Raw genomic sequence first — 83,523 nt, 5'->3', positions numbered from 1 at the left:
CCATATTTTATTAAAATCACTCAAAAAAAATAATACTTTTACAAAAACAAAAGTTGCACTAGCAATTTGAGACCACCTTGTATCTGCTGCTCTAAAACACATCCACACATGAACTTTTTGTCCCTGTAAATAAACTGGCACTTGAATAGAGACCGTAGTGTCTATTCTTTTTGCCATGTTTTCCATAAAAATGGGCGTAATGGCATTATCCTGAAGGAACAAGACCTGTAGGTCGTCATTCTCTCTACTACTTCCTGCAGGTGCATTGTTATACCACTCTATTTCGAAACTACCCGCTGTAGTAGCGGACAAGTCAGTTGGAAGAGGTTGAAGAAGCGCACCTTTAGCAAAAGCTATTTCGGGATAAGAAGGTGTAATAGTCATATCAGTATAATTGACTTTGAAAGCCAGCAACAGATTATTCATTGCTAAGTTATAGCATGAGCGCAAACCTACTCTATACCCAAAGTGTTTGCAAGCAAATGCTGAATAGCCACCAATAAAGTCCAAACATTTTTTCATTCTTTGCTGAATGAGAGATTGTTTGTCCGATGGTTGATTCGTACGTCTACGAGGACGCATTCTGATCACTTCTGTACCTAAAACATTAGCTACAACTAAACGGCCTGTACGTCCGTTGGACCCTGATAATAGAGAGTCATTCAATTTTCCCATAATAAAAAGATTTAATGGTTATTGTAGTCCCAAAGTTATTTGCGTAGCACTACATCATCAATAAAGCTGCCTAACATTACCATAGTGTGCCAAGTTATGCCAAACTGAGATGATACAGATGAACAGCAGATATTAATACAAGATGCCTGTTCGATGTTTGTTCGTCTTTTCTTCGATGTTTGTTCGACTCTTATTATGGGTAGTTATGACAGATTTTGCTACAGCCGTTTCAATAAAAAAAAACATAAAAAGCTTTTGGAAATACTATAAAAATCACTAGATTTATAAGACTAATAACCAATTCCACATTTCCCATGAAACCTAAACTATCTTTTAGCGAGGGACAATATATGTCTTGGAACCAAATAGCAGAAGACATGATTACGAATTCCCTTAAAAATAATGATTGTATACAAAAGGATATGCTATTATCCGAAATAGAAGTATGTCAAATTTTACAAATCAGCCCTAGGACACTACGTAAATATCGACATGAGCATTTTTTCCGATACATTAAATTACATGGCAGGATTTATTTTTTGAAGGTCATGTTTTATCTTGATCTTTTAAAACTGAATGATGAAAGCTTAAACTACTAAAATTATGTATCATCAACACTGTTGCTTGATATGGCAAAATTCTTAAGCCTCATCAGAAGCGTTTATTTATTAAGAATCATCATGTCATAAACTTTCCGATAGACTGAAGTAGGATAAATGACAACAGCCACATAAAGCATGTCTCATCTCAGAGAGATATGTATAAATTTTTATTGTACTAATTTGTCATGTAAAAGAAATCTGAAAGTAATCATATAAAATATTATCTTAGTTCTTCAAAACAAACAATATGAAAAAACTTATCTTCGCAATATGTGCTGCTCTGCTACTTCAATCTTGTGTGGTTTCAACTGCTGCAAAAGCTGTAAAAGGTGTAGCTAAATTGGGCTATACAACCGTAAAAGGCACAGTAAATGCAGCCAGCTGGTCAGTTAGCAAAGCGGCAGGCAAAATAGACGAGGATCGTGTAGATGGCACCTGGAAGGTTGTTGGCGTGTACAAAGGTTCTTATGAACAGTTTCAGCAAGATCAAAACCGAGAAAGCACTTTCGAAAGCGAATGTGGAGACGCTTACGACCAAATTGTTTTTAAATCTAATAAATCCAAATTCAAACCCGTGCATTGTAGCGGACAAGATGAAGATTGGATAACATATGATTTCGAATTCGGAAAAAACCCTATCACAAAAGAGAAGGAAAACTACATCGAATATAACTCTAACAACTACATTTCGGTGATTGATGTTAACAACAAAACGATGGTGCTAGAAGGTAACTTAATGCCAAAATTATCTTTCTCTGGCGCGCGATTGTATCTTTTGGAGAAGGTGAAATAGTTATTTGATACTTCGGCTTGCCTCAGTGACCACAAGTATGTCATACTAGAGATATTTGAGTCGAGCCGAAGTTCTGTATAGGTTTACAGGAGTCTCTCAATACCAAAATCAATTAATAGACGATCTAAATAGTTTAAAAAAAAATACACCCCTTTTAGATAAAAAATAAGGTCACTTTAAAGCAAATGTTTTATATTATTCTTTACAATTCTATATTTACCGCTTTTTTCAACAGGAATATCTTGCACAATTTGCAAATCAATAGCCATTTGCGACCCTACCCGAGCACGCCAATTTGACATAAACACTTCTTCAACTTTAGGAGTAAAGCTATGATCAACTACTATCAAAATACTTATTGCATTTAGCTCATCTTGAACTGCTTGAAATCTCAATATACCTTTTGTATCTTTAAGCGTGTTAGATACATTGCCGAGGTTAATTTTTCCAGTTTCTGGTGAATAGATATAGTCATCAATACGCCCTAAAATCTGTTTAACCATAGGGTTGTTATTACCGCAACCGCAAATTTTATCTTGATTATCTAGTATGATAGAATCTCCAATATCATAGCGTATCAACGGAGTGCCTTCCGTTGTAAAACTTGTAACAACTAGCTTTCCTTCATTTGATGGTTGGTTATTATCATCCAAAACCTCGAAAACCCCACTTTGTAATTCTAAATGTAAACTTCCTTCTTGACATTCAAAAATGAAAGGTGCGCCTTCTGAAGATGCATATTGGTTGAGCATTTTCGTTTTGAAAAATCCTTCAATATTCAGTCTCATTTCCTCGGTAATGCTTTCGGCAGTAGGGAAAATAGCTTTCACAGTCTTTGCAGGAAAAGTATAACCATGATTAATACCATACTTCGCTATTTCCAAAATACTCGAAGGAAAACCCACCATATATTCAGGTTGATATTTAATGAGATTTTCAACATAATATTTAAGATAATCATCTTTGATATGAAAAGTTGAATAATAACGAACCTTATGGATAAAATCGGTTTTCCAAAAACGTTTCTTATTAATAGCACTAGCTGTCAATAGATCTTTTCCAGAAAACCACGCTGTTTTCTTTCCTAGCTTATAACCAAATCTTCCACGAAAATCATCTAGCATCGCAAAGCGTTCCTGCATATTTTCCTTAGAAAACAAAACTTCCAAAGACTTCCCTGTTGTTCCACCTGTCTTAGAAACAATACCATCACTTTTAGTGATAGTGAATACTTCTTTTATATGTTGTCTTAAATCCTCTTTTTTTAAAATCGGTAATTGTGCAATATTTGCTAAGTCAACCGACGGATAGTCTTTATAATATTCAGATTTAGATATTGCTTGGTGTAAAAACTCAGAGAACCTTTGTTTTTGAATATTCTTCAAAGCTGCCCTAGAAAGTTGACGATTATCTTTTAACCGCTTTAGATAAAACTGATACTTTCCGCCGTAACGTTCTTTATAAGCCAATATATTGAAAAGACTTATCAAAAAATTTTGTAAAAAGTCTGGTAATATTTTATAGATTTTATCTTTCATGTGAACCCAATTCATTTGATAATACATCTATCATAATCTCACGGTGTGCTTCACACCGCATAAGATTTAGAATTAATTTATTATGTTTATTCCGAAGAAGGGAAATAGGAAGGAATCCTTTTATAAATAACATTCGAAAATAAATGTTTTTGATATATAAACTGGATAAATAAAACTTCTCTTGTGATTTTATATAGTTATCCCACTCTTCCATGAAAAGAGTATCATCAGAAATAATTGCATTCAATTTATCTATTTTATTTAAAAACTCCTTTTTATTTTCGTTTTCTAATAAATGCAATGTGGAATCATTTTCTCTTCCTTGAAAATGGGGAATTAACTCAACCGTAAATTCATTATTTACTAAATTTAAAATTACACTCATTCCTTCGGTCCATATTCCTTTTTGATATTTCTTTTTATAATCGAAAATAAAGTTCCCTAAACTGTAAACTATAGGTTTATTATTATAATATTCAAAACCACTAAAACAATGTGTATGATGGGCTACAATTGCATCTACCCCATTTTCAATAAAAAACCGAAACCGTTTTCGTAATTCAGGTGAAGGTAATTGGTAATGTTCCCTTCCTCCGTGATAAATAAGAATAAGCTTATCTACTTTTTGTTTTAGAAGCTTAACTTCTTGGAGATTATCAATTAAGTTGAATGTATAAGCTCCTGCTGATTGATCTGTCGCAGCACAAAATTCATTTTCCGCAACATTGAGGACACCTACTTTTATTCCTTGTATTTCTTTAATAAATGGCTTTTTCGCATTCTTTAAATTGTCCGCTGCTCCTACAGTTTCAAAGCCAAAATCATGCGCATTTTTGAGGGTATCTTTAACACCTTTTGAACCATAATCTTGAATGTGATTATTTGCCAAAGTGAGTAAGTCAAAACCAGCAAATTTTAAAGCAGCTAGGGCCTTCGTGTCCTCAGTTTTTATACAAGGTCCTGTTTTATTTATTCTTTCATTAGAAACCGTAATTGGACATTCTAAATTCACAATGGAATAATCTACTTGCTTTGTAAGATTCTCAAAACCATTAAACAAAGAAACATATTCTTCTTTCTCTATTATTTGGGCGCTTCTACCAATGGGACAATAATCGCCTGCAATTAGAATTTTCATTATATATTAATTTTTTAATGATTCTTGATAATTAGAAATATAAAGATCAATTAATTTCTGAGCATTTGAACTAATATCATAGTTTTTATCTTTAATTATGGTTTTATATAGTTCTCTATGGTCATCTTTATGCAATTCTTTAATTTCATGTATTTTATTAGCCCAATTTTTTGGAGAAGAATTTAAAGATTCTCTATAGGTTAGATCTGTTAAGTCAATTTCTTCAGGCATAGTATCAGACATTAAAATCGGCAAGCCATTGCATTGGGCTTCGATTAAAACAATGCCTAAACCTTCGTTGAAAGAAGTCATAACAAATATATTCATTAAACTTAAATAGTCTTCGGGATTACTAACATTGCCAGTAAATACGATTTTTTCTTGAAGATTTAATTCTTTAATGTATTTATATATTTCTAATTTCAACTCACCATCTCCAACAAGAAGTAGTTTAGAATCTTTATTTAATTTTTGATATTCATTAAAAACATCAATTAAGAATATATGATTTTTAGTAAAACTAAATCGTGCCACTAATCCCATTACAAAGTCTTTACTTTCAATGCCTACTTCATCTTTTAAAGTTTTTATTTTTTCTGAATTTTGGGGGAATTTAAATTTTTCTACATCCACACTATTTTTAAAAACATCAAAATCTTTACCACCATATAGCCATTTTCCTGCATCTTCTGAACATGCAAGATTCAAGGTGGAATTTGAATAAATTCTCGTTTTAATAAATTCTCTTAAAAATTTATAAGGTCCAGCAGTTGCTTTTGCATGTGAATGGGCTATACGTATCGGGATATTTAATCTTTTGGCGACATTTAATACTATGGCGCTATTTTCATTGAGATGAGAATGAATAATTTTATATTCTTTATGGTCTAAGAAAAATGATTTGAGTTCTTTTTGATATTGAAAAAACCGTGCGGGCCGAATAGGATTCAATCTAAAAATCTTACCACCTAAACTTTCAATCTCATCATCAAAAGCCCCTCGTTCTTGTCTGTGGACTAAAAAGTCAAACTGAACTTTAGACCGATCAATATTCCTATAAATGGTCATTAGAAAACTTTCTAATCCGCCTAAATTCATAATAGTAACAACTTGTAGGATTCGAATGGGTTGGGTCATGAACTTTTAATTTTTAATAGAATATAGATATGTAGCAGGATGCCAAAAGGATAAATGAATAAACTTTTTAATGGATTAACGCCTTTAAATGCTAGTGGAATATCTTTTGCAAAAAGAGAAGAAGATATTAAATGAGCATAATTCTTAATTTCGTTTGAGATACCACCAACGTGTTTAATTTGAAGTTTCCTACTATATGCAAATCCTCTTGGTGATTGCTTGTACTGTTTTAAGATGGAATTGGAAGAACCGCCATCCTGATATTCAACAATGCAGTATACATCATTGGTATACAAAAGATTATAATCTTTGCCAATCATTAAATACAATACCCCCAAAGGCACTAATTTTTCACCTTTATATTCAGGGTAAGGTGGATAGCTTCTCACAACATCAGTTCTTAAAACTAATTTTTTGTCACCTTTAACATTATGAAGATGATATAAATCGTGTAAACTACCTTTCTCTAAATGCTCCGGGATTTTCGTTCCGATTATCTTCCCTTCTCTATCAACATCTAACCCAATGATTCCTGCGACATTGGATTTATTATCAAGGGATTCCCAATGCTCTACGATTAGTTCAATAGCATCTTTTGTCATTGCATCATCTGAATCGATACAGACATTGAGTTCGGTTTCTATCAAAGAATATGCTAAATTATGAGCGGTGTGCATACCACCATTCTCTTTGTAATGGTATCGAATTTCAAAATTAGATTCTTTTATCCAATGTTCGACAAGGCTTTTGGTATCATCAACCGAACCATCGTCAATAACCATCCAAACGAAATCTTTTGAAGTTTGGTTTTTCAAACTTTCGTAAAGTCGGGGAAGCAGATGTGCTCTGTTAAAAGATGGTGTAAATACAGTAATCGATTTCATTATAACACGACATTCATAAAATAGGTAAACATAAAATACAAAAATATAATAACTCCAAAAATCTTATACTGATTATCCCAAATCTTATAACGAAACATTGGGTAAGCAATAACGGCGGGCATCAAAAACCAGGATAGATAGGCGAAGCGATTGCTAAAAGCCGCCGTAATCACCAGAATCCAAAAGGCATTTGCTATACAGTATGTCCCAAAAAGATGGATATAAAATTTATCTGTAATTTTCTTTTTAAAAATAAAGTACCAACCCGCAACTACCGCAGAGGCGCTGTATAATAAAAAGTCCCAACGGAATCCTGTCTGAGAAAACTGATTATTATATTCCTCTGAACCTCCAGTTAAATAACCCTGTGTCCTATCTTCTGCAAAACCGAGATTAGCAAAAAAAGTTGACCAAGCGGATCCTCCTGCTAATGATAAAGGAATTGCTAGCAACCAAATTACCAAATACGCTTTCGGGTTTTTATAAAGCCCAGAAACAATGAATGCTGCAATTGGAATAATAAGAGAAGCGTGCATAAAATATCCCAATACTAAGCATAGGTACATCCACAATTTTTTATTGTAAAAGTATAACCCCAACATAAATAATGAAGTTCCTAATCCGTTCCTCACTCCATTTGTTCCAAAAACCCAAAATAAGTACCCACACACAAACATAAAGAATGCATAACACCAATAGCTTCCAAAGTATTTTTTTGAAAATAAGTAATATGGCAAGACATAGATAATAGCACAAATCTGAAAAAAAGCATTGATAGGCATCAATTTACTGCTATATAGCATCATATAATTGAATAGAAAATCCTTTTCAATCTTTATAGTCTCACCGGATAACATCACTTTATAGGCTCTATTATACATTACGGTGTCTCCAAAACGAGAACTAACTTGGCGTTGACCGATATATAATATCATAAATAAAAGAAGAATAGTGCCCAACGCACTAAAAAAAATAATACTATTATGATTATGCATATCATTCTGAAAAGAATGAAATAAAATTATTATGGCAACTACAAGCAAGATATTGTATTGCAGTACAGTATATATTTCAACGGGAATCCAATCAAACATACGGCGACTTTATCATTAATTATCTCTAAAAAAAGGAAATTAATAGTTTTATTTTTAATCTACTAAACTATAAATTTTATTGATTTCTATGGCGTTGCTATAATCTGAGTTTTTACAATTCTCAATTAATCTATTAATTCTATTCTTATTATTTATTAATTTTACGATTCCCATTGCACATTCACTATTACTCATTGGAACTATTACGCCATCAAAATTCATTTTTAATTGACTATTCGATGTTGAAAAATCGGTAATAATTACAGGTTTTGCCAACATTTGAGCTTCCCTTACCGTTACTGCTTTGCCCTCATATCGGGATGGTTGAATATAAAAATCACAAGCCAACATATATGGATATGGATTTTCTTTTTTACCTAAAATTATCACATAATTCTGCATCTCATATTCTTCAATTTTCTTACGAATCACTTCTTCGCCACTTCCATAGCCTATTATAAACCACTTAACTTGGACGCCAGTCTCCAATATACTGCGTGTGATTGCAGGTATATTATCAAAATTTTTCTGGTGGGAAAATCTCCCAACCGATAATAGATTGTATACATCTTTTTCTTTTCTCATCTCGTGGTCTACCGAGAACTCTACAGATGACTTTCTTAAAAAATCTTCATCTAATACATTTTCAATTAATTTAATTTTCGATTCAAGTGAAGGAAATTGTTTGATAAAACCTTGCGTACAATTTTCAGATATTGAAGCAATGGCATCATATTTTGACCACATGGCTACCTCAGACTCTTTATCAAATTCAAAAAAAGAGTAGTCGGTATGTATCCACGCTATTTTTTTTGAAGCGAGTACTTTCTCTGCTACAACATAATGCGGCGTTAAAAAGCTAATAGCCAAATCATATTTTTTATTTGAGGAAATTTTTGGGAGATATTTCAGACTAAATTTTTGTAAATAGTTATCATAAACTAAATTTTGATCTGAAATATTATTTTTTTTAATAAAATGTTTGGCTTTTGTTTTAGCTCGTTGTTTTGCAAACAAAATATTTAGGTTTCCTTTTCTTAAATTTTCTTTGACAGGCAAAATCATACCAGCATATTCTTTTAATTCATCCAGTACATGTACCTCTTTTGGAATCATAGAGAGCATTTCCCCATCATGTAAAAACAAAAATAGGTCAACATCAAAGCGATCATAATCCAATGCATTCAATAATCCTACTAAACTACGCTCAACCCCCCCTATTCTCATGGTATGAGTAGTAATAAATATTTTCTTTTTTTCCATCTACTTAACGAATTTAAATCACTGTACCCCTTTTTTTCAAACTCCCATTAGCAAAACAATATTTATTGATAGCACAATCAACATAATAAATCTTCAAACGGCTGCACAATTCACCTTGTTTTTCCCATTGATAATTATATAATTAACCTTAGTGCACATCACCTTTTCAATGCCTCCATGCAAATGAATTTGGTCTGTATTGAATATGATTTTCATTATTTTAAAAACAAACTTTTAAAAAGATTATCCCACAACATAATGATTTCTGAAGGCATATATTTTTTGACATTCTCTTTTGCCGTCACTCCCATTTTCTTTCTCAATTCTTCATTTCCTATCAATCGAATGATTGCCTTTCCAAATACTTTTTCATTTTGATTTTCCACTAAGATCCCATCAATCCCATCATGGATAATATCCCTAGGTCCCGAAGGACAATCGAAACTGATACAAGGTACTCCACAAGCCATCGCTTCTATTAATACCATACCAAAACCTTCGGATCTGGAAGGCAGAAGCATGATGGAAGATTCTAAATATTCTGCTTGAATATTTTTTGATGCTTGATGAAATTGGACTTTTTTTAAATCTAAAGTTTCAGCCAACTTAATAAAAGTTTGGTCTTTATCTATCTTCCCAAATAGATGAAGCTGCCAATCTGGATATTTTTGTTCGATATTTTTCCAAATGTGGAGCAAGCTATCAAAACCTTTATTGTACGAATGCGAGCCAACTGCAATCATCTTTTTTGACTGCAAATCGCTGGATTCTTTAGGATAAAAACTTAACGGATTAGGAATGACAACCACATTTTTTGCTCTCCATTCCTCACGATTGGCTTTGGTTAAAACGACGAACGAATCAAATTTGGATGCTTGCATTTGCATGAGTCGGCTCGACCATCGCCCCAAAAATCCTTTTTGTCTGTTGAGTTCTTGCGAAGCATGTCGCTCGTAAATCCATTTGGCTTTAGTCGTAATAAGACTTGGAAGAAAAAAACCTTTCAATCCATCATCACAAACCAAAATAATATCTGGTTTTAGTAGAGTGACAGCGTCTTGCACACCTCTTTTATATTTTAAAAAATAAGAAATTGGATTCCCATTTACTGAAATTGAATGACATTTAATGTTTGAACTAAAGTCATAAAAAGGATTTTCGTGAGCATTATTCAACACCAAAATATGAACCTCATAGCCCAATTGCTCGGCAAAGTACGACGCTTTAATAGACAGCACTCTTTCGAGTCCGCCCGATCCATTGATGCCGTTGGTAATGTAGAGGAGTTTTAAACCCACTGATTTATTTTTTGATTAATAAAATTTACAATATAAGAACTTCCCAAGCATAATACAACCAATACCAAATAAATTACAATTGGATACTGGAAACTGTAGATAAATTCGGAAAAGTAAATCATATAAAAAAACATGTGAATCAGCCAGATGTTCGTGGCATGGGGCGTAAAAAAATCCAAAACTTTTAGACCGAGGACAGGTAATTTTAATTGTAAAAAAGTAAAAATAAATGCCAATCCAGTAAAAGGGGCAATGACAAAATTGGGCACGAGCCCATGCAGCACAATTAGTCCTATTATTCCGAGTAATCCCAAGGCATTAGGATATTGGATGCCCTTTAGCTTTTGCGTTATTTTTTCGTGCCAGTGAAACTCTAATGCGAATGCACCTGACATAAACTGAAACAAGGTACAAAAGTATAAAGCCATTTGATTTTGAAAGTAATTGATAAGTGGTATCCCAGAAAGGCCTGGAAGATATACTCGAATATAAAAGGCCATCATATAAATTAGCAATAAGACGCCTATATATAGGAACGGATTGTAACTTGTAAGAAGTCTAAACCAAAAACTACTTGTTAGTACAAAAAGCACATAGGTTGTAAAAAACCACCATGCACCATTATACGAAGGGTCTAGCCCCGATGCATTAAGAATAAATTTCTGAAAACTTCCTGGGTAGCCATCCTTTCCAAGAACCCAACCTAGAATAACGGCAAATAAAATAAGTATAATCCAATAATTGATATATAGTTTTTTTATTCGAAGCTTATTATCTGCATAGTAGTTAGCAGACTTCGTCTTGAATTTGAAATACAATCCATAACCACTGACAAACGCAAAAATAGGTACGCAGGCATCACTAAACAAAGAAATATAATAGGACAAAGGTTTTGCTCCTAAATATATCCAAGGTTGAAACAAAGCATGTTCTTCGCGATTGAATAGATGCAAGCATAGCATCATCAATATAGCAATGGATTTTAAATGATTGGATTGTTGTGGGGTTATTGGAATATGCAAGATGCAAATATTTTATGTTTGAAATTGTAGTATAAGTAAAGTTTTTTAATCCGTCCGCCCGATCCATTGATGCCGTTCGTTATGTAGAGGAGTTTCATAACCTATTATATTTAACAAGAGATTTTAAAAGCATTTTGATATCTTTTGTGTCTTTACTTAATCTAAAAGACTTGTAAAATAATGGGATGGCCTTCAATCTTTCATGGTATAATGGCGCATTATAATAAATCACGGCACGCATGCGATAATCTTTGATCAAATATTGTTTCCACTCTTCCTGAGTAAATACGGCTTTATTTGCAATTATATTTTTTTGTATTATATCTAAGGCCATAATGGATTTTTTACTACTTGTACCTGTGATTCTAAAATCGTTATGCTCATACATAATATGTAAAGGCACATCAATTATCGCAAAAGACAAATCATTTTTAAGGGCTTTCAACATCAAAAACCTATCCTGAAATCGATCTATGATATCAAATCCTCCAATTCTTATCAAAGCATCTTTGCGGATGCACAACATAGGTGTAAAGAAATTACCATGTAAAGCGAAATTTCTAAAATCTCCAACTACAGGAAAATTTGCATCCGCTATAATTTCCTTTTTTTCTGTATCATCTATCCTTTTAAATGCCGCAAGGCAACCATCATATTCTTTATTATTTTTTAAAAATTCAGTTTGAATTTTTACTTTATCAGGTAAAAACTCATCATCATCATCAAGGAAAAATATATAATCGCCAGAAGCTATTTTTACGCCTTCGTTTCTTGCCATGCAAGCACCACCGTTTTTTTCTAATGGAAGATAAGTTATTTTATCTAAAAAAGGCTGTAGAACTATTTGTGTATTTAATTGGTCTTCCGTTCCTAATCCATTATCATCTACAACCACAACTTCAGTCGGAACCGACTGTGCCAAAACACTTTTTACTGCACGCAGTAAAAAATCCGGTCTTTGGTAAGTGGTGATTATTACAGATGAATTCATTAATTGTAATTGTTATAAGAAAATTTTAATGATTCAATATTATGAACAAAAAAATTAAAAACCTTTTTAAAATTCATTTCTTTAAGAGTATTTTTATTGATAATACAACTATACATCGTTTTAATATAAGAATTCCAAAACCCACCTCTAATCTGTTTAAACTGAACCAAATAATTTGAAAGCACTAGATTAGCCAGTCTATTTTCATCTGGCTCTCTGTATTTTCGATCATGGTAAGCAATTGCTTTTGTAACCACACCAATTTTAAAATCATACTTTTTAGCTCTAAAGCATAAGTCAACATCTTCTCCGTAAAAAAAGAAAATTGGATCGAAACCGTTAATTTTTTGAAGGCACTCTTTCGAAATCATCATAAAGGCTCCGTTTATTTCCTGCACATCTAAAACATCAATCTTTTTATTTTGGTAATTTTCCAGCTTGTTAACATCACAAAATCGAATAAAGCCAAAATCGTAGGATTTTCTATCGCCTGCAAAATGTACAGGAGATAATATTCCGTATTCTTTGTAATCGGGATTTTGCATCACTTTTATCATTTCGGCAATGCAACCTTCTGCAAGCCACCCATCATGATTTACGAGAAAAACCCAATCATAATTTTCTTTCGTTGCTATCTCGAACCCTATGTTATTAGCGGCAGCAAAACCCAAATTATCTTCATTTTCTATGAGTCGTACATTAGGAAACTCTTGGCGTATAATGGTGACCGTATTATCTTTGGAACCATTGTCTAACACAAGAATGTCAGCCTCGGAACCAATCGAAGCAAGATTCTTCCTGATCCATTTTTCGGAATTGTATGTAACTAATAATGCAAGAATTTCCATTATTCTATTTCCCTTATTACTGTATTTTTATAAATATCGTCATCAATTTCTGGTGATCCAGAACCTCCTGCCTCATTTACGTATTTCCCTTTTACTGCAGTCTTTTCATTTACACCTTGTAGAAACCAAGAGTATTCTATATCAATATGACCAATATCTAATGCCCAAAGTCCTTCTTTTGCTAGATCATAAGCTAAAACACTAGCGGTAGGACCAAGTGCAATTAAAATAAGTTTATCCTTGCCCAATTCCAATGCAGATTTAAGAATCTGCTCATATTTATCAAATGCATTTTTTGATGGACAAATCAAACGATTGATACTATAAGCATTTGAAAATAAATCATTACCAACCCCAACTCTTGTAAGTGAACCTTCAACAATTAATAGATCTTTCTTATCCCAAATGCTTTTAAGCTGTGCAATTTTCCATTTTATATGATTCGATTCTTTGTTTTTATAAGCTTCATAAAATCTTGTTATACCTGCATTGCCATAAATTTGATTATCGGGTAGAATAGCAATAAACTTTTTGGCATAAAGCATATTAAAACCTAACCAAAAAATTTGAGAATCAATTTTATTTTCAGGCATATGCCTAAAAGTATCGGGAAGACAAATCAATAAATCATCAAAAGGATTTGAAACCACTTCTGTGAGCCTTTCAGAAAGTTCTTCATTTTCATTTTGAAATCCAATTCCACCACTTTTTAACATCATTCTTATTTCGCCATCGCCGTATCTACTTATCGATTTTTTATGCTTCACTATCTCATTAATGGTTTCCTCAAAAGATAAAATCTTTGGTGCTTTTACCAACAATAAAGGCGCATTGCGCAACAGCAGATAATATTTTATAAGGTGTTTTTTCATTAATTTTTCTGCATTAATTTTATTAACCAATTCGTATAATTATCCCATGTATAATCTTCCACTAATTCATGTGATTTTTTACATTTTTGACGATAATAATCTGAAAAAATTATTTCTTCTATTTGTTTCATCAGATTTTCATCAGAAAAATTATCAATATATTCTCCATTTGAAATATTATATCCAAATTCTTTAATAAACTGTTGTATTCTTGGTAAAAGAACAGGCGTATAAAAATACATAGCTTCCACCGTAGAAGAATATGCAGCCCATAATTCTGATGGATTTACTAAAAGTTTAGCATTTTTTAATGATCTGTAATACAATATGTTTTCCTCCTCAACCTCTTTTCTCAAATAACCTAAGAAATCAACTCCTTCAACTTCTTCACCATATTCTTCTTTTGTAAAGCCAATAATATCCAATGTTAAATTAGGATATTTAGTTTTTAGTTTTTTAAATACTCTTATCAGCCTATCAGCACCTTCTCTGTAATATATTTTCCCAATAAACAATAAAGAATTTGATTGTGATTTCTCATTAAGAATTTCTTCTTCTTCAAAAATTTCTAGTGAAAGATTATTAACTACATTTTTCCCATAACATTCAATTTTTCTTCGATGTTCAGTTTCCATTTTGGATGCATAATCTTGAAAAAGTGAAACAACAATGTCCGCATTTCTAATAGCTTCACTATTTTTATTAAAATAATATTTTTCAAAAAAGTAAGGTTGTCGCTTCATCCGTTCCTTAATAAAAATATTGTAACTCCAATCACAAAGTAATAGAGACGGAACATTTGTCCATTTATTATAAAAATCGTAACCTAAAAAAATATTAAAATATGCATCTTTATTTTTATTTACGCTTTTCTTTATCTTTCTGTTGTTTATTAATTGATTTAAAAACGAAACTTCATAATAGCATTGCTGGTCTTTATAAAAAAATGATAAGAATTTACCTATATATTTATTCCAAAATAATTTTATTTTCGGCTCAGATGCCAAATTTACATGAGTAATTTCAAAGCCCTTTTCTTCAAGACTTTTGGTAAGCAAATATGGTACATTAGACCAAGTTGAGGCATTTGTAGCATCACCGTATGTAAAAACTACAATTTTTTCAATGTTCATTTATATTTTTATAATTTTTGAGAATCCCGGTCAAGAATATATTTCCAGAATAATAATCTATGTCTTAAATTACCATGCTTAAATATTATCTTTATTCTATCATAATTTGAATTATTTTCAATATTTTTGATACCATAATAGTATAATAAAGTTCTTGAATACTTTTTCTGTAATTCTTTGGCTTCTTTTAAAAAACCTCTTTCTGCAATTAAATTTGAAATCAGTAATATAGAAGGAGTACTTTTAATGATATATTGAGCGATACCTTTACTGCTATGCACACCTCCTGAATGAATTCTGTACACACCCATATATTCATTTATAAATTTTATTTTTCCGTGGGTAGCATTTATTAAGTGTAAGTTCCAATCGCCAGGATACAATTTTTGTAATATATCAGGAAAATCACCATAATTTCTAAAAACCACAGATGGAGTATGAATAAAATTACCATTTACAAGATCTGATAAATAGGAAATCTCCTTGGTATTGGCATTTAAATCATAATCAGCGTAAGAAATCTCATCTTGTTTCAGATGTTCTACTCGATGAAAACAAATCGCAAACTCCTCATTCTCCTCCAAAAAATCCACCTGCTTCTGCAATTTCAGAGGGTCGGTCCAGTAATCGTCGCCTTCTAATGCAGCAATATATTTACCTGTCAAGTTTTCAAAGAGCGATATATTATTTTTGTTAGCTCCAACATTTTCATTTTGCAAAATAAGTTTTATGCGGTCGGGATACCTATTTTGATAATCTAAAACAATTTTTCGGGTTTTATCTGTAGACATGTCTTCGGCAATCACGATATGGACAGTGAATGAAGTCTTTTGCATAAGCACACTTTCAATCGCTTCAGAAATATAATTTTCATGGTTATAAGTAAGCATCGCCACAGATACCGTTGGTTGTTTATTTCCGGTTTTGTCTATCATTACATAATCAGTCATTCCAATAGTTATTTTTCTTAATTAAGTCTTCATAATCTTCAGCGGTTATTCCAACTATTTTTTTATCCCAATACCGATTTTTTCTGTAGTACCAATTTCGTAAAACGCCTTCATCCTTCCATCCGCATTTTTTTACATAAACACCGTAAGATGGCTCGTTATATTCAATGATTGAGCCGTCGAGACGGTTTAATCCTAACTCTTCAAATGCATATCTCATGATTGTCATGATGGTATCTACTGCATATCCTTTTCCGCGTATATCCTTATCTCCCAATAACATTCCATGAAAAGCATTTTTATCCTTCCAGTTGATATCAACTAAATTTGCAGTGCCAATTAATCCCAAATCCGGCGCTTCAATCGCAAATCTCTGGTGAAACGATTTAACAGATAAAGAGTCAAACCACTTTTGCTGATCGTTAAGATTGGAAGGGAAGTGCCAGCCGCCTATCATTGTGTTAATATAAGGGTCATTGGCCCACTTGTGGAGCAATACCAAATCATTCTGTTCAATTGCTCGCAATAAAATTTTTTTTCCTACTATATTCATTGTAATAATTGTACTATTTTGTTAAGATTTTCAGTTGTATATCTCTGATCAATCGGCAGTGCTATGATCTCGTTCGCTAAATGCCAGGAATTCTGCTGTTCATTACACCACTCCGAGACATTCGGCCAATAGGTGGCACAGAATATTCTATTTTTTACCAAATCACTCTTAATTCTTGCTGCGTCATAACAACGGTAAGGATAAACCATGGGAACAACAGAAATATCCGTATCAATTTGAAGCTTATTTGAAGCTCCCAGATGGTGATGAAAAAATGAAAAGTTTTCCTGACGTATTTTTGTAATCCTTTCGTAATCCAAACCTGCCAGTATTTTCTTAGTTAATGCCGACATTCTTTTTATGGGTTGGTTTTCCAAAGAAGCATCATTAACTTTAAAATCCTCATAACCGGCTTCTGCGCCTAAATCTGCCCGCTTTAAAAGATGCGACATTCTTTCGAAACTTTGATCTGCTACAAGATCTGTATGCAGTTTTGCTGTGGTAGAAACATACCCGCCGTCAGCAACTCCTACGAACTTTCGGGGCGAGTACAGGGAATCAATACCCGGCAAAGGTTGCTCAAATAATGCCTGTGCGTTGTCTACAACCACATTTCGAATCTGCCCGGCAATATTCCTGATAAATTGACCTTTTACACCGAAATAATTTGTTATAAGGAAAGCTTCTTCTTCCTTAATCTCACCATAATCAAAGACAGGTTCCAAGTGATCATCCACATCATAAAAGGAATAACTCAAACCGAGTTTTTCAACAGGTTCCAGCATCACATCGCATGTAAAATACGGGATGTAAACATGCTTAAATTTTCTTGCCGCCAAGATATACTCAAAACTGTTCCTGGCTGTGTTCAAAGCCAACAATCCGGCATGAAGATAGTTTTCCTTCGGCGCAGTTTCAAGCTCAAAATATCCACCTATCGCTTTATTGTTCATCTGCCTGCAGGATTTGGTATTTTTTTAATAAATGATGTACCACTTCAACAGAGTTAAACATCAGCACATCAATAATAGACAACCAGGGCACAAATTCGTTGTCAAACTGTTTGTACGCTATGGGCTCTGACTTAATAAATTTCAGATCGATTCCCTGCGAAGCAAAATATTCCTTTGTATACAATTCCTGTCCACCAATAGCATTGATGTACTTTTCAGCTCCGGTCTGCTTGCAGATGGCAATAAGACGCTCTGCACGCTCCAGGCCTTTGGTATCAGCAAAATCCACTGAAGACCGTTTTAAAACGGTGGTAATTCCCAGATATTCATTAACAGCCTTAATACTTAACATAGTAAGATCAGCGATTGTTGAAACCTCTGTGCTGAAAACGTTTTCTATAATGGGAAAAACGTTCTGGTAAAACGGAGCTTTCTTATAACTTTGCGCAAGAGTTGTTAATATTTTTGAATAAGCAGGCACCTCATTATTTATTTCAACATCTTTAATTAATTTAAATGATGAAGCATCTTTGAGAGGGACAGTAAAAAGCTTGTCACTTCCGCTTATCAGCATTCTGTTCCGGTTGATCCAACCGCCTTTAATAAAATTAACATCGTCGTAAAACACAAATACATCCACTGCATTAATCATCTGAAAATAACCAATATAGGGGAATAAATAGGGTTGCATTACGGCTGCTGTCATGTCAGTTGTTTTGAACTCTTAATATCAATCGACAAATTAAATCTACTTCTTCCAAAGTCAGATCATAATACAACGGCAGACATAAAACCCTTTGGGCGATATCATTTGTTATTGGCAAATCCTGTGGATTCACATAAGGCAAGGATGTCGCCAGCGAAGGATAAAAATACCTTCTGGTAAATATTTCATTCAGCTTTAGGAGCTCTATACATTGCAACATCAACGCTTCCGATTCAAACACCAACGGATAATAGGCGAAGTTGTTTTCCGAAGCGGCATGCCATATTGGTCTCCGTGCTTTCAAGTTCTTTAGTTTTTCATCATATCTTGTCGTCAGTTCTTTTCTTTTCTGATGAATGACCTCCAAATATTTTAAATTTGCCAATCCCATGGCAGCGTGGTATTCGGAATTTTTTCCATTGATGCCCAGGTCGGCAAAACTTTCAGGACCATCAAAACCAAAGTTTCTCATGTACGCCAGCTTCTTGAGCAAAGCTGCATCTTTGGTTACCACCAATCCTCCCTCCACCGAGTGGTAGAGTTTGGTCGCATGCAGACTGCAAGTTGAAATATCACCGTATTCAAAGATTGATTTGCCATTCACCTCAACGCCAAACGCATGTGCCGCATCGTAAATGACTTTAAGCTGATGCTTTTTCGCGATGGCTTCAATTTTCTCCACATCACAGGGATTTCCATACACGTGGGTGGCCAGAATTGCCGACGTGTTTTCCGTAATCGCATCTTCGATCTTGTCGGCATCAATGTTTAAAGAATGTTCATCAATATCCACAAAAACCGGAGTACAGTGTTCCCAAACAATCGCACTGGTCGTAGCCACAAACGAAAACGGTGTGGTGATGATCTCACCTTTCAGGTCTAATCCTTTAATCGCCATTTGCAGCGCCACGGTACCATTGGTCACAAAAAGCAGATGATTCACTTTCAGGGTTTCTTTCAGGCGCAGTTCCAGGTCACTGGCAAGCGGACCCATATTGGTAAGCCACTGCCGCTTCCAGATTCCGTCAAGATAATGCTGATAAACCTGCTGTGGAGGTAAAAAGGGTTTCGTTACTGGGATCATAGGTATTTAATAAAGGGAATAGGAATGGATACTGGAATTTTCTTCTTCAGAAGTTCCGCAATAAATTTTCCACTCTCAAACCGGAGTATGCGGGCAAAGATAAGAAAAAAGATAAGTCCGGTTAAAGCACCTGCCAGGAGGCGCAGTATGTCACGACAACCGGAAAGGACCGCATCCAGAAGAAGGACTGCAATGCCCATGGCCATGGTGAGGACTATAGACGGCAGAATATCGAGCAGCTGTTCCCATGAGGGATATTTTAAAAATTTACCGGAGTAATGGGTATTGATAAAAAAAGCCATCACAGAGAAAATAACCTGCCCCCAAATAAGTCCCATAATTCCAAAAGAAAAAGACCCTGCAAGAACTACAAGAAGCAAGACTTTCTTGATGATTTCAAGCCTTAGAAAAAGGTCACTTCTGCCTTTTACGGAAAGGATATTCAGGTTATAAGCATGCAGCGGATAAAGAATTCCTGCAACACAAAGAATACGAAAATAAGGAACAGCAGGCAACCATTTTTCGGTAAAAAGAAACCTGAATAGCGGCTCCGCCAAAACTGCCATCATTACTAAAACAGGGGCTATGATGAAGATCACCATTTTCATGATCTGTTTGTAAACAGACTTTAAGCGAACATCGTCATTTTTGATTTCGGCAAAAAGCGGATAGGTTACTTTGTTTAAAATCCCTGAAAAGGTACTTACGGGAAGTTGCTTTAAACTGTCGGCGCGATTATAAAAACCCAATTGTGCAGGAGCATAAAACTTACCAATCAGTAGGGTGTATGCATTGCTAAAAAGAATATCCAGGATACCTGAAAACATCATCCGGCTGCCAAAACCAAAATGGTAACGGAATTTTTGCTGATCGAATATAAGAGAAGGTCTCCATCCTGACTGCACCCACAACATCGCTGTATTCACTACTGCTCCGGCAAGTCCCATCCATACTAAACTCATCACTCCAAAGCCGCTGTAAGCCAAACTCACCCCAACAACAGCAGAAACCAGCGTGGAAACAAGAGATGATTTGGTTTCCGTTTTGAAATCAAGATGCTTGTGTAATCTTGTGACCTGCACCGCAGTAAATGCACTGATAATAAAACTTAAAGTATAAAGACGGGTAATTTTGGTAAGTACCGGTTGCTTGAAAAAATCTGCTATATAAGGTGCCGCAATAAACATCACCGCATAAATAATAATACTGCCCACCAAGTTGAAGACAAATACTGTTGAATAATCTCGTTGATCTGCATCCGTAGTCCTGATCAGTGAAGCACCGAGTCCACTCCCAATAAGAGCCCCTCCGATACCCATAAAAATGCCAATCATACCGATAAGCCCAAATTCAGCAGGTAAGAGTAAACGTGCAAGAATGATGGATACTCCAAAATTAATGAACTGGTTCCCAAAAGTCTGAATGGAAGACCACAACATTCCGGAAAGAGCTTGCTTTCTTAATGACATCTACCTATTTACTTTTTAAAAATTTTACGTCCTAAACCTGATTTTTTCGATTCCACATGATAATACCCATAGCCATACTTATTACCATAACGTGAAAACTCGGGTTTTACATTATTAAGAACAAAAGACATATTGTTAACTTTATTCTCCTTCATAAAATTATCAGCAAAAAGTAACATTTCTTTTTCAGTATAGTTGGCTTTTGCAACATAAAGGATGTAATCTGATTGATCAACTAAGTTAAGCGTATCACTCACCAACATCATTGGAGCCGAGTCCATAATAATATAATCATACTTAGTCCGTAGATATGTAATCATATCATCAAACTTATCCATGTCCAATAAATCATTCGGATTAGGTGATTTGGCACCACTAAAGAAAATATCTAAGTTGGCGTTAATTCGAGAATCGATAATGTAAGCCTCTGGCGTTATATCATCAGACACCAAATAATCTGTCAATCCGTTTTTTGATTTATGTACAAAACGCTGTAGTTGAGGGTTTCTAATATCAGCACCTATAATTAACACCTTTGCGTTTCCAGATAAACTCACTGCCAGATTCATAGAAATAGTGGTTTTCCCCTCACCTTTTACTGAAGAAGTTACCAAAATCGTAGCACTTTTTTGATTAGCTCCTTTTACCTTGAGCATGTGCTTAAGATTAGAAGCCAATATTCTAAATGACTCGGCATAAACCGTAAAGTCATCCAGCTTCATCAATTCCTCTTTATCATTATTCTCAGGAATTTCACCAATTAGGCTAGCATTGCTTAACACGCTATCTATATCTTCCTTTGAGTAAATTTTAGTATTAAGCAAAAGCTTAATAAAGATAAACAATAGTGGTATGATAAAACCTAAAGCAATAGCCGAATACAAAATCATTTGCCTTTTTGGCGCTACAATACCGGTTGTGTATGGAGGATTAACTACTTTAGCCTTTGGTAAGGCAACAGCTAGATTAATAGCATTCTCTTCTCGTTTTTGTAATAAGAATAAGTAAAGCGCTTCTTTTAAATTCTGTTGTCTATCAATACTACGGAAAATTTTCTCTTGCGTTGGATAACGATCGATCTTGCTTTTATCATTGTTAATATCACCTTGTAATCTCGATATATTGTCTTGCAAAGTTCTACGAACATCGCCAAGATTACTACGAATAGCATCTTTGAGCCCAGCAATACGTTTGTTCATTTCGATTACTGCAGGGTTGGCATTGGTCGCTTGTTTTAAAACACGATTACGTGTTAACACCAAATCGTTATACTGAGAGATTTGTGTATCGATAGATCCTGCTAAGCCTAGTCCTGTCGGCAACAAATTGACAGAACTGCTATTGGCTAAATTATATACTGAAGTTACCAAATCTAATTGCGTAGCATAGCCTAAGACTTCTTTGGTATTGGCATTAACATTGGTAAGTGCCAATTGCGCTTGTGTTGCTAGATCGGTAATTTGGTATTCACGTTTAACACCTTCTTTTTGATTCTCGATGCCAGCAAGTTCATCAGTAATAATTTGTAAACGCTTATCAATAAAGTCAGCTGTAAATTGTGCCTCCTGATTCTTATCCTTGATCCCCTCGTCATTATACACATCAACTAATTCTTTAAGAATAGCTTCCGATTTACGATAAGAAGCACTCGTCATACTAATATCCATCAAAAGACTTTTATAGATACTAACATTTAAAGCTCCCTCCAGACCAGAAATAACATTTTTAGGGTTCGTAAAAACAACTTTGGTATTTTTCACCTCTATGCTAGGAAATTTTCTCTCAAAAACAACCTTACCAAATCCTAAATCAACCACCTGTCCAAAGTTGTATTTTTTAAGATTCTTACCTTCAACATCTGATAATGTGAAACTGCTTGAATTTTTAGACTCTATAAGATAAGAAACCCCACCAAACTGCTCCGGATTCTTCAGCTCAACAATACGTGCTTTAATAGGGAGCTCGTTATAATACTCAACTTCCTTAATAGTTCCTACCGAATAATACTTAACATCAAGATTGAGATTTTTAACCACTTGTCCAAGGATAGGCTTAGAAACCATTACCACAGTTTCAGCATCAAGCTCTTCATTGGAAACCCCAACCCCAAGATTCTTTAAATCGTTGAGCGCCTGTTGTGCAGCACGAGGCGATGTCTGTTCAAACTTAAGAGTTGTTTTACTAAAATATTGTGGCGGTGTATAGCGTAAATAAATTTTCGCTGCTGTATAGAATAGTAGCGGAAATATCAAAAATAAAGGCCAAAACTTAACGTATTTTTTAAGTTCTTTCTTTAAATTGATCTTATGTTTTTTCGATGCAGTTTGATTATCTAATAACTCCATTAACCTACTTAAATCTTATAATTAACGCGATAGTTGCCATTAACACTCCGAAAAGCTGAAAATACAACGCCTTATTAGGATTGGTATTCGCCGCAATTTGTTTGTTTTTATCTGGCTCTACGTAGACAATATCATTTTGCTGTAGATAATAATATGGCGAATTGACAATATTACTTTCGGACAAATTAAGAGCAACAACCTCATCCTTGGCTTGGGATTCGGAATAACGTATAAGCTTTACATTGGTACGGTCGCCTCCATCCGTCATATCTCCTGCTAAAGCAATAGCTTGAAATATATTAAGGCGTTCAGTCGTACTGGTCTTTTGCCCAGGACTCTTCACCTCCCCAATAACACTAACATTAAAATTGACAAGTTTTACATTAACCAAAGGATCTGTTAGATATTGCTTCAATCGTACTTCTAAATCTTGTTTTAATTGTTGCTTGGTCATCCCTTTACAGTACACCTGCCCTAAAACAGGCATCACAACATAGCCTTCACTGGAAACAACATACTGATTAGGTTTGGAAACAACTCCACTTGATGATGGATCCACACCAGCATTGGTCTGCTCCATCGTGCTTAGGTTAAAAGGCTTAACTGCAATATCATCATAGGCCGAAACCACAATCTCTAAAACATCACCTTCTTGTAACTTCAGTCCATTATAACGTGCTTCAGATACCTCCTGCTCAAAATTATGGTTTTGCATATAAACCATATTTTCTTTGGGCTTACAAGAAACAATTATGAGAAAAAAAAATAGTAGAGAACAGGTTACAACACCTCTCTTGTTATTCATCATCCGTGAAAATTAAATTAATCGAAAGATTTGATGTAATAATTAACACCAAGACCTAATAAACGATTATATGTTGAAGTTTTATTAGCGGCATCATAATCAGGATAAATTTTGCTAAATCCTCTATCGAATCTTACAAAAATCTCCCAATCATCTTGTACTCTTAGTCCTGCACCAACAGACAAGCCGTAACCAAAGCTATTGATTTTATCTTCCTGTCCAGCGTACATTGCATAACCTTCTGGGCCTTTTCGATCATTATAGACTAAAAACTCAAATCTTGGACCAGCCATCAAAAACAAATCGCTTTTCCAACCACTTCTATGAAAGAAGTATTTTACATAAACAGGAACACCTAGATAATAATTTGGAAATTGCTGCTTATCCTTATTACTATAAGGTTGAGCATTCTCTCCTTGCATACTAAATTCTAACTGCGGAACCAGATAAAGCCACGCAGAGTCGAAAATATCATTATCTACGATAGGAATTTCTCCAAAAACGCCAACACCACCTCCCCATGCGGGTTTAGAAACATCATGAACATGTACGATAGAAGATCTATGTATATTTGCTGTAGCTCCTAATTTAAAGCTTTGAGCCGACATAAAACCTATAGTCAAAAGAAAAAGAACAATCGATGCTTTTTTCATAGTTATTATCTTAAAAATATTTGACGAAAGTAAGGATTTTTCATTAATAATTTCAAAATTTTTACTAAATTAATCTAAGTTTCATATACTAGAGTTTTCAAAAGCGTCTAAAATGCAATCATATTCATAACCTTTAGACAGTAAAAACTTGATAATTTTATTTTTCTTCTTAAACAAATTCGATTCGTTATTAGAATCGGATTGCTTTTCTATATATTCTATAATTTGTTTTTGATAGTCGCCATCATCAATCTCATCCCAACAACGACCAATCAGCTTATCATTTATTTGTTTTTGTTTGAGATTAATTTTTATTTTGTTACGTCCCCAGTGTTTAATATAAAATTTTCCACGAATATAACTTCTCACAAAACGTTCTTCATCCAAATATTTTTCTTGAATAAGATACATCAAAATCTCTTCTTTAGCTTCCGGAATTAACAAAAACTCACGCATCTTCTGTTCAACCTCATAATGACAACGATCCTGATAAACACAATAATTGAGCATTTTAAGTTTAATTTCAGTAAAGGTGTAGGATTTTTTTTCCACTAGACAATTAGCTTTTAATAATATTTAATACAAAAGAACCTCAAATTTAAAGCAAAAAAATTCCAAAGCCTTACGACGTTGGAATTTTATTTATTTTAAAAACGAAATTTTAATAATTGAAAAGCGCTTTTCCTTCCATTAGTTGGTTAACTTTCGTTCTAACAGATGCTAAAACTTCTTCGTTTTTGATGTTATCAACCACTTCAGAAATTAGAGAAGCAATAGCTTCCATATCATTTTCTTTAAGACCTCTTGTTGTAATTGCAGCTGTCCCTAATCTAATACCAGATGTTGTGAATGGTGACTTATCATCAAACGGAACCATATTTTTATTACACGTGATATCTGCTTTTACCAAAGCTTTTTCCGTTTCTTTACCGTTAACATTTTTGTTACGAAGATCCACCAACATCAGGTGATTATCAGTTCCGCCACTTACGATATCAAAACCATTTGCAATCATTGCTTTTGCTAAAGCTTGTGCATTGGCTTTCACTTGTTTTGCATAAACCTCAAATTGTGTATCAATCGCTTCTCCAAAAGCTACCGCTTTACCAGCAATAACATGCTCTAGCGGACCACCTTGGATTCCTGGGAAAACAGCACCATCCAAAACTTGGCTCATCATTTTGATATCACCTTTTGGTGTTTTGTGCCCGTAAGTGTTTTCAAAATCTTTACCCATCATAATCATACCACCACGAGGTCCACGCAGTGTCTTGTGCGTTGTTGTTGTCACAACATGACAATGATCGAAAGGATTATTAAGAAGTCCTTTAGCAACAAGTCCAGCAGGATGCGCAATATCAGCCCAAAGTGTTGCACCAATTTCGTCAGCTACTTCACGAAATTTAGCATAATCCAAATCTCTAGAATATGCAGAAAAACCAGCAATCATCATTTTTGGTCTTTCACGAAGCGCTACCTCACGCATTTGATCATAGTCGATAAGTCCTGACTCACGATCTACGCCATAAGAAACAACATCATATTGTATCCCAGAAAAGTTAACCGCAGAACCATGTGTTAGGTGACCTCCCATCGAAAGATCCATTCCCATAATTTTGTCGCCAGGTTTTAACACGGCTAAATAAATTGCTGCATTAGCCTGAGAACCAGAATGTGGCTGTACGTTAACATAGTCTACACCGAAAAGTTGCTTTGCGCGATCGATCGCTAAAGTCTCAACCTCGTCTACCACTTCGCAACCACCATAATATCTTTTACCAGGATAACCTTCTGCATACTTATTAGTAAGCACACTTCCCATCGCTTTCATTACATTATCTGACACGAAGTTTTCTGATGCGATAAGCTCGATGCCGTGTGTTTGTCTTTGTCTTTCTTTCTCGATAAGGTCGAAGATGATATCCTGATTCATTATTAAAGTATTTTAAATTTTATGCTGTACGAAATTAAGCCAATCCTAGTTCAAAAACAAATTATCTTCATAGGATTTGGATGATAAGTTTTAGTTTATCAACACTTATCATTTATTTCATTTTTTTGTATTGAGCAGAACGATATGTATTTTTAGTTCCAAACTATCTTTCCAAATACGCATCGACACAGCAAGAATTTGTAAATCGTCTATCGTATATCAATAACAATTCTCTTAAATTCTTTTTTGTACTTTTAAAATCAGCTTTAGCACTGAAAACCACATCGTATGTTCAAAAAAAAATAAGAAAACATTTTTGATCCAAATATCTGTGCTTGCTATTCTATTATTTTTAGAAAAATGTACGCCTTATAATATTTCAACATCGGATATTTTTAGAAATTCGGAACTTAATAAAGCTCCCAAATTTGGAAATAAAATAAGTTTTAATGACTATACTAATGCTTATACTCGTGGTCGATTTTAGTAATAATTTTTTCCATTTGTTTGATGCACATCGTGTAATTACCGATTATCTGATCCACAGCCGAGAGATAGACTTTGCTTCGATTCTTAATAGGATCAGAAGAAATCATTTTTAAAAAATTACCATCTGGATAGTTTTGAACATGATCAAAAAGGAAATCTGCATATTTTAGCTTCTGAGCTTTGTAGAAATCCGTCGACGTTATTAAAAGCGGGACATCTTCCTCATAAAAGTCTAAAATATCATTCTGAAGTTCTTCATTCTCTATAAAACCTATTTTACCAGAAGATTTAAAACCTTGATAACGCCCTTGATTACCATTAAATCCAGTAAAATTAAATAAGAAATCACGGTTAAGATGAATAGAATCTTTGTCCGCAACTTGACCATTTGGGATTTTTGCAATGTATCCAAAGAATTTTTTCTGGTTTTTATAAGCTTCCAAATCCCCTTGCATTTCTGCAATGTCGCTTCTCAGATCTTTTTTAATCCCAAGCAAAAAATGCTTTACTTCTTTCTGCTCATGTCGCTCTTCGCTCCAATTATGAAAAGCGATAGAAACCGATACTGCAAAGATGATAATGGCGATTTCCATACCAATTTCTTTAAGCTTATGGAGTACATTATGCTCTCTGGATTGTGCAGTGTAGTAGATTTTCTTTGTCGATTTAGCAACTTCTAATTCTGCCATGTTTAATAGTTTTTATTTTTTTTACAAATATCTTTTAAAATTTTAAAACGTCAACTAAACTAGACAAAAAAAAGCAAACCAAAAGGCTTGCTTAGTTATGCTTAATCTGATTCTTTTTTGCTTCCGCTTTCTTTTTCCGTTCGTAGATCACTTCCACGATTTTCCCTCCAATCCAAGAGAACGGGAAAAAGACTAGAAATATCGAAATCTTATAAAACGTGGGATGATAAGGATATATAATAATATCTAGCATTGCGATGAAAAGCATGATAAAACCTATCAAAATAGCATAAGCTACTTTTGCATATTTAACAATGAGAGCCGTTACAACGCCACCAACACTTACACCAAGTCCACCGAAAAATAACAGAGCTGCAAAAAAGCTTTCCTGCTCCTTAACCGCAATTAATTGTTGTTTCCAATGCTCAAATGGCGCCCACTCTTCATAGTTAATCCAGCTTGGGTTAATGCGTATCCCTAGCGAAATAATGAGTCCTGCTACAACAAGCCCACAGATAACACCAAATAAGTTTCTAAAAAAATTCATTAATCAGCGTGTGCAATCATAGAAATTTCTACATCTACATTTTTAGGAAGACAGGACACTTGCACTGTTTCTCTAGCTGGGAAGGCAGCAGCATCTAGGTAAGACGCGTAGATATCATTCATCACAGCAAAGTCGTCCATACTTTTTAAGAAAATTGTTGCTTTAACAACGTGGCTAAATGTCAAACCAGCTTCTGTTAATATCGCTTCTAAGTTTTTCATCACTTGATGCGTACTTTTTTCGATACCTTCAGCCAATTTTCCTGTTTGAGGATCAACTGGGATCTGTCCCGAAATATAGAGTATGCCATTCGCCATATTAGCTTGAGAATAAGGACCAATCGCGCCGGGCGCTTTATCTGTATTGATGATTTTCTTCATAGTTTAATGTTGATTTCGCTTACAAATCTAAGCATTTTTATCAATTTTAGAAGCTACTTCTTGGTTGGGTAAAGCTTCGATCTTTGTATTTAATAGCATCGCTCAAGATATTGGCTTTAATACCGATAAAGAAGTCATAGACTTTGTAAACACCGAAAGGCACCCAGTTGAAGCTAATCGTAAAGCTTCGTTGATCACGAGAAAAACCTAATGACGCTTGTGATATTTCCTTTGATATAAAATCATAAGACGCTCGACCTGTAATGTTCCAAAAGGGTGTTAGCTTGATGTTTCCGTCTAATCCTGCGGTTGCCATTTTGGTTCCGAATAATGACAAGCCTCTTGTATAAGCATAATTTGCATTAATTCGTAAACTCCAAGGTTGTGTAAATCTCGCATAATTATCCTCATCAAAATAATACTCTTCGTTACGGATTTCTCCTTTCTTTTTATAAATTTTGCCTAGTTCCTCTTTCTTTCCAAAAATCTCATCGCTTAATGAATAACCTAACTGCAAATTAAAGCCTTGTAAACTGAAATGTCCAAAATCTTCTGTACGCACGCCGTTGTTACCAGTTGCATCATATAGAATTTTGTACGGTTCTAAGGTTAACATCGTATTAACCGTCAACTTACTATTAAAGAAAGACGACTGCGAACTAACACTAATCACCGACCATTTATTTTTATCTGCTGCAAAGTTGTAGTTACCAGAAATATTTAAGTTTTCAAAAATCTTAAGTTTTTTAACACCAGTTGAGTCTGACTTTGACTTCACTTTCATTTCTAAATTATTGGCGATATTAAAACCAATACTCTGCGTAAGTCCTGCACTCGGCGCACCATAGATACCTCCTTCAAAAATAGAATATTTGGTCATCTCGCCACGAGACCCATAAAACTCCCGATAATAGCCCCAATTTTTAGCAGCAAAATCTGGCGTATAATTGAAACTAACACTTGGTGTCACCATGTGTCGAATCGCCTCTATAGTTGATCCTTTTTTAAAGTTTAAAAACTTATAAAGTACGGTTTGCAAACTCGCCGAAGTATTGAAGGTTGAAAATCCAGCAAACTGATTTTTAGTAATATTATCAACTTTATCTGTCAATACATTGTAACGCTTCTCAATTGTTTTCGTTGTTAAAACATTATCAACATTTGCACTTATAGTAAAAGTCAAATATTTAGCAATACTCGTATTGCTCGACAAGGCAATATTATTACGAAGCCCCGTCTTCATGTCTTTCCACATTTGATCTTTGAACAACTCCTCCTCTTTTGTTTGCACATAATTGGTCATCGACAAACCAGTGTTGACCGTTATATTTTCCAAAAGTCCAGTTCGCATACCAGTTTTTGGCTTAAATAAATAGAACTGACTCATAGCCACCGTTAAATCTGGCAAACGAATATCCGTAACTCCTGTCGCAAAATTCTGTGAATAAGTTGCATTGGCATTAATAGTAATCGGCAAATTCAAAAAACGCTTCTGAATACTAACCCTAGAGGTTTGATTTGTTTTTAGATTTTCGTTATTGTAAATATAATTGTTGTTCAAAAGGTTACTATAGAACTTTTGACTCGTGATATCTACTGCCGCATTAAAAGTAAATAACGGATTGGCTTTATTATCCTGCGTGTGCGTCCAAGCAATTTTATAGGTTGACGATCGCGAATAGTCGTCCAAACCTTTTATCCCTCTAACAATAGTCCCAATCTCCGCATTGAAACGTCCACTGTAACGGTATTTTTTGAGGTAATTCATCTCTGGGCGAAGATTCCAGCTACCTTTTGTATAAAGATCCGATAGAATTTTTAAATCAAAATGTTCTCCAATAGGTTGATAATAGCCGAGACCATTTAAGAAAAAACCAACATCCTGACGCTCTCCAAAACTCGGTATCAAAATACCAGCAGAACGTTTTTCCGAAAATGGCAAAATCGCAAATGGCATTACCAAAGGTGTTGGCACCTGCTCAATGTACATCTGGATTGGTCCTGTGATAACCTGAGAACTTTCTTTACCTTTTACTAATTTAATATTCGGAGCTAGTAAATAATAATCCGCAATCGTATCCTTCTTCTGAATAAAATAAGTATCTGTCGTATATTTTCCGTTTCTCATAAAGAACACAGAGTCGTTATACTTTTTGGTTTTTTGCGCTACAATAACGCCTTCACTCTCTTCTGTTCTGGCATTAAAAGCAACCGCTTGTTTGGTTTTATAATCGTAGATAACCTCGTCGTACTCATACTTTTTACCAGCTTGGGTAGCGATCGCAGGTTTTTTAACCCGACCTTTCTCGTCCAGACCTCCACGCGCATATATTTTACTATTCGACCAATCGATTCGAATATAGTCAGCATCAATCTGCATATCTTGGTAGATGACCTGAGCATTTTTTTCGAGGAAGGTTTGTTTGGTAGAAAAAGAATTGCGTTCTACATCGGCTTTTGTTTTAACAACGCCCTCTAATTGCTCCTTTGCAGGAATCGTATCATTCTTGCGAATCGTATCTTGTTTCGTCCCAATTTCAATAGTTTTAATAGGTTTTTGTTGTGCTAAAAAACTGTTAAAAATTAGGAAAATTAAAAATAGTGGTATATTTTTGAAAATGCTTTTGCCCAAATCAGTACATCTGTAATTCGGGTCAAAATTAATTAATTTTTAAAAATTAATATGTTTACTACAGAATTTTATTCCAAAAAATATATTAGCATACTTCTAGTACTGCTTTCAGTCTTAGGTTTTAGTCAAAAAAAATTCACTGTTGTATTGGATGCAGGACACGGTGGACCGGACATTGGCGCTAACAGAAACTATAGTGACCTCGGTCGAGTGCAAGAAAAAGACATCACCTTGGGCGTTGTTTTAAAACTAGGCAAAATGCTCGAAAAAAACAAAGATTTCAAAGTTATTTATACTAGAAAGATAGACGAATATCCTTCTTTGACTTCTAGAACAGACCTTGCCAACCGAAATAAAGCGGACTTTTTTGTATCCGTACACGTTAACTCTTCGCCAGGAAGCAGCATTACAACCCAAGGTACAGAAACTTTTGTACAAGGACCTAACCAAAACAAAGCGAACCTGGAAGTTGCAAAAGCTGAAAACGAAGTGATATTCTTAGATGAAAATGACAAACAGAATTTCGCCAACTATGATCCACGTTCTCCAGAATCTTTAATTGCATTAAAAATTCAGCAGAGCAAATACTTGGAAGCTAGTCAATGGCTAGGTGGCCTTATCGAAGAAAATTTTGTAAAAGATAACAACCGCTTTTCTCGTGGTGTAAAACAAGCTGATCTACATGTGCTCAGAAAAAATGCGATGCCGTCAGTACTGGTAGAAACTGGATTCGTTAATAATTATGACGACGCCGCTTATCTTACTTCCGAGAAAGGTCAAAAAGAAGTTGCAGAAAGCATTTACAAAGCTTTATTAGATTACAGAAAAGCGATCAATGGAGGATTCGCCGCAGCGAAAGAACCAGAACCAGTAAAACCGGCTGAAATCCCAATGAAAAATGATTTCAGAATCTTGTTGATGAGCACCGCGACACGTTATAACGAAAATGATGCTGCTTTAAAAGGTCTAAATTACATTTTACCAATCAAAGAAAACAACGTTTACAAGTATTATTACGCGGTTACAAATCTTGCATCGGTAAGAGACAACAATCTAAAAACTGCTAAAGATGCAGGTTTCAGAAATGCAATGGCAATCAGTTTCTTACCTAATCAGATGTTAGGATTCGGATATTATACGCTAGAAGTAGCCGTTACTGAGGATAAATTAAAAAGCGATTCTTATCTTCTAAAAACCCTAAAAGATGTAGAAAGAACAAAAGAAAAAGGAATTTTTTACTACACTTATGGTAAATATAAAACTTTGGAGGACGCTGTTGCCGCAAAAAAAGACATTGAAAATAAAGGCATTAAGAATTCTATCATTCAAAAAGTCTTGAAAAACTAAAAAAAGATTTGCAAGGAATAAAAAAAGTATCTACTTTTGCAACCACAAAAAAACGAATGGCCTATTCGTCTAGTGGTAAGGACTCCAGGTTTTCATCCTGGCAACAGGGGTTCGATTCCCCTATAGGCTACGAAAATTTAATTTTGAAAAAAAATCTACAAAAAGATTTTGAAGTTTAAAAAATATTCATATCTTTGCAGTCAATTTTTAGAAAGTTATGGCAAATCATAAATCAGCTCTGAAAAGAATCAGACAGAACGAAAAAAGAAAATTAAGAAACAGATACTATCACAAGACTGCTAGAACAGCTTTGAAAGTATTACGTAATGAAACGGAAAAGTCTGTAGCTACTGAGCAATTACCAAAAGTAATTTCTTTGTTAGACAAGTTGGTGAAGAAAAACATCATCCACAAAAACAAAGCTGCAAACTTAAAAAGCAAATTGACTAAACACGTTAACAAGTTAGCGTAAGACGATAAAATGGCCCGTTCGTCTATCGGTTAGGACCTCAGATTTTCATTCTGGTAAGAGGGGTTCGATTCCCCTACGGGCTACTTAAAACCTTCAGATTTTTCTGAAGGTTTTTTTTGTGCCTTATTTTCAAAATCATATTTTATTTAGGCAAAGACAAAAAATTAAATCTCCCATTTTTTTAACAAAACTAAAAGCATCGCATCTAATAAAAAATTTTGTCAACACTAAGTTGTTAAAACAAGCTAAATTGCGAATGATTAATAAACAAGACTCTCCTAGCCTACTCTTAGCAATTATTATCATAAAAAGAAGAACCAGCATTCGAAAAAGTAATATTTATAAAAACAAAAAGACCTCAGCAATCGCCCAATAATCCTTAGTAAAAATAATTTTCATAAATTTTGAAAAAAGATTTTGAAGTTTAAAAAAAATTCATATCTTTGCACCCAAGTTTTAGGAGTTATGGCAAATCATAAATCTGCTCTGAAAAGAATCAGACAGAACGACAAAAGAAAATTAAGAAACAGATACTATCACAAGACTGCTAGAACAGCTTTGAAAGTATTACGTAATGAAACGGAAAAGTCTGTAGCTACTGAGCAATTACCAAAAGTAATTTCTTTGTTAGACAAGTTGGTGAAGAAAAACATCATCCACAAAAACAAAGCTGCAAACTTAAAAAGCAAATTGACTAAACACGTTAACAAGTTAGCGTAAGACGATAAAATGGCCCGTTCGTCTATCGGTTAGGACCTCAGATTTTCATTCTGGTAAGAGGGGTTCGATTCCCCTACGGGCTACTTAAAACCTTCAGATTTTTCTGAAGGTTTTTTTTGTGTTTATAGTTTATCTTTTTACATCAAAAAATTTTTCGTCATAAGGAAATTTTACAAAAACATTTTTAGTATGTTTAATTCAGTTAAGTTTCTATAAAATCCAGATTGTAAAATCTAAGAATAGAATTTAATAATAAGCTAAAAATGAAATGCTGAAAAACTACCTACTTCTATTATTAGTTGCGCTATACTCGTGTACGACATCTCCCATCCGTACCGCAACAACAAATGATAAAGCCGACTTCGGTATTAGCAATCCCACGAAAGCTCTTTTTTTTGTTCAGAATGAAAACTTAAAAGCAAACGAGCAACAACTAAAAGAACACACCGAATTATCTAACAAAATCTACAACAGCTTTGGTGGCGCAACAGACAAATTGTTCGTGGGAAGAACCAATGCTAAAACTTTTAAATTCTCAAACGGAACAACAACTTGGTATGCGGATGTCAATACATTGAATAGACCAACAGCCATGATCCTTTTTGATGGAGAACATTCTCCGCTAATTGAATACAAAACTTCGAAATATGAGAATTTAATAAATAACAAATTTGGGATCGTTATCAACTTAACCAAAAACAAATTACCTCTCGAAATCCCCATTTAATAGAGAAAAACTTTAGAAGTGACGATTACAAACTAACAACATTTCAGGATTTCAAAGCACACCAAACCTTTGTTGCAATCCCGCCTTTGGATGAATTACTTTTCGAAATAGAATATGTTTATCCCAATGGTACAACGAAAAGTACCAACATCTCCGTTACATATATTTTTCATATTAAACGATATGAAGATGATAACAAAGTAAGTTTTCAAGTTCTGAATTCTAAAACTGGACAAAATCTAGCAAATTCGGATTATGTCATGTATCAAAACATAAACGATTATGAAAACAAATACGACAACAAACGCGAGAACAAGCTTATAAAAACAGGCAGCGGAACAACCGACGCATCGGGCATTTTTTTACTTCCAAAGTCAAAAGACCGCGAATATGACGACAGCATTATCTACGTCCCTGCTTCCAAAAAGCATTTGGTGATCGATCGCGATTACGATGATATTAGAAATAACCGAAACGAAGAACCAGAAAACCAAACCAGAATCCTTAAGAACATTATTATTTTTACGGATCGTGCAATTTATCGTCCTGGACAAAAAGTCTTTTTTAAAGGGATTTTAAAACAAGAATATTACGATCAAACAAAAGTTATTGGTAAGCAAAAAGTAACTGTCATTCTAGCTGATACCAACGGCAAAGAAGTTTCAAAAAAGGAATTGGTCACTAACGATTTTGGTAGCGTTTCAGACGAATTTCTATTACCTGGTGGTGGATTGACTGGCGAATATTCTATCGAAATGCAAGCTAAGTTTGATAATTCTAAAAACAAAAATGACGACGATGACGACAACTATGCAGCTGGTAATCTATACTTTCGTGTTTAAGAATACAAAAGACCAAAATTTCAGGTTAGAATAATTCCTGCTAAAGAAACTTACACGCTCGGCGAAAAGGTGAAAATCTCTGGAACATGCGAAGCTTTTTCTGGCGCAAATATTTCTAAAGCTACTGTAAAATACATTATCAAACGACAAGAAACTGTTATCTGGAGAAGTTACAATGACTATTTTTATCGTCCTTACAGATCGCCTCTAACGGAAATAAAACAAGGCGAAACAACGACCGATGACAACGGGAATTTCACTTTTGATTTTGACGCTTTAGCTGACGAAAAATCACAAAGCAAACCGCGCAGTTATCAATAGTCGGTTTCGGTTTACATGACAGATGTTAATGGTGAGTCGCAAAGCAAAGAGTCAACCATAAATGTTGGTGATTTAAAAGCTAAACTAGAGCTCGACATTCCTGAAAAAAGACTTCAAAGCGAATGGAATCAACTAAAAATTTCGGCTACCAATCTTAATGATCAAAATATTGAAAAGAAAGGAAATCTTAAGGTTACAAAACTATTAACAGAAGATAAAATTCTGCAACCAAAATATATTGCACAAGCACGTTACAATAGATATTACACACCAAAAAATAATGATAAAGAACTCAACTATTCTATTTATTACAAAGAATTGTTTGATGTTTACTTTCCCTGCATCAGTTATTACGGTTTGGAAGTGAATAAACCTATTCAAAAAGTTGAAAATATATTTTCAAAAAACTTTACTACTGGTGACACTGAAGACATCAAACTCAGCAAAAATACACAAGCCGGAAAATATCTTATAGAAGCCGAATCTATCATTGATCGTGATACTATAAAATCATTTAAAATTGTTGACATCCTTGATGATAAAACTTTAAAAAACGGAATCCCTACTTACTTTGCAATGCAAGTTGATAAATCATCGTACAAAGTTGGCGAAAAAGCAACAATTAGTTTTCTAACCGATTTTAAAGAAGGTTTTGTTAATTATCGTTTTATTAAAAACAATATTCCGGAAAACTTCCAACAAATCGCCATCAAAAACGGGAAAACCGACATTAATTATACCTTCACAGATAAGGATATCAAAAAATCCATAGCTATAGAATATGACTTTATCCACGATACAGACTTTGCAAAAGCATTGATTGCCTTTGATGCTAAAGAAAATATCGACCGAGAACTAGAAAGCACCACCGAAGTTTTTCGGAATAAAATCCAACCTGGCGTTCCAGAAAAGTGGATCTTGACAATTAAAGGTAAGGATAAAGACAAAATAAATGCAGAAGTTCTGGCGACAATGCATGACGCTTCATTAGATCAGTTCGAGAAAAATGAATTTCGCTTTACGCTCTACATTCCTCAAAACAATGGACTTTACCGATATTACCGTTATGATCGTTACAATCCTAGCATGGACGATTTTTTTGGTGACCTGCAAAGTCTAAGTAGTGAAAACGAGAATTTTTATAAAACAAAATATAATCTAAAAGAAGGAACATTATATCCGACGCCCAATGCGCCTATTTTTAATTACACGGATATTAGAGACCGTCGAGAGTCTTTATCGCGTCCACTTGCGAGTATGGCGCAAAAGGATGCATCCATTGAAGAAATTGTTGTAACAGGCTATGCAGGAAAAAAATCGGAACCGACTGCAGCAGTCACAATCATTGATGGTAAAATCCTCAACAAAGCAATTTGTGAAGATGAAATCGCTGAGATTAAAAAGTTAATTCCAGAAGAAGCGGTGGCAATTTATGGTCAAGAAGCGGCTGGCGGAGCGACGGTAATCATTACAAAACAAGCTTTACAACAAGAGCTTCTCAACAACGTTAAAGCCAGAACCAACCTTAATGAAACTGCGTTTTTTATGCCAAATCTTTACACAGATTCGGACGAAAATATCAAGTTAGAGTTCACTTCGCAAGAAGCATTAACACAATGGAAACTTTTACTTCTTGCGCACACCAAAGATCTTAAAACAGGCTCTGCAAACTTACTATACACAAACGCAAAAAGAGTTGATGATTACACCGAATTCGCCGCGATTTTTAAGACAAGACGACAAAATACAATTATCAACACAGCTTGATAATCTTTCGGATAAAGACCTTTCGACGGATGTTATGTTACAGTTTTTTGACGCGTCAACCAACGAAGTTTTGGACTCTGCTTTTGTAAATACAAATAATTTAAGAAAGATTAAAATCGGTGCTAAAGCTTCGGCAGAAATCAATTGGGACATGAAAGTTCCGAAAGCTATGGACAATGTTAGCTACCGATTTTTTGCAAAAAGTCAAAATTTTTCGGATGGAGAAGAAAATACAATTCCTATTCTAGCAAACCGAATGTTGGTAAAGGAAACGCTTCCGATTTTCATTAAAGAAGGACAAAACAGAATTTTCACAATGAATTCTTTGTTTAATGACACACCAACTTCGGTCTCTAACTTTAATCTAACGGTTGAGATGACGACCAATCCGCTTTGGTTTGCGGTGATTTCGATTCCGTATCTTAGAACTTATCCGCACGAATTTTCAAAACAGCTTTTCAGTCGACTTTACGGAAATATGTTATCGACTTACATCCTGAATTCGTCACCGAAGATTAAAAAGATCTTTGATGAATTTAATGCTAAAGAAACGCCAACCAATCCACTTGAAGCCAATCAAGAATTGAATATCAGTTAAAAGCGAATAACATTGGCGAATTTTCGGATGGTATTACAACATTTCAAAATATGTATACACCAGCAATGAGCGCACATACAGAAGGAGAACATGTAACGATTGTAAAATAATTTTAGAACTTGGATAAAAACTTTTCTTAAATTTTTGAAATCACTAACTTTGAAATTCAATTTTATAAAACAATGAAAATCCTCATCATCAACGGTCCCAATCTTAATCTTTTGGGCACACGCGAACCCAACATTTATGGTTCCGAAACTATGGAAGCGCGTCTTGATTTATTAAAAAAAGAATTCGCGGATGATGAGATTTTGTTTTATCAATCCAACATCGAAGGCGAAATTATCAACCGCTTACAAGAAGATGATTTTGATGCTTTGGTGATTAATCCAGGAGCCTTTACACATTATTCTTTTGCGATTGCTGATTGTTTAAAAAATATTTCGAAACCGAAAGTAGAAGTGCACATTAGCAATATTTACAAAAGAGAAGAATTCCGAAAAAAGTCGGTAACAGCCGAACAATGCGACGCCGTCCTCAGCGGTTTTGGCATGAAAGGCTATCAACTCGCTATCCAAAGTTTAAAATAAATAAAAAAGAATCTCGATTGAGATTCTTTTTTATTCATATAACTAAGGCTTTATTAAAATTTAATCTTCAACTTTAATAAAAAACTTACCAATTGGATTTCCCGAAGCCATATTGTTTTTAGAAATTACCAACCAATATTCGCCTTTTTGTGGGGTTTTGTAATCAACCGTTTGGCTGAAAGGCCCATCAAAAGTATTATCAGGTTTTCTGATCTGATTGATACGGATGTTCATATCGGCTTGGTCAGGTTTAATAAAAGCTTTCAGTGTTGGTTTATCATAATTCAGAAGTCTTAAAATAATTTGCTGATCTTGCAATTTAACTTCTTCAACTAATTTTATCGGTAATTTGCTCGCATCTACATCGACGATAAATTGGTTAGTTTCCGTTTTCCTGTCTAAGACCATCGAAAGACTATCTATAGGTTTTTCGACTGTTGTCACGGTATCCCGTTGTACATCTTCAGGAGTCTTTTCAGTATCTTTTTTACAAGAAACGAAAGCCAGCAAGACAAAGCTTAGAATTGAAAGATTAAGGTTTTTGCTTAGATAATGTTTCATAATAAATGTTTTTTGAGAGAAAACTTGAGTTGGCGGTTTCCGCAAAATAGTAACTCGTTGTATACTTTTCAAAATTTGGATCGACTTCTTTTAAAATATCATCATTAAAGTTAAGACTTTTCAAATAATCGAAACTTCCCTTATTATTCTCCAAGTTATATCGCGTCGACAAGCTTCCCCAATTGACCACACTACAAGCCAAAACCATTCCATAAAATGCCCAAAGCATCGTATTCACTAAGAAAAGATTGGTTTTTCGTTTATAGATTTTATAAAAAGTAAAAGCCAATCCTAGCAAAGCCATCAACAAAAATCCAAAAACACCAAGTCTTTTGTAAGTCAAACCGAATTCTGTAACATATTCTAAATTTTTAATTAATGCTGAAAATACCAAAAGCATATTGAGCAAAATCCAGATGTACACTAATCGACGTAACCAAACTGCTTGATTATCAAAGTTAAAATTTGATTTAAAGTAAAACATAATCACCAAAACCGCCATAACGATACTTAAGATGACAGCATTAACGCGTTCGTGTGTTGCGCCAGAGAGTTCGGCTGCAGAAGATTCGCCAACATAAAATTGTTCATAATTAAAACTGAACAAAAAGAAAACAAGCATCACGTTTAATAACAATAAAGAAACAACACCACTCAAACGCTCAAGGTTTAAATCTAAAAAATCGAAAGTCGGTTTTTGCGCAATATCTTCGTTTACAAAATCATTTCTAAAATGATGATTCGACGAATAAATAAAACTTGGGATGGTAATATTCCAAACATTAAAAGCGATAAAAAAACCAAGAAAACTTATAGCAAGAACTTCGTAGATATTAAAATTAAAATTGATGTTCCCAAAAAAGATGGCAAAAGTGTCGCTTCCATAAGTGTAAATCGCAAAAAACACCATTAAAAAAGCACTCGGAATAACCACAACTGCCAAAACTTTCTGTACACATATCTCGGTGTTGGTTTTCGGAAGCCATTCTTTAAATGAAAAAAATCGAAACGGAAAACTTAAGCCTTGCCACATTGCGAGCGGAATGGTCAAAATTGGTTTTAGCTCTTTTGACAACGAAAATAATCGAAGTAAAAACACTGATATTACAATCGCAAAAAATGAGATAAAATAACCATAGTAAGCAAATGCACCACAAGAAACCAAACTAAAAATTAGCATGACTTTTAGTCGTTCGAATCTTAAAAATTTTGGTGTTAAAGCATAAATCACAATCGAGTAAACGGCTCCCAACAAAGCTAAATTGATTCCCGCAGATTCGTCGTAGAACAGTAGGAAAAACATAATGCTAAAGCATAAAATTAAATGTATTTTTTTCATTTTTAAATTATTTAAAAGTTAAATAAAATATGATGATGTAAAAGAGAAATACAATTGGAAAATTGCAACAAAGCAAGATTTGTGTTTTAATGAAACCTTCTTTCTTTTCGGGAAAAACAAAGAGCATGACAGCGAAAAATAATAGAAAACAAATCGTCACAATCATATTAATTGGAATTAAAATCACAACGAAAAAAAGCCAGTTCGTCAGGTAAAATATGTTTCAATGCGCAACATAGGACGCCTAGAATCTAACAAATTTTCACCTAAAGAATCATAGATTTATTTATAAAACAAAGTACTTTGTATTTCAAAGTTTTTAGATAAAAAAAATATACTATTTCCCCAGCATCGCTTCCAAAGCATCAATATGCTTCTGGAAAGCTTCTCTCCCAACTTGCGTTACACGATATGATGTGCGCGGACGTTTACCTACAAATTCTTTTTTAATCTCGATGTAAGCACTCTTCTCCAAAGCCGAACTGTGACTCGCTAAATTACCATCGGTGATATTCAGCAATTTTTTCATTTCGTTAAAATCTACCCAGTCATTGACGATCAGCACCGACATGATCCCAAGTCGTACCCTACTTTCAAATTCTTTATTGAGTAAGTTAATATTAAGCATTTTTTAAAATATTAACAATTCTAAACCTATTTCGAATCTTATTTTTTATACATCATTAAACCGTAAACAATATGCAAAACGCCAAAGCCAATTGCCCAAAACAGCAATCCGTAACCTAAAAAGAATAAGGACAACAATCCCAAAACAATTTCGGAAATCCCTAAATATTTAACATCTGTCAAAGTATAACGTTCCGCATTGACCAAAGCCAATCCATAAAATATCAAAGTTGCTGGTGCGATCATCGCAAAATAATGTTGATAAATAAGGCCTAGAGAAAACAGTCCTCCTGTAACCAACGGAATTGCAAAATTAATCAATAAACGTTTTGTCGTGGCATCCCAAATTTTTTGATTCTGTTGTTTAGATTTACGAGCAGTAAAAAAATATCCAAAAAACAAAGCAACCAATAAAATTCCTAAACCTATTAAAAATAGTTTTTTGATAAAGTGGAATTCGTACACGCCTCCAGAATTATCAAAATAAGAAATATCTTTACTTTGAAAAACTTGATGACCAAAAAAAGCACCTACCAAAGCGGTTATTCCAGCGAAAACACCTGACAAACCGCTCAAAGAAATGAATCGAGAACTACGCTCCATCATTTGACGGATGTGTTGCAAATCGTTTTGAATATTATTTGACTCCATATAAAGCACTTTGAAATAGAAAGTTAATAATTAAAATGAAAGTCCAAAATAAATTTTGAACTTCTTATAATTTTAAAACTAATCAACTATAAATCAGCTACTTTATTTCCTATTTTATAAACCGTTCCTCGGAAAGTCGCCATCAACTCTTCATCTTGATTCTTAACAGAAATCTCATAAACGGCAGTTTTTCTAGTTTCGTTTAGCAAAATACTTTCTGCGGAAAGCGTATCACCAAGGCGAACTGCTTTCATAAAGTTGATATAACAGTTAAGCGCCACCGCAGCATCGCCCTTAGTATTTGATGAAAAAGCCAAAGCCGAATCCGCCAACGAAAACGTTACACCACCATGGACGGTTTTAAGACCATTAATCATTTCTGCTTTTATTGACATTTTGATAAGGCAATAATTTTCTTTAACATCAACCAATTCAACACCCATCCATTGCGAAAATGCATCTTGCGAATAAAGTTTTTGCGCTTCTTCAAAATAAGGATTACTCATACTATTTCCCAATGTAATTTGGCTTGCGCTTTTCTAAGAAAGCTGTAATTCCTTCTCTAAAATCGTGCGACTGCGCCGCAGATTGTTGATAAATCGACTCTAGATCCAATTGTTCTTTCAACGTGTTAGATTCTGCTTCGAAGAAAGCTTTCTTTGTTAGACCAATCGCTTTAGTTGCCGCAAAAGAAAGATGTCCAAGGATTTCAAAAGACTTCTCTGCAAATTCTGCATCTGGGAAAACATCAGCAATCATTCCTAATTTTTTGGCTTCCATTGCTGGCACTTTTTTACCAGTAAAAGCTAGATAACTCGCCAATTGATGACCGACAAGTCGTGGCAAATAATAAGTTCCCGCAGTATCAGGAATCAATCCAATATTTGCAAAAGCTAAAGAAAAATAAGCGCTTTCTGTCGCCAAAGTAAAATCTGTAATCAAGGCTAACATCGCTCCAGCGCCAACTGCGGGACCATTAACTAAAGAGATAATTGGTTTTTTAGAATGCGTAATCGCCTCGACCAACGGATTGTAATAATCAATAACGATTCTTTGGATTTCGCGGTCATCATCAACATGATCTTTAAGATCAACGGCATCTTTTAAGTTTTGACCCGCGCAAAAAGCTTTTCCACGCCCAGAAATCGCGATACATCTAACTGTTTCATCTTTTCCGAAAGCTTCAACCGCAGAACGTAATTCTCTTAACATCACTTTATTCAAGCTGTTAAAAACTTCTGGCTGATTAAGAAATATAACTTGTAATCTCCCGTCAAAGTGGGATTCAACTTCAAATTGTGTGTACATACCAACAGGGTTTTCCCAAAGATAAAACTATTTGCAGACTTACAAAACCTGAATAAAGAAATTAAAACGCAAAACATAGTTTAAAACATCATCTTCAAAACCTCGTTACCACATATCAGTGATTTCACAAAATTCCCTCTTGCAATTCATCTCTGAGAAAAATCCCAATTTGCCCATCAGAAAACTCACCTGCAACAAAATTTACAGATTTTTCTTGCGTAGGTATTTCATATTCTTTAAAACGGTATTGATGATGTTTGGTAGGATGCAAAACTTCCACATTACGATCATAGCAATGCCAATAGTGGTTCCAAATATTAAGACCTTGCACTCTAAATTCTTTATCAACTTCGATAAACGAAGCAAATTTCCAATTTTTCATACTACTAATTTTCAGAGTTTAACAATATTCTAATTTACAATTTATCTTTAAAAATAATTTAGCATCAATCTAAATTAGACGTCAAAATTTCACATGATAATATTAAAACGGCATTCGGTCTATTAATGCTGCCTAAATAAATAGTCTGATTTTTAGAAAAGCCCACTAACAAAAGATATTTGAAGTATTGACCGACTGAAAACCTCACAAAAACAATCAATTCGGAAATTTTGTCAAGTTAAACTTAGGTTAAATTTTAATATTTCGGAAATTTTGGCCTAATTTTAGTGAATTTCATAAAAGAACGGTTTTTGCAGATGAAGATTTAGAATTAATGATTGAATTTAGAATTTGAGTTTTAGATGACAATATCAGATTCTGAAAAGATAATTTAAAACTCACATTTTAAGAATAAAAATTGAATACTAATTAAAACACATAACATAATATGAACTTAAATCAATACACAGTAAAATCACAAGAAGCCATCCAAGCTGCACAACAAGTAGCAGTGGAGTTTGGCAACCAACAGATCGAACCGCAACATCTTTTGGAGGGAATCTTCCAAGTGGATGAAAATATATCGCCTTTCCTTTTGAAAAAATCCGAAGCTGACGCCGATTTGATAAGAGTCCGAAACCGCGAAAGCATCGAGAAACTTCCAAAAGTTGAAGGTGGAAACATTTATCTTTCTCAAACTGCAAACAAAGTATTGCTGGACGCACCAAATATTGCGAAGAAAATGGGCGATGAGTTCGTAACCATCGAGCATCTTTGGTTGTCTTTAATTGAAGTAAATTCTCCAGTTTCGCAAATGTTAAAAGACATGGGCGTTACGAAAAGCCTTTTGGAAGGCGGAATTAAAGAACTTCGTAAAGGTTCGAAAGCAACTTCTGCAAGTTCTGAGGAAACTTATCAAAGTTTAAATAAATACGCAAAAAACTTTAACGAACTTGCTGCCGAAGGAAAATTAGACCCCGTTATCGGTCGTGACGAAGAAATCCGTAGAGTTTTGCAAATTCTTTCGAGACGAACCAAAAACAATCCAATCCTTATCGGGGAACCTGGAGTTGGTAAAACGGCGATTGCAGAAGGAATTGCACACAGAATTATTTCGGGTGACGTACCAGAAAACTTGATGGATAAAACCCTTTATTCTTTGGATATGGGAGCTTTGATTGCTGGCGCAAAATACAAAGGAGAATTCGAAGAGCGTTTGAAATCGGTAGTGAATGAAGTAACGAAATCTGATGGACAAATCATCCTTTTCATCGACGAAATCCACACTTTGGTTGGCGCTGGAGGAGGCGAAGGTGCGATGGATGCTGCAAATATTTTGAAACCTGCTTTAGCAAGAGGAGAACTGAGAGCAATTGGTGCTACAACTTTGAATGAATATCAAAAATATTTTGAAAAAGATAAAGCCCTTGAAAGACGTTTCCAAAAGGTTATGGTGGAAGAACCAGATACCGAATCGGCAATTTCCATTCTTCGCGGAATTAAAGATAAATACGAAGCGCATCATAAAGTACGAATAAAAGATGAGGCGATCATTGCGGCTGTAGAAATGTCTCAGCGTTATATTTCTGACCGATTTTTACCCGATAAAGCCATCGACTTGATTGATGAAGCTTCTGCAAAATTGAGAATGGAAATCAATTCAAAACCTGAGGAATTGGACGTTTTGGATAGAAAAATCATGCAAATGGAAATCGAATTGGCGGCTATTTCGAGAGAAGGCAACCAAACGAAAATCGATCATTTAAAGGAAGATTTGGCGAAAATCACAGAACAAAGAAATGATATTAATGCAAAATGGTTAAAAGAAAAACAAAAATCTGAAGATTTAACCAGCATTAAAAAAGAAATAGAAGCGCTAAAATTAGAAGCTGAACGTGCTTCAAGAGCAGGTGATTACGCAAAAGTTGCCGAAATACAATACGGAAAACTTCGCGAAAAAGAAGATCAACTTAAAAAGGTGGAATTGGAAATGCAAAACCATCAAAATGAATTGATTAAAGAAGAAGTAACTTCTGAAAATATCGCGGAAGTGATTGGAAAATGGACTGGAATTCCGGTAACCAAATTAATTCAATCCGAAAGAGAAAAATTATTGCACTTAGAAGACGAATTGCACAAACGTGTGGTTGGTCAAGACGAAGCAATACAAGCCGTTGCAGACGCAATCAGAAGAAACAGAGCTGGCTTAAGCGACGATAAAAAACCAATTGGTTCGTTCTTGTTTTTAGGAACAACAGGTGTCGGTAAAACCGAGTTGGCGAAAGCCTTAGCAGAATTGCTTTTCGATGACGAAAACAACATGACGAGAATTGATATGAGCGAATATCAGGAGCGTCACAGCGTTTCTCGTTTGGTTGGTGCGCCTCCAGGATACGTTGGTTACGATGAAGGCGGACAATTGACGGAAGCTGTAAGAAGAAGACCTTATTCTGTGGTGCTTTTGGACGAAATCGAAAAAGCGCATCCCGATGTTTTCAACACGCTGTTGCAGGTTTTGGACGATGGTCGCTTAACCGATAATAAAGGTCGCGTCGTGAATTTCAAGAATTCGATAATCATTATGACTTCGAATTTAGGTTCGCATTTAATTCAAGAAAACTTTGAGAAATTAGATGACAACAATTTCGATGAAGTTCTTGACAAAACAAGAGAAGAAGTTTTCGACCTTTTAAAACAAAGTTTAAGACCAGAATTCTTGAACAGAATTGATGAAATCGTATTGTTCCAACCTTTAACCAAAAAGAATATCGGAAAAATCGTACAGTATCAATTGCGAGGTTTGAATTCACTTTTGGCTCAACGAAATATTATTTTAACGGCAACTCAAGATGCTTTGGATTATTTGATGAACAAAGGTTACGACCCTGTTTTCGGAGCACGACCTTTGAAAAGAGTAATTCAGCAAGATGTTTTGAACAAATTGTCTAAAGAAATCTTAGCCGGAAACGTGAACGACGGCGATAGAATTACAATGGATTATTTCCCAGAAACTGGTTTGGTTTTCAGACCGACAGAATAAAACAAATGGTTTCTGATCGAAGCCTAAGAATATATTAAACTAGAAAAACCTCAGCTATTTAGCCGAGGTTTTTAATTTTAATATGGTTTGCAATCTATTTTACATTCACTAGTTCTACATCAAAAATAAGAGTAGATCCTCCAGGAATAGCATCACCCATATCTTGATCCCCATAAGCCAAATCCGAAGGAATATAAAATGTGTATTTAGCGCCTTTGCTCATCAACTGAATACCTTCTGTCCAACCTTTAATCACTTGATCCAAGTGTATATCCACTGGTGCTCCTCCATTTTTGTCGGTAGAGTCGAACACAGTTCCATCCAACAATTTACCAGTATATTTTACTAAAACAACGCTGGTTGCCGTCGGTTTTGTTTTACCGTCACCTTCTTGCAAAACTTCATATTGCAAACCAGAAGCAGTAGTTTTTACATTAGCATTGGTTTTATTCTTTGCAAGAAATTCTAGACCTTTATTCTTGTTCTCACCTGCTTTTGCTGATTCTTGAGACATTTTTTTCTCACCTTGCTTCTGCATAAAATTCTGCAAAAAAGTGTTCATATCTTCAGCGGGCAACAATTTTGGCTTTCCATCCATTTCTTCTTTAATAGCTCTAGCTAAAAGATCTGCATCTACTTTAAAACCTTCTTGCTTCATATTTTGAGCAATGCTCAAACCAATATAATAAGATGCTTTTTGATCATCTGTATATTTGTCAGCACCTTGTTTCTCCTTATGCGCACAAGAAATACTGAATACTGCTAAAACAAATAGCGCTATAGCTTGTTTTTTCATTTAAAAATATTTTATTTAAAATTAAGCGTTTGAATAATAGCCGCAAATTTATCATTTAATATAGAAACTCCTCTATTTACACTCAATTTTCTATTATTAAGAATCCCCGCGAAAAAATACATGTTGACTATTTCTATTAAAAATATTTTTTTTTTATAGATAGCAGAAAACATAATTTGAGGTTATGTTTTTTTCAAATCAAATAATCAAAAAGAGTTTTGAAATTTTCAAAGCTATATTTTTATTTTTTTATTAAATTTGGAAAAACTAAAAAAAGCTTTGAAGTTAAATTATTTTTAATAGCATTTAATTTCAAATTACGCAAAAAACTAAAACCTAGAAAACCATGAGAAAAGCAATAAATCTTATTAGCTTTTGTAGTTGCTTGCTGTACAACGCTCAAACTAAAGACAGCATCAGTACACAAAACCAAAAACTTTCTGAATTTAATAATTCTCAAAAAACATTTTTTCAAAATCCTTGGGTAAAACGATCTGTCGCGCCGAGTATTCTATTTGTGGCTTCAGCAGCGACTTGGAACCAACGCGAAAGTATAAGAGAATATCGAAACCGTTATCTTCCCAACTTCAAAGTTCCTTATGATGATTATTTACAATACGCACCAGCAGTAACTGTATATGGACTAAAATTAGCAGGCGTTAAAGGACGGAATAATATTGGCCGCGCAACGCTTTCATACGCTACAAGTTTAGCAATAATGGGCATTCTTGTCAATACCATCAAATACACTGCAAAGGTCGAGCGCCCAGATGCTTCAAAAAACAATTCGTTTCCGTCGGGTCATACCGCCATGGCTTTTACTAATGCAACTTTTTTACATAAAGAATATGGCTTGGTTAATCCTGCTTACAGTATAGCCGGTTATAGCGCAGCAACTTTTACAGGTCTTGGACGTAGTTTTAATAACAGACATTGGTTACCAGATATACTGACTGGCGCAGGCATTGGAATATTATCTACAGAGTTGGGTTATTTTTTCATTAATAAATTTTATAAAAATGATGGTGATAATATTGGAATTTTGAGTTATATACAAGGAAATGAAAACCCTTCTTTTTTAGCATTAAAATCTGGAGCGTCCTTCGCAACAACTAACTTTTTAAAACAATCTGGCCTTAGCCAAAAGAAAACTGTCGGTTTCGAAGGAGGATTAGAAGGTGCTTACTTCTTCAGTACAAGTTGGGGCGTGGGAGGAGAGTTTTCTTTTAACACCTTTCCTGTTCGGTCTGTTAAACTACCGACTGACGATCCCGATTTACAAAATCTAAATATCGCTACAGAGTCAATTGGTTTACTCAATGTTTCTGTTGGACCATACTTCGCTCATGACATTACAAAAGATTTGCAGTTAAGGTTAAAAGCAAATGTTGGTTATTCTAAAGCAGCGACTGGAAAAATATTTGCAGAATTTGATGATATGGATGAAAGCCCAACGCAACAAAAATTACATCTTGCAAGCTACATCCCATCCAATGCTTTGCGCATCGGGACTGGTCTCGATTTAACATATAAATTTTGTGATGAATTAGGAATAACCGCTTACGCAGACTATTATCGTACTTCTTCAAAAATCACATATAAATTTGAAGAGCCTGTACTTGACGAAATAGAAATGGCGCAAGAACTTAATAATGCTTCGGCTCAAGAAAACATTTCTTACCTGAGTTTAGGACTAAAGCTAACGGCTTATTTTTAAAATAAAAAACGCACTTAAAGTTAATAAGTGCGTTTTTTTTTAGATTAAATTTAATTTAGAAACTTATAATGTCTTTTGGTTATCTATTGGTGTGTAGTCCATAAAAAGACCGACATCCAATTCTATAGATTTTACTTTTTTATTGGACGGAATATTTAAAAGCAACTGTTTTTGATTTTTCTCCCAAACCTCAGGCGTGTAGTGTTTTGATTCTGTTGTGTTATCATCAAATTTTAAAAGCACGTCGAACGGAATCGCAAATCCACCAACATTGTCAATCGTTAAAGCAATCGAGTTATTATTTTGAAAAACCGAATTAATTTTTAAATCAATATAGTAATTGCTGTAAAACCAATTGTTCCAAAACCAATTAAGATTCTTGCCAGAACCTGCATTCATCGAGTTAAAATAATCCCACGGAATTGGATGCTTCCCATTCCAATTGTCCATATAATGATGCAATGCTTTCTTAAATAACACATCACCCAAATAATCTTTCAGCGCTAGATAGGACATCGCCGATTTAACATAAGCGTTTGTCCCGTAACCAGAACCTGAAAGTTGTGACGTCAACGAAATTAATGGTTGATCTTGCTCTGTCGAAGGATCGTTAATCCAACGTTTTACACGAAAATTTTTAAAAAACTTTTCAGCTGCTTCTTTTCCAGAATGATCGATCCCGATGAGATATTCTAAAGTCGTTGCCCAACCTTCGTCCATAAATGCATAACGCGTTTCGTTAATTCCCATGTAAAAAGGGAAATAAGTATGCGCAATCTCGTGATCAGCGGTTAGCCTCGCATCTTGAAAATCATCAGGAATACTGGTGTCATTAATCATCATCGGATATTCCATATCAGCGTAACCTTGTATCGCCGTCATTGCATTGTACGGATATTCGACACCTGGCCAGTTTTTGGAAAACCAATCGATGTTGTAGCGCATCCAACCCGTATATTGTTCAAAATCTTTAGCGCCAACTTTATAACCAGCTTGCACACTGACACGTTTTGACTTTAGCTTGACGCTCGATGCATCCCAAACATAATGATTACTCAATGCAAATGTAAAATCTGGAATATGATTGGCTTTGAACTTCCAAACATTCCAATCATTTTGCTTAGTTACCAAACCTGACTTCATCTCAGACTCGTTGGCAACATGGATAATTTTGTCAGATTTAAGAGATTCTTGATAACGTTTTAAAAATGTTTTTTGAAGAACTTCTTCTGGATTTAAAAAATCTCCCGTTGACCAAACAACATAATTTTTAGGGGCAGAGACCTCAAAACTATAATCATTAAAATCATTGTAAAACTCTTGTCTATCCGAGTGCGCCAACATATCCCAACCATTGTAATCATCATACACCGATATTCGCGGATAAGAATAAGCAACATAAAATGTGTTAGGATCGATTTGTCCTTCTCTTCCACTTTCAACAGATAGCGGATATTCCCAGTCGATTTTTATTTCGGATTTAGAATTTGCAGCCAATGCTTTATTTAATTTAACAGAAGTCACTGTTCCAAAATCCGAGCTTAGATCATATTTTTCACCATTTATAATTAATGATTTTATAGTAAGTCCAACGCTTAGATAATCTTTAGAAACGTAACCATCACGTGGCGATTGCGGTTTATGAACATTATTAACAAATCGAATTGCTAAAGTTTTCAGCTCATCTGGACTGTTATTAGAATACGAAATCGTCTCCGAACCCAATACGATTTTAGTATCAGCATTTACTTTTATTTTAATATCATAAACGCCTTTGTTTTGCCAATAGCTCTTCCCAGGCTTTCCAGAAACATCACGAGTTCCTTTTTCGTAAGCTTTCTTAATATTTCTAGGCATGTAAAGCTCTTGCGCCGAAACTTGCCACAGCATAGCAACAACTGCAAAACTGCTGATTAACTTCTTCATAAAATCTATTTATTAAATAACAAAATTAAGATTTTTTATAAGCTTAAAAATCAGAACAAATAATATGGTTTACTAATATAATTTTGCGCTTTTTAAAACCAATTAACATTAAATACTGTTGTAAAAACAGCTGTCAAACAAGTTTATTATTAATTAAATTAATTTTTTAATGAAAATTTATCAAATAAAAAATAGTTTTTCGTGAATTTACAATATATTTAGCGCCGTTAATTTTATTTTGACAAAAGACGATTAAAGCTAATAACATTAACAAACTTTTAAAATAAATCAAGAAAAATAAAAAGGAACCTAACTTAAAAATGAAATATATGACAACAAAATTCTATGCCTTAGCATGTGTATTGGCATTATGAAGTGTCAACGCACAGTGTAAAAGAATCTTCCGCACCAGCAATGCTCCGCAGAAAAGAAGTTTTTCTCAGAATTCTCCCTTTAACTTGGAGGCTAATAAAACTAATGGAACGCAATTGCTCTTAAGTAAAATCTAGATGGTAAATTTGTAGAATCCGAAAAAACCTGGACAAGACTTTCATCATTACAATATTAGAACGATTCTTATGTAATTGATGAAAACAATTTTTTAGGCATGGGATTTAATGACTGGACACCTGTTAACATATTATACGAGATGTTATCTGGTGAACCTCATCCATATGTAGAAAAGACAAATGGTCAAAATATTATCGTCTACGGAGATAATATTATGGAACAACAGAAGTATTTTCGACAGCTAATGTCAATATTTTCCCAAATCCTGCAACCGATCTTATCAACTTCAAAAATGCGGATAAAGTTTCAAGAACAGAAATCTACAATACTGCGGGACAGATTGTAATCTCAACAACAGACAAAGAAATCAATGTAAGAAAACTTGCGAAAGGAACTTACATTGTAAAACAAATCTTAACGGACGGAAGTGCAGCAAGCAGCAAGTTTATTAAGAAATAACAAATAAGAAAGGCTATCAGATTTGATAGCCTTTCTTTTAATATTAAATATCTTTTTCTTCGAGAGATTTTATAAGATTCGATTTCATTTTTGTAAAAGCATAATCTTTAGCTTCTGCAAAGGATAAGCGATATTTTTTATCAAAATCTTGTAACTCGTTCGGAAAGTCCATCAAAAGCTTATCATAAAATTTATCCAAAACCTCATCGGTTGGCATTTTGTACGAAATTTTGATTTGGAATCGTCGTAACAAAGCAATATCAATAATCTCGGGATGATTGGTCGCAGCTATCAAAAGTGCTTTGTCTGGAAAATTATCCACCAACTGTATCATCGCATTCACCAATCGTCGCATTTCCCCAACATCGTGATCGTCGTTGCCGCGAGATTTTCCTAAATGATCGAACTCATCCAAAAATAAAACCGCTTTGTCGCGTTCAGCTTTTTCAAAAACTAGTTTTAGATTTTTTGCCGTTTCACCAATTCTTGCAGACACAAAAGTGCTGAGGTCAAGAATCATCAAAGGCTTGTTAAGTTGCGTTGCAATTGCTTTCGCCGTCATCGTTTTGCCACAACCAGAATGTCCAGACAAGAGCAATTTGTTATTAACAGGAAGATTGTATTTTCGGAGTTCGTCGATGTATTTATATTCTTTTAGAAGTTGAAGAAGTTCGTCTCTATTAGCTTCTTTCAGAACAACATCGTCCAAGGTAACTTGTTCTCGATCAAAAATTACAAGGTCTAAAATATTCATTTACAAAAACAAAAAATATTGCGCATTTATTAAGTTATAAAAATACGTAATTTCAAGGTTTAGAATTCCGAAACTTACAGGTTTAGTTTTAACATTCTTTCGTTTATTGTTATAGAAAATAAAAAAAGACAGCCGAAGCTGCCTTTAAAAAGTGTTTAATTTACTAATTTAATTCTTTGTAAACGTCAATGTGTGGCCAGCTTGCGTTATGTCAAAACTTTTCTTGTCTTTTGCAAATTTGAAACTGATTTCGGCCATTTCAAAAACAAAAACATCGTCGCCATTGTAACTTAACGGAAACGCAGGTTGATCTCCCAATTTTGCCATTAAATTTCCACCGTCAGCTGATAACACAAACTTAACTGGAATTTGTTTACTGCTAAAAGTGCCAGTATAATCGCTAATATTTATTTTTTCGGTAGCTTTTGCAGCATCCATTTTAAAAACATTATTTGACAGATTAACATCTGGAAGATTTCCTTTAGGATCAAGGCTTACCGACGTTATTTCTTTGGTTGTTGGCGCTTTGAAAGTCCATTCTGTATTTCTTCTCCAAACATCAACTGGCAGATTAACTGCTTGAGTCGTTCCGTCTTTATACTTGACTTCCATCGTAACAGGCATCGCCATTTTTTCTAAATTAGAAATCGAAATCATTGCCCCTTGCGCAGCATCGTTATTTACATATTTAACATTGGTAATCGCTTGATCCAACTTCCAATTATTCTGGATCCAGCTTCTCCAGAACCAACCCAAATCTTCACCAGCAACATTCTCCATCGTTCTGTAGAAATCGTCTGGCGCAGGATGTTTAAACGCCCAACGATCAACATATTCTCTAAAAGCTTTATCAAAACGTTCGGCACCCAAAACATTATCACGCAAAACCTTTAACGCTGCACCTGGCTTATAGTAAAGCAATGCCCCAATACTTGCTTCTCGCATATTATCTGGCGCAGTATCAACTGGTTCTAGACGTTCATTAAACAAGAAATTTGTCATATTTCTAATACTCGGGTTTTTGTAATATTCTCCTTTATTAAACGCTTGCGTCGAAAGGTCATTAATAAATGTGTTGAAACCTTCGTCCATCCAACCATGTTTACGCTCGTTAGAACCAACAATCATCGGAAACCAAGTATGACCAAACTCGTGATCGGTCACACCCCAAAGATTACTCCCCTTTGCGGTATATTCACAGAAAACAATCCCTGGATATTCCATACCGTTGGTAATCCCTGCAACGTTAACCGCAGCCGGATAAGGAAACTCAAACCACTGTTTAGAATAATGTTCTATAGAAGCTTTTGTATATTCTGTCGAACGCGACCAAGCATCCTGACCATCACTTTCTACTGGATAAGCCGAAATTGCTAGGGATTTTTTTCCCGATGGCAAGTTGATTCTCGCTGCATCCAAAATAAACGCCGAAGACGCCGCAAATGCAAAATCGCGACTTTGGTTCATTTTGAATTTCCAAGTTTTTGTTCCTGTACTTTTCGTAGCCGTATTTGCTTCCGCCGCCGAACGAATTGTCACCGTCTTTTCGCTATTTGCTGCTTCGTTCCATTTTTTATTTTGTTCGGCAGTGTATACATCTTTTTGATTTAATAATTCACCAGAACCAACAACATAAAGATTATTAGGTGCCGTGATACTAACATCAAAATTTCCGTATTCTAAATAAAATTCAGACGGCCCAAGATATGGTATTGTGTTCCAACCTCTAAGATCATCATACACTGCAACACGCGGATACCACTGCGCAATTGTGAAAATTTTACCGTTTTTAGTTTGTAAAACGCCCATTCTGTCCGCACCATTTTCTGGCGAAATAAAAGAATATTCAATAGTAATTTTAGCGTTACCTCCATTAGCTTTTAATTCTTTTGGGAAATCAACTTGCATTTGCGCATCGTTAATCGTGTATTTAGCGTCCTTCCCGTCCACTTTAACAGATTTAATCGTATAACCTCCATCAAAAGTAGAACTACTAGAACCGTATCTCGAATTAGTTGTCGGAATCATCGAACTTCCACGAGAATCTTTTTTAAATAAATTTTGATCCAATTGAAACCAAATAAATTTCAGAGCATCAGGACTATTGTTGGTATAAGAAACTTCTGCCGAACCAGTAAATTTATTCTGCGTATCATCTAAAGTAATATTCAGATTATAGTTAACCGCTTGTTGCCAATATTTAGGTCCCGGTTGCCCGCTTGCTGAACGGAATTCGGTGCCGTTTGTTGTATAGAAAGGTTCTTTAAAAACATCTTTATAATCGTAATTCCCACTTTGTTGAGCCAAAACATTTGCGCTAAACAGAAATGTCGCCGCGATTGCAATGCTTGATAAAAATTTAATTTTCATTAAAATATTTTAAAATTGGTTGATTAAAACTTATGATTGTTACAAGAACGACCTCTAGCAAAGTTATAAATAAAAAACTTCTCCATTTCTGAAGAAGTTTTTATTTTTATTTTAGAAACCTAAATTATCCGTTCTTTTTAGCTTTGATCATCGCTTCTAGCATATCCCACATTTCTGTTGGGATTTGGTCGAGCATATTAAATTGTCCTGCGCCTTGCAACCACTCGCCGCCGTCGATAGTAATAACTTCGCCATTAACATAAGCCGAAAAATCTGAAACTAGATAAGCAGCTAAATTCGCTAATTCTTGATGATCGCCAACGCGACGCAATGGTACTTTTTTGGTCATATCGAATTTCTCTTGTAAATCTCCCGGAAGCAATCTATCCCAAGCACCTTTGGTCGGGAATGGTCCTGGCGCGATGGCATTACTACGGATTCCGTATTTTGCCCACTCAACTGCCAAACTTCTTGTCATCGCCAAAACTCCTGCTTTTGCAGTAGCTGACGGAACAACATAAGCCGAACCAGTCCACGCATAAGTCGTTACAATATTAAGAACAGTTCCTTTAGTTTTAGAATCGATCCAGTGTTTCCCGATAGAAAGTGTACAGTTTTTGGAACCTTTCAAAACGATGTCGATAATCGTGTCAAATGCATTTGCAGAAAGTCTTTCAGTTGGACTGATAAAGTTACCCGCCGCATTGTTAAGCAAAATATCAATCTTGCCAAATTCTTTTAGCGCTGCTTCTTTCATTGCTTCGACCTCATCGTAATTTCTAACATCGCAAGCAACTGCAAGGACTTTTCCGCCAGTTTCGGCTTCGAGTTCTTTTGCTGTGTTTTGAAGTTTTTCAAGGTTACGAGATGTTATTACAACCTTAGCTCCTAATTGTAGAAAATATTTGGTCATGGCTTTTCCTAAACCACTTCCACCACCTGTAACGATGGCAACTTTATCTTTTAATGCGTCTTCGCGAAGCATTGGTTCTGCATAATTCATAAAATGTATTTATAATTTTGAAGTTTAAAGTTATGAATATTTCTTCGATCTGTGAGGATTTCTATTATTCGACAAATAGTGTTTCGGGGCAGAATCTGCGCCCCGAGCTGAGTGGAGCTCATTTTGTGGAGCGCAGCGGAGCAAAATAGCGGGAACGGAGCGCGGAAAAGGCGCCCAAATAAATTTTGTTTTATACATTTGATTAAAAATATATCCGCAAATTATGAAGCAACGCCTAAATATGCCGACTGTCGCGCCTGCAGCTTACAAAGCAATGATCGCATTGGATGCAACAATGTCAACATTTTTCCTAAACAACACTCAAAAAGAATTGATCAAAATAAGAGCGTCTTAAATTAATGGTTGTGCCTTTTGCATCGATATGCACACAAAAGATGCCTTAAAATGTGGCGAAACACCACAACGAATTTTTCTGTTAAACGCATGGTGGGAAACGACTTTGTAAACCGAAGAGGAAAAAGTGATGCTGAAAATGACAGAGGAAACTTACCAAAACGCAAAAAAATTATTTGATAACAAACAAATTGCAGAGATCATTATGGCAATCAACATCATTAAAGCTTGGAACCGAATTGGTATTAGCAAGCATTTGCAAATTCCAAAGTAATTTTTTTCTTAATTAATACGAAAATCATCTTGATTAAATTCTTGGTGATTTTTTTTATTTTGTTGATTTTAAAAACCCTAAAGCTAAAAACGTTTGCGCCAAAACATAAGTGAACATCACGAGAAAGCCTAATATTTTAGAAGGATTTACAAATAAATTAATGGCCAAAACTGAATCTGAAATCACAAAGAAAACCGCTCCTATAATGAGTAAAATTTGTTTGGTTTTGAGACTGAAATACAACATCCCCGAAATACAAAGTGCATATAAAATAACAGGGATTTTCATATCGCCTAAATGCGGAAACAAGAAAATGAGAAACGTAAAAAGGTAAACTATAATTAAAGGAAGACTCCACAAAGCTTTAGAAATCGACAACTTTTTAAGACAAAAAATGTAGCAAATATGTGCCAATAGAAAACTTCCTAAACCCGCAATAAAACCCCAATCAAAAAGTAAAAACACATCGCCAAACCATGATAAAATAAGGCCTGCGATAAAGAGGTTTTGTTTTGGTTGATTCGACTTCTGACTTGCCAACCAGTAAAAAAATAAAAGCAAAGGCATTAACAAAGTTTTGGAGAACAAGCGCAATGGCTCCTTCTCCAAAACGATGAACAATAAATCACCGATGAATACCAATCCTAAGATCAGCAAAGTGATTCGTGATTTCTTATCTATCAAACTCCAATCTTTCGCCATGTTTTTCTTCTGAGAAAACGCCGTTATCGTATGCCAAATGACCATTGATAAAGGTTTGGATAATTTTAGATTTTAGATTTGTACCTTCTAACGGACTCCAACCACATTTGTACAAAATATTGTCTTTCTCGATTGTCCACGGATTGTCCATGTCTACCAAAACCAAATCCGCTTTGTAACCTTCTTTTACAAAACCTCTTTTATCAACCTCGAACAAAATCGCAGGATTGTGGCACATCTTCTCCACCACTTTTTCTAAAGAGATCTTTCCTTTGTGGTAATTTTCTAACATAATCGGTAAAGAATGCTGCACCAAAGGCGCTCCAGATGGACAACTTGTGTATAGATTTTGTTTTTCTTCCCAAGTATGTGGCGCGTGGTCGGTTGCAATAACGTCGATTCGGTCATCCAAAAGCGCTTCCCAAAGTCCATCTTTGTCAGCCTGAGTTTTCACCGCCGGATTCCATTTGATCAAAGAACCTTTGGTTTCGTAATCGTCATTGGTAAATGTCAAATGATGAACACAAACTTCCGCAGTAATTTTTTTATCCTTTAAAGGAATATCATTTCGGAACAAAGCCGTTTCTTTAGCCGTTGATAAATGGAAAATATGCAATCTTGCACCCGTTTTTTGCGCCAACTCGATTGCTTTTGAAGAAGATTTGTAACAGGCTTCTTCACTTCTTATCAAATGATGAAATTTTACAGGTATATCGTCTCCATATTCGGCTTTATACTTTTCAGTATTCGCTTTTATGGTGTCTTCATCTTCGCAATGAACGCAAATTAACATTTTGGTTGAACTAAAAATTTTCTCCAAAGTCTCGGGATTGTCCACCAACATATTTCCTGTTGAAGACCCCAAAAACAATTTGATTGCCGACACATTTTTTGGATTTGTTTTTAAAACTTCTTCCAAATTATCGTTTGTTCCGCCCATCGAAAACGAATAATTGGCATAAGATTTCTCGGCGCCCAATTTGTATTTTTCTTCCAATAATTCTTGTGTAACCGCGTTCGGTACTGTATTCGGTTGATCAATAAAACTGGTTACACCGCCAGCAATCGCCGATTTGGATTCCGAAGCGATATCGCCTTTATGCGTCAATCCTGGCTCGCGGAAATGCACTTGGTCATCAATGACACCTGGCAAAAGATATTTCCCAGTTGCATCAATCACTTTGTCCGCTTCGGATTCGGGAATATTTTTAGCAATCTTTGAAATTAAATCATTTTCGATTAGCAAATCACTTTCGAAGATTTGACCTTCGTTGACGATTTTAGCATTCTTGATAAGACTTTTCACTTTTATTTATTTAGATATTAAATTTCAGATTATAGACATCAGATAAAAATCTTGGCTCTTGATTCTTAGTTCTGTACTCAACACTACAAATTTAGAATATTTAAAAAGATTTATTTAGCTAAATTGCTTCTTTAAAACTAATTAATGTTAATCAAAAAAATATCCTTAGCACTGGGAATCGCTATTACAGGTTTAACCAACGCTCAAAAAATGGAAAACCTTGTCAAATTTGTCAATCCATTAATTGGCACCGAAAAAATGGGACACACCTATCCTGGCGCAACAACGCCTTTTGGAGCTGTGCAACTAAGTCCTGAAACCGATTCGATTTCTTATGAGCTAAACGGCAAATACAATGGCGAAGTTTACAAATATTGTGCAGGTTATCGCTACGAGGACAAAACGATAACAGGTTTTAGCTCGACGCATTTTAGTGGAACAGGTCATTCGGATTTGGGCGATTTTTTAGTGATGCCAACTGTTGGCAAACTTCAATTAAATCCAGGAACGGCGGACAAACCTGAGTCAGGTTACAGAAGTCGCTTTTTGCACAATACCGAAGTTGCCGAAGCGGGATATTACAAAGTAAAATTGGATGACTATAATATTTTGGCAGAAATGACGGCTACAACGCGTGTTGGCGTGCAGCGTTATACTTTCCCAAAATCGGATCAAGCGCATATCATCTTAGATTTGATGGCTGGAATCTACAATTATGATGGCAAAAATGTTTGGACCTATGTTCGTGTCGAAAACGGAAATACCATCACCGGTTATCTTCAAACCAACGGTTGGCCGCGTACACGAACCGTTTATTTTGTCATGAAATTTTCAAAACCTTTTAAATCTTACGGTCAAAAGAATTTTGACGGAAAACAAGTTTATGGCGTATTTTGGAGAAAATTTGACCCAACTAAAAACTTCCCCGAAATCGCTGGCAAAAATCTGAAAATGTATTTTGATTTTGACACTCAAGAAAATGAAGCTATCGAAGTACAATTGGCAATTTCGCCAGTTAGCCAAGCCAATGCTTCGAACAATTTAAAACAAGAGGTTGGCAATCTTTCCTTTAACCAAATAAAAGAAAAAGCCCAACAAGATTGGAATAAAGAACTTAATCGAATTGTGATAAAATGCTCTGACACTGAGAAAACGAATTTCTTCACGGCGATGTACCACACTTTTATCAATCCAACGACTTATATGGATGTCAATGGCGAGTACAAAGGACTTGAGCAAAACGTTCACAAAGCCGATGGATTCACAAACTATACTACTTTTTCACTTTGGGATACGTACCATGCTTTGCATCCTTATTTCAATATTGTTCAGCCAAAACGAAATAATGATATGGTCAAATCGATGATGGCACATCACGATCAATTTTCGTTAAAAATGTTCCCAATTTGGTCGCACTATGCCAACGAAAACTGGTGTATGAGCGGTTATCACAGCGTTAGCGTTGTTTCGGACGCGATGATCAAAGATAATTATTCAGGTGATGCAAAAGCGGCTTTGTTGGCTTGCGTTGCAACAGCAGACAACCGTGACTAAGAAGGCATTTGCGAGTATATCGACAAAGGTTTTATCTCAACAGAGAAAAATGGAACTTCGGTTTCTAACACTTTGGAATATGCCTATGACGATTGGGCAATTGTGTAATTAGCGAAACATTTGGGCGAAACGGAAATTTATAATCAATTCATCAAACGCTCTGAAAACTGGAGAAATGTTTATGATAAAAGTGCAGGTTTTATGCGTCCAAAATTAGCAAACGGAATTTTTAAAAAAGATTTTGATGCTTTGGAAACACATGGACAAGGCTTTATCGAAGGAAATTCTTGGAACTAGAGTTTCTTCTTTCCGCAAAATCCAAAAGGTTTAATAGAAGCGATGGGTGGCAAAAAGAAATTTGGCGAAAAACTGAATGAACTTTTCAGCATGCATTTGCCCGACAAATTCTTTGCAGATACTGAAGACATCACAAGAGAAGGAATTATCGGCGGTTACGTTCATGGAAACGAACCTGCACATCATGTTGCTTATCTTTACAATTTTGCCGATCAAGCTTGCAAAACACAGCAACAAGTTCGTCATATTTTGGAAATGCAATACAAAGCAACACCTGATGGCTTGGGCGGAAATGATGACACGGCACAAATGAGTGCTTGGTATATTTTGAGCTCGCTTGGTTTTTATCCAGTGGCGCCAGTTTCCGAAGATTATTCGATTGGAAGTCCTGCGGTTGATCATGCGATTTTAAATTTAGAAAATGGAAAATTTTTTGAAATCGAAGCAATTAATCAACGTCCAAAGAATGTTTATCTAGAAAAAGTTTTACTCAACGGAAAAGAAATCAAAGACTTTATTTTAAAACATTCCGAAATTGTAAAAGGCGAAAAATTAATTTTTTACATGTCGTCGAAACCTAAAAAATAAAGTTTCGGAAATTCAATAATAACTTACATTTGCAAAAAATTTTCAGTTTTGTATAAGAAACTTTTAACGCAAACATTAATCTACGGCATCGGCGCTATTGCACCGAGGATTATTTTGTTTATCCTAAATCCGCTTTTGATTTACAAAATTCCGAATGAAGGTTTTGCGATGTTTACGCAGCTTTATGCCATCATTTCTTTCGTAAACATTGTTTTATCTTTTGGATTTGAAACCGCTTATTTTAGATTTTCAGCCGAAGAAGGTCAAGAGAAAAAAACGTTCAATACGTCGTTTTGGTTTTTGTTTGGAACCTCAACTATATTTTTAATTCTGTGTTATATTTTTAATCAACCAATAGCAGATTATTGGGGCTACAGCAATAACCCAGAATACATCCGATGGTTTGCATTAATCGCTTTTTTTGACACACTTTTAGTTATCCCTTTTGCATGGCTTAGGTTTAATAACATGCCGATAAAATACTCGGTGGTTCGTGTAATTCAGTCCGTATTTCAAGCGGTCTTTACAGCGGCACTTTTCTTTTGGATTCCAGAAAGTTTTTCAAAAAATTTGGGACTAAATCACAATGTAGACTTCCCTTTCTTTAGTAATCTAGTTGGAAGTGTTTTAGGTTTCATTCTACTTTTACCTATTATTTTAAAAGTTAGATTCCAATTTGTTGTTCCGATTTTTAGAAGAATGATTAAATATTCTTTCCCATTAATGTTAGCTGGTCTTGCCTTTATGGTCAATGAAAATTTTGACAAAACCATACAACGAAACCACATCTCCGAGGTCGAAGCTGGTGCTTATGGTGGTTGTTATAAATTGGCTGTTTTGATGACACTATTTGTAACAGCTTATCGAATGGGAATCGAACCTTTTTTCTTCAAACAAATGGACAAAGGCGATGCCACCAAAACATACGCAAAAGTTGCGGAATATTTTGCATTCTTTGCATCAATTGTCGCACTCGGAATTATCGCAAATATTTCTTGGTTAAAAATAATGTTTATCCCAAACAAATCTTATTGGATTGCGATTGACATCATTCCGATAATCGTTATTGCTAACCTTTGTTTCGGGATTTACTATAATTTTTCGACTTGGTACAAAGTCACAGACAGAACAGGCGTTGGTACAATTATCTCGTGGCTCGGCGCAGGGATAAACATTGGGTTAAATTATCTAGCGCTAATGTATTATCACAGTATGATTGGATCAGCATGGGCAACTTTTGGAGCATACGTTGTCATGATGATTACATCTTATCTTCTTGGGCAAAAGTATTATCCAATCCCTTACCGAATGAAGAAAATGAGTTTTGTACTATTACTTTTGTGCGTATTCAGCTTTGTTATTGTTAAATATTTGGATTATAATATTTGGCTAAGTAACAGCCTATTCATTGTCTTTTTAGCGATTGTTCTTTATAGCGAAAAAGATATGTTTCTTTCAAAACTTCGTCGTAAGAAAATTTAATTATTCTAAAATACAATGCATTACTAAATATTAAAGCTGTAAACTTGCTTTACAAAACTTATATTTTTACATTTGGCGAATTGTCAAAAACATATAAAAATTACTAACTAAAACAAAACACTCTTTTATAATGAAAATTATTGTTCCAATGGCTGGACGGGGTTCTAGACTTCGTCCACACACATTAACTGTTCCTAAACCTCTTATCCCAATTGCAGGAAAACCAATCGTACAAAGATTAGTTGAAGACATCGCAAAAGTAGCAGGTGAAAAAATTGACGAAATTGCATTTATTATTGGGGATTTTGGGCCAGAAGTTGAAGCTTCTTTGGTTAAAATTGCTGAAAACCTAGGTGCAAAGGGAAGTATCTATACACAAGATGAACCTCTAGGAACTGCTCATGCTATTAAATGTGCCGAAAATTCTATGCAAGGCAATGTTGTCGTAGCTTTTGCAGATACACTTTTCCGTGCAGACTTCCAATTAGACACCAATTCTGACGGTGTTATTTGGGTTAAAAAAGTTGAGGATCCATCAGCTTTTGGCGTTGTAAAATTAGATGAATATGGCTTTATTACCGACTTCGTTGAGAAGCCACAACAATTTGTTTCAGACTTAGCAATTATCGGTATTTATTACTTTAATAGTGCAGAAAAATTAATGTCTGAAATCAACTATATCATGGATAATGGTATTAAAGAAGGTGGCGAATATCAATTAACGACAGCTTTAGAAAACCTTCGTCAAAAAGGCGCTAAGTTCTCTTTAGGAAAAGTTGATGATTGGATGGATTGTGGTAACAAAAATGCAACTGTCGAGACCAATGGCAAGATTCTTCGATACGAGAAAGAGTCGATGGGGCAATTCCCAAGTTCTGCAAAAATCGTAAGTTCTCTAATTATTCCTCCTTGTTTTATTGGTGAAAATGTGGAGATTAGTAATTCCAAAATTGGACCTAATGTTTCTCTAGGAAACGGGACAAAAGTTATCAACTCAAACATTGACAATTCATTAATCCAAGAAAAAACGGTTATCGATCATGGCAACCTTTCTAACTCTATGATTGGCAACTCTGCGCAATATTATGGTGTAGCAAGAGAAATTTCTTTGGGCGATTATTCGGTATTGGATTTCCTTTCGAAAGATTAAAAAAATAATCATATAACTTTTTGAGATCTAGCGTCTAATTATTTTTAGAAGTTAGATCTCAAAATATTTTATAGCCTGTTGGCGTTAATTTTGCAAAGCCTATCTAAAATTTAGAAAATGAAAAATTTAGGAATCATCATATTTTCAGCGATTGCGCTAACCTCTTGTCACACTCAAAAAACTGTTACAGAAAGCAATTCTACACCGATAAGCACTACAGAACCTATCAAATCTAATTCGGCATTTTTTAATAAAGTAACCGAAAAGGCAACTTTTGAACAAGTAAAAATCAATAGCAAAATTAATGTTGAAAACGGAAGTTTTATTCCGACACTTAATGCAACTATTTATATTGAAAATGGTCAAAAAACATGGATGAATTTGACGGCTTTATTTATTAATGTTGCTCGAGGTATTGCGACGCCTGAAGGTGTAAAGGGTTATGAATCCTACAACAAAACTTATATCGATTCAGATTTTTCTTATTTAAATAATCTTTTAAAAGTCAATTTTATTGATTATCAAGCCTTGCAAAATTTAATCTTAGGAAAAACTTTTATTCCAATTAACGAAAAAGATTTTGAATTAACTCAAAACGCTCAAGGTTATACTTTATCGTCTAAAAATAATATTAAAATAAATGTCGACGGTAAGAAAACGGAATACACAGTAAAAAGTGATTATTCTAGTGAATTTAATTTAACAAAAGTTACGCTTAATAATTTAAGCAATCAAGATCAACTTGAAGTTTATTATAACAATTGGGAAAATTTTGAAGGAAATTCGTTCCCAAAAAACGTTAAAATAATTATAAAAGCTAAGAAAACAGACCAAATATTAATCGAAAACACGAAATTTGATTTTTCCAAAATGGCAACGCCATATTCGGTGCCAAATAATTATAAAAAGACCGCGATTAAATGATAAAGAAGATTAGTTTTTTACTAAGCATTTTATTTTTCGGAAGCATTTTCGGCCAAAATACAAAAGAACAGCTACAGAAGCAAAACGCTGAAATTAAGAAGCAAATCGCAAACATTAACGCAGATTTAGCTAAGACTAAAAACGAATCAAAATTGTCGTTAGCATACCTTAATGCTGTTAATCAAAAAATTTCTCTTAGAGAAAAATCTTACAACAACACTCAAAAAGAAAAGCGCTTTATAGAAGATGACATCTATAGATCTCAGCTTGAAATCAACAAAAACAAACGCGAACTCGGAAAATTGCGCGAAGATTACGCTGCAATTTTGGTAAAAGCATACAAAAACAAAGGCGTACAGAATAAAGTAATCTTTATCCTTTCATCAAAAAGCATGGGAGAAGCTTTGCGTCGTATCCAGTATTTAAAACAATATTCGGAATATCAACAACGTAAAGCTGCGGAAATCAACGACAAAGCAAACGAAATTCAAAAAAACATTGCTAAAAAACAAAAAGCTGTTGGTGAAAAGGACAATCTTCTCCTTAACCAAAAGAAAGAACTAGCAACTATCGAAATTGAAAGAGGTCAAAAGGAGGCGCTTCTTGCTGAATTTAAACAAAACGAAACAAAATTAACCGCCGAGTTAAAACAAAAACAAACGCAACAAAAATCTTTAGAAGGTCAAATTCGAGCTATCATTAATGAAGAAATTCGTGTAGCCAAAGCCAAAGCGGAAGCTGAGAAAAAGGCAGAAGAAGAACGTAAACGTCAAGCAATGATTGCTGCGGCTAAAGAAAAAGCCAGAATTGACGCAGAAAATAAAGCTAAAGCCGAAGCTCTAGAGAGAGAACGTAAAGCCCTAGAAGAGGAAACTCGTAAAGCAAGAGAGTTGGCTGTTAAAAAAGCTGCGGATGAGAAAAAACGAGCTGACGAAGCTGCCAAAGCAGAGTCTGACGCCAAAGCGGAAGCTCGAAGAATAATTGCAGAAAAAGAAGCTAACGAAGCAAAAGCTAGAGCCAAAGCGGCGGAAGATCGTCTAGCTGCTGCGAAAGCGGCAGAAGCTGCCCTTGACAAGAAAAAAGACGAGGAAAAACAGGCTGTCGAAACTAAAACAATGAAGGCGTTTGGCGTGGGTAGTGTAACGGCAGGTAGCAATTTTGCGGAGAGTAAGGGAAGAATTGGCTTCCCAGTAGAGAGAGGAAATATTACACATCGTTTTGGACGTCAACAACACCCTGTATTTAAAAATATTTGGGAAGAAAACAATGGTATTAAAATCGCTGTAAGTGCTGGTACAAAAGCACGTTGCGTATTCCCAGGCGTGGTATCAACTGTTATTGTTGACGGTGGAACCAAAACTGTTATGGTAAAACACGGTAATTATTTTACAGTATATTCTAATCTGTCTAACGTGTATGTAAAATCGAACCAAACTGTTTCTGCAGGAACACAAATTGGAGAAATTACAACAAGTCTAGATGGTTCTTACACATTAGATTTCCAAATTTGGAATGGGACAAGTCCTGTCGATCCAATGGGTTGGGTATCATATTAAAAAATAACGTAACTTTGTCAAATCAAAAAACGTAAAAAATGTATCATTCATTAGCCATATTAGCAATTTCTTGGCAACACATCTTAATCGTTGCCTTAGTACTTTTATTATTATTCGGAGGTAAAAAAATCCCTGAATTGATGAAAGGTTTAGGCTCAGGAATTAAAGAATTCAAAGATGCTGTAAAAGAGGAAGACAAAAAGCCTGATAACAATAATTCTGCGACTAACAACTAGCAAATGAATTTTGTAGAAAAGGCTTGGGATATCTTTAATCAGTCGATTAAGGACTATCATCAATTAGACCACGTCGATACTTTAGAAAACAATCCGTTCCAAACTTCAAGCTTGGAACATTTTTTGTATACAAAGAATTGGATTGACACCGTACAATGGCATTTGGAGGATATTATCCGTGATGAGAACATCAATCCGGTTGACGCTCTACAACTAAAACGTCGTATCGATTCCTCTAATCAAAAAAGAACAGATTTAGTAGAAAACATTGATGATTGGTTCCTGGAGAAGTTCAAAAATATCACTCCGAAAAATGATGCAAAAATCAACTCTGAAACGCTAGCTTGGGCGATTGACAGATTATCGATTTTAGCATTAAAAATATACCACATGCATCAAGAAGTTATCCGAGAGGATGCTTCCGCTGAACATGTTGCCAAATGTTCTGCAAAGTTAAATGTACTGCTAGAACAGAAAAAAGACCTCATGACTGCGATAGACCAATTGTTGATTGATATTGAAAACGGTGATGTTAAGATGAAAACGTATAAGCAGATGAAAATGTATAATGACGAATCTCTTAACCCAATCTTATATCAAAAAGCACAAAAAAAATGATTCGCTGGATTGGATTTTTATTAGTCATATTTTCTTTAGGACTTAGTTCTTGCTCGAGTGAGACAGGCTTCTATGCAGAAAATACTTTTTCATCAGATTTACCCTTAGCTACCGAAAGAAATGTCTCTCCGGAAAGGATTACTTATAGTTCCACAATTTCTAACTTAGTATCTACTTTTCCGAAGTTTAAAAATGTTGCGGTTAACAATCAAGTAAGAGAGTTAAAACAAAATTTGATAAATTATCTTTACGCTATCCAAACGTCTAATGATAAAGAAAAGAAGAAATCCTTAAAATCTTTCGAAGACAATTACAAAAGCATCCAAAAACTTAGAAAGCATCTTAAAACTGATGACGACCAAGTCCTTAACCGATATCTAGTTAAAATCAAAACTAATATCAGTCTTTTGGAAGCTGTTGAAAAAAGCGAATCGCAAACTACAGTTAGCTCCAACTAATAAACTTTCTAAAACCCATGCTCAAAATTCAAGCTGAAGCACATATACCGACAGAGTTGGGCAACTTCAGAATCGTAGCTTTTTCTGATCGCGATGACGATTGGATGCCTCATATGGCGATTATTGCTAACAATACAGATTTTTCTAAAGCGGTTAATGTAAGATTCCATTCAGAATGTATCACGGGTGAAGTTTTCCATTCTTTAAAATGTGAGTGTGGACCTCAACTAGATGCCGCACTTTCTTATATAGATAAAAATGGTGGCGTTGTTGTATACCTAAGACAAGAAGGCCGTAATATTGGGATCATTAACAAGCTTAAAGCTTACGCGCTACAAGAAAAAGGCTTTGACACCGTTGAGGCGAACCTAAAATTAGGGCTTCCAGCAGATGGAAGAAAATTTGATGTGGCGATAGAGATTTTAAATATTTTAGGGATTAAGGAAGTCAACTTAATGACCAACAATCCAGAAAAGCTAAAATATGTTGAGGAAAGCAATATCAAACTAAACTCACGCATACCATTGCAGATTGAGGCGAACGAAAACAGCTCTTCTTATCTTAAAACAAAAAAAGAATTCTTCGGTCATCTTCTTAACGACAAAGATTTATAAATAATAAAAAAGCGAGAAAATTATTTCTCGCTTTTTTTCTAAGTGTTACTTTATTTTAAGCCGACTACTTTAGAATCATCAATTTTGTAACGCTGGATAACTTCGTCGTAACTCATTTTTGATAAATCTGCGTTAGCACCTTTACCGAACTCAGCAGGAACAAGCACTACCCTGAATGTCTGATTTTGAGAATACTCCGGCGTTGTACTTAAATCATAAGTCGATTCAACATAGATTGTAAAATCGTTAACGGAATAATCAAAATCGTAATTAACCTCTTGATTATTTGCTAAATAAATAGTTTTTGGTATCGCTCCCCAAATTGGCTTACCGTTATTAAGACTTCCTTCCTTTCTAAAAATAAGTACAAAATCTTGATCCAACATTGGCTTAGTAAAACTTTGTCGATATGAGTTATTTCCGTTTGTGAAATTAATTCCCTTTAAATCATAAACTTGAGGATAATCAACAGGCGTTGGAACTTCTTGGATGACCTCTCTATCTGTTGTACAGCTAACTACTGTCCCAAAAGCAAAAAGAGAAAATGCTGATATAGTCAAATACTTTTTCATAGTTTTAAAATTTATTCGTTAAACAATTGCTCGCAAAATATGTACCACAAATCTTTTTTAATAAAAAATGAAGGTATATCTTTATACTCACTTAATTTTTAGATAAGGAAAAAATGAAAAGGTTAATTCTAGCAGTCACAATTTTTGGTTCAATTTTTAATAAAGCGCAATATGTTCCTAAAAACATTAGCGAAGATGATACAAAAAGGGCTAAAGAATGGGTTGACAAAACCTACAATCAACTTTCTGACGACCAAAAGCTAGGACAACTTTTCATTGTCGCATTATACACTAACAAAGGCATTGATCACATCCAAGAAATTAGAAATTTAGTAACCAAAGAACAAATCGGCGGACTTATCTTAATGCAAGATGATGCTGCGATGGAAATTAATTTGGTTAACGAATTCCAATCAAGGTCAAAAGTACCAATGATGATTGGTATGGATGCCGAATGGGGACTTTTCCAAAGAATTGCGAAAGCTTACAAATTCCCTTGGGCAATAACCTTAGGTGCCATCCAAGACGAAAAGCTAGTCTATGACATGGCTGCAAAAATCGCCGCTGACTGCAAACGAATGGGCATCAATTGGGATTTTGCGCCAGTTGTCGATGTTAATACCAACCCAAGTAACCCGATTATTGGGAATCGCTCTTTTGGTTCGGATGTTAATAATGTAATTAAAAAAGCGAGTTCGTACTCTTATGGTTTACAAGACAATAACATACTTGCCGCGATAAAGCACTTCCCTGGACATGGCGACACAAGTGCAGATTCTCATTACGATTTACCGCTTGTTGATCATAAAATCGATAGACTTGATCAAATAGAATTAGCGCCTTATAAAAACTTAATAAAAGAAGGAATCGGCGGCGTTATGGTAGCGCATCTTTATGTTCCTGCTTTAGAAAAAGAAGCCAATGTTCCTGCCTCTATTTCAAAAAGTATTATCACAGATTTACTTAAAGATAAACTTGGTTACAAAGGTTTGATAATTACAGATGCTCTTAATATGGGCGCTGTCGCCAACCGTTATCAACCTGGACAACTGGATGCTTTAGCCTTTAAAGCGGGCAACGATATTATGCTTTTCTCGCAAGGTGTTAAAGAAGGAAAACGTCTTATTGCTGAAGGACTTTCAAAAGGAGAAATCTCAAAAGATCGTTTGGAAGAAAGTGTTAAAAAAATTCTTTTAACGAAATATTATTTAGGTTTAAATAAATACGAAAATAAAAATCCAGAAAATATTATTGCAGACATCAATAACGCTTCGCACCAACAATTGGTACAAAATCTTTATGAAAATGCTTTAACACTTTTAAAAGACGATAAGCAACTTCTTCCATTGAAATCAAACGATAAAATCTATTATCTACCTTTAGAAGAAGCGCCTTACAACACTTTCGCAAATAGTTTAAAAAATAATCTTAATGTTGAAGTTATCACGACTTCTCAATTAAGCAAACTTCCTAAAAACTCGAAGTTAATCATAGGAATTCATAAGGATAATAGCACAGCTTACAAGCCTTACAAAATTTCCGAAACATCGAAACAAACGATTGTAAAAGCGGCAAAAACCAATCAAGTAATTCTTGGTATTTTTGGGAGTCCGTATGCTTTACGAGATTTGGATACTAAGAATATTTCGACGGTTTTGGTATCTTACGAAAACAACGACGATTCGCAAAAAGCTAGTGTTAATGGTCTAACTGGCAAAACTAAAATTTCTGGTAGACTTCCTGTTTTAGTTAATGACACATGGCAATTTGGTGCAGGAACGACTTTAGAAACTAAATAAATTCAACTTAAAAAACGGAATTTATCAATGAGCGAAATTGTAGAAAACAATAACATCGCTTTAATAATTTTGATAAATTGTCACCACAAAATAATACAATGAAAATAGGAATTTTATGCTACCCAACTTATGGTGGAAGTGGTATCGTCGCAACAGAATTGGGAATGATCCTCGCCAACCAAGGTCACGAAGTACATTTTATAAGTTCGAATTTACCAGCAAGATTGGACATGACGCGCGCCAATATTTTCTTCCATAAAGTACAAGTAGAGAATTATCCTCTTTTCAAATTCCCACCTTATGATATTGCGTTATCATCGACAATCTATCAGGTTGTAAAACTTTATGATTTGGATATTTTGCATGCACATTATGCGATTCCGTTTGCATATTCTGCGTTTTATGCCAAGCAAATGTTGAAGGAAGACAATAAAGATATTCCGTTAATTACGACACTTCACGGGACGGATATTACTTTGGTTGGGCAACACCCAAGTTACAACAAAGCTGTTGAATTTTCAATAAATCAATCAGATGCGATTACATCAGTATCAGAAAGTTTGAAGCAAGATACGCTTAAAAATTTCCATATTAAAAAGGAAATTCAAGTGATTAATAACTTTATTGACAACAAACTTTTTGATGTGGAAAATATTTGTTGTCGTGATCAATTCGCAAATAAAGGTGAAAAGATTTTAATCCATGTTTCTAATTTACGACCAGTAAAGCGAATTCAGGACGTTTTAGAAATATTTAAAAATGTTGAAAAAAGTATAAATTCTAAATTGGTCATTATCGGCGAAGGTCCTGATATGGAAGTCATCAATAACTTTCTAAGTGACAATCCTGAATTGATTACTAAAATTAGACTTCTAGGAAAAGTTGATGATTTACAACGAATTTTGAAATTGGCAGATGTCTTTTTGTTGCCATCAGAACAAGAAAGTTTTGGACTTGCAGCTTTGGAAGCAATGGCGGCTGGCGTACCAGTTATCAGTAGTAACGCAGGTGGAATACCGGAAGTTAACATTAATGGAAAGACTGGCTTCGTAGCAAATATTGGCGACGTTGAGTCTATGACAAAATATGCGATCGAGTTGCTTTCTGATGAAAAACTTTTAGCAGAAATGAAACTTAATGCCAAAGAAAATGCGGAACTATTTGATATCAAAAATATAATTCCGCAGTATATTGCGCTTTATAATAAGCTTCTTAAAAAGTAATTATTTAATCACAAAAGCTGCATATTTATCATCGAATCCAACAATATGCGGCTTTAGATTTTTCTTTACACAATAATCCATAAACGCAGCATTATCCGACACGTCATCACTCATTAGGATACCGCCTTTTCTCAGTTTCTCCCACAGAATAGGATATGCCCACATTCTACCATTATAAGACTTGTCACTGTCATAGTGCATAAAATCAAATTCATTTTGCTCTGCAAAAATCTTTGGAAGTGACTCTTTATCTGCAAAACGGAAAAGTTTCCAATTTGGACGAAGATGATCAGCAACAACGCAACCAACATATTTATCACCATTTTGCGCTAAATAAGGTATATCAGAGCTGTACAATGTGCCATTTCTTTTATGTAATGACAACAACGCAGCTAATGAAGACCAACCATAAGCAACGCCAGTTTCTATTGAATTTTTTGCTGAAGTATATTCGTTTAAATAATAAATTAAATCCAATGCACCAGCACCTCCCATTTTGATCGGACAGCTTTTTTCGGTTTCAGAAGCCTGCTTCATGATTTCAGGATAAAGACTATTAAGCGATTGATAATCTTTAAAATTAAGTACATTTTTAATCGCATCATCTTGACTTATCGCCAAAGAACGGCACCACTCTTCTGCGCTATCTTTGCCTTTGAAAGCCGCTTGTCGCTGAAAAATGTTTTTATAAATTTTTCTGAAAAGCTCTGGATAAAGTTGGGGGCGAATTAAATACGCAAAAAAAGTTTTAAAAATGCTTGCAATTTCTCTCATCTGTTTGTGTTATCGGTTTTTATATGACTGCGAAATTAGCGTAATTTTTTCAATTTTTAAACTTCATATTTAACAATCTATGGAACTTTAGGTATCATTTTACTTTTTTAAAACTTAATTAAAAAGAAATTCATAAAAATAATATGTAACTTTATGAAACACAAAGCTAAAATACCATGATGAACGAACACATTTTGCAATATATTTGGAGCAAAAAGCTGTTTTCAAATTTAGAATTTCGATGTACAAAAGGTTTTCCCATCGAAGTTTTAGATTTTGGAAAATGGAATTATGACCAAGGACCAGATTTTTCTTTGGCGAAGATTAAATATCAAAATACCACTTTTGTAGGCAACATCGAAATTCATATCAAAAGCTCGGATTGGTATCTTCATCAGCATGAAAAGAGCAATCATTATGATTCTTTAATTCTTCATGTCGTCTATTTTGATGATTGCGATATCGAAAGTTTAGAGCAAAAAAATATACCTTGTCTAGAACTGAAAAATTATGTTTCGGAATCGGTTTTAAATAAACTCATTAATCTAAATGACAATCCGTTTGATTTTATCGCTTGTGAAAAACTTATAAAACCAAATGATATTCCTTTATTTTTCGCTGAGCAAAAACTTCTAGAAAAGCTTGAAAGAAAGCGACAATTCTTTTTTGAACGACTAAAAAACACTCAAAACAACAAAGAGCAAGTCTTGTTGGAACAACTAGCTTATGGTTTTGGTTTAAAAGTAAATTCTGAATTGTTTAGCGAAATGATTTCCTATTTAGGTTTTAATATTTTAAACAAAACAAGAGCGAATCAAACAAGTTTGGAAGCTTTGCTTTTAGGAACTTCTGGACTTTTAAATATTACAGAAAACATTGATGAACAAACAAAAATTTGGCAACGAGAATATCATTTTTTGGTTTCAAAATTTAAGTTAAGCGGCTTGAAGTTTAATCCAAAATTTTCAAAAATGCGACCACCCAATTTTCCCACAATTCGTTTGTCGCAATTATCGGTTTTAATACATCAAGAAGCACATATATTTTCGAAAATAATATCCTCGAAAAGTATAGAAGATTTTTATTCAATTTTAGAAAAAGTAAAAAGCTCAGAATATTGGGAAACACATTATCAAATTTCAAAACAAACAAAAGAACATTCGACAGTGCTTTCCAAAGATTTTATAGATTTAATAATCCTCAATGTTTTTTTGCCTATTAAATATTACTTTACCGAAGATGAAGATATTAATGATCAAATTATCGACTTTTATAAAAATCTAAAACACGAAAAAAATCAAATTATCGACCATTGGAAAGACTTGCAAATTCCAATAAATTCGGCTTTGGAATCGCAAGCTTTTCTGCAACACTATCGCGACAACTGCATCGAAAAAAAATGCTTAAATTGCGGTGTCGGATTTAAGATTTTAAAACATGATTGACAATATACGTCACCGCTTTGAGAGAGAATGGTTTGGGGTTTTGACCAGAATGGGAAGCAAATTGGGAATACCCGTTTCTAAGTTGCGTGTGTTCTTCATCTACTCCACTTTTGCAACTGCTGGTATTTTCTTTTTATTCTATTTAGGACTAGCTTTTACACTTTGGATAAAGGATTGTATCGTTGTTAAAAGACCGAATGTATTTGATCTTTAAGATTTAATTTTAAAATAAAAAACGCCTTTCAAAAATTTGAAAGGCGTTTTTGTATATGTAAGAATTGTCTTATCCTTTATCAACAAAAGCAGACATATATTCTCTGTTCATTCTTGCGATGTTTTCTAGAGAAATTCCTTTTGGACATTCTACTTCACAAGCTCCAGTGTTAGAACAGTTTCCGAATCCTTCTTCGTCCATAGCCGTAACCATGTTTAGAACTCTTCTCTTAGCTTCTACTTGACCTTGCGGTAATAAAGCGTATTGAGAAACTTTTGCTCCAACGAAAAGCATTGCAGAACCATTTTTACATGTTGCCACACAAGCTCCACATCCGATACAAGCCGCAGCATCCATTGCTCTGTCTGAATCTTCTTTAGGAACCAAAATATTGTTAGCATCTGTTGTTCTACCAGAAGTGTTAACAGAGATGAAACCTCCTGCTGCCATAACTCTATCGAAAGCACTTCTATCAACAACCAAATCTTTGATTACTGGGAAAGCCGCACTTCTCCAAGGTTCGATAACGATAGTTTCTCCATCTTTGAAGTGACGCATGTGTAACTGACAAGTTGTGATACCTGTGTCTGGACCGTGCGCACGACCGTTAATGTAAAGTGAACACATACCGCAAATCCCTTCGCGACAGTCGTGGTCAAAAGCAATTGGTTCTTTACCTTCGTTAATTAAATTCTCGTTCAGAATGTCTAACATTTCCAAGAAAGAAGAATCTGTAGAAACGTCAGATATTTTGTAGGTCTCAAATTGACCTTTGGATTTATTATTTTTTTGTCTCCAAATTTTCAGCGTAAGATTTAAGCCTTTTTTTGCACTCATAATTTTATATTTATTGGTTGGAGATTATTTGTAACTTCTTGTTTTAACTTCGATATTTTCGTACACAAGATCTTCTTTGTGCATGATTTCGTCGTTAATGTTCGGACCGTTATATTGCCAAGCAGCAACATACTTATAGTTAACGTCATCACGTTCTGCTTCTCCATCCGGTGTAGAATGGTCTTCACGGAAGTGTCCTCCACAAGATTCATTTCTGTTAAGCGCATCGATAGCCATCAATTGACCAAGCTCTAGGAAATCAGCAACACGAAGTGCTTTTTCCAATTCTGGGTTCATCTCGTCGTTAGAACCAGGCACTTTTACATTCTTCCAGAACTCGTTTCTTACTTCTTCGATTTCTTTAATCGCTTCTCTAAGACCTTCTGGAGTTCTTCCCATACCAACTTTATTCCACATAATGTTTCCTAATTTTTTGTGGAAATGATCAACTGAATGCGTTCCTTTATTGTTCAATAAATAATCGATTCTATCTTTAACGTCTTTTTCTGTTGCTTCAAAAGCAGCTGAATCTGTAGGAATCGCTCCAGTTCTGATGTCTGCCGAAAGATAATCTGCGATTGTATAAGGCAATACGAAATATCCGTCCGCCAAACCTTGCATCAAAGCAGAAGCTCCAAGTCTGTTAGCACCGTGATCTGAGAAGTTAGCTTCACCGATTACGAAACATCCAGGGATTGTAGATTGTAAGTTATAGTCAACCCAAACACCGCCCATTGTGTAGTGAACAGCTGGATAAATCTTCATTGGTGTTTCATAAGGATTGTCTGCAGTAATTTTTTCGTACATTACGAAAAGGTTACCATATTTCTCCTCAATCCAAGCTTTACCAAGATCGTAGATTTGTTGTTCTGAAGGATTATGAATGTGTTTTTCGATAGCAGCTTCTCTACCTTTCTTCATGATTTCTGTAGAGAAATCTAAGAATACACCTTCTTTAGTGTCGTTATTTTCGATACCGTAACCAGCGTCACATCTTTCTTTACCAGCTCTAGAAGCTACGTCTCTCGGAACCAAGTTACCAAACGCAGGATATCTTCTCTCTAAGTAATAATCTCTGTCCGCTTCAGGGATATCTTTTGCTTTTTTCTTACCTTCTCTGATGGCAACTGAATCTTCAATGTTTTTAGGAACCCAGATTCTTCCTGAGTTTCTAAGAGATTCTGACATCAAAGTTAATTTTGATTGTTGCGTCCCATGAACTGGAATACAAGTTGGGTGAATTTGTACATAGCAAGGGTTTGCAAAATATGCCCCTTTTTTGTGAATCTTCCAAGCTGCAGAAACGTTAGATCCCATCGCATTTGTCGATAAGAAATATACGTTACCGTAACCTCCAGAAGCGATAACAACTGCATGTGCAGAATGTCTTTCGATTTCACCAGTTACGAGGTTTCTTGCGATAATTCCTCTTGCTTTACCATCAACAATTACAAGATCTAGCATCTCGTGACGGTTGTACATTTTAATTCTACCTTTACCGATTTGGCGGCTCATTGCAGAATATGCACCTAATAATAACTGTTGACCTGTTTGTCCTTTTGCGTAAAAAGTTCTTTTAACCTGAACCCCACCGAAAGAACGGTTATCTAACTGACCTCCATAATCACGTCCAAAAGGAACACCTTGTGATACACATTGGTCGATAATATTTCCTGAAACCTCAGCTAAACGATACACGTTTGCCTCTCTTGCGCGGTAGTCACCTCCTTTAATAGTATCGTAAAACAATCTATAGATAGAGTCACCGTCACCTTGATAATTTTTAGCAGCGTTAATACCTCCTTGAGCAGCGATAGAGTGCGCTCTTCTTGGAGAATCCTGATAACAAAATGCTTTTACGTTATAACCTTGTTCAGCTAAAGTAGCTGCAGCAGAACCACCTGCTAATCCTGTACCAACAACAATAATATCAATTTTATCACGGTTGTTAGGCGCAACAAGGTTCATATGGGCTTTATGATTACTCCACTTGTCCTTAAGAGGACCTGCTGGAATTTTAGAATCTAAATTACTCATTCTATTTACGATATTATTGAGTTACAAAATGATAAATGGCAATTAGGATAAATCCTGCTGGAATTAGTATAGCATACCAAGTTCCGAATGCTTTAATAAATGGCGTATACTTTGGATGTCTTGCACCCACTGATTGGAATGCCGATTGGAAACCATGAGCCAAGTGTAAACCTAACAAAATGAAAGCTACTACATAAATAACAACTTTAATTGGGTCAGCGAATTTCTCATGCAATTCGATCCAGAATCTCTCTGTTCCAATGTCATCAATATTCCCTTGAATGTACTTGTGATTGATCTCATGGAACCAAAAATCGTACATGTGTAGCCCTAAGAAAGCTAAAATAACCAATCCAGAAATAATCATATTTCTAGACATCCAAGAAGAGTTAGCAGCAGCGCCGTTAACGTCATACTTTACAGGTCTCGCCTTGTTGTTTTTTGCTTCTAAAATGAATCCCATAATAAAATGGAAAAACACCGCAAAAATCAAAATAGGCTGCATCAAATATTGAATGAATGGATTATAACCCATAAAATAAGATGCCTGATTAAAACCATTTACACTAAATACAGATAGCATATTCGTGAAAAGGTGCATCACCAAGAAAACCAGCAAAAAAAACGCCGATAGTGCCATTGCATATTTTCTTCCTATCGAAGATGAAAATCCTGCCATAATCTAATTTTATTTTTTGAATACGCACAAAGTTAAAAAAATGTTAAGATTGGGCATCGTGAGATATGTCAGAATTAAGTAGTTTATAATCTTTCTAAATAATTAATCCGATTAGTCGCTCAATTTGTAAAATTTCCCACGATAGGTGAATCCAACATTGTCTTTAGGCACTTTTATTAAATCATATTTTGCGGCTCGTGATGAAGCTAAATAAGGATCAATAATAAATTTTTCAATTTTTGAGATGTCAGCATCATCTTTTGTTATTACAAAAACCTGCGACTTTTCTTTTATTAAAACAGTTTTACGTTTAAAAGAAGCTATTTCTAAAATTTCATCTTTTTGAAAATGATAAAAGTTAAAACCAAATCTAATTCCTAAAAATAACAAAACACTAAAACCGAAATTGATAAAGTATTTCAAATTTCGTTTGACTAAAACAAAACGCAAATAATATAGAATCATAAAAACTGCAGCAACTTCTACAAGGTTAAATCCAATATTTTTAAAAAATAAAACATCAAAATCGGCGAACCAATGTATCGCTTTTAGTAAATAGTTTACAAACCAATCATAAATAAAATCTAGCCAACTAAATTCAATATTAAAAGCAAACAAAACTACCATCAATAAAGAGAAAATGATAATAATTTCTGAAAACGGAATAATGCACAAGTTCGCGATAATTGATACCAAGGAGTATTGATGAAAGTAATATAAAACCAATGGCAAAGTCGCTAATTGTGCCGAAAGTGACAAACTAAAAATCGCTAAGAAAAACTTATAAATAACATTATTTCGTTCTGGAAAACATTTTATAATTGGTTGATTTAGCCAATAAATCCCAAAAACAGCAACATAACTCAACTGAAAACCGACATCGAAAATCTGTTGAGAATCCCAAATCAAAATAACAAAAGCCGACAGCGCCATCGAATGAATGAGATTCGGAGGACGATTCAAAAGTTTTGTCATATAATAAAAACTAATCATCAGACATGATCTAACAACAGAACTTCCGTAATCAATAAAAATTGCAAAACACCAAATTACGATTAAAGCAATGCAAATCGCAACTTTCCGCCACTTTAAAGGAAAAATAGTTTTAGAAGTCAATAAAATCAACCAGAAAATAATAACCATATGAGACCCCGAAATCGCTAAAAGATGCACCAATCCAGACTTATTAAAATCCGAAACCGTCACTTCGTCCATTCCAGTCCGGTCGGCAAGGATGATTCCTTTCAAAAATTCTTTGTGACGAGAATTGAGTTGTGAAGTATTAATTCTTTGCAAAACGCTCAAACGTTTTTGTTTGATTTCGTAAGCAAAAGAAATTTGCTTTTTTGAAGCTTGTAGAATATTTTCGTTAGCGAAAGCCAAACCAGAAACTTTTTGACGTTCAAGGTATTGTGGATAATCAAACTGAAAATTGTAGCGAGGAGATTTTAATTCAGAAAAATAAAGATTAGATTGATAAACATGTTTAAAATCTAAGTCTTTTGTACTTTTGGGGATTTGTAAAACGATTGAAACGGAGGAATTTCGATGATCAATTTTAAAAATCTTGGCTTGATACTTTCTGTACGTTTCATTGGAGTTAAGTTTTTTCTCAACTTGAAACATTACTTCGTGTTTTCCTTTTAAAACTAATTTTTGATAATCAGAAATGTTGAAATAATGCACGATACAACCGAAACCAAAGAAACTTAAAATTAAAAATACATCTCGAAATTTAACGAGAAATGCCTTTTTAATAATGAAAGAAAAAAGAATTATGAATGTAAAAATTATAAAAAGCAAAAGCCCCAACCAAATCTCAAAACGAAATCGATCTTGAAGTAGAATCCCAAGACAATATGCCAGTAGCGTTACAAAAAGTGGCTGGCGAGACATGATTCATTATTTTAGATTTTGTTTAAACTAAAAGTAATGATTTTTTTGTCGTAAAAATAAAAATTATTTTATGTTAAGTATGACATCCGCAGCATGTTGACTTGCGCCTTTCCCGCCAAGCTTTTTTCGTAGTTCGGTATAATTAGAAAGCATAATACCACGTTCTTTTCCGGTTAATATTTTGTTTAATTCTTTCACCAAATTAGTCGTATTTAGATCATTTTGAATCAGTTCCGTAACAACTTCGCGATCCATTATCAAATTGACTAAAGAGATGTATTTAATATGTTTGACGAGGCGTTTTGCTATTTCATAAGAGATTTTACTACTTCTGTAGCATACAACTTCTGGCGTATTGAGTAGCGCCGTTTCTAAAGTCGCCGTCCCAGAAGTCACCAAGGCCGCTTCCGAGCAACGCAGCAAATCATAAGTTTTGTTCGATACAAAATGAACATCCTCGTCTACAAATTGCTCATAAAAAGACTTCGGCAAGCTCGGTGCACCCGCTATAACAAATTGATAATCTTTAAAGTAAGCACGAACCGACAACATCAATTCCAACATTTTGACAATTTCTTGCTCACGACTTCCAGGAAGTAATGCAATAATCGGTTGTTGATTGAGTCCGTTTTCAGACTTAAACAATTTTGCATCAACTGGTTGTAGATCCGAAATTGCATCTAATAACGGATGTCCAACAAAATGTGCATCCACTTGATGTTTTTGATAAAAATCCTGTTCAAATGGAAGAATAACCATCATGTCGTCGACATATTTTTTGATAGTTTCGACACGACCTTCTTTCCACGCCCAAAGCTGAGGCGAAATATAATAGACAACGCGAATGCCTAAAGACTTCGCAAACTTTGCAATTCGGAGATTAAAACCTGGATAATCGACCAAAACCAAAACATCGGGTTTGTAACTCGCAATATCTTTTTTACAAAATTTAATATTTTTGAGAATCGTGCCCAAATTCTGAACCACTTCCAAAAATCCCATAAAAGCAAGATCGCGATAATGTTTCACCATTTGTCCGCCTTGCTCCGCCATCAAATTGCCTCCCCAAAATCTGAAATCAGCGTTTTGATCTTTTTCTTTCAAGGCTTTCATAAGGTTGCTTGCGTGCAAATCGCCGGAGGCTTCACCTGCTATAATGTAGTATTTCAAAGTAGAATTAAGGTTTTAAAATTTAGATTTCAGATTCTTTTTAACATGAATCAAAAATCAATTATTTGAAGTAAATTTGTTGTAAAGATAAAAATAATATCATGTCAGAAGAATTCGAAATCAGAAATAAAGTTGCAGAAAATACGAGTTTGGTAAATTTTGATTTATCGTCTTTGATGCCGAAAGGCAAAAAAATAGGAATCGACCTAAAAGATTTTTTGTATGAAGGTCTTATCCTTCGCGAGAAAGATTATCGTGAAAAAATAGAAAAGATCAATCCGGAAGATTATCGCGATGCTTACGTATACATCTATTGCTCAGAAGATGTTATTATTCCGCTTTGGGCGTATTTTTTAATTGCAGCGAAATTAACAGACACAACCAAAAAAGTGGTTTTTGGAAATTTAGAAGATCTTAATGTTCTGTTGATGCACAACGCTATTAAAACTTATGATTACTCTGAACTAAAAGACAAACGTGTTCTAGTAAAGGGTTGCTCCGACGTTGATATGCCGAATAATGCCTACATCGAATTGGTGGAACAACTTAAGCCAATGGTTAAATCTTTGATGTTCGGCGAAGCTTGTAGCAATGTTCCTATTTTTAAAAACTAAAACAAAATAACTATGAATCCCGAATTTATGCATAGAGCCATCGCTTGCTCTTCTGAGAATCTAGACCTTGGCGGAGGGCCTTTTGGCGCAGTCGTGGTGAAAGATGGTAAAATTATCGCCGAAGGTAGCAACAAAGTCACTGTTGATAAAGATCCAACTGCACATGCAGAAGTTGTTGCGATTAGAAATGCAGCTAAATATCTCAATGATTTTAATCTTTCCGGTTGCGAAATCTACACCTCGTGTGAGCCTTGTCCTATGTGCCTTAGCGCTATCTATTGGGCAAGAATTGACAAAATATATTACGCCAACACACGGGAAGATGCAAAAAATATCGGTTTTGATGATTCTTTAATATATGATGAAATAGCATTAGCAATCGAAAATCGAAAAATCCCGATGTATTCGATGTTAAGAGATGAAGCTTTACAAACCTTTAAAAAATGGACAGAAAAGTCGGATAAAACGGAATACTAATTGCTAACAAATTCCCGAACTTCATCATACTAATTTAAAAAAAAACATAAAAACACTATGAGTTTATTAGATCTATTAACAGGAAACTCTAGCAACCAAGTTGCAGAACAAGCTGAAAACAAATTCGGAATCAGCAAAAATCAAATTATCGCATTACTAGCAGTTGCTGCGCCATTAGTAATTTCTTACCTTAGAAATAAATCTCAAGATGCTAAAGAAGCAGAAGCACTTAATCATGCTTTAGATAAAGACCATGACGGTAGTATTCTTAACGATCCCTCGCAAGCGCTTAACAGACAAGCTGAAGGCAACTCGATCCTTGATCATATTTTCGGTGGTAACAAAGTAGCGGTTGAAAATCAACTTTCGCAAAACACTGGTATTTCTATGGACAAAATAGGTCCAGTTTTGGCGATGCTAGCACCAGTTATCATGGGTTATATCGGTCAGCAAAAACAACAAAACAATGTCAATGCGGGTGGTCTAGGCGACCTTCTTGGTGGCATCATTGGTGGTGCTCAAAACCAAGCACAATCACAGCAATCACATCCTCTTAACGATATTTTGGGAAGCGTACTTGGTGGCGGACAATCACAATCGTCAGGTAATCCACTTAACGATATCTTAGGAAGTGTACTGGGTGGCGGTAATCAACAACAATCTCAACAAGGAGGACTTGGTGGATTATTGGGAAGCATACTTGGAGGAAAATAAAACCACTTTTCAAAAATATAAAAGACCGAAGATTATTCTTCGGTCTTTTTTGTTGTTTTTTTGGCTTTCGGTTTTTCTTCAACCTCGGCTTCCACTTTTTTCTCGGCTTTCGGCTTTGCTACTTTTGCTTTTGGTTCCGCTTTCGCCTTCACTGGTTTTTCGGCAACTGCCACAGGATTTGATGATTTTCGAGGTCTTCTTTTTCCATAACTTCCTGCAGTTATCTTGCCTCTTCTAGATTTTTGATCTCCTTTTCCCATATTTTTAAAAGATTAAGTGTTTGGTTATTACGAATTTAGGAAATAAAATTTAATTCACAAAAACGCTTTTTTTTGGCGTGTCCCGAGTTTTTCTCCAAACCGAAAACCATCCGAAAACCTCGGGTCGCTACGTCCGCTCCTATCTTTTAGCTTGTCGCTCGGACGGCTCCGCTGCGCTCCGTCGCCTCGCGCCAACCCAAAAGGATATCCGCTAGCATCGCTCACGCAACTACTAACCGTCAATCAATTACTACAGAAAAAACTAAATTTACTTATCCAAAACGCAAAATATGTTACAAGCCATCATTCCCAAAATACCTGTAAGTCTCCCCAAAAACCGGACATTTTATAACCCTAAAGTTATTAGCAAAAAACAATTAATTTTAGGTTATGAGA

80 protein-coding genes, 3 tRNA genes and 2 pseudogenes are annotated in these 83,523 nt (G+C 34.7%); 35 read left to right on the top strand and 50 right to left on the bottom strand.

All coding sequences use genetic code 11. The features are described 5' to 3' along the window. A partial coding sequence (locus AC23MB_RS11900) for a DUF6266 family protein (RefSeq protein WP_487787362.1) occupies positions 1-675 on the bottom strand: 675 nt, incomplete at its 3' end. Positions 676-989: 314 nt separating this feature from the next. On the opposite strand from AC23MB_RS11900, the gene AC23MB_RS11895 reads away from it, so the two are divergent. Next, the gene (locus tag AC23MB_RS11895) at positions 990-1,274 is read left to right on the top strand and encodes a helix-turn-helix domain-containing protein (RefSeq protein WP_487787361.1); all 285 of its coding nucleotides are present in this window, start codon (positions 990-992) and stop codon (positions 1,272-1,274) included. A gap of 250 nt (positions 1,275-1,524) precedes the next feature. Beyond that, on the top strand, positions 1,525-2,070 hold the full coding sequence (locus tag AC23MB_RS11890; RefSeq protein ID WP_487787360.1) for a hypothetical protein: 546 nt from the start codon (positions 1,525-1,527) through the stop codon (positions 2,068-2,070). 176 nt (positions 2,071-2,246) lie between these two features. Here AC23MB_RS11890 and AC23MB_RS11885 read toward each other — a convergent pair whose 3' ends face one another. The 27 genes from AC23MB_RS11885 to AC23MB_RS11755 all read right to left on the bottom strand — a co-directional run bounded on the left by AC23MB_RS11885 (position 2,247) and on the right by AC23MB_RS11755 (position 31,476). Continuing rightward, entirely contained in the window at positions 2,247-3,608 is a 1,362-nt protein-coding gene (locus AC23MB_RS11885; protein ID WP_487787359.1) for a phenylacetate--CoA ligase family protein, read from the bottom strand. Next, positions 3,598-4,746 carry a CapA family protein gene (locus AC23MB_RS11880; RefSeq protein WP_487787358.1) on the bottom strand — a complete coding sequence of 383 codons (1,149 nt, stop codon included), beginning with the start codon at positions 4,744-4,746 and terminating at the stop codon, positions 3,598-3,600. The genes AC23MB_RS11885 and AC23MB_RS11880 overlap by 11 nt, the downstream gene beginning before the upstream one ends. Positions 4,747-4,752: 6 nt before the next feature. Beyond that, positions 4,753-5,883, bottom strand: coding sequence for a glycosyltransferase family 1 protein (locus AC23MB_RS11875; protein ID WP_487787357.1), 1,131 nt, complete (start codon positions 5,881-5,883; stop codon positions 4,753-4,755). Next, positions 5,880-6,767: a glycosyltransferase family A protein gene (locus tag AC23MB_RS11870; RefSeq protein WP_487787356.1), complete on the bottom strand. Its 888-nt coding sequence runs from the start codon at positions 6,765-6,767 to the stop codon at positions 5,880-5,882. Before AC23MB_RS11870 ends, AC23MB_RS11875 begins: the two co-directional genes overlap by 4 nt. Beyond that, positions 6,767-7,861, bottom strand: coding sequence for an EpsG family protein (locus tag AC23MB_RS11865; protein ID WP_487787355.1), 1,095 nt, complete (start codon positions 7,859-7,861; stop codon positions 6,767-6,769). The genes AC23MB_RS11870 and AC23MB_RS11865 overlap by 1 nt, the downstream gene beginning before the upstream one ends. Before the next feature lie 54 nt (positions 7,862-7,915). Further along, on the bottom strand, positions 7,916-9,124 hold the full coding sequence (locus tag AC23MB_RS11860; protein ID WP_487787354.1) for a glycosyltransferase: 1,209 nt from the start codon (positions 9,122-9,124) through the stop codon (positions 7,916-7,918). A gap of 215 nt (positions 9,125-9,339) precedes the next feature. Beyond that, on the bottom strand, positions 9,340-10,422 hold the full coding sequence (locus AC23MB_RS11855; RefSeq protein WP_487787353.1) for a glycosyltransferase family 4 protein: 1,083 nt from the start codon (positions 10,420-10,422) through the stop codon (positions 9,340-9,342). Further along, positions 10,413-11,444, bottom strand: coding sequence for an acyltransferase family protein (locus AC23MB_RS11850; protein ID WP_487787352.1), 1,032 nt, complete (start codon positions 11,442-11,444; stop codon positions 10,413-10,415). The genes AC23MB_RS11855 and AC23MB_RS11850 overlap by 10 nt, the downstream gene beginning before the upstream one ends. A 94-nt stretch (positions 11,445-11,538) precedes the next feature. After that, entirely contained in the window at positions 11,539-12,435 is an 897-nt protein-coding gene (locus AC23MB_RS11845) for a glycosyltransferase family 2 protein (RefSeq protein ID WP_487787351.1), read from the bottom strand. Then, positions 12,435-13,283, bottom strand: a complete 849-nt coding sequence (locus tag AC23MB_RS11840) for a glycosyltransferase family 2 protein (protein ID WP_487787350.1) — start codon at positions 13,281-13,283, stop codon at positions 12,435-12,437. The genes AC23MB_RS11845 and AC23MB_RS11840 overlap by 1 nt, the downstream gene beginning before the upstream one ends. Next, positions 13,283-14,155, bottom strand: a complete 873-nt coding sequence (locus tag AC23MB_RS11835) for a GT-D fold domain-containing glycosyltransferase (protein WP_487787349.1) — start codon at positions 14,153-14,155, stop codon at positions 13,283-13,285. The genes AC23MB_RS11840 and AC23MB_RS11835 overlap by 1 nt, the downstream gene beginning before the upstream one ends. After that, complete coding sequence (locus AC23MB_RS11830) at positions 14,155-15,288, bottom strand: glycosyltransferase (protein WP_487787348.1); 1,134 nt, start codon at positions 15,286-15,288, stop codon at positions 14,155-14,157. The genes AC23MB_RS11835 and AC23MB_RS11830 overlap by 1 nt, the downstream gene beginning before the upstream one ends. Positions 15,289-15,296: 8 nt before the next feature. Beyond that, positions 15,297-16,238: a glycosyltransferase gene (locus AC23MB_RS11825; RefSeq protein WP_487787347.1), complete on the bottom strand. Its 942-nt coding sequence runs from the start codon at positions 16,236-16,238 to the stop codon at positions 15,297-15,299. Further along, positions 16,231-16,791 carry a GNAT family N-acetyltransferase gene (locus tag AC23MB_RS11820; RefSeq protein WP_487787346.1) on the bottom strand — a complete coding sequence of 187 codons (561 nt, stop codon included), beginning with the start codon at positions 16,789-16,791 and terminating at the stop codon, positions 16,231-16,233. The genes AC23MB_RS11825 and AC23MB_RS11820 overlap by 8 nt, the downstream gene beginning before the upstream one ends. Next, positions 16,788-17,744 (bottom strand): hypothetical protein, encoded by a 957-nt coding sequence (locus tag AC23MB_RS11815; RefSeq protein WP_487787345.1) that lies wholly within the window; start codon positions 17,742-17,744, stop codon positions 16,788-16,790. The genes AC23MB_RS11820 and AC23MB_RS11815 overlap by 4 nt, the downstream gene beginning before the upstream one ends. Further along, positions 17,734-18,450 (bottom strand): WbqC family protein, encoded by a 717-nt coding sequence (locus AC23MB_RS11810; protein ID WP_487787344.1) that lies wholly within the window; start codon positions 18,448-18,450, stop codon positions 17,734-17,736. The genes AC23MB_RS11815 and AC23MB_RS11810 overlap by 11 nt, the downstream gene beginning before the upstream one ends. 1 nt (position 18,451) lies before the next feature. Continuing rightward, complete coding sequence (locus tag AC23MB_RS11805) at positions 18,452-19,534, bottom strand: DegT/DnrJ/EryC1/StrS family aminotransferase (protein ID WP_487787343.1); 1,083 nt, start codon at positions 19,532-19,534, stop codon at positions 18,452-18,454. Next, on the bottom strand, positions 19,531-21,003 hold the full coding sequence (locus tag AC23MB_RS11800; protein ID WP_487787342.1) for a lipopolysaccharide biosynthesis protein: 1,473 nt from the start codon (positions 21,001-21,003) through the stop codon (positions 19,531-19,533). The genes AC23MB_RS11805 and AC23MB_RS11800 overlap by 4 nt, the downstream gene beginning before the upstream one ends. Positions 21,004-21,011: 8 nt before the next feature. After that, entirely contained in the window at positions 21,012-23,348 is a 2,337-nt protein-coding gene (locus AC23MB_RS11795; RefSeq protein ID WP_487787341.1) for a GumC family protein, read from the bottom strand. A gap of 4 nt (positions 23,349-23,352) precedes the next feature. Beyond that, positions 23,353-24,063 carry a polysaccharide biosynthesis/export family protein gene (locus AC23MB_RS11790; RefSeq protein WP_487787340.1) on the bottom strand — a complete coding sequence of 237 codons (711 nt, stop codon included), beginning with the start codon at positions 24,061-24,063 and terminating at the stop codon, positions 23,353-23,355. A gap of 107 nt (positions 24,064-24,170) precedes the next feature. Beyond that, positions 24,171-24,806, bottom strand: coding sequence for an outer membrane beta-barrel protein (locus tag AC23MB_RS11785; protein WP_312323012.1), 636 nt, complete (start codon positions 24,804-24,806; stop codon positions 24,171-24,173). Between the two features lie 81 nt (positions 24,807-24,887). Next, on the bottom strand, positions 24,888-25,316 hold the full coding sequence (locus AC23MB_RS11780; protein WP_312323014.1) for a regulatory protein RecX: 429 nt from the start codon (positions 25,314-25,316) through the stop codon (positions 24,888-24,890). Positions 25,317-25,467: 151 nt separating this feature from the next. After that, positions 25,468-26,739, bottom strand: a complete 1,272-nt coding sequence (glyA, locus tag AC23MB_RS11775; protein WP_487787339.1) for a serine hydroxymethyltransferase — start codon at positions 26,737-26,739, stop codon at positions 25,468-25,470. Between the two features lie 458 nt (positions 26,740-27,197). After that, on the bottom strand, positions 27,198-27,917 hold the full coding sequence (locus AC23MB_RS11770) for a DUF6090 family protein (RefSeq protein WP_487787338.1): 720 nt from the start codon (positions 27,915-27,917) through the stop codon (positions 27,198-27,200). A 91-nt stretch (positions 27,918-28,008) separates the two neighbouring features. After that, positions 28,009-28,464, bottom strand: coding sequence for a hypothetical protein (locus AC23MB_RS11765; RefSeq protein WP_312322844.1), 456 nt, complete (start codon positions 28,462-28,464; stop codon positions 28,009-28,011). After that, a complete protein-coding gene (locus AC23MB_RS11760; protein ID WP_312322846.1) occupies positions 28,464-28,844 on the bottom strand; it encodes a RidA family protein in 381 nt (126 codons plus the stop codon). Before AC23MB_RS11760 ends, AC23MB_RS11765 begins: the two co-directional genes overlap by 1 nt. Positions 28,845-28,890: 46 nt before the next feature. Continuing rightward, positions 28,891-31,476 (bottom strand): putative LPS assembly protein LptD, encoded by a 2,586-nt coding sequence (locus AC23MB_RS11755; protein ID WP_487787337.1) that lies wholly within the window; start codon positions 31,474-31,476, stop codon positions 28,891-28,893. Positions 31,477-31,521: 45 nt separating this feature from the next. Between AC23MB_RS11755 and AC23MB_RS11750 the strand changes: the two genes are divergently transcribed. From AC23MB_RS11750 to AC23MB_RS11695, 12 genes are all read left to right on the top strand, one after another. Further along, the gene (locus tag AC23MB_RS11750) at positions 31,522-32,823 is read left to right on the top strand and encodes an N-acetylmuramoyl-L-alanine amidase family protein (protein ID WP_487787363.1); all 1,302 of its coding nucleotides are present in this window, start codon (positions 31,522-31,524) and stop codon (positions 32,821-32,823) included. Positions 32,824-32,881: 58 nt separating this feature from the next. Further along, positions 32,882-32,953: transfer RNA gene (locus tag AC23MB_RS11745), tRNA-Glu, on the top strand. 87 nt (positions 32,954-33,040) lie between these two features. After that, on the top strand, positions 33,041-33,295 hold the full coding sequence (gene rpsT, locus AC23MB_RS11740; protein ID WP_079668198.1) for a 30S ribosomal protein S20: 255 nt from the start codon (positions 33,041-33,043) through the stop codon (positions 33,293-33,295). A gap of 11 nt (positions 33,296-33,306) precedes the next feature. After that, positions 33,307-33,378, top strand: a tRNA-Glu gene (locus tag AC23MB_RS11735). Positions 33,379-33,760: 382 nt separating this feature from the next. Then, positions 33,761-34,015, top strand: a complete 255-nt coding sequence (gene rpsT / locus AC23MB_RS11730) for a 30S ribosomal protein S20 (protein ID WP_487787336.1) — start codon at positions 33,761-33,763, stop codon at positions 34,013-34,015. An 11-nt stretch (positions 34,016-34,026) separates the two neighbouring features. Continuing rightward, positions 34,027-34,098, top strand: a tRNA-Glu gene (locus AC23MB_RS11725). A 185-nt stretch (positions 34,099-34,283) separates the two neighbouring features. After that, positions 34,284-34,742, top strand: a complete 459-nt coding sequence (locus AC23MB_RS11720; RefSeq protein WP_487787335.1) for a hypothetical protein — start codon at positions 34,284-34,286, stop codon at positions 34,740-34,742. Positions 34,743-34,828: 86 nt separating this feature from the next. Then, complete coding sequence (locus AC23MB_RS11715; protein ID WP_313028755.1) at positions 34,829-35,584, top strand: MG2 domain-containing protein; 756 nt, start codon at positions 34,829-34,831, stop codon at positions 35,582-35,584. Between the two features lie 69 nt (positions 35,585-35,653). Then, on the top strand, positions 35,654-35,905 hold the full coding sequence (locus AC23MB_RS11710; RefSeq protein ID WP_313028753.1) for a hypothetical protein: 252 nt from the start codon (positions 35,654-35,656) through the stop codon (positions 35,903-35,905). Positions 35,906-35,920: 15 nt separating this feature from the next. Then, positions 35,921-37,672, top strand: coding sequence for a hypothetical protein (locus AC23MB_RS11705; protein ID WP_487787334.1), 1,752 nt, complete (start codon positions 35,921-35,923; stop codon positions 37,670-37,672). Further along, positions 37,605-38,270, top strand: coding sequence for a hypothetical protein (locus AC23MB_RS11700; RefSeq protein WP_487787333.1), 666 nt, complete (start codon positions 37,605-37,607; stop codon positions 38,268-38,270). Before AC23MB_RS11705 ends, AC23MB_RS11700 begins: the two co-directional genes overlap by 68 nt. Positions 38,271-38,452: 182 nt before the next feature. Then, the gene (locus tag AC23MB_RS11695; protein ID WP_487787332.1) at positions 38,453-38,860 is read left to right on the top strand and encodes a type II 3-dehydroquinate dehydratase; all 408 of its coding nucleotides are present in this window, start codon (positions 38,453-38,455) and stop codon (positions 38,858-38,860) included. Positions 38,861-38,920: 60 nt separating this feature from the next. On the opposite strand, the gene AC23MB_RS11690 is transcribed toward AC23MB_RS11695, so the two are convergent. The 7 genes from AC23MB_RS11690 to AC23MB_RS11660 form a co-directional block, all read right to left on the bottom strand. Further along, positions 38,921-39,421: a hypothetical protein gene (locus AC23MB_RS11690; RefSeq protein ID WP_487787331.1), complete on the bottom strand. Its 501-nt coding sequence runs from the start codon at positions 39,419-39,421 to the stop codon at positions 38,921-38,923. Further along, on the bottom strand, positions 39,393-40,760 hold the full coding sequence (locus tag AC23MB_RS11685) for a DUF4153 domain-containing protein (protein WP_487787330.1): 1,368 nt from the start codon (positions 40,758-40,760) through the stop codon (positions 39,393-39,395). The genes AC23MB_RS11690 and AC23MB_RS11685 overlap by 29 nt, the downstream gene beginning before the upstream one ends. A 337-nt stretch (positions 40,761-41,097) precedes the next feature. Further along, complete coding sequence (locus AC23MB_RS11680; RefSeq protein WP_313028747.1) at positions 41,098-41,388, bottom strand: winged helix-turn-helix domain-containing protein; 291 nt, start codon at positions 41,386-41,388, stop codon at positions 41,098-41,100. A 38-nt stretch (positions 41,389-41,426) separates the two neighbouring features. Further along, positions 41,427-42,038, bottom strand: coding sequence for a hypothetical protein (locus AC23MB_RS11675; RefSeq protein WP_487787329.1), 612 nt, complete (start codon positions 42,036-42,038; stop codon positions 41,427-41,429). An 86-nt stretch (positions 42,039-42,124) separates the two neighbouring features. Continuing rightward, the gene (locus tag AC23MB_RS11670) at positions 42,125-42,544 is read right to left on the bottom strand and encodes a PaaI family thioesterase (protein WP_487787328.1); all 420 of its coding nucleotides are present in this window, start codon (positions 42,542-42,544) and stop codon (positions 42,125-42,127) included. A gap of 1 nt (position 42,545) precedes the next feature. Further along, complete coding sequence (locus AC23MB_RS11665) at positions 42,546-43,346, bottom strand: enoyl-CoA hydratase-related protein (protein ID WP_487787327.1); 801 nt, start codon at positions 43,344-43,346, stop codon at positions 42,546-42,548. Between the two features lie 124 nt (positions 43,347-43,470). Then, positions 43,471-43,728 (bottom strand): hypothetical protein, encoded by a 258-nt coding sequence (locus AC23MB_RS11660; protein WP_313028740.1) that lies wholly within the window; start codon positions 43,726-43,728, stop codon positions 43,471-43,473. 448 nt (positions 43,729-44,176) lie between these two features. Between AC23MB_RS11660 and clpB the strand changes: the two genes are divergently transcribed. Next, positions 44,177-46,768, top strand: a complete 2,592-nt coding sequence (clpB, locus tag AC23MB_RS11655; RefSeq protein WP_487787326.1) for an ATP-dependent chaperone ClpB — start codon at positions 44,177-44,179, stop codon at positions 46,766-46,768. A 94-nt stretch (positions 46,769-46,862) separates the two neighbouring features. Here clpB and bamJ read toward each other — a convergent pair whose 3' ends face one another. After that, a complete protein-coding gene (gene bamJ, locus AC23MB_RS11650; RefSeq protein ID WP_313028734.1) occupies positions 46,863-47,564 on the bottom strand; it encodes a BamJ family beta-barrel-assembly machinery protein in 702 nt (233 codons plus the stop codon). Positions 47,565-47,910: 346 nt separating this feature from the next. Between bamJ and AC23MB_RS11645 the strand changes: the two genes are divergently transcribed. Continuing rightward, the gene (locus tag AC23MB_RS11645) at positions 47,911-49,281 is read left to right on the top strand and encodes a phosphatase PAP2 family protein (RefSeq protein WP_487787325.1); all 1,371 of its coding nucleotides are present in this window, start codon (positions 47,911-47,913) and stop codon (positions 49,279-49,281) included. Positions 49,282-49,344: 63 nt separating this feature from the next. Here AC23MB_RS11645 and AC23MB_RS11640 read toward each other — a convergent pair whose 3' ends face one another. Continuing rightward, positions 49,345-51,207, bottom strand: a complete 1,863-nt coding sequence (locus AC23MB_RS11640; RefSeq protein WP_487787324.1) for a M1 family metallopeptidase — start codon at positions 51,205-51,207, stop codon at positions 49,345-49,347. A gap of 607 nt (positions 51,208-51,814) precedes the next feature. Here AC23MB_RS11640 and AC23MB_RS11635 point away from each other — a divergent pair. Continuing rightward, the gene (locus AC23MB_RS11635) at positions 51,815-52,063 is read left to right on the top strand and encodes a hypothetical protein (RefSeq protein ID WP_487787323.1); all 249 of its coding nucleotides are present in this window, start codon (positions 51,815-51,817) and stop codon (positions 52,061-52,063) included. Continuing rightward, on the top strand, positions 51,970-52,176 hold the full coding sequence (locus AC23MB_RS11630) for a T9SS type A sorting domain-containing protein (RefSeq protein ID WP_409529544.1): 207 nt from the start codon (positions 51,970-51,972) through the stop codon (positions 52,174-52,176). The genes AC23MB_RS11635 and AC23MB_RS11630 overlap by 94 nt, the downstream gene beginning before the upstream one ends. Before the next feature lie 43 nt (positions 52,177-52,219). Here the strand turns inward: AC23MB_RS11630 and AC23MB_RS11625 are convergent, their stop codons facing one another. From AC23MB_RS11625 to AC23MB_RS11615, 3 genes are all read right to left on the bottom strand, one after another. Next, on the bottom strand, positions 52,220-52,930 hold the full coding sequence (locus tag AC23MB_RS11625; RefSeq protein WP_487787322.1) for an AAA family ATPase: 711 nt from the start codon (positions 52,928-52,930) through the stop codon (positions 52,220-52,222). A 168-nt stretch (positions 52,931-53,098) separates the two neighbouring features. After that, positions 53,099-55,300, bottom strand: coding sequence for a M1 family metallopeptidase (locus tag AC23MB_RS11620; RefSeq protein WP_487787321.1), 2,202 nt, complete (start codon positions 55,298-55,300; stop codon positions 53,099-53,101). A gap of 124 nt (positions 55,301-55,424) precedes the next feature. Then, positions 55,425-56,303: an SDR family oxidoreductase gene (locus tag AC23MB_RS11615; RefSeq protein WP_313028723.1), complete on the bottom strand. Its 879-nt coding sequence runs from the start codon at positions 56,301-56,303 to the stop codon at positions 55,425-55,427. Between the two features lie 223 nt (positions 56,304-56,526). On the opposite strand from AC23MB_RS11615, the pseudogene AC23MB_RS11610 reads away from it, so the two are divergent. Then, positions 56,527-56,931: pseudogene (locus tag AC23MB_RS11610) on the top strand (carboxymuconolactone decarboxylase family protein). Between the two features lie 54 nt (positions 56,932-56,985). Here AC23MB_RS11610 and AC23MB_RS11605 read toward each other — a convergent pair. Then, entirely contained in the window at positions 56,986-57,633 is a 648-nt protein-coding gene (locus tag AC23MB_RS11605) for a lysoplasmalogenase (protein ID WP_313028720.1), read from the bottom strand. After that, positions 57,605-58,939 carry a dihydroorotase gene (locus tag AC23MB_RS11600; protein WP_312322491.1) on the bottom strand — a complete coding sequence of 445 codons (1,335 nt, stop codon included), beginning with the start codon at positions 58,937-58,939 and terminating at the stop codon, positions 57,605-57,607. The genes AC23MB_RS11605 and AC23MB_RS11600 overlap by 29 nt, the downstream gene beginning before the upstream one ends. A 144-nt stretch (positions 58,940-59,083) precedes the next feature. Here AC23MB_RS11600 and AC23MB_RS11595 point away from each other — a divergent pair. The 9 genes and pseudogenes from AC23MB_RS11595 (at position 59,084) to ribA (ending at position 68,416) form a co-directional block, all read left to right on the top strand. Further along, positions 59,084-61,378: pseudogene (locus AC23MB_RS11595) on the top strand (GH92 family glycosyl hydrolase). Between the two features lie 48 nt (positions 61,379-61,426). Next, on the top strand, positions 61,427-62,860 hold the full coding sequence (locus AC23MB_RS11590; protein WP_312322492.1) for an oligosaccharide flippase family protein: 1,434 nt from the start codon (positions 61,427-61,429) through the stop codon (positions 62,858-62,860). A 130-nt stretch (positions 62,861-62,990) separates the two neighbouring features. Next, a complete protein-coding gene (locus tag AC23MB_RS11585; RefSeq protein WP_487787320.1) occupies positions 62,991-64,010 on the top strand; it encodes a sugar phosphate nucleotidyltransferase in 1,020 nt (339 codons plus the stop codon). 117 nt (positions 64,011-64,127) lie between these two features. Beyond that, positions 64,128-64,934 (top strand): lipoprotein insertase outer membrane protein LolB1, encoded by an 807-nt coding sequence (gene lolB1 / locus AC23MB_RS11580; RefSeq protein WP_312322494.1) that lies wholly within the window; start codon positions 64,128-64,130, stop codon positions 64,932-64,934. Then, positions 64,931-66,490, top strand: a complete 1,560-nt coding sequence (locus tag AC23MB_RS11575; RefSeq protein WP_312322496.1) for a murein hydrolase activator EnvC family protein — start codon at positions 64,931-64,933, stop codon at positions 66,488-66,490. Before lolB1 ends, AC23MB_RS11575 begins: the two co-directional genes overlap by 4 nt. A gap of 38 nt (positions 66,491-66,528) precedes the next feature. Next, a complete protein-coding gene (locus AC23MB_RS11570) occupies positions 66,529-66,726 on the top strand; it encodes a twin-arginine translocase TatA/TatE family subunit (protein ID WP_312322497.1) in 198 nt (65 codons plus the stop codon). A gap of 3 nt (positions 66,727-66,729) precedes the next feature. Beyond that, positions 66,730-67,344 carry a DUF4254 domain-containing protein gene (locus AC23MB_RS11565; protein ID WP_487787319.1) on the top strand — a complete coding sequence of 205 codons (615 nt, stop codon included), beginning with the start codon at positions 66,730-66,732 and terminating at the stop codon, positions 67,342-67,344. Further along, entirely contained in the window at positions 67,341-67,802 is a 462-nt protein-coding gene (locus AC23MB_RS11560; RefSeq protein WP_487787318.1) for a hypothetical protein, read from the top strand. Before AC23MB_RS11565 ends, AC23MB_RS11560 begins: the two co-directional genes overlap by 4 nt. A gap of 17 nt (positions 67,803-67,819) precedes the next feature. Further along, entirely contained in the window at positions 67,820-68,416 is a 597-nt protein-coding gene (gene ribA, locus AC23MB_RS11555) for a GTP cyclohydrolase II (protein ID WP_487787317.1), read from the top strand. Positions 68,417-68,466: 50 nt separating this feature from the next. On the opposite strand, the gene AC23MB_RS11550 is transcribed toward ribA, so the two are convergent. Beyond that, positions 68,467-68,988, bottom strand: a complete 522-nt coding sequence (locus AC23MB_RS11550; RefSeq protein ID WP_487787316.1) for a hypothetical protein — start codon at positions 68,986-68,988, stop codon at positions 68,467-68,469. Between the two features lie 113 nt (positions 68,989-69,101). Here AC23MB_RS11550 and AC23MB_RS11545 point away from each other — a divergent pair, with 113 nt between their 5' ends. Both AC23MB_RS11545 and bshA read left to right on the top strand, forming a co-directional pair. After that, positions 69,102-70,787 (top strand): glycoside hydrolase family 3 protein, encoded by a 1,686-nt coding sequence (locus tag AC23MB_RS11545; RefSeq protein WP_487787315.1) that lies wholly within the window; start codon positions 69,102-69,104, stop codon positions 70,785-70,787. 98 nt (positions 70,788-70,885) lie between these two features. Next, positions 70,886-72,010, top strand: a complete 1,125-nt coding sequence (gene bshA / locus AC23MB_RS11540; protein WP_487787314.1) for an N-acetyl-alpha-D-glucosaminyl L-malate synthase BshA — start codon at positions 70,886-70,888, stop codon at positions 72,008-72,010. On the opposite strand, the gene AC23MB_RS11535 is transcribed toward bshA, so the two are convergent. Next, on the bottom strand, positions 72,011-72,784 hold the full coding sequence (locus tag AC23MB_RS11535; protein ID WP_312322245.1) for a class I SAM-dependent methyltransferase: 774 nt from the start codon (positions 72,782-72,784) through the stop codon (positions 72,011-72,013). A 176-nt stretch (positions 72,785-72,960) separates the two neighbouring features. On the opposite strand from AC23MB_RS11535, the gene AC23MB_RS11530 reads away from it, so the two are divergent. Both AC23MB_RS11530 and AC23MB_RS11525 read left to right on the top strand, forming a co-directional pair. Then, positions 72,961-74,229, top strand: coding sequence for a DUF2851 family protein (locus AC23MB_RS11530; RefSeq protein ID WP_312322247.1), 1,269 nt, complete (start codon positions 72,961-72,963; stop codon positions 74,227-74,229). Beyond that, a complete protein-coding gene (locus AC23MB_RS11525; RefSeq protein ID WP_079668154.1) occupies positions 74,222-74,443 on the top strand; it encodes a PspC family transcriptional regulator in 222 nt (73 codons plus the stop codon). The genes AC23MB_RS11530 and AC23MB_RS11525 overlap by 8 nt, the downstream gene beginning before the upstream one ends. A 69-nt stretch (positions 74,444-74,512) precedes the next feature. Here the strand turns inward: AC23MB_RS11525 and AC23MB_RS11520 are convergent, their stop codons facing one another. From AC23MB_RS11520 to lpxB, 5 genes are all read right to left on the bottom strand, one after another. Then, entirely contained in the window at positions 74,513-75,280 is a 768-nt protein-coding gene (locus AC23MB_RS11520) for a succinate dehydrogenase/fumarate reductase iron-sulfur subunit (RefSeq protein ID WP_312322244.1), read from the bottom strand. A gap of 24 nt (positions 75,281-75,304) precedes the next feature. Further along, positions 75,305-77,317, bottom strand: coding sequence for a fumarate reductase/succinate dehydrogenase flavoprotein subunit (locus tag AC23MB_RS11515; RefSeq protein ID WP_312322242.1), 2,013 nt, complete (start codon positions 77,315-77,317; stop codon positions 75,305-75,307). Positions 77,318-77,330: 13 nt separating this feature from the next. After that, the gene (locus AC23MB_RS11510) at positions 77,331-77,996 is read right to left on the bottom strand and encodes a succinate dehydrogenase cytochrome b subunit (protein WP_313028706.1); all 666 of its coding nucleotides are present in this window, start codon (positions 77,994-77,996) and stop codon (positions 77,331-77,333) included. 111 nt (positions 77,997-78,107) lie between these two features. Further along, positions 78,108-79,892: a ComEC/Rec2 family competence protein gene (locus AC23MB_RS11505; protein ID WP_487787313.1), complete on the bottom strand. Its 1,785-nt coding sequence runs from the start codon at positions 79,890-79,892 to the stop codon at positions 78,108-78,110. 63 nt (positions 79,893-79,955) lie between these two features. Next, positions 79,956-81,062: a lipid-A-disaccharide synthase gene (gene lpxB / locus AC23MB_RS11500; RefSeq protein WP_487787312.1), complete on the bottom strand. Its 1,107-nt coding sequence runs from the start codon at positions 81,060-81,062 to the stop codon at positions 79,956-79,958. Positions 81,063-81,163: 101 nt separating this feature from the next. On the opposite strand from lpxB, the gene AC23MB_RS11495 reads away from it, so the two are divergent. Genes AC23MB_RS11495 through AC23MB_RS11485 form a run of 3 tightly spaced genes read left to right on the top strand, consistent with a single transcriptional unit; the run spans position 81,164 to position 82,867 of the window. After that, on the top strand, positions 81,164-81,676 hold the full coding sequence (locus AC23MB_RS11495) for a DUF2480 family protein (protein ID WP_409508397.1): 513 nt from the start codon (positions 81,164-81,166) through the stop codon (positions 81,674-81,676). 12 nt (positions 81,677-81,688) lie between these two features. Then, positions 81,689-82,153: a nucleoside deaminase gene (locus tag AC23MB_RS11490; protein WP_487787311.1), complete on the top strand. Its 465-nt coding sequence runs from the start codon at positions 81,689-81,691 to the stop codon at positions 82,151-82,153. A gap of 57 nt (positions 82,154-82,210) precedes the next feature. Further along, the gene (locus AC23MB_RS11485) at positions 82,211-82,867 is read left to right on the top strand and encodes a DUF937 domain-containing protein (RefSeq protein ID WP_487787310.1); all 657 of its coding nucleotides are present in this window, start codon (positions 82,211-82,213) and stop codon (positions 82,865-82,867) included. A gap of 32 nt (positions 82,868-82,899) precedes the next feature. Here the strand turns inward: AC23MB_RS11485 and AC23MB_RS11480 are convergent, their stop codons facing one another. Then, on the bottom strand, positions 82,900-83,127 hold the full coding sequence (locus tag AC23MB_RS11480; protein ID WP_487787309.1) for a 30S ribosomal protein THX: 228 nt from the start codon (positions 83,125-83,127) through the stop codon (positions 82,900-82,902). Between the last annotated feature and the right edge of the window lie 396 nt (positions 83,128-83,523).

The organism is Soonwooa sp. T0.1_25, assembly GCF_057652215.1.
Note: the sequence above shows the minus strand (reverse complement) of the source record. Positions and strands in the feature narration are given on the sequence as shown.

Coding starts and splice junctions, on each gene's coding strand:
- AC23MB_RS11895 (WP_487787361.1), top strand. CDS start 990: ATGAAACCTAAACTATCTTTTAGCGAGGGACAATATATGTCTTGGAAC.
- AC23MB_RS11890 (WP_487787360.1), top strand. CDS start 1,525: ATGAAAAAACTTATCTTCGCAATATGTGCTGCTCTGCTACTTCAATCT.
- AC23MB_RS11885 (WP_487787359.1), bottom strand. CDS start 3,608: ATGAAAGATAAAATCTATAAAATATTACCAGACTTTTTACAAAATTTT.
- AC23MB_RS11880 (WP_487787358.1), bottom strand. CDS start 4,746: ATGAAAATTCTAATTGCAGGCGATTATTGTCCCATTGGTAGAAGCGCC.
- AC23MB_RS11875 (WP_487787357.1), bottom strand. CDS start 5,883: ATGACCCAACCCATTCGAATCCTACAAGTTGTTACTATTATGAATTTA.
- AC23MB_RS11870 (WP_487787356.1), bottom strand. CDS start 6,767: ATGAAATCGATTACTGTATTTACACCATCTTTTAACAGAGCACATCTG.
- AC23MB_RS11865 (WP_487787355.1), bottom strand. CDS start 7,861: ATGTTTGATTGGATTCCCGTTGAAATATATACTGTACTGCAATACAAT.
- AC23MB_RS11860 (WP_487787354.1), bottom strand. CDS start 9,124: ATGGAAAAAAAGAAAATATTTATTACTACTCATACCATGAGAATAGGG.
- AC23MB_RS11845 (WP_487787351.1), bottom strand. CDS start 12,435: ATGAATTCATCTGTAATAATCACCACTTACCAAAGACCGGATTTTTTA.
- AC23MB_RS11840 (WP_487787350.1), bottom strand. CDS start 13,283: ATGGAAATTCTTGCATTATTAGTTACATACAATTCCGAAAAATGGATC.
- AC23MB_RS11835 (WP_487787349.1), bottom strand. CDS start 14,155: ATGAAAAAACACCTTATAAAATATTATCTGCTGTTGCGCAATGCGCCT.
- AC23MB_RS11830 (WP_487787348.1), bottom strand. CDS start 15,288: ATGAACATTGAAAAAATTGTAGTTTTTACATACGGTGATGCTACAAAT.
- AC23MB_RS11825 (WP_487787347.1), bottom strand. CDS start 16,238: ATGACTGATTATGTAATGATAGACAAAACCGGAAATAAACAACCAACG.
- AC23MB_RS11820 (WP_487787346.1), bottom strand. CDS start 16,791: ATGAATATAGTAGGAAAAAAAATTTTATTGCGAGCAATTGAACAGAAT.
- AC23MB_RS11815 (WP_487787345.1), bottom strand. CDS start 17,744: ATGAACAATAAAGCGATAGGTGGATATTTTGAGCTTGAAACTGCGCCG.
- AC23MB_RS11810 (WP_487787344.1), bottom strand. CDS start 18,450: ATGACAGCAGCCGTAATGCAACCCTATTTATTCCCCTATATTGGTTAT.
- AC23MB_RS11805 (WP_487787343.1), bottom strand. CDS start 19,534: ATGATCCCAGTAACGAAACCCTTTTTACCTCCACAGCAGGTTTATCAG.
- AC23MB_RS11800 (WP_487787342.1), bottom strand. CDS start 21,003: ATGTCATTAAGAAAGCAAGCTCTTTCCGGAATGTTGTGGTCTTCCATT.
- AC23MB_RS11795 (WP_487787341.1), bottom strand. CDS start 23,348: ATGGAGTTATTAGATAATCAAACTGCATCGAAAAAACATAAGATCAAT.
- AC23MB_RS11790 (WP_487787340.1), bottom strand. CDS start 24,063: ATGCAAAACCATAATTTTGAGCAGGAGGTATCTGAAGCACGTTATAAT.
- AC23MB_RS11785 (WP_312323012.1), bottom strand. CDS start 24,806: ATGAAAAAAGCATCGATTGTTCTTTTTCTTTTGACTATAGGTTTTATG.
- AC23MB_RS11780 (WP_312323014.1), bottom strand. CDS start 25,316: ATGCTCAATTATTGTGTTTATCAGGATCGTTGTCATTATGAGGTTGAA.
- glyA (WP_487787339.1), bottom strand. CDS start 26,739: ATGAATCAGGATATCATCTTCGACCTTATCGAGAAAGAAAGACAAAGA.
- AC23MB_RS11770 (WP_487787338.1), bottom strand. CDS start 27,917: ATGGCAGAATTAGAAGTTGCTAAATCGACAAAGAAAATCTACTACACT.
- AC23MB_RS11765 (WP_312322844.1), bottom strand. CDS start 28,464: ATGAATTTTTTTAGAAACTTATTTGGTGTTATCTGTGGGCTTGTTGTA.
- AC23MB_RS11760 (WP_312322846.1), bottom strand. CDS start 28,844: ATGAAGAAAATCATCAATACAGATAAAGCGCCCGGCGCGATTGGTCCT.
- rpsT (WP_079668198.1), top strand. CDS start 33,041: ATGGCAAATCATAAATCAGCTCTGAAAAGAATCAGACAGAACGAAAAA.
- rpsT (WP_487787336.1), top strand. CDS start 33,761: ATGGCAAATCATAAATCTGCTCTGAAAAGAATCAGACAGAACGACAAA.
- AC23MB_RS11720 (WP_487787335.1), top strand. CDS start 34,284: ATGCTGAAAAACTACCTACTTCTATTATTAGTTGCGCTATACTCGTGT.
- AC23MB_RS11705 (WP_487787334.1), top strand. CDS start 35,921: ATGACAGATGTTAATGGTGAGTCGCAAAGCAAAGAGTCAACCATAAAT.
- AC23MB_RS11700 (WP_487787333.1), top strand. CDS start 37,605: ATGATTACACCGAATTCGCCGCGATTTTTAAGACAAGACGACAAAATA.
- AC23MB_RS11695 (WP_487787332.1), top strand. CDS start 38,453: ATGAAAATCCTCATCATCAACGGTCCCAATCTTAATCTTTTGGGCACA.
- AC23MB_RS11690 (WP_487787331.1), bottom strand. CDS start 39,421: ATGAAACATTATCTAAGCAAAAACCTTAATCTTTCAATTCTAAGCTTT.
- AC23MB_RS11685 (WP_487787330.1), bottom strand. CDS start 40,760: ATGAAAAAAATACATTTAATTTTATGCTTTAGCATTATGTTTTTCCTA.
- AC23MB_RS11680 (WP_313028747.1), bottom strand. CDS start 41,388: ATGCTTAATATTAACTTACTCAATAAAGAATTTGAAAGTAGGGTACGA.
- AC23MB_RS11675 (WP_487787329.1), bottom strand. CDS start 42,038: ATGGAGTCAAATAATATTCAAAACGATTTGCAACACATCCGTCAAATG.
- AC23MB_RS11670 (WP_487787328.1), bottom strand. CDS start 42,544: ATGAGTAATCCTTATTTTGAAGAAGCGCAAAAACTTTATTCGCAAGAT.
- AC23MB_RS11665 (WP_487787327.1), bottom strand. CDS start 43,346: ATGTACACACAATTTGAAGTTGAATCCCACTTTGACGGGAGATTACAA.
- AC23MB_RS11660 (WP_313028740.1), bottom strand. CDS start 43,728: ATGAAAAATTGGAAATTTGCTTCGTTTATCGAAGTTGATAAAGAATTT.
- clpB (WP_487787326.1), top strand. CDS start 44,177: ATGAACTTAAATCAATACACAGTAAAATCACAAGAAGCCATCCAAGCT.
- bamJ (WP_313028734.1), bottom strand. CDS start 47,564: ATGAAAAAACAAGCTATAGCGCTATTTGTTTTAGCAGTATTCAGTATT.
- AC23MB_RS11645 (WP_487787325.1), top strand. CDS start 47,911: ATGAGAAAAGCAATAAATCTTATTAGCTTTTGTAGTTGCTTGCTGTAC.
- AC23MB_RS11640 (WP_487787324.1), bottom strand. CDS start 51,207: ATGAAGAAGTTAATCAGCAGTTTTGCAGTTGTTGCTATGCTGTGGCAA.
- AC23MB_RS11635 (WP_487787323.1), top strand. CDS start 51,815: ATGGGATTTAATGACTGGACACCTGTTAACATATTATACGAGATGTTA.
- AC23MB_RS11625 (WP_487787322.1), bottom strand. CDS start 52,930: ATGAATATTTTAGACCTTGTAATTTTTGATCGAGAACAAGTTACCTTG.
- AC23MB_RS11620 (WP_487787321.1), bottom strand. CDS start 55,300: ATGAAAATTAAATTTTTATCAAGCATTGCAATCGCGGCGACATTTCTG.
- AC23MB_RS11615 (WP_313028723.1), bottom strand. CDS start 56,303: ATGAATTATGCAGAACCAATGCTTCGCGAAGACGCATTAAAAGATAAA.
- AC23MB_RS11605 (WP_313028720.1), bottom strand. CDS start 57,633: ATGGCGAAAGATTGGAGTTTGATAGATAAGAAATCACGAATCACTTTG.
- AC23MB_RS11585 (WP_487787320.1), top strand. CDS start 62,991: ATGAAAATTATTGTTCCAATGGCTGGACGGGGTTCTAGACTTCGTCCA.
- lolB1 (WP_312322494.1), top strand. CDS start 64,128: ATGAAAAATTTAGGAATCATCATATTTTCAGCGATTGCGCTAACCTCT.
- AC23MB_RS11575 (WP_312322496.1), top strand. CDS start 64,931: ATGATAAAGAAGATTAGTTTTTTACTAAGCATTTTATTTTTCGGAAGC.
- AC23MB_RS11570 (WP_312322497.1), top strand. CDS start 66,529: ATGTATCATTCATTAGCCATATTAGCAATTTCTTGGCAACACATCTTA.
- AC23MB_RS11565 (WP_487787319.1), top strand. CDS start 66,730: ATGAATTTTGTAGAAAAGGCTTGGGATATCTTTAATCAGTCGATTAAG.
- AC23MB_RS11560 (WP_487787318.1), top strand. CDS start 67,341: ATGATTCGCTGGATTGGATTTTTATTAGTCATATTTTCTTTAGGACTT.
- ribA (WP_487787317.1), top strand. CDS start 67,820: ATGCTCAAAATTCAAGCTGAAGCACATATACCGACAGAGTTGGGCAAC.
- AC23MB_RS11550 (WP_487787316.1), bottom strand. CDS start 68,988: ATGAAAAAGTATTTGACTATATCAGCATTTTCTCTTTTTGCTTTTGGG.
- AC23MB_RS11545 (WP_487787315.1), top strand. CDS start 69,102: ATGAAAAGGTTAATTCTAGCAGTCACAATTTTTGGTTCAATTTTTAAT.
- bshA (WP_487787314.1), top strand. CDS start 70,886: ATGAAAATAGGAATTTTATGCTACCCAACTTATGGTGGAAGTGGTATC.
- AC23MB_RS11535 (WP_312322245.1), bottom strand. CDS start 72,784: ATGAGAGAAATTGCAAGCATTTTTAAAACTTTTTTTGCGTATTTAATT.
- AC23MB_RS11530 (WP_312322247.1), top strand. CDS start 72,961: ATGATGAACGAACACATTTTGCAATATATTTGGAGCAAAAAGCTGTTT.
- AC23MB_RS11525 (WP_079668154.1), top strand. CDS start 74,222: ATGATTGACAATATACGTCACCGCTTTGAGAGAGAATGGTTTGGGGTT.
- AC23MB_RS11520 (WP_312322244.1), bottom strand. CDS start 75,280: ATGAGTGCAAAAAAAGGCTTAAATCTTACGCTGAAAATTTGGAGACAA.
- AC23MB_RS11515 (WP_312322242.1), bottom strand. CDS start 77,317: ATGAGTAATTTAGATTCTAAAATTCCAGCAGGTCCTCTTAAGGACAAG.
- AC23MB_RS11510 (WP_313028706.1), bottom strand. CDS start 77,996: ATGGCAGGATTTTCATCTTCGATAGGAAGAAAATATGCAATGGCACTA.
- AC23MB_RS11505 (WP_487787313.1), bottom strand. CDS start 79,892: ATGTCTCGCCAGCCACTTTTTGTAACGCTACTGGCATATTGTCTTGGG.
- AC23MB_RS11495 (WP_409508397.1), top strand. CDS start 81,164: ATGTCAGAAGAATTCGAAATCAGAAATAAAGTTGCAGAAAATACGAGT.
- AC23MB_RS11490 (WP_487787311.1), top strand. CDS start 81,689: ATGAATCCCGAATTTATGCATAGAGCCATCGCTTGCTCTTCTGAGAAT.
- AC23MB_RS11485 (WP_487787310.1), top strand. CDS start 82,211: ATGAGTTTATTAGATCTATTAACAGGAAACTCTAGCAACCAAGTTGCA.
- AC23MB_RS11480 (WP_487787309.1), bottom strand. CDS start 83,127: ATGGGAAAAGGAGATCAAAAATCTAGAAGAGGCAAGATAACTGCAGGA.